We start from the raw sequence: 115,343 nt of genomic DNA on the forward strand, positions 1-115,343 counted from the left end.
AGTTGCACAAACACAACGCGCTTCATTAGACTCGCTATCTAGGATCCAGATTGAGTTTAGTAGATCATCGTTTGCTGCTTTAGTAATTTGAATACCAGTAATCATAACTTTTCTCCAAGGGAATTGTTGTTAATTTATTCGTTTTTGTATTGAGCTACTTATTATATAACCTTCAATGCACTATTGTGTATTGATGTAGATCAAGTAACTACAAAAAACCTTAAATATAATAGGGCTGTTTTATTGAGCTAGGTCAATCTAACTGCATTTTGCAGGGGAATCAACTAAAAATAGTAAATTTAAAAAATAAGTTTAATGTTATTTTGTTGTAAAATAACAACATTCTATAGTATTCCAATATACCTTTAGTGAATACTGTGTCACTTTTTGTGGTTTTTTATGTTAAATAAAGTGAGTGACATTGGTGTTATTAATATGTTGCTTAGCAGTTATTTTTGAGGGTGATTATGAAATTAATTGGTGCACATGTGTCAGCGGCGGGTGGCGTGTTTAATGCCCCTGTCAATGCCAAGGCTATTAATGCAACTGCATTCGCATTGTTCACAAAAAATCAACGTCAGTGGCAAGCAAAGCCATTAGACGTTGATACCATTACGGCATTTAAAGCACGTTGTAAGCAGTTAGGTTTTGATGCGAGTGCTATTTTACCGCATGATTCTTATTTAATTAATTTAGGTGCGCCTGAGGCTGAAAAATTACAAAAATCACGCTTAGCTTTTGTTGATGAAATGCAGCGTTGCCAGCAATTAGGCTTACACTTATTGAACTTTCATCCGGGGAGTCATTTAAAGAAAATTTCAGAAACGGCATGTTTAAAACTGATTGCTGAATCGATTAATTTAGCTCATCAGCAAGTTGATGATGTGGTTGCGGTGATCGAGAACACTGCCGGTCAAGGATCTAACTTAGGTTGGCGGTTTGAGCATTTAGCCGAAATTATCGCGCAAGTAGACGATAAAGCACGTGTTGGTGTTTGTATTGATACGTGCCATACCTTTGCTGCTGGCTATGATTTACGGACGATGGAAGCCACTGAAGCCACGTTTTCTGAATTTGATCAGGTAGTTGGGATGCAATATTTGCGCGCAATGCACCTAAATGATTCTAAAGGTGATTTAGGAAGCCACTTGGATCGTCATCATAGTTTGGGTGAAGGCGCGATTGGATGGGATTGTTTTCGATACCTAATGCAAGATCGTCGTTTTAATAATATGCCATTGATATTAGAAACCATTAACCCTGATATTTGGCAGCATGAAATTGCGACCTTACGTAGTTTTGCAGTAGAGGAATAATTAATGACGGCAAGTTGGCAAGCATTTATCGAACAGCAGCAACAATTACCGTATTTTAATGATATTGAACACGCGGTTACAGCCGCTCGCGCAGAGGGAAAAATTGTTTTTCCTCCGCAAGAAGATGTGTTTAATGCTTTTTTTAGTACGCCATTAATGGAGACTAAAGTGGTGATTCTAGGCCAAGATCCTTATCACGGCCTACATCAAGCACATGGACTTAGTTTTTCGGTGTTACCGGGCATTAAAACACCGCCATCACTCGCCAACATGTATAAAGAACTTGCGAGTGATATTAAAGGCTTTGTTATCCCTGAACACGGATACTTACAACCATGGGCACAGCAAGGGGTATTGCTGTTAAATACAGTGTTAACGGTTGAGCAAGGACACGCACATTCCCATGCAAAAATAGGTTGGGAGACATTTACTGATAATGCGATCGCATATCTTGCTGAACATACTCAGGGAGTGATCTTTTTATTGTGGGGAGCGCACGCTCAGAAAAAAGGTAAAAAAATAGATCTTGATCAGCATCATGTATTAATGTCTGCACATCCTTCACCATTGTCTGCTTATCGTGGCTTTTTTGGTTGTAAGCACTTTTCCGAGACCAATGTTTTATTGACGGCGATGGATAAATCACCGATTGATTGGCAACTCTAGTTATTGTTGTGAATATCTTCGTGGGGAATAAAATGGCCAGCATAAATGCTAGCCATTTTTTTGTATTGTTTAAAAATCGAAATCATCGCTCTTGAAACTACCACACATATCCATATCTTGTAGTTCTCGACGTAGTCTTTGACGATCTTTTAACGCTTCAATTTCACGCCACTTTCTTTTTTCAGGTTTTGCGCGAGAGCGGCGAGAAACAGTATCCGCTGTCATCATATCGTCGAATGCAAAGCTATCCATAAAGCACCTATATCCTACTTTTCGCTTGATGTAAGCGATCTGATCATTTATTACCATAGAATGACCAATAATAAAATTGAACTGTTTCTCATTTGTTGCGAAAAGATGAACTTTTTGTGTGCGTGGTGTCACAGTTATTGATTTGGTGATTAAAAGCACCACTATTATTAGTGTTAAATAGGGGTTTATAGCTTCAGTGATAGGTATTGAGTTAAAAAGGTTAATTATATAAATCAAATCAATTTTTAAAGGGTAATAATCAGTAAATATTTATAGTTGTAAGTTTTGTAACTCACTGTAAAAATACTGATAATTAAATAATTATTATTTTAATAGCTGCTTTGACCCTTATTATCGAAGATCTTATGCTTTAGACCTTGCAAGGTTTAAAGGAATACCTGAAACGTATTGTTGCTATATTTGACGATGCTTTTTGTTTTGTTAATTTGTTTTGTTAATTAGTGTACTAACAAGGGTTTTGTACCATTAATTATCGATTTGTGAAGGTGTGAATGTGACCAGTCAAATTAACTTTATCAACGACTTGTTGTGGGGATCAATATTGATATATTTGCTGATTGGTATCGGCATTTATTTTACCTATCGCCTCAATTTTATTCAGTTTCGTCATTTTAAGCATATGTTTGCGGTCATGAAAAATAGCCGTAAATCCGATCCCTCTGGAATTTCATCTTTTCAGGCATTATGTACCAGCCTCGCAGCTAGAGTGGGGACGGGTAATATGGCGGGGGTCGCGGTTGCGTTAACACTGGGTGGCCCAGGCGCTATTTTTTGGATGTGGCTTATTGCGATGTTAGGCATGGCGACGGCTTTTGCTGAAAGTGCATTAGCGCAATTATACAAAACCCGTGATGATGACGGTAATTACCGTGGTGGGCCTGCTTATTATATGGAGCGAGGTTTGGGAATGCGATGGATGGGGGTAATATTTTCTATCTGCCTGATCATTGCGTTTGGTTTAGTTTTTAATGCCGTTCAAGCGAATTCTATTATTCAAGCAACCCGAGTCGCTTTTGGGTGGCAGCCGCTGTATGTTGGTTTGGGATTAGTGGTGTTAACTGGGGTCGTTATTTTTGGTGGTATGCGAACGATTGCGCGTACTGCTGAGATATTGGTACCAACAATGGCGTTGTGTTATCTCGCGTTGGCATTATTTATTATGCTGAATAATATTGAACAGTTACCACATATTTTAATGCTTATTTTCCGCAGTGCATTTGGGTTTGGAGAAGCTGCATCTGGCGCATTGGGATATACCATTGCTCAAGGAATGATTAATGGCTTAAAGCGCGGTTTATTTTCTAATGAAGCAGGTATGGGCTCTGCGCCTAATGCTGCGGCATCTGCTTCCCCTTATCCTCCTCATCCCGCTTCGCAAGGTTATGTGCAAATGCTGGGGGTGTTTATGGATACCATTGTTATTTGTTCGGCGACCGTTGCGATTATTTTAATGTCTGGTGAATATGAGCCACATAGCAGTATTACCGGCATTGAGTTAACGCAAAAAGCATTAAGCTCACAAGTGGGTGATTGGGGCGGCATTTTTATCGCAGTGGCTATTTTCTTCTTTTCTTTTACCTCATTAGTCGCTAATTACTCTTATGCTGAAACTAATCTAATATTTCTAGAGCGTAACCATAAGGTGGGCTTAAATGTCTTTCGAATAGTGGTGCTATGCATGGTGATGTTTGGTGCGATGGCTGATTTACCAACAGTATGGGCAATGGCTGATATTTCAATGGGCATGATGGCGATGATTAACTTAACCGCGATAGTGTTGCTCTCAGGAACGGTAGTGAAGTTAGCACAAGATTATAATAAGCAGTTAGCCTTAGGGAAGATTCCGACATTTAATAGCCAAGATTACCCGGAATTACATGCTCAACTTGAAGCGGGAATTTGGGAAAAACCCTCTTCGTCATCTCCATCATCAACGCCGTCTAGATTACGCTAGGTATTGTTATACCTATTAATAAAATAGTAATAACCACGGTAGTTGTACGTGGTTTTTTTTTGCGATGGTGGTAGTCTAAATAAGTCAGACTTTAAAGGAAAAAGCCTTATGTTAATCGTGGTATCACCCGCAAAAACGTTAGATTATACATCGCCATTAGTGACGACAACGTTTACTTTACCAGAGCTTACACAGCATTCAGCTGAACTGATTGATGTGTGCCGTGAGCTTACACCGATGGATATTGCGAGCTTAATGAAGGTCAGTGATAAAATTGCCGGATTAAATGCCGCCCGTTTTGCTGAGTGGCAGCCAGAATTTACGGTGAATAATGCTCGCCAAGCCATTTTGGCATTTAAAGGTGATGTTTATACTGGTTTAGCGGCCGAAACCATGACTGACGCGGAGTTCGCTTATACACAGCAACATTTACGGATGTTGTCAGGCCTGTATGGCGTATTGCGTCCACTTGATTTGATGCAACCTTATCGATTAGAAATGGGGACGCGATTAACCAACCCTCGCGGCAGTAATTTGTATCAATTTTGGGGGGATATCATCACCGATAAACTCAATGTGGCTGTTGCTGAACAAGGTGATGATATTGTGGTTAATTTGGCTTCTAATGAGTATTTTAAAGCGGTCAAACCTAAGCAACTTCAAGCGCAATTAATTACTCCCATTTTTAAAGATTGTAAGAATGGCACCTATAAAGTGATCAGTTTCTACGCCAAAAGAGCCCGTGGAATGATGGCACGTTATATTTTGGATAATCAATTAACGACGGTTGCTCAATTACAGCAATTTGATAGTGCTGGATATTACTTTGTTGCTGCAGAATCAACATCGACAGAGTTAGTTTTTAAACGAGAACAGCAATAATTAGCGTAATAATATAAGTTTAATACCAAAAAAAGGCCAACGCATTTGCGTTGGCCTTGTTGTTTTATATCTGTTTTAAAAGAGAAAACTACGACTTAGCTTGGCTTTTTTTAGCTGCTTGTTTGATTTTCTTTTTCGCTTTCGCTTCTTTTACTTTCTTATCGACTTTTTTCTTTTTCTTTGCCGTATTTGATTTCTTTGTTTTTGGACGTAGGCCATGAATGAAACGCTCAGGCACATCTTCTTGCATGTAACGACTAATGCGTTCCATCATACTTTGGTCATGCGCTTCGATAAGAGCAATTGCTGTGCCTTTTTTACCTGCACGAGCGGTACGACCAATGCGGTGTAAATACACTTCAGCGGTACGTGGCATATCGAAGTTAATTACATGGCTGATGTCAGGTAAATCAATACCACGAGCAGCAACGTCTGTAGCAATTAATACGTTGACTGCACCATCACGAAAACGGGTGATCATGTTAGTACGCGCAGCCTGCGCCATTTCACCTTGAATCCAGTTACATGGGATACCCATTGCGTCTAATTGACCGCGAAGGATGCCTAGGCGCTCACGTGTTTTTACGAAAATAATGGTACGTTCAGCTTGCTCGGTAATGATATTCGCAAGTAAAGCCAATTTGTGATTCATATCATCACAACGAAGGTACATCTGTTGAATCTTTTTACGTTCGCGACGAGAAGGATCGGCATTCACTTCAAGTGGTTCATTCAGAATTTTTTCTGAGAATTCACGTACGCCTTTGCCTTCCAATGTTGCAGAAAACAATAAGCTTTGACGACGCCAGCGACATTCATGGTTGATGCGCTCAACGATTTTACCAAAGCCCATATCCAACATACGGTCTGCTTCATCAAGAATAAGACATTCAATTGCGCGGCAATCAAATTTCTCAGACTCAATGTATTCCATTAAGCGGCCCGGTGTTGCTACTACGATATCTTGCGTTTTGCCAAGTAGCTCTGCATGCTCATCGTAAGAAATACCACCCGTAATAGTAAATACTTTTAAGTTGGTGTACTTAGATAAAGCGCGAGCATGATCGGCAACTTGAATCGCTAATTCACGAGTTGGCGTTAAGATCAGTACACGTGCAGGCCCCGGCTTTTTGCGTGGAAAATCCTGCAAGTGCTGAATCATGGGTAGTAAAAACGCCGCTGTTTTTCCGGTCCCTGTTGGTGCAGAAGCCATGACATCTTTACCGTCAAGGGCATGAGGGATAGCCTGCGCTTGAACTACTGTTGGGCGGCTATAGCCGATCTCGTCAATCGCTCGTAATAGCTCGCTATCTAACTCTAATTCGGAAAAGTCTTTCACCAGTTATCTCTCCCAAGACAAATGCTAAATATGATCTCGTTACTGTATTTTTGATACTTAACCAGATCATGGGTATTTATATTAAGGGGCGGCATTATAGCCACTCCTAGCGTAAGTAACACCGATTAAAACATAAAAACATCAGTTAATGATGAATATTCGTTGTGGCTTGCTTAGTTTTTATGCTGTTACCGATTACATTTTTAAGTAAAAATCTTTAGTAAGTGCAATGAAATCAGTGGAGTAAGCATTTTTAGTATGAATGCAAAGCTGTTGTGGTTCAGTAATAGAACAATTTTTATTTAATTGAATTAATGTCCGCATAAAAGGTTTGTGCTCAGTAGAACGAACATCGCAGCGCCGCTGGCAACATAATCCGTACGCCGATGCTTGGTTAATCAGTTGTTGGCCTTCATAGGCAGGTAAAATAATGTTGGCACTGCCTTCGGGGGTTAATAAATGACTAATGGTTGCTAATAGCTGTTGATGACTAAGGGTGTCTGTGTGACGAGCAATCGCACGATGTTGCTGCTGTGCTTGCTGACCCGCATTAAAATAAGGTGGATTACAAATAATACTATCAATAGAAGCGGGGGGAATATGCTGACACCAATGAGTAATGTCACTTTCAATACATTGTAATCGTGATTGCCAAGGCGATGCTGCAAAGTTAGCTGTTGCGGCGGTGACAGCGATTGAATCTAATTCAATGGCAGTGATTGTGGTTGCGAGTGTACGTTGTGCCGCCATTAATGCTAATAAGCCACTGCCAGTACCAATATCAACAATATGTCCTTGTTGAGGGAGCTTTGCCCATGCCCCTAATAATACGCCGTCAGTACTGATCGGCATGCCGCAACCATGATCATTGATGGTAAATTGTTTAAAAATAAAGCAGCGACTCATTATGGTTTCCTTGGTTTACAATATTGCCATCAGGCTTACAAAGCATATAAAACGGCGGCGGTATAATCAAAAAACTATTATTTGTTAATCATCTGTTTATTTATTGTTGCTTGGTTGTTTTATCTTTTTTATAAGTATGGTTTTTTTGATTTATATTGGTTCTTTATTCTTTTTTTTACTATCTAATTGGTTGTTAGTTTCAGTTTTACAGCTTGTTAACTGGATTATATGGTGTTTTTAGCTGGTCTATTGCTAAGGTTACTCTTTTTGGTCATTATGCTATAAGGCGCGACAATCATAGCAATATATAGTACGTGCTACTTATTATAAAAAATGCAGACACAATATATAACCCATTAGCGAGTGGAAGGTGCAGTTTGAAAAAGACACTCAAAGTAACAGATATTATCGCGCTAGGCTTTATGACCTTTGCGTTCTTTCTTGGTGCAGGAAACATCATTTTTCCACCGTTAGCAGGACAGCTGGCAGGTGAGAATATGTTATCTGCAATGTCAGGCTTTTTGGTTACCGCGGTCGGTTTACCTTTAATTGGTATTATTGCCGTTGCGATTGCTGGTGGTGGTTGGACTGGGTTAACCCGTGATTTACCCTCAAAAGTAGCGACCTTAATGGCGGTATTGATTTTTATCATTATTGGCCCAGCGTTCGCTGCTCCTCGTACCGGTCTTGTTGCCTATGAAATGGCGATTAAACCGTTTATTACTGATGCTAGTCAAACCAGCTTAACTATTTTTTCTATTCTCTTTTTTGCTGTAGCGCTGTTTTTTGCTTGGTCTCGTGGCAAATTGATCGACATGATTGGTAAGTTCTTAACCCCAGCGTTATTTGTGGTGTTAACCGTGTTGGCGATTGCAGTCTTTATTAATCCACAAGGAACAATTGTTGCGGCTCAAGGTGATTATATCACACAAGCCTTCACGACAGGTTTCCTTGAAGGTTATAACACCATGGATACCTTCGCAGCATTGATGTTTGGGATGCTCATTGTTGATGTGATCCGCAGTAAAGGTATTACGGATGAGAAAACGACTTGTACGTATCTTATTTACGCGGGTTTAATTGCTGCGGCAGGCTTAGCGTTTGTTTATGTTTCATTATTTTATCTTGGCGCAACCAGTGTAGGTATTGCTGGTGGTGTGGGTAATGGCGGTGTAATTTTAACGACGTATGTAATGGCGTTATTTGGGCCGACTGGACAAATTATTTTATCCACAATTGTATTACTTGCATGTTTAACAACGGCAATAGGTTTAATTAGTGCCTGTGCTGATTACTTCAGTACGTTAACACCACTGTCTTATAAAAAGTGGGCAGTAGTATTAGCCATCGTGTGTGCGGTAGTCGCTAATGTTGGTTTAAATATGCTGATTACATTATCGATACCAGTCTTATTTGCCTTGTATCCCGTGGCGATTGCATTAGTGGCATTGACCTTAATTCGTAAATGGTTGCCTAATCCACGTTTAGCGTATCGAGTGGTATTATTGGTCTCATTTGTGTTCAGTATGATTGATGTTGCTAAATATCTAAAGTTTGATATGTCAGTCTTTAGCATATTACCATTATTTAATTATGGTATGGCGTGGGTGCTACCAACCGTGTTGGCATTAGTAGTGACGCGCTTTATTGGTGGTAAGTACCATAATGACGGTAATAATACCATTGTAGTGTAATGATACTGTTGTTTATAAAAGTAAAAAGGGATGCCTAGTGGTATCCCTTTTTCATATTCGCTGGATGATACTTTAAAAGTTATAGTAGTTGAGCGTATTCAAGCATGATTTGTTCACACCACTGTGTAATTCGCGCATCACTTAAGTCATATTGGCTGTCTTCATCTAACGCGAGGCCAACAAAAAATTGTTCGTCAGTAGTGAGTGCTTTTGATGCTTGAAATTGATAGCTGTCATCATTAGGCCAATAACCGATAAACTGCACCCCTGTTGGACACAGTTGATCGTGTAACATGCCCATCGCATCTAAAAACCATTCGGTATAACCTTCTTGATCACCAAGCCCAAACAGTGCCACGGTTTTTTGTTGCAACTGTAAACCATCGAGTTGCTGCCATACCGCTTCCCAATCTTCTTGGATCTCGCCAAAATCCCAGGTTGAAATGCCTAAAATTAACATGTCATATTGGTTCATTTCAGCTAATGGCGTGTGTTTAATATTGTGTAATTCAATGATGTCAGCCCCAAGGCAGTCACGAATTTTTTCTGCCGCCATTTCGGTATAGCAGGTGGTTGAGCCATAAAACAAACCAATTTTCATGTTGTACATCCTGTGTGTTTATTTTTAGTCAAAGTGTACTCGCTATTGATTATTAAGCTCAAGCTTAGCGTGAGATTGAAAGTGATAATATTAAGCTTAATAAATAGATAACGAGGTTACTTTTAAGATTAAATATCCTATTATGCGCTGATTACTGTGTTTTTATCCATGTATTTAAACCGCCTTATGACACAGCTTATAACGAGGTAAAAATGGTAACTGACGATGTTATTATTGAACGCTTTCTAGATGCGATCTGGATGGAACGAGGGTTATCAGAAAATACTCTTGCTTCTTATCGCAATGATTTAAAAAAATTACAAAAATGGATGCAGCAGCAAAATATTGCCATTTCTCAGGCCTCTGTTGATGATTTACAACGTTATCAATTATGGCTATTTGATCAAAATTATAAGCAAACTTCGCGTGCTCGAATGGTATCGGCGATTCGACGTTTATTTCAATATTTGTACCGCGAGAAAGTACGAATAGATGATCCGAGCGCGATGCTAGTTACCCCTAAATTACCCAAACGATTACCTAAAGATCTTACCGAAGCCCAGGTCGATGCGTTACTCGATGCGCCGGATGTTAATGATCCGCTCCAATTACGCGATAAAGCGATGTTGGAATTATTATACGCCACTGGTTTACGTGTGACTGAACTGGTGACCTTAACCATGGATAAAGTCAGCCTACGCCAAGGTGTGGTCAGAGTAACAGGTAAAGGTGACAAAGAACGCCTAGTACCGATGGGCGAAAATGCAGTGGATTGGATTGAACAATTTATTGACAGTGGCCGAGCGGTGTTATTAGGTGAGAAAAGTTCGGATGTGTTGTTTCCAAGTCGACGTGCAAGGCAAATGACCCGCCAAACATTCTGGCATCGAATTAAGTATTATGCGGTATTAGCCGGCATTGATGCTGATACGTTATCCCCCCATGTTATGCGGCATGCTTTTGCGACCCATTTGCTTAATTATGGTGCTGATTTGCGAGTGGTACAAATGTTGCTTGGTCATAGTGATCTCTCTACGACCCAAATTTATACCCATGTCGCCACAGAAAGATTGAAACAATTGCACCAAAATCATCATCCTCGTGCATAATTATGAGATGTTGTTAGCTAAAATTAGCGATAATATTTGTATTTAGGGATACTTCATTTATGCTGCGCAGATAAAAATAGTAGCGTAATTGAAACTATATAAAAGAGGTTTCGGTCTGTTGTTATACCGAGATTGTCATTATTTTAAAAGGGATAACAAGATGCATTTTATTAGCCGCACAGTACTCGCCACGACTGTTGCACTTACTGCTTTTTCCGCGGTAGCAAAGCCCGATGTAACGGCTATCACCAAGCAACTATCAAACATTGGTTTAACACCAAGTTCAATTACAGCGTCGCCAATAGCGGGTGTAAATGAAGTTGTGACAGAACGTGGTGTTATTTATACCTCTGATAATGGTCAATATTTTTTAGCGGGCCATCTATACCAAAATACAGGTGCTGAGCCTATCAATTTAACTGAGCAAAAAATGGCACAGTTAAATAAAGCGAAATTAGCCGGTATGGATAAAGACATGATTGTTTATCCGGCTAAAAATGAAAAATACGTTGTGACTGTATTTACCGATACCAGCTGTGGTTATTGCCGTAAATTACACAATGAAATGCAAGGTTATAACGATGCCGGTATTACTGTACGTTATTTAGCCTTCCCTCGTGGTGGTAAGAGTTCAAGTAACTTTAATCAAATGAGCGCAATTTGGGGTGCTAAAGATCGCGTTAAAGCGATGCATGATGCGAAAAGTGGTACTTTTGATGAAGCAAATATTACCCCTCGCCCTGATTTAGTGATGCAGCAATATCAACTCGGTGTTGAGATGGGTGTTAATGGTACGCCAGCTATCGTGCTTGCCGATGGCACAATGATCCCTGGTTACCAACCGCCAGCGGCGTTATTACAGTTATTGGATAGCAAAGCGAAGAGCTAATCTCGACCATTTAGTGACTGTTCATTATATATAAAAGCCTGATAGTGATATCAGGCTTTTTTGTTAGTAGTGATTTGGTTAAGATGAAAAGATAATCATTCCATTAAAGAAGCCGTTATTATGATAGAAATCAAGCGTCGTCCTGTTGCCGATCCTCAAGGCTTCTCTAGTGCTATTCCCGCTATTTTACAACGTATCTATGCCAGCCGCGGCATCACCAATGATGCAGAACTTGAGCGCGGTGCTAAAGGATTACTTAATTATAATCAACTCTATGGCATGGCTGATGCGGTGGCGTTATTAGTTACCGCACTCGCTAATAATACGCGGATTATTATTGTCGGTGATTTTGATGCTGATGGCGCAACCAGTTCCGCCTTATCGGTACTTGCATTGAAAATGTTGGGTTGTCGTAATGTCGATTATTTAGTCCCCAATCGGTTTGATGATGGCTATGGTCTAAGCCCAGAAGTGGCGCAACAAGCGATTGATCGTGGTGCTGAATTAATCATGACGGTGGATAATGGCGTGTCATCGATTACTGGTGTTGCAGCCGCAAAAGCGCAAGGGGTACAGGTACTGGTTACTGATCATCATCTACCAGGGGATTGTTTACCTGCTGCCGATGCAATGGTCAATCCCAACCTTGATCAATGTGGTTTTCCATCAAAGGCCTTATGTGGTGTCGGTGTCGCATTTTATTTAATGTTGGCTCTGCGGGCAGAACTGCGAAATAACGGTTGGTTTGAACAGCAAGCATTGGCTGTGCCTAACCTTGCAGAACTACTTGATTTAGTGGCGCTTGGTACTGTTGCTGACGTGGTCGCTTTAGACGGTAATAATCGCATTCTCGTCCATCAAGGATTACAGCGTATTCGTGCTGGAAAATGTCGCCCGGGTATTCAAGCATTAATTGAAGTGGCTAATCGTGATCCTGCGCGATTGATCGCGAGTGATCTTGGGTTTGCATTGGGGCCTCGTATTAATGCTGCTGGGCGATTAGACGATATGTCGTTTGGGGTAGAATTGTTGTTGTGTGACAATATTCAAGCGGCGCGTCGAATGGCATCAGAGCTTGATGCGCTCAATCAAACCCGCAAAGAAATAGAACAAGGAATGAAAGAAGAAGGCCTTGCTATTTGTGAGCGGTTGCAGTTTAACCACCAAGATATGCCTTATGGGTTAGTGCTGTTTCAACGCGATTGGCATCAAGGTGTTATCGGTATTTTAGCCTCACGGATCAAAGATAAATATCATCGTCCGGTGATTGCTTTTGCTGATGCGGGTAATGGTGAAATAAAAGGTTCGTGTCGTTCTATCGCGGGATTACATATGCGGGATGTGTTGGATGTGGTTGATACCCAACATCCTGGAATGATTTTAAAATTTGGTGGCCATGCGATGGCGGCTGGACTGACGATCCCTGAGTCTCAACTGGAAGCCTTTAGTGTTGCCTTTGATGCTGCGGTACGTAATGTATTAGACGAAGATGCATTACAAGGCATCTTGCTCAGTGATGGTGAATTACTGCCGCATGAACTGACATTAGAAACGGCGGAAACACTACGCGCAGGTGGGCCGTGGGGACAACAATTTCCTGAACCGACCTTTGATGGCACGTTTCGATTATTGCACCAAAAGTTGGTGGCAGGAAAACACCTAAAAATAATGGTTGAACCATTAGCTGGTGGTAGTGTTATTGATGCAATTGCGTTTAATGTTGATCTAAAACTCTGGCCTGATGCCTCAGTACAGCAAATTGAATTGGTGTATCGCCTCGATGTGAATGAATTTCGAGGCAATCGCAGTGTACAGTTAATGGTTGAGCATTTAGTCGCAAAATAACCATAGTCTGATAAGTCAGCGATTAATGGTGAGGATCTTGGCGTTGACAGCCTAGATTGTCACCATATTTTGATTAATTTTCTGATAACCTTTCTCTCCCTCTGTATATTCTATCTACAATTCGATAGAATCTTGCGGTTATATCTATTTCGGTAATGAAGCGTGGCGATGTTCGAAATTAATCCTATTAAAAACCGACTTGAGGATGTGTCAGCACGTACTGACATCCTTAGGGGGTACCTTTGACTATGATGCTAAAAAAGAGCGTCTAGAAGAGGTCAATGCAGAGTTAGAGCAACCAGATGTATGGAGCGAACCTGAGCGCGCACAAGCGTTAGGTAAAGAACGTGCAGCATTGGAAGCGGTAGTTGAAACCATTGACCTATTAGACCAAGGCGTTGAAGATGTCGCTGGCCTACTTGAGTTAGCGGTTGAAGAAGACGATCAAGAAACCTTTGATGAGATTGAACCTGAGTTAGCTGAGCTTGAAGCTAAGTTAGCTAAGTTAGAATTTCGTCGTATGTTTGCTGGTGATCATGATAGTTCTGATTGCTATCTTGATCTTCAAGCGGGTTCTGGTGGTACTGAAGCGCAAGATTGGACATCAATGATGCTCCGCATGTATTTGCGTTGGGCTGATGCCAAAGGCTTTAAGAGCGAGATCATTGAAATCTCTGCTGGCGATGTAGCAGGTCTTAAATCTGTTACCGTACGCATTAGCGGTGAGTATGCTTATGGTTGGTTACGTACTGAAACAGGTGTTCACCGTTTAGTGCGCAAATCACCGTTTGACTCAGGCGGCCGTCGTCATACTTCGTTCGGATCAGCATTTGTGTATCCAGAAATTGATGACAATATCGTTATTGATATCAATCCTTCTGATTTACGTATTGACGTATACCGCGCATCAGGTGCGGGTGGTCAACACGTAAACACCACTGAATCTGCGGTACGTATTACACACTTACCAACAAACCTTGTTGTACAGTGTCAGAACGATCGTTCTCAGCATAAGAACAAAGATCAAGCAATGAAGCAGTTAAAAGCAAAATTGTTTGAATATGAAATGCAAAAACAAAATGCTGAAAAGCAAGCCAGTGAAGATACCAAATCAGACATTGGTTGGGGCAGTCAAATCCGTTCTTATGTATTGGATGACTCCCGTATAAAAGATTTACGTACTGGGGTGGAAAACAGAAACACCCAAGCAGTATTGGACGGTGATTTAGACCGTTTTATTGAAGCTAGCTTGAAATCAGGTCTTTAACCGAATTTCAGTAAAATTTTAAGGGATACCCCATGACTGACCAAGTACAAGATGAAAATAAACTGATTGCTGAGCGTCGTGCTAAATTAGACATGATCCGCAAAAATTGCAAAGCAAATGGCCATCCAAATGATTTTCGTCGTGATAGTTTAGCGGCTGATCTACAAGCAAAACACGGTGAGATGACCAAGGAAGAGCTTGAACAAGCTGGTCATATCTATGCCATCGCTGGCCGTGTTATGGCGAAGCGTGGTCCTTTCCTTGCAATCCAAGATGTGTCTGGCCGTATTCAGGCTTATGCATCTAAAGATGTTCAGAAAGAGCTAAAAGAAAAATATTCTGGTCTTGATATCGGTGACATCATCGGTGTTAAAGGAACGCTGCACAAATCGGGTAAAGGTGATCTTTACATCGAGATGGATAACTACGAGTTGCTAACAAAAGCACTGCGTCCATTACCAGAAAAATTCCATGGTTTAACTGACCAAGAAATGCGTTACCGCCAGCGTTATGTTGATCTGATTGTGAATGACGATTCTCGTCGTGCATTTATTATTCGTTCAAAAGTGGTTTCAGCGATCCGTAATTTCATGGTAACAAAAAACTTCATGGAAGTTGAAACACCAATGATGCACGTGATCCCTGGTGGTGCAACAGCCCGTCCATTTATCACGCACCATAATGCGCTAGATATCGACATGTACTTACGTGTTGCACCTGAGCTTTATCTTAAGCGTCTAGTGGTTGGTGGTTTTGAGCGTGTGTTCGAAATTAACCGTAACTTCCGTAATGAAGGTCTATCTCCACGTCATAATCCAGAATTCACGATGATGGAATTCTACATGGCGTATGCTGATTACCATGATCTGATGGATCTTACAGAAGAAATGCTAAGCAGCGTTGCGATTGATGTTCTAGGCTCTTCAAAAATGCCTTATGGCGAGTTTGAAGTTGAATTTGCAGGTCCGTACGCACGTATCAGCATGTTAGATGCGATCAAGCAATACAACCCTGAGCATGCAGAAATTCAAGCATTAACTTACGAAGGCGTTGCTGATCGTGAGCTAATGGTTAAGATTGCAAAATCAGTACACGTCGATGTTGAAAGCTTCTGGACATGTGGTCAACTATTAGAAGAGATCTTTGGCGAAACCGCTGAACCTCAACTAATGCAACCAACATTCATTACTGAATACCCAGCAGATATCTCACCTCTTGCTCGTCGTAACGATGAAAATCCATTCATTACCGATCGTTTTGAATTCTTCATCGGTGGCCGTGAAGTAGCAAATGGTTTCTCTGAGCTGAACGATGCACAAGATCAAGACCAGCGCTTTAAAGCACAGGTTAACGCTAAAGATGCGGGTGATGATGAAGCAATGTACTACGACGCAGATTACATTACTGCGCTAGAGCATGGCTTACCACCAACAGCGGGTCAAGGTATTGGTATTGACCGTTTAGTGATGTTATTTACTAACACACATACTATTCGTGATGTTATTTTGTTCCCGGCAATGCGCCCACAAACAAATAACTAATCGAATTGTGATTAAAAAACCATCGCTGAGGCGGTGGTTTTTTTTGTCTAAAAAAAAGAGTCAAAAAAGTGACAAATAGAGGATTACTCGATAGTAATATAAGTGACATCAGTAATTTATATTAGCTTAACCATATTATACTAAACAAGTTGCATTTGTTCGTATATCATTCGTAAAGCAGTTGTTCAATGTTACAAGAGATAATTGCTTTATTAATGGAGGGATAAATGACAATCGGGACAGTAAAAAAACCTAAGGCAGCTATTTTGAATACCTTAGTTGTTTTTGGCGGCAATAATCAAAAATGGTTGCCAGTAATGGAGACTGCGGGTTGGCTATGTCATCGTTGTTATGATTTACGCACAGCAGAAACCTTATTGTTAGAAATAGGTCCTTGCATTGGTGTCGTCGATCTTAGCCATGATGATTTTAGTATTCATAGTTTTTCAGCGATGGTAAATCGTAATAAACAAGTACGGTGGATTGCGATTGTACGTGATGATCAACTGAACAATGAAGCCATTGGTCAATTTATCGTTAATTTTTGTCTCGATTATTTTTCTGTACCCATTCCTCCAGAGCGATTATTGCAAACTATCGGTCATCAAATCGGGATGTTGAATTTAGAACGTCAAGTATGGCCTCAATTGGGTAATTTGGGACAACAAGGTTTACAGGGATCGACCGCAGTGATGAAAAAACTGCGCGATCAAGTAAAGCGTATCGCGTTAAGCGATGTATCGGTGGTCATCAGTGGTGAAATAGGGACAGGAAAAATATTAGTCGCGGATGCTATTTTTAAAGCGTCAGCACGTGCTAAGCAACAGGTGATACGGATTAATTGTGAAACCATGACCGCAGATTGGCTGACTGAAACCAGCCATGGTACTGAGTCGGTATTTGCTGCGGCGAATAATGGTGTATTGATCCTTGAAGAATTTACTGCCTTAAGTGATGATTGTCAGCAAGCGTTATACCAAGTGTTAGCGGATGGCAGTTATTATGATACCAATGGTTGTGTGATTACCGTTGATATTCGTGTTATTTCAATCACTCATCATTCTCTTGAGCATTTAGTCTCTTTAACGACGCTTCGCCGAGAGCTATATTTTCGGTTAAATGTGGTATCACTAACGGTGCCGACATTACGTGAACGTAGTGATGATATTATTTTTTTGGCGGAGTTTTTATTATTAAAATATGCCCGTCAGTATAATAGTGTTGCCAAATATTTATCGGAACAAGCCCAAGCAATGTTATTACAATATCCGTGGCCGGGTAATGTGCGCGAGCTTATTTGCCAAATGAAACGGGCAGTATTGTTAGCGGAGAATAAATGTATTGAAGCTGAGCAATTGGATATTCCACGCTTAGTTGACGATAAGTTAAGTTTGAAAAAAGTACGAGAAGAATCTGAACGTAACGCGTTATTAACTGTATTAGAAAATAATAAAGGTCAAATTTCTGCGGCCGCGCGCGAGTTAGGGGTTTCAAGAGCAACCATGTACCGCTTGCTCAATAAACATGAGTTAATTCCGCCACCACGTTGTTTTCGTCAAGGCCATGCGTAAAGCGGGTTAAATAAAGTACCGTTGCAGTAATTGCACTGTAAATTGTTTTTTTAAATAAAAACCACGGGGCAGGGTTTTTATTGGTTGGCCATTAGCGCCATAAGCTTCTGTTAGTGCTTTACTGTTAGCGGCTTTGGGGCGTAATTGCAGTACCTCACCATGGCGAGCGGTAATAGTTTCTACTTGGCCTAATACAATCAGGTCCATTAATTCTTCCCAATCTTGCTGTAATTGTGCCTCTTCTTCGGCACTAGGACTCCATAGTAACGCTGAGCCAACATGGCGATCTTCAAGTGGAATATCACGTTCTCCTTCAACGGGGACCCATAATACTCGCGCTAGTTTGTGCCGAATATGGCTGTTATGCCATTGCAAACCTTGAACCCCAATTAAAGGTGCCACACAGACAAACGTGGTTTCTAACGGTGTACCTTGGTAGCTAATAGGGATCGTTTTAAGCTCAATGCCGAGTTCCATAAAATCAGGGACGGGTTTGCTGCCAGCAGTAGCACCTAAATGCCATTCTAATAATTGTCCAACCCAACCTTTATCACGTTTAAGATCGGGAGGGGGAATGATGCCAGCTACAGCGGCTAATTCACCCAGCGTCATGCCGGCTAATTGTTGGGCTCGATGAAGTAATTCAGCTTCTGTTTTTGGTGGTGATTGCATCGGTTGTTAGCTCATAAAGTATTGTGATAAGGCGAAGGTTAGAAATTTGATTGGCTGATAATACTATCATATCAGCGATAACAGTATGAGAAGATCACGGTTGATCGTTATCAGTAAGCAATGATTCATTGTGATCATCTGGTGTTGCGACAATGGCATTATAGATACTGATAGCTTAATTATAAGTAACTTGTAGTGGTTATTTAAGGCTAAGATCAAAATAAAAAGATATCCACAGCTTTTTTTTTGAAAATATTTTTTTTCACCTTAACTGAGTATCTATACAGTATGGTGGTGACATAGTAATCATTATGGTTGGGTTTTATTCGTTGTGGTGACGGGGTATTTATAGGTAATGTCGTTATTGGTTGATCTTTGACCGATCGTTTTTTCGTGGTGTGAAAGTCGGCTTTATTTTTATTTATTATGACTTTTATTTTTAGTTATAGTTATGTTTATAAAGGTTAATTTTTGTTTTTTTAAATTTTTAAATGGGTAGTTATAAAATATTAATAGTCACTTATATATGCTTTTTTTAGGTTTCTACACAAATCTATCCACAGAAAGAGTGAATAAATGTGGGGCGTGTCTCACTTGGCTGTTGGTAAAGTCATCATTATGCAAAGTTATCCAGAATAACGTTTACATTGAGTAAAACTGATCAATATTGATGAATGTTTGTTTACCGATCCCGTCTACTATGAAAAAATCACTATTAATAGATATTTATACTTGAGGTCGTCCAGTGATTGATGGCGATGGATACCGCCCTAATGTAGGGATCGTTATCTGCAATGGCCATGGCCAGGTATTTTGGGCTCGACGATATGGACAACATTCTTGGCAATTTCCGCAAGGTGGCATTGATGAAGGTGAGACCCCTGAACAAGCCATGTACCGTGAATTGTATGAAGAAGTAGGATTAACCAAAAAAGATGTCAGGATTATTGCGTCAAGCCGTCATTGGTTACGTTATAAATTACCTAAACGTCTTGTACGGTGGGATTCAAAACCTGTTTGTATCGGTCAAAAGCAAAAATGGTTTTTGCTGAGTTTGGAATGCGATGAGTCCAAGGTCAATATGCAGCGTGGTGCTACACCAGAATTTGATGGTTGGCGTTGGGTAAGTTATTGGTACCCAGTAAGGCAAGTTGTTTCTTTTAAGCGAGATGTATATCGCCGAGCTTTAAAAGAGTTTGCTGCTGTCGCAATGCCATTTAAAGAATGGAAAGAACGTAAATTTAAGCGCATTAAGAACAAGCGCAACTAGCAAGTAGAGGTTATTGGCTCACAGGGAACAATTAAAGGCTCGTTATGCTGACACAGCTAAGAGAAATTGTTGACAAGGTTGTCAGCGCCCACACATTGATTGATGCATTGGATCAATTAGTTTCAAACACGACTCAGGTAATGAAGACTGATTGTTGTTCAGTCTACATTGCTGATCATCAGCGTCAGGTTTATACCTTGATGGCGACGCAGGGGCTCAATAAATCTCGGCGGCGTATTAGTTTACGCTTTGATCAAGGGTTGGTGGGATTGGTGGGTCAACGCGCTGAGCCATTAAATATTGCTGATGCTCGCTTACATCCTCGTTTTAAACACCTACCAGGGATCGGAGAGGAATCTTTTCGATCCTTTTTTGGTACTCCGATTATACATCAGCGCCAAGTGCTCGGCGTTATTGTGGTTCAGCAGCGTGAGCAACGTGAATTTACTGAGAGTGAAGAATCTTTTTTAGTCACGCTTGCGGCCCAGTTAGCGGGTATTTTAGCGCACGCTAAAGCGCAAGGAATGTGGTTTGAAAAGGGTAATCGACTCCATTTAACGGGATCGGCTGCATCAAGTGGGGTCGCGGTTGCGAAAGCGTGGTGGGATGACACCCAACCATTATTAGAGCAGGTTGCTCCTGCATCATGTTTAGATTCTCATGCAGAACAAGAGCGATTAACGATTGCGATTGATTCTGCAGGCAAAGAATTTCGCCGTTTACGTAAGCGTTTTGATAGCGACTTACAACAAGAAACCCTCGCTATTTTTGATCTCTTTAGCCATTTACTTAACGATCCGTTATTAAGAAAAGATCTTAAAGCGCGCATTGATAGTGGCGATCAAGCTGAGTGGGCGGTTAGGCAAGTGGTTGAGGCGTATTCTAATCGTTTTGACAATATGAAAGATCAGTACCTTAAAGAGCGTGCACGTGATATTCGTGAGCTTGGACAACGGTTATTGTATTTTTTATGTGATGACAAGCCTAATGAGCAGCAGTGGGACGAGCCCATTGTGCTGCTAACGCGAGAATTAACCGCTGCGATGCTAGCAACGGTGCCGGTAGGGAAGTTGGCCGCAGTCGTTGCCCAAGATGGCGCAGCGAATTCACATGCTGCTATTTTATCGCGCGCCTTAGGTATTCCTGCCATCATGGGAGTCGATTTTACCCCGCACACGGTTCATAACAATATTGTGGTCGTTGATGGTTATCGTGGTGACTTTTTAGTGAACCCTAACCGACATGTATTGGCTGAATATCGGCGTTTATTACGTGAAGATGATGAGCTTGAAAAAATTGTTGAAGGTGATCAACAACAACACGCAGTGACCAAAGATCAACAACGAATTATGGTGCATATTAATGCTGGATTAAGTGCGGATTCTCATCTCGCTGTTAATAAAGGCATTGATGGTGTTGGTTTATATCGCACTGAAGTTCCTTTTTTGCTCCAACGCAGTTTTCCTTCCGAAGAAGATCAAATTAACCAATATCGTACTATTTTACACACTTACCCCCATCAACCGGTGGTAATGCGAACGTTAGATATTGGTGGTGATAAACCGTTACCTTACCTATCTATTGAAGAAGATAACCCTTTTCTGGGCTGGCGTGGGATTCGGTTTACACTCGATCACCCTGAAATATTCATGATCCAAGTACGCGCAATGTTACGGGCCAGTATTGGCTTAAATAACATGGATATTTTATTGCCGATGATTTCGGGGATTAATGAACTCGATGATGCTAAAGCCATTATTGAACGTGCGTATGCCGATGTCGCTCAAACAGCATTAGCCGCAGGGAAACAACTGCATAAGCCGCGAATTGGGGTCATGATCGAAGTACCGTCGATGTTATATCAACTCCATGCGTTAGTCGGTCGGGTTGATTTTATATCGGTCGGGAGTAATGATTTAACTCAATATTTATTGGCCGTCGATCGTAATAATGCTCGCGTTGCCAGTGTGTATGATGCTCTCCATCCTGCGGTTTTACATGCGTTAAAACATATTGTTGATAGTGCTGAAAAATATCAATTGCCAGTGTGTGTCTGCGGTGAGTTGGCAGGAGATCCTGTAGGGGCATTGTTGTTAGTTGGGATGGGCTATCGCTCGTTGAGTATGAATGCGCGTAATGTCGCCAAGATTAAATATATTTTACGGCATATTAATGGTGCAGATATGACATTATTAGCGACTCAAGCACTGCAAGTTGATGTCGCCGCTGATGTACGTAAACTAACGACAGCATTTATTGAGCAGCATCAACTGGGCGGCTTTATTCGGGCGGGTAATAAATAATGATAGTGTATGTTGGAAAAATTAATGGGTAGTGAATATGCATGAAAGCATGATGTGGCTTTTTTCGATGTGCTTAATTTTAGGCTCAGTGGTGGGGTTATTAGCCGGGTTACTTGGGATTGGTGGTGGTTTATTGGTGGTGCCAGCATTGGTGTGGTTGCTACCGCAAGCGGGTATCGCACCCTCAATGTTAATGCATATTGCGTTAGCAACGTCGCTAGCCAGTATTGTTATGACCTCAATGGCTTCTGCTCGCAATCACTTTAGATTGGGAAATGTTGATTTTTCAGTGGTTAAAGTGTTGGCACCGGGGATCATTGTCGGTGGGCTTAGTGGGAGTGTGGTGGCTGAATTAGTACCAGCGCAATATCTACCAAAAGTGTTTGCGGTAATTGTGTTGTTATTAGCATTACAAATGATGTTATCGCTACGAGTAACACATGCTCGGCCATTACCGAGTGCACTGGCATCGGCTGCTGGTGGTTGTGTGATCGGATTATTATCGAGTTTAGCGGGGATTGGTGGCGGTTCATTAACGGTGCCATATTTGAGTTATTTTGGGGTTGAAATGCGTCGTGCTATTGGCTCGGCATCGTTAGTTGGTTTTCTTATTGCCGTCTCAGGTATGATTGGGTTTATTTTTGCTGGCGTCGGCAGTGCTGATTTACCCGCTTACAGTGTCGGTTATGTCTATTTACCTGCATTAGTGGGTATTGCTGCAACCTCAATGATCACTACTCGCTATGGCGCGGCATTGGTAACACGTTTACCCACTGCAACCCTTAAAAAAATGTTTGCCATACTGCTCTTTATCATCAGCATCAAGATGTTTTTAAGTTAGTAAAAATTGTGAGTGAGCAATAATTATAACGATATATTCTGATAGAATTAAAAGTAACGACTTTAGACGCCTAGCTTTTGCTGGGCGTCATTAATTTAACGGGTAGGACGATGAAACAGTACTTAGCGTTATGTCAGCGAATTGTTGATGATGGTGTATGGATTGAAAATGAGCGTACAGGGAAACGTTGTCTAACGGTTATCAATGCCGATTTAACCTATGATGTTGCTAATAATCAATTTCCATTGATCACTACTCGAAAAAGCTTTTGGAAAGCAGCGATTGCTGAATTACTGGGTTATCTGCGCGGCTATGATAATGCGGCTCAATTTCGTGCGATTGGTTGTAATACCTGGAACGCCAATGCTAATGATAACCAAGCATGGCTCGATAATCCGCACCGCAAAGGTGAAGATGATATGGGGCGCGTCTATGGGGTTCAAGGTCGTCGCTGGCAAAAAGCCGATGGGACTGTTATCGATCAACTAAAGAAGATTGTTGATGACTTAACCAAAGGGATTGATGATCGTGGTGAAATTCTGACGTTTTATAATCCAGGTGAGTTTGATATGGGTTGTTTGCGTCCATGTATGCACACTCATACGTTTTCATTACTAGGGGATACTTTGTATCTCACCAGTGCTCAACGTTCTTGTGATGTGCCGCTAGGGCTTAATTTCAACCAAGTTCAAGTGTTTACGTTACTTGCGTTAATGGCTCAAATTACGGGTAACAAACCGGGTCAGGCTTACCATAAAATCATTAATGCCCATATTTATGAAGATCAATTGCCATTAATGCGTGATGAGCAATTAACGCGCACGCCATTTGCATCGCCACAATTAATTATTAACCCTAAGATCACTTCGTTAGAAGATTTAGAAACATGGGTAACCTTAGATGATTTTGAGGTGGTGGGTTATGAGCATCATGCGCCAATTCAATATCCATTTTCAGTATAACAATACGATTATCTAGCTCGATGACCATAATTTATTGATGGTAAATTAGAGATAACAAAAAGCCCCGCACAATTGCTTGTACGGGGCTTTTTATTTAATTGTGCTATTTACTCAGCGTAACGATTAAGCAGTAAACGCTAGGATTGAACCTGGGATAGCAATGAATACTAGGCCAAGGTAACCCGCAACAGCGGCTTTGTTCTTCGTTGCTAAATCGCTAAGGAAGAACGCGCACTTAAGTGGAATTTCACGTAAGAACGGTACACCGTAAATCAATACTGTCGCTAACACGTTAAAGCAGAAGTGTACCAGTGCAATCTGGAGTGCAAATACTGAATGATCACCTGATACTGCGGTTGCAGCCAGTAGTGCAGTGATACAAGTACCGATGTTTGCACCAAGGGTGAACGGATACACTTCACGCACTGTTAATACACCTGTACCTACTAGCGGTACCATCAAACTTGTTGTTGTTGATGATGACTGTACAAGAACTGTTACCGCTGTACCTGAAGCAATGCCATGTAATGGACCGCGACCAATAGCGTTCTTTAGAATATCACGCGCACGACCCACCATTAGGCCTCGCATTAGACGACCCATTAGCGTGATAGAGACAAAAATCAACGCAATACCTAGGATGATTAGACCAAAACCACCGCTTTGACCAAATGCTTCTAGTGGACCTTTTACTAAATCAACCGCTGGTTGCGTTAACGGCTTCATGAAATCCATGCCGTTCATGCTCATATCGCCCGCTTTTAAGAACGGCGAGACTAACCAACCTGATAACTTATCAAGTACACCAAACATCATTTCCAATGGTAGGAAAATGGCAACAGCTAATAAGTTAAAGAAATCGTGTACCGTAGCACTTGCAAATGCGCGACGGAATTCTTCTTTACAACGAGCATGACCTAAACTAACTAACGTATTTGTTAATGTGGTACCGATATTGGCACCCATTACCATTGGAATCGCCGTTTCTACAGGTAAACCACCGGCTACCAAACCAACAATAATTGAAGTTACAGTACTTGATGATTGAATAAGTGCTGTGGCAATTAAACCAATCATTAAGCCTGCAACAGGGTGAGAGGCAAATTCAAATAATGTTTTTGCTTGCTCGCCTACAGACCATTTAAAACCGCCGCTGACCATAGATACAGCAACGAGTAACAAATATAGCATGAACGCTAGGTTGGCCCAGCGGACCCAACGCATAGAGCTGAACTTAGATGCAGCAGTAGTGGCTTGGGTAGTCATAATCATTTCTCCATGACAGGAATATGTCGTTTAGGTGTCATTTTGTTGAAATCTGCGTGAATAGTAGTTTGGTTATATTTCAGAAATATTACACTGAGTGTCATAAATGAATATTTGTTCGAGCTTTGTCAGCGAAATGAGAGAGCAACCGATTAAATTACACAATGTCAGGTTGCACTAATACACCCTAGTAGATTGTTTCTAATTGGTTTTTAATTAAATTTGTTTTTAGATGTAAAAATTACAAAGTAATGCTCATTTAAAGTAAAATTTTGCTATTTATTTTATTTTCAGTATAAATCTAATGTATAGCCGTAGATGAACAATGCGGATATAGTATCGCTACAACTACAACCTTTCGGTTTTACCGAGTATTTATATCTATACAAACGATTTTTCAGATGATCAGGATGACGTTTACACTAAATTTAATTGAGATGACCAAGTATGTTGCTAACCTTAATAGGCAGAGCAACTTGGATCGCGTGGATAATATAGTTAAAGGAGTGACGGTCAATGACCGATGCTATTCGTAAGTTTCTTAAATTAGAATCAGCTGGCGGTATTATTCTTATTATCGCTGCATTAATTGCAATGGTTATTGCTAACTCACCGTTAGCGTCTGTATATACTGACACTTTGCATAGCTATATTGCAGGATTATCAGTAGCACATTGGATCAATGATGGCTTAATGGCTATTTTCTTTTTCTTAATTGGATTAGAAGTTAAGCGTGAATTGATTGAAGGTGCACTTAATACTAAAGAAAAAGCTATTTTCCCTGCCATTGCTGCTGTCGGCGGCATGATTGCGCCAGCATTGATTTATACCGCATTTAACTACGGCGATCCGATGGCTGTTAAAGGCTGGGCAATTCCAGCGGCAACTGATATTGCTTTTGCACTTGGTGTGATGGCATTACTCGGTAATCGCGTACCGGTGAGTTTAAAAGTTTTCTTATTAGCACTGGCTATTATTGATGACTTAGGTGTGATTGTTATTATCGCTTTATTCTATAGTTCTGATATATCGACTATCGCGCTAACTGTGGCATTTGCCGCGACAGCGACACTGGTTTTTATGAACTTAAAGAACATCACCAGTATTCCATTATACTTAATTGTCGGTGCTATTTTATGGTTCAGTGTGCTGCAATCAGGTGTTCACGCAACGTTGGCGGGTGTGGTATTAGGCTTCGCTGTGCCATTAGCCGGTAAAGATGGCCGTTCTGATACGCATTCACCACTGAAAACGATTGAGCATGCATTACATCCTTATGTGGCTTTCTTCATCTTGCCATTATTTGCGTTTGCTAATGCAGGTATATCACTAACAGGTGTGTCTTTAGCGAGTTTATCGTCAATGCTACCTATTGGTATTGCCGCGGGATTATTTATTGGTAAGCCTGTCGGCATATTTACTGCATGTTTCATTGCCGTTAAAACCGGCTTAGCAAAATTACCGGATGGGATTAACTTCAAACATATTTTTGCAGTATCTGTCCTTTGTGGTATCGGCTTTACGATGTCGATTTTCATCTCATCACTGGCATTTGTTGGTGCAGATGAGAGCTTTGCGACTTATTCACGACTTGGAATATTATTAGGTTCAACGGTTGCAGCTATTGTTGGTTACATAATGTTGAGTAAAACACTACCTAAATCAGAGGTGTAATATGAAAACGTTGTTAGTTGTTATTGCGTGTTTATTTTCACTACCGAGTGTCGCTGCTAATTATCAGCAGTGTATTGATGGCGATCGTTCTAAGTTATGCCAAGCATACTTACAAGGGATCAATGATGCCAAAGCGACAGCAGTAAAAACATCTACTGTGGTACCTGAAAGCTCATTTCGTCAACGTGCGTTAGAACAACGTGGTGGCGAGCGGGTACGCAATTTAGAACGACTGCAACGTTAATTGTAACGTAAAGACGATCTTGGTTTGATTTTACTATAATTTATGGTGTCAAACATTGAACAGCCCAGTGGCACAGCGTAAGCTTTGTCGCTGGGTTTTTTTATTTAAAATAGCGGCAATGTCTCACTTAAATTATAACCATCTTTATTATTTTTGGATGGTCTGCAAACAAGGCTCAGTAACGAAAGCTGCTGATGCATTATTTCTAACGCCTCAAACGGTAACCGGCCAAATTCGGTCATTAGAAGATCGACTCAAAGGCAAGTTAACTAAACGTGTTGGCCGTAATATTGAACCAACAGAGCTTGGGCAATTAGTATTTAAATATGCCGATAAGATGTTTGATTTAAGTTATCAAATGCTCGATCGTATTAATTATACTCAACGTGAAAACCAATTATTTGAAGTTGGTGTTGCCGATGCTTTGTCAAAACGCTTAGTGAGTCAGGTGTTGTTAGAAGGGATTCCGGATGATCATCGAATCCAATTAAGCTGTTTTGAATCGACCCACGAAATGTTGTTAGAGCAGTTATCACAACATAAATTAGATATGATCTTATCTGATTGCCCGGTAAGTTCGACCCAAAATCCGGGGTTATACAGTAAAAAGCTCGGCGAATCTGCGATGAGTTTTTTTTGTACCGATGATTTATCTGATGCAGATTTCCCCGCATGTATTGAAGATTATAAGCTGTTAGTCCCTAGTCGACGTTCTGCAATGGGGCGTAAATTGTATCAATGGTTTGATCAGCAGGGCATCACGCCGAATATTTTAGGTGAGTTTGATGATGCAGCATTAATGAAGGCGTTTGCTTGTTATCATAAATCGATGTTTATCGCACCGTCGATCTATGCTGATGAGTTAACGAGTAATAGTCGTGTTTTTGAAGTGAAACGAGTGACAGATATCTGTGATGAGTATTTTGTTATTTTTGCGGAGCGAATGATCATGCACCCGGCAGTAAAACGTATTTGTGCTGCTGATTTTAGTACTTTGTTTTAAGCTTTCTATTTTATTAACGCCTTAATATCATAAGGCGCTAATCATCGTTTTTGCTATGACAGATCGATTACTTCGGTTCATTTATAGCGTGATCTGTTATTTGTTGCTCTTTTTCTTTGCCTTCTTTTGCTGAGACTGAAATGCCTGCGGTTAAGTTATAACGCATTGCATCTTCAAACGACCAATCAACCATAGTTAAGTCTTCGCGTTTCACCAGCGTTGTAATACCTGCTATTTGATAGCTGAGGGGAAAGAGCACTGGAACCCAATCACCGTCGGGTAATGCGTTTGTCAGCGGCTCAGGGGTGTCGTTAGACATAATAAAGCCGACGACATAGGTATTGTTGGCTTGATGCACCAGCACTGTTTGCTGACTTTTATTTTTATTGTCGCTGCTCATTAGTGAAGCAATGTCATTAATACTGCTATAAACCGTTTTAAAAAACGGGAAGCGCATTAATTGGCGAATCACAAAATCATATAGCCATGCGATAGGGCTGACAGAGAAAAGTAGTCCAGCAATGAACAATAAGGTCAAAATGAGTAAAAAACCAGCACCTTTGAAGAGTTCAGTAATATGAACAAGGCCAAATAAAAAACTGCCTACTTCATCTAATGACTCAAAAAGTGACCAGAATAACCAAATACTTAATACTAGCGGCAGAACGTTGAACAAGCCGCGTAATAGCGTTTTTTTCATTTTATGCTCGAAGATGTGAAATAAATTCAACTATAAAGTTAGCAATTGTTTACAATTTAAATGCTGGTTTTATAGACGATGGCTAATGAAGAGACATAAAAAAACCGACCCTAAGGTCGGTTTTTTTTAATCTAGACTCATTAATTAAAATTAAAGAGCTTTGATTTTCGCTGTTAAACGAGCTTTGTGACGTGCAGCTTTGTTCTTATGGATCAGGCCTTTAGTAGCCATGCGATCCATAACAGGTTGCATTTCAGCGAAAGCTAGTGTTGCAGCTTCTTTATTACCAGCTTCAATAGCGATAATTACTTTCTTGAAGAAAGTGCGCATCATAGAACGACGGCTAGCGTTATGCTGACGACGTTTTTCTGAAGTTAGTGCACGTTTCTTAGCAGATTTGATATTTGCCAAGGGTGTAACTCCCAAATCTTGGTATGGTGACAATTTAAGGCCGAGGACTATGCCCTTAATCTTAATCATTGTCAAATGATTCGTGCAAATAACCGCCATACCAATCTAGTTGGCACTTGCGGATTAACACGGTTAATATGGCGACAGATTTTAGCAGTATTTCGATTCAGAAGTCACCTTTCTGAACATCTTTTTATGAGGTTTTTTTGTGAGTAAGCGTCTTTTACGCTCTGGAATGATAGTTAGCGCCATGACTTTGGTGTCTCGCGTGCTCGGTTTAGTCCGAGATGTGGTGGTGGCGAACCTTATGGGAGCAGGGGCTGCGGCCGATGTTTTTTTCTTTGCCAACAAAATTCCCAACTTTTTACGTCGCCTTTTTGCAGAAGGGGCTTTTTCGCAAGCCTTTGTACCAGTTTTAACTGAATACCATGCTGCAGGTGATGTTGATCGGACTCGATTGTTAATTGCGCGAGCTGCAGGAACGTTAGGCGGCATAGTCACCATCGTGACATTACTTGGGGTATTAGGCTCGGGTGTTGTCACTGCATTGTTTGGTTTTGGCTGGTTTTGGGATTGGATGCATAACATTTCGCCTGGCGCTGAAAAATTTGAATTAGCCAGTTTGTTATTGAAAATCACTTTTCCTTATTTGTGGTTTGTGACCTTTGTGGCGTTATCTGGCGCAATCTTAAATACATTGGGTAAGTTTGCGATTTCATCGTTTACACCGGTGTTTCTTAATATTGCGATTATTGGGTGTGCGGTGTTTGTTGCTCCTCACTTAGCCAAGCCAGAAATCGGTTTAGCGCTCGGGGTATTTATCGGTGGATTGGTGCAATTTTGTTTTCAACTGCCATTTTTATATCGAGAAGGCTATTTAGTCCGTCCACAATGGGGCTGGAATGACCCTGGCGTGACGAAGATACGTAAACTGATGCTACCGGCACTGTTTGGCGTTTCAGTGACTCAAATTAACTTATTGCTCGATACATTGATTGCCAGTTTTTTGATGACGGGTTCAATCAGTTGGTTATATTATTCAGATCGCCTATTAGAATTCCCATTAGGATTGTTTGGTATTGCGATTGCGACGGTGATCTTGCCCGCTTTAGCACGTAAGCATGTTGATAAATCGCCTGAGCAATTTTCGCATACCATGGATTGGGGGGTGCGAATGGTGCTGATCTTAGGTATCCCTGCGATGCTTGGTATGATCATCTTAGCCAAACCAATGTTAATGGTGATGTTCATGCGCGGTGAATTTGATCTGTATGATGTTAACCAAACCGCGATGTCATTGTGGGTAGTGTCAGCTGGCTTACTTAACTATATGTTGATTAAAGTCTTTGCACCGGGATATTACGCTCGTCAAGATACCAAAACACCTGTGAAAATTGGTATTATTGCCATGGTTAGTAATATGGTGTTTAACGGTATATTTGCCCCGTTCTATGGCTATGTCGGTTTATCAATTGCAAGCGTGTTATCTGCTTTTCTAAACGCAGCATTGCTATATCGAGGTTTGCACAAAGGTAATATTTACCGAGTCAGTCGTCAGACATTATTGTTTGTATTGCGTTTGGCTATTGCCGGTGTGGTGATGGTGAGTGGGTTATTATGGTTCAGCCCTACCACAGAGCAGTGGTTAGCATTTCATTTACTGGAACGGATACTGTGGCTCGTTGGGTTGATTTTAGGCGGTAGTAGTCTTTATCTACTGTGTGCGATTATTTTAGGCGTTCGCCCGCGTCATCTGCGTGCTGAGAGCTGATTGCAACTGCCGATTAGTATATAATTCACCAGTTTTACGCAGAAAAGATATTTTCAGCAGTTAAAAGTGGTGGATTACTTATCCAGTTATTAATTTTTTGGCTGTTATTGGTCATCATATAAACAAGTAACCTGATTGTAGGATGAACGAATAGCCTTATGAGTACTGACATCGTTAAATCAGCTATGGAATTAATTCGAGGTATACCTAATATTAAGCCGCACCATCATGGTTGCGTGCTGACAATCGGTAATTTTGACGGTGTGCATCTTGGTCATCAAACGTTACTCAAACAGGTGATAGCTAAAGCGCATTCAATAGGGTTAGCTGCCACAGTGATGACGTTTGAACCGCAACCGCAGGAACTTTTTGCAGGCGATAAAGCCCCTGCAAGATTAACCCGGTTTCGTGAAAAATATGTCGAATTAAAAAAAGTCGGCATTGATCGATTATTGTGTGTTAATTTTAATCATCATTTTGCGTCCATGACTGCTGAATATTTCGTCGAATGCTTGTTGGTAAAGCAATTGGGTGTTAAATTTCTGGTAATTGGTGATGACTTTCGTTTTGGTCAAGATCGACGTGGTGATTTTGCGATGCTGGTGGCTGCTGGCAAGAAATATGGATTTGAAGTAATCAGTACGGCAAGTTTTTGTGTTTCTAAGCAGCGAGTAAGCAGTACTGCAATTCGTCAGGCTTTAGCCAATGATGAATTAGAACAAGTAGAACAAATGCTTGGTCGATCGTACAGTCTTCGTGGTCGTGTCTCACACGGCAGAAAATTAGGCCGTACCATCGGCTTTCCTACAGCGAATATTCCATTAAAGCGGCGTGTTTCACCCGTTGCTGGGGTATATGCAGTAGAAGTTTTAGGCATTACGGCTACACCTATTGCTGGTGTGGCTAATGTTGGTCACCGACCTACAGTAAAAGGTGTACGACAACAACTTGAAGTACACCTATTTGATTATCAAGCGGATCTTTATGGTCGCCAGCTTGAAGTCGTGTTACGCCATAAGTTGCGTGACGAAAAAAAATTTGAATCATTCGATGCGCTTAAATGTCAAATCGAACGAGATGCTCAAGCAGCACGGGTGTGGCTGTCTGAGCGTAATAATGTCCAACTTCGCCCAAGTAACGGAATCTAGAATCCATGAGTGACTATAAAGATACCCTGAACCTGCCTGAAACAGGGTTTCCGATGCGAGGCAACCTAGCTCAACGTGAGCCAGCAATGCTTAAGCGTTGGTATGATGAAGATCTTTACGGTGAAATTCGTAAAGCTAAGAAAGGTAAAAAATCTTTCGTATTACACGATGGCCCTCCTTACGCTAACGGTGATATTCACATCGGTCACGCGTTAAACAAGATTCTTAAAGATATTATTATTAAATCAAAGACGCTTTCTGGCTTTGATTCACCGTACATCCCTGGTTGGGACTGTCACGGTCTACCGATTGAATTAATGGTAGAAAAGAAATTTGGTAAGCCGGGTCAGAAATTAACTGCAGCTGAATTCCGCGAAAAATGTCGCACATACGCAGCTGGCCAAGTTGAAGGTCAAAAAGAAAGTTTCATTCGTCTAGGTGTACTAGGTGAGTGGGACAAGCCATACCGTACAATGGATTTTGGCACTGAAGCGAACATCATTCGTGCGCTAGGTAAAATTGCCGACAAAGATCACCTACTGAAAGGTTTTAAACCTGTTCACTGGTGTACTGATTGTGGTTCTGCATTGGCTGAAGCTGAAGTTGAATACCAAGATAAAGTATCGCTATCTATCGATGTTAAATTTAAAGCGGTAGATGAAGCAGCAGTATTAGCGAAGTTTGGCTGTGTTGCAGATCAAGGCGAAGGCGATGTGTCGATTGTTATCTGGACAACCACACCGTGGACAATGCCAGCTAACCGCGCAGTCGCTGTTAGTGCTGATCTTGAATACGCATTGGTACAAACACCTGTCACTGACGCACATTCTCAACCACAACGTTTAATCGTCGCGGCAGAGCTTGTGAAAGAAGTAATGGCACGTGTTGGCTTTGAAGAATCAGAAATTCTTGGTTTCTGTAAAGGTGAAGAATTAGAGCTAATGCACTTTAATCACCCATTCTACAGTTTTGATGTACCAGTAGTACTTGCTGATCACGTCACTACTGAATCAGGTACGGGTTGTGTACACACTGCACCAGGCCACGGTCAAGAAGACTTCGTGGTCGGTCAAAAATACAACCTTGAAATTGCTAACCCTGTTGGTAGCAATGGTGTTTACTTACCTGATACTGAGCTTTTTGCCGGTCAACACGTATTTAAAGCTAACGAAGTAGTTGTCGATGTATTACGTGAACATGGTTCATTGTTACATTTCTCTAAAATTACTCACAGCTACCCACATTGCTGGCGTCACAAGACACCTATCATCTTCCGTGCAACGCCACAGTGGTTTATCTCTATGGATAAAGCCGGTCTGCGTGCTAAAGCATTAGAAGAAATCAAGAACGTACAATGGATGCCAGAATGGGGCCAAAGCCGCATTGAAGGAATGGTTGAAGGCCGTCCTGAATGGTGTATCTCTCGTCAACGTACTTGGGGTGTGCCAATTGCACTGTTTATCCATAAAGAAACCCAAGAGCTTCACCCACAAACATTAGAGCTAATTGAAAAAGTAGCTCAATTGGTTGAACAAAAGGGTATTCAAGCGTGGTGGGATCTTGAACTGACTGACGTAATGAGCGCAGAAGATGCAGCTAATTACGAGAAAGTACTGGATACATTAGATGTATGGTTTGACTCTGGTGTAACCCACTTCTCAGTAGTTGATAGCCGTCCTGAGTTTAATGGCCATTCAGCCGATCTTTACCTTGAAGGTTCAGATCAACACCGTGGTTGGTTCCAATCATCATTGATTTCATCGGTAGCGATGAAAGACAAAGCCCCGTATAAGCAAGTGTTAACACACGGCTTCGTGGTTGACGGTCAAGGCCGTAAAATGTCGAAATCAGTGGGCAACGTGGTAGCACCAAAAGATGTAACCAACAAGCTTGGCGCTGATATTCTACGTCTATGGGTTGCATCAACCGATTACACTGGCGAAGTTGCGGTTTCTGACGAGATCCTAAAGCGTTCTGCAGATGCTTACCGTCGTATTCGTAACACTGCGCGTTTCTTCCTTGCGAACCTAAATGGCTTCAACCCTGAAACTGATTGTGTGCCTGTTGAAGAAATGGTCGCGCTAGATCGTTGGGCTGTAGGTCGTGCAATGGCAGCTCAAGAAGAGATTGTTAAAGCATACGAAGACTATAACTTACACACAGTAACCCAGCGTTTAATGCAGTTCTGTTCAGTTGAAATGGGTTCATTCTACTTAGACGTTATTAAAGACCGTCAATACACAGCAAAACGTGGTGGTCATGCACAACGTAGCTGTCAAACGGCGCTTTACTACATCGTAGAAGCACTTGTACGTTGGATGGCTCCTATTATGTCATTCACCGCCGATGAAATCTGGAACGAAATGCCAGGTAAGCGTGATCAATTCGTGTTTACGGGTGAGTGGTTCGATGGTTTATTTGGTCTTGCTGAAGACGAAGCGCTGAATAACGATTTCTGGGCTGAGATTCAACAAGTTCGTGGTGCCGTGAACAAGTTACTTGAAACAGCACGTAGCGAAAAAGTCATTGGCGGTTCACTACAAGCTGAGATCACGCTTACAGCGAATGCAGAGCTTGCAGCGAAATTGAATAAGCTAGAAGACGAATTACGTTTTGTATTGCTAACATCAAAAGCACACGTTGTTGTTGCTGATAGCAAGCCTGAAGGCGCACAAGAAACAGATATCGAAGGATTATTTGTGACTGTAAATGCTTCTGAAGCGGCGAAATGTGAGCGTTGTTGGCACCATGTTGCTGATGTAGGCACGATTGCTGGACACGAAGAAGTGTGTGGTCGTTGTGTAACTAACATCGATGGCGACGGCGAAGAGCGTAAATTTGCCTAATGACTAATTCAGCACCTCAGCAAGCGTTGACGCTTAAACAATCGGGTATTCGCTGGTTATGGCTAGCGATTGTGGTATTTATTATCGACAATGGCTCTAAGCTATTGGTGATGGACACGATGGGCTATGGCTGGCCAAACCGGATTGAGATCACTCCGTTCTTTAATTTACTCTATGTGCACAATACTGGCGCTGCATTTAGTTTTTTAAGTAGTGCAGGTGGTTGGCAACGATGGTTGTTTGCAGCGATTGCGTTTGGTGTTTGTGGCTTATTGACAATGTGGATGCGCCGCACCCCCGTAACCAATAAAATGGCAAATATTGCCTATGCATTGATTATTGGTGGCGCGCTAGGTAATTTATTTGATCGCCTATACCACGGTTTTGTGGTCGACTTTCTTGATTTTTATTACGGTAATTATCATTGGCCTGCATTTAATATTGCCGATTCAGCCATTTGTTTAGGTGCTGCATTGTTGATTCTTGATGGTTTTAGAGCAGAGAAAGCAGCTAAAGCGCACTAAGTATTAATAAGTTATTAAAATAAAACGCTGCCTGTATTTACAGGTGGCGTTTTTTTTTGGTTATGATTGAGTGCTATTTATGTTTGACCATGACAAGACCAAAGTCGTCAAAATGTCGCTTATACTGGGTTACTGTGAATGGTGTGCATGATTGAGGAAGAATGAGCGAATGGCAACAATAGAACGAACCCCTAAATTTGAGCAACGTTCAGGCCTGCGCTGGCTGTGGGTAGCGATGATTATTTTCATGATCGATTATCTGAGTAAAATGCTAGTGATGGGCACCATGGCGGCTAATGGATCAACGCCGATTGCCGTGTTGCCTTTTATGAATTTGTATTATGTCCATAATACTGGCGCAGCTTTTAGCTTTTTAAGTACTGAAGGTGGCTGGCAACGCTGGTTGTTTGCGCTTATTGCTATCGTTGTTTGTGGCTTTTTAAGCTACCAAATGCGACAAGCATCAATCATTAAAACGACACATAATATTGGTTGTGCGTTGATCATTGGTGGCGCGCTAGGTAATCTTTTTGATCGTATTCACTATGGATTTGTGATTGATTTTTTAGATTTTTATTATAAAACGCATCACTTTGCTATTTTTAATGTAGCTGATGTTGCGATTTTTTGTGGCGTATTATTATATCTACTAAGTAGTAGGAAAAAGCTAACCACGGCATAAAATACCATGTGGTAGCGATCAAGTTTAAATAAACCCCTAGTGTTCATACGTTGATACCCGCGGCTCTTTGTTGTTAAATAGTGGTAATCAATAATAGGGAATAATATATGTCGGTGATCAAGGATAACAGTGAAGTGCTAATGCATTTTGCGATTAAATTAGCTGATGGGTCTGTGGCTGAATCGACGTTTGCTAATGCTAAGCCTGTGATATTTCGAATGGGTGATGGCAGCCTAACGGCTAACTTTGAAAAATGTTTATTAGGTTTAGCAGCGGGACAAAAGAAACAATTCGATTTAGCCCCTGAAGATGCCTTTGGTCCTTCAAACCCGAATAATATTCATTATGTCGAACGGAGTAAGTTTAGTGCTGATACACCCGCAGAAGTTGGGCGTATTATTGCTTTTACTGGGCCTGATGGACATGATATTCCCGGTATAATTACACAAGTCGTGGGTGATTCAGTGACCGTTGATTTTAATCACCCATTAGCAGGTAAGACCGTCACCTTTGAGGTTGAAGTTGTCTCCATTGAACGTTAAGAGTCATTAATTGATGAAAATATTACTCGCAAATCCACGTGGTTTTTGTGCTGGTGTTGATCGTGCGATTAGCATTGTTGAGCGCGCATTAGAAATGTATCAGCCTCCTATTTATGTGCGTCATGAAGTGGTACATAACCGCTTTGTTGTTGAAGGCCTTAAACAGCGCGGTGCTATTTTTGTCGAAGAATTAAGTGAAGTGCCTGACGATAATATCGTGATCTTTTCGGCTCATGGTGTATCGCAAGCCGTTAGGAATGAAGCTAAAGCACGTCAGTTAACGGTATTTGATGCCACCTGTCCATTAGTGACTAAAGTTCATATGGAAGTTGCACGTGCTAGCCGTAAAGCGATGGAAGTGGTGTTAATTGGCCATGCGGGTCATCCCGAAGTTGAAGGCACCATGGGGCAATATGCAAACCATGATGGCGGTATGTATTTGGTTGAGAAGCCAGAAGATGTCGATGCATTAGTAGTAAAAGATCCATCAAACTTACACTTTGTTAGTCAAACTACGTTATCAGTAGATGAAACCGCGGATGTCATCGATCGTTTACGCCATGTATTCCCTGAGATTCAGGGGCCACGTAAAGATGATATTTGTTATGCAACCCAAAATCGCCAAGATGCAGTACGTGAAATGGCAGCAACGGTTGATGTAATGATTGTGGTTGGTTCGAAGAATTCATCAAACTCTAATCGATTGAGTGAGCTGGCGGTTAAATTAGGAACTCCTAGTTATCTAACTGATAGCGCTGAAGATATTGATCCGCAATGGCTGGAAGGTAGAGCAGTAGTGGGTGTAACCGCTGGTGCATCAGCGCCTGAAGCGTTAGTGAATCAAATTATTACTCGCATTAAGCAACTTACTAATGCTTCTGATGTTGAAGAGTTATCAGGCCGTGAAGAAAACATGTTCTTTGAAGTGCCACGAGAATTACAAGTAAAGAATATCTAATGCTGTTTTGTTAGTGATTCAATAGCCTCAGTGAAAACTGGGGCTTTTTTTATGATAGTCAACAAGCTACAGTGGTTCGATATTATTATGAAAAGTGTAGGAGATGCTAATGGTCAGAATTGCGATAGCCGGTGCAGCCGGGCGAATGGGTCGTCAGTTAATTAAAGCTACTGCATTATCAAGTGCGACGACATTAACGGTTGCTACTGAACGTGTCGGCTCTAGTTTAGTCGGTGCTGATGCGGGCGAGTTAGCGGGTATTGGTTTAGCGAATGTAGTGATTATCGATGATCTTAGCCAAGCGGTTGATGACTTTGATGTGTTAATTGATTTTACTGCGCCAGTTGTGACGCTAGCGAACCTTGAATTATGCCTACAACATCATAAAAAAATCGTTATTGGCACAACCGGATTTACCGAACAGCAACGTCAATTGATTGATGCTGCCGCGGAGCAGATAGCTGTCATTATGGCTCCTAATTACAGTGTTGGTGTCAATCTCGTGTTTAAATTGCTAGAGAAAGCCGCCAAAGTGATGGGTGACTACTGTGATGTTGAGATCATTGAAGCTCACCACCGCCATAAAGTTGATGCGCCATCTGGTACTGCGATCGGTATGGGAGAGGCGATTGCGGCAGCTATGGGTAACAAGCTCAGTGATGTTGCGGTGTATTCGCGTGAAGGTATAACAGGCGAACGTCGCCGTGATGAGATTGGTTTTGCAACCATTCGAGCTGGCGATATTGTGGGTGAGCATACCGCAATGTTTGCTGATATTGGTGAGCGAGTTGAAATTACTCATAAAGCCACTGATCGAATGACATTTGCCAACGGTGCAGTACGTGCAGCGGCATGGTTAAATAATAAAGGTGTTGGTTTTTACACTATGACTGATGTATTAGATCTCGATCGCTTATAGATCCCGCTCGACAATCAGTAAAACCTGTCTTTAATATGGCAGGTTTTTTTTATGTCTAGAATATGATATTAACATCGGTTTTTATGCAAAATAATGATTATATTGCGCATAATATAACACTATTAATAAGAGATAAGTTAATAATAACAAAACAACGCCAAACTACCTGTTTTGTTGTTATTTTTAGGTGGTTGGTGAGTTTTTCTTGGTATTATTGCTATTTATATATCAAAAGTGTGGTTATTTTATCGTTTGCTTATGATTTTAATTTCAGTTAACAGAAATGCAACTAAGGCAATCGATTACATTTTAGCTAACGGTATTCAATAGTCCTAAACATGTAACAAAAGTTATGATTTGCAGTGTTTGAGTCGAAAGTGAGGCTTGGATCGTGATTTTTAAAATTTAATATAGGTTAAATGTTGACATAATGCTAACTGATCCATAGAATTTGCGGAATTTGTCAAAAATCAGTAGTTAAAGGTTTTTGGCGTTAAATGGAATGGGTAGTTGCAAGTTTATCTGTTTTAATTGCATTTTTATTTTTTGGAGGTTGTCTTGAGCAAATCTGCGCTGTTAGTCCTTGAAGATGGGACAGTGTTCCGCGGCGTGTCCATTGGGGCAGATGGTTCGGCTGTTGGTGAAGTTGTTTTTAATACCTCGATGACGGGGTACCAGGAAATTCTCACTGACCCCTCTTACTCGAAACAGATCGTTACTCTTACTTATCCTCATATTGGCAACACTGGTATTAATACCGAAGATGAAGAATCAACCGCAATTCATGCCCAAGGCTTAGTAATTCGTGATCTTCCTCTTCTCGCTTCCAACTTCCGCAGTGAACAAACCCTTTCTGATTACCTTAAATCGCAAAATATCGTTGGTATCGCTGATATTGATACGCGCAAGCTAACCCGTATTTTACGTGAAAAAGGTGCTCAAAACGGTTGTATCGTCGCAGGTAATAACCTTGATGAAGCGGCAGCATTAGCTCAAGCTCAAGCATTTCCTGGCCTTAAAGGTATGGATTTAGCAAAAGAAGTGACGACGGCTGAAACATATAGCTGGAAGCAAGGTTCATGGACATTAACTGGCGGCTTACCAGCAGCTAAAGATGACAGTGAGTTACCGTATCATGTAGTCGCTTATGACTTTGGTGCTAAACGTAATATCCTGCGTATGCTGGTTGATCGTGGTTGCCGTTTAACGGTTGTTCCTGCCCAAACAACAGCAGAAGAAGTGTTAGCCTTAAATCCTAATGGTATTTTCTTATCAAATGGTCCTGGCGACCCTGCGCCTTGTACTTACGCGATTGAAGCGACTAAAGTTTTTCTAGACAAAAATTTACCGATTTTTGGTATCTGTCTTGGGCACCAAATTCTGGCATTAGCTAGCGGTGCTCAAACGGTGAAGATGAAATTTGGTCACCACGGTGCTAACCACCCAGTAAAAGATCTTGAGCGTGATGTGGTAATGATCACCAGCCAGAACCACGGTTTTGCGGCTGATGAAGCAACATTACCTGATAACCTACGCGCAACGCATAAATCCCTGTTTGATGGCTCTCTACAAGGTATCCATCGTACCGACAAGCCAGCATTTAGTTTCCAAGGCCACCCAGAAGCGAGCCCTGGTCCACATGATGCAGCACCACTATTTGATCATTTCATCGAATTAATCAAGAAACACAGCGCTTAAGCCGGGAGTAGTAAAAATGCCAAAACGTACTGACATTAAAAGTGTATTAATCTTAGGTGCAGGTCCGATTGTTATCGGTCAAGCGTGTGAGTTCGACTACTCAGGCGCACAAGCATGTAAAGCGCTGCGTGAAGAGGGTTACCGCGTTATTCTGGTAAACTCTAATCCAGCAACGATCATGACCGACCCTGAAATGGCGGATGCAACATATATAGAGCCTATTCACTGGGAAGTGGTACGCAAGATCATTGAAAAAGAACGTCCTGATGCAGTATTGCCAACGATGGGTGGCCAAACTGCGCTTAACTGCGCGTTAGATCTTGAAAAGTATGGCGTATTAAAAGAATTTAATGTCGAAATGATTGGTGCAACAGCTGACGCAATTGATAAGGCTGAAAACCGCTCTCGTTTTGATAAAGCAATGAAGTCTATCGGCCTTGAGTGTCCTCGTGCTGATACTGCAACCACCATGGAAGAAGCCTATAAAGTGCTCGATATGGTAGGTTTCCCTTGTATTATTCGTCCTTCATTTACGATGGGTGGTACGGGTGGCGGTATTGCATATAATAAAGAAGAATTTGAAGAAATCTGTTCTCGCGGTCTAGATTTATCGCCAACGAGCGAATTGTTGATTGATGAATCATTGATTGGCTGGAAAGAATACGAGATGGAAGTGGTTCGTGATAAAAACGACAACTGTATCATCGTGTGTGCGATTGAAAACTTTGACCCAATGGGTATTCATACTGGTGACTCAATCACGGTTGCGCCAGCGCAAACATTAACTGATAAAGAATACCAGCTAATGCGTAATGCATCGCTAGCTGTATTACGTGAGATTGGTGTTGAAACCGGTGGTTCAAACGTTCAGTTTGGTATCAATCCTGAAGATGGCCGTATGGTTATCATCGAGATGAACCCACGTGTTTCTCGTTCATCAGCATTAGCATCTAAAGCGACAGGTTTCCCGATTGCTAAAATTGCGGCAAAACTGGCGATTGGTTTCACCCTTGATGAGTTAATGAATGACATCACAGGTGGCGCGACACCTGCGTCATTTGAACCGACGATTGATTATGTTGTTACGAAGATCCCACGTTTTAACTTTGAAAAGTTTGTGGGTGCCAATGACCGTCTTACCACCCAGATGAAGTCAGTGGGTGAAGTGATGGCGATTGGCCGTAATCAACAAGAGTCATTACATAAAGCATTGCGTGGCCTAGAAGTTGGTGCTAATGGTTTTGACGAGATGGTTGATCTTGACGAACCTGATGCAATGAGCAAAATTCGTTATGAATTAAAAGCGGCTGGTGCTGAGCGTATTTGGTACATCGCTGATGCGTTCCGTGCAGGTATGTCTGTTGATGGTATCTTTAACTTAACCAATATTGACCGCTGGTTCTTGGTTCAAATTGAAGATATCGTGAAAGATGAAGCGCGCGTTAAAGCGGCTGGTTTTGCAGGTTTAAATGAACAATCGTTACGAAGCCTAAAGCGTAAAGGTTTTGCTGATGCCCGTTTAGCTAAATTGCTTGGTGTTGCTGAAAGCGAAATTCGTAAACTGCGTGACCAATTCAATATTCATCCAGTGTACAAGCGTGTTGATACCTGTGCGGCTGAGTTCTCATCAGATACGGCTTATATGTACTCATCATACGATGAAGAATGTGAGGCAAATCCAACCACCAAAGAAAAAATCATGATTCTAGGTGGCGGTCCTAACCGTATTGGTCAAGGTATTGAATTCGATTACTGTTGTGTACATGCATCACTTGCGTTACGTGAAGACGGTTACGAAACCATCATGGTTAACTGTAACCCAGAGACAGTATCGACTGATTACGATACTTCTGACCGCTTATACTTTGAGCCAGTAACCTTAGAAGATGTATTAGCGATTGCTCGCGTTGAAAAGCCAAAAGGCGTTATCGTTCAATACGGTGGTCAAACACCATTGAAATTAGCCCGTGCTTTGGAAGCTGCTGGTGTACCTATTATTGGTACCAGCCCTGATGCCATTGACCGCGCTGAAGATCGTGAACGTTTTCAACAAGCTGTTGACCGTTTAGATTTATTACAGCCTGAAAATGCAACAGTAACAACGATGGAACAGGCGATTGAAAAGTCAAAAATCATCGGTTTCCCATTAGTTGTGCGTCCATCGTATGTACTTGGCGGTCGCGCGATGGAAATCGTATACGATGAGCAAGACTTACGTCGTTACTTTAACGAAGCGGTGAGTGTTTCCAACGAATCACCAGTATTGCTTGACCGTTTCCTTGATGATGCGATTGAAGTCGATGTTGATGCGATTTGTGACGGCGAACAAGTGGTTATTTGTGGCATCATGGAGCACATTGAGCAAGCGGGTGTTCACTCTGGTGACTCTGCATGTTCATTACCTGCTTATACGCTAAGCAAAGAAATTCAGAATGTAATGCGTGAGCAAGTGAAGAGTCTTGCTTTTGAATTGGGCGTGCGTGGTTTGATGAATACCCAGTTCGCAGTCAAAGATAACGAAGTTTACTTAATTGAAGTTAACCCTCGTGCCGCGCGTACAGTGCCATTTGTTTCTAAAGCGACAGGCGTACCGGTTGCGAAAATAGCCGCTCGCGTGATGGCGGGTCAATCTCTTGATTCACAAGGTTTTACTAAAGAAATCATTCCACCCTATTACTCAGTAAAAGAAGTGGTATTGCCGTTTAATAAATTCCCAGGTGTTGATCCATTGTTAGGCCCAGAAATGCGCTCAACAGGTGAAGTAATGGGTATTGGTAATTCGTTTGCAGAAGCGTTTGCTAAAGCTGAATTAGGCTGTGGTAAAGAGTATCCATCATCAGGTCGTGCATTACTTTCTGTACGTGAAGGTGATAAGAAACGTGTAGTTGATTTAGCCTCTAAGTTAATTAAACTGGGTTATCAACTCGATGCGACTCATGGAACGGCTGTTGTTTTGGGTGAAGCCGGTATTAACCCTCGCTTGGTCAATAAAGTTCAAGAAGGTCGTCCTCATATTCTTGACCGTATTAAGAATAATGAATACACCTACATTGTGAACACGGCAGAAGGTCGTCAAGCGATTGAGGATTCTAAAGTACTACGTCGTAGTGCATTGGCTGAAAAAGTGAATTACACCACTACCTTAAACGCAGGTTTTGCGACTTGTTTGGCACACACTGCTGACGATCGTAATACCGTAACATCGATTCAAGAGTGGCATGCAATGATTAAGTAATCGTATTTCGATACGATTGTAATTGTAGTTGTAATAAAAAGCCGATCATGAAAATGATCGGCTTTTTTTATGGGGGTATTAAACGACTACCGCGTTAATTTCAATCAGTAATTATTATACAGCGAAGTATAGTACTGTTTTTCAAATTGATTGATGGGGGGTAACGGACTGTCTTTTAATTCAGCAGCAGTAGGGTAGTAGTTGGTCACTAACTGCACAAACAATAATGGTTGACCTGATTTGGTTTTAATAATACCTGCAAGGTTATAAGTACCAAATAATGAGCCTGTTTTAGCAATAATATTATCTTTTAATGGCGCATTTCGAACACTTTTACGGTATTGAAGAGTGCCACTTTTACCTGCTACGGGTAAATCGGTAATCAAGCCTAGTTTAGGATGATGATAAATGTAAGTAAGCACTTCCATTAAATCATGCGTATTTAGGCGGTTATTTCGTGAAAGACCTGATCCATCAACCATGATGGTATTCGATAAATCGATATTGGCTTTTTGTTTTAGAATTGCCTTAATAGCAGCAACACCATTGGTATAACTACCCGCTTGATTAAAGTATTTAGCGCCGATGGTTTTAGCAAGGTTATCGGCAAATAAATTATCTGAGCGTTTAAGCATGATATACAGCAGCGTCGTTAATGGTGCCGACTGATGGGTTGCAACAATCTTACCGCTGATGGTGTCATTGCGTAAAATTTTACCGTCTAAACGGATCCCTGCTTGTTTTAATTCGCGCTTAATAATGGCCGTTGTATATAGCGTGGTATTTTGAACCGCAAATCGTAGTGCGAGTGGATCTTTTTTCGGTTGAATACAGCCTGTGATGTGGTAGCTATTATTATCATTGGCTTGCAGTGATAGCTCACAATATTGATCTTTCTGCTGCGTTTTTGTGACTACGATTGCGTCATTGGTTGCAGTGACTGGTTGGTGACTAGGAATATGCAGCCGTGTTTTAGCACCAAAGGCCATGTTTGAATATAGCGCCCCTTCAAAACAGTTATGTTCCAAAGTAATGCTACTTGAGGGGGCACTGTAGCATTGTGTCAGCATATCCCACGGTGAACCAACTGCATGTTCAAACCCTGTAAAATGACCACCATTAAGATAAAGGTTACCTTTAATGGTCGTAACGCCTTGTTGCTTGAGTTGACGTAATAGGTTAGCAATATCACTGCTTTGTAAGGTTGGATCACCACGAAAATTCAAAATGACATTATTACCTTGGGTCTCAAGGTTGGTGCTGAAACGGAAGTCATTACCTAAATATAATTTAGCCGCGAGTGCTGTCAGTAATTTTTGTGTGCTTGCAGGGGCTTGAAGATGACTCGCTTGGTGCTGGTAGATCACCTTGTTGGTCGCAGGGTTAACAACTAATAGTGAGGCGTCACTGCCTGTTGGTAATTGCTTGAGGGCTTGCTGAGGCGCAAACGCTGCGAATGATGGCATGCTTGTGAGTAGCAAGGCAGAACAAATAAGTCGTTTAAGCATCGTGGGGTATAGTTATATAAAGGAAATGAGCAGCAATGATAGCTTTTTTAAGGTGCTGAGTAAAAATGTACCGCTTGAGTGTTCAGTTGCGATTAAATAACAAAAAGCGCCGACCAAGGCCGACGCTTTTTTGGTACGCTTTTAATCGCAGGGATTAGAAGTCGTAACGAGCACCAAGAACAACTTGGTCAGATGCTGCAACTTTACCTACTTTGTTCTTATCAAGCATGTTGTATGTGTAAGAAGCGTAAGTGCGGAAGTTGCTGTTGAAGTAGTAAGTACCATCAACAGATACAGCGTTTGCTAACTCATCGTAAGCACCGCTAGTGTTGCGCTCATCTTTCATGAAGCCGTAAGTAGTAGTAAATACTGCTTTGCCCATGGTGTATGCGGCTGCAAATTCGTAACCTTGAGAGTCAGTTAGGTCGCCATTTACTAAGTTATTTGCATCATGATGACCGTACTTGTATAGACCACCGAAGTATAGGTCGCCAACAGTGTACGATGCTACTACGAAAGTTTGCTTAGACGCTTGACTTGTTGTTGCGTTTTTAGCTTTATCTGCAGCACTTGCACTGTTAGAGAATGGGATGTTGTTAAATTCTTTTTGTGCTTTTTGTTGAGCATAACCCACACCTAGCGCAAGACCTGTATCACCTACCGCATATTTAGCCGCAGTTGAGAAACCATTTGCATTTGTCTTTTGGCCAGTTTGAGCATCGTAAGATGCACCATCAAATACGTAGTTTGCTTTGAAGGTTAGGTTGTTGAATGTACCAGAATAAGCTAGGTTATTTGAAGTACGATCAGAAACGGCTAATTTTGAACCACCAACAACAGAACCTGCGTATGCCATGATATCAGTGAAATCAGTGATCATACCTAGAGAGCCGTCAGCTTTACCGTAAACGATTTGGCCGTACTTATCGCTGTTTACACCCGCGTAGATGTAACGGTTTTCATCGTTAGCATTGTCAGATTTGAATTCACGCTCAAAGTAACCAATACCTTGTACACCATCAGCGATTTGTGTTTTCGCATCAATGTTTACACGTACACGAGAGATGTCTGTTACATCGTTGCTTGTGTGTTGACCTACTAGTGCTTTTTCATATGCTGCTTGATTATTAAAAGAAGTTGCTAACTCTTGTTTACCATTTTCAGAAGAAAGTGCGCGAGCTTCTACACGGCCGCCGATAGCTAGGCTAGAAGTGTCGTCTGAATAAACTGTTGCTGCTGATGCTGCGCCAGAGAAAGTCGCTGCTGCTACTGCTAGAGCAATTAGGTTCTTGTTCATTACCGAATCCTTTATATGATTTTTTTATAGGTTGCATTTCAATGCCAAATGCTATGGCGTTCTTTTTACTTGTGTCATTGGTAATATGTTAGTAAAAAAAACTGAAAAATAGTTTAACTTGGCCTGTTTTAGGTTTTTTATGGCATTTATTTCTATTTTTATCAGTGTGTTATTTAAATAACTAAAAGTTCTAATTATTTTTTGTATTTTAGTTATATTTAGAAGATATTATTTTTTTTATGCTTTAAATGGTGGTTTTTATTTTGAATAGTGTGATTTGGCGCGCTTTTTATACTGATGAAGAGTAATCATTTAAATATTGATTGCGATAACAATCACGGTAGTAAGTAAGCGCTAACATAAGGTGAAATTAACCTAATATCGCGATGAAGAGTGAAAAATGGTTTTTTTTTGCTCGCGAGATAACAAAAGAATTTGCTGATAAATAACAGTTAAATGCGGATTATCATTTATCAATGATGATCTCTTGCTCATCTTTGTTTAAAATAAACCAAATCATTTTTATTCTGTCAGGCTAGCTATAGGCTAGGCTGACGCTATTTACCTGAAATTGGCGAGCGCTATCAGGTTACAGAGGCTATTTATTTATGGAAAAAGTACCAATGACTGTTCGCGGCGAACAAAAGCTGCTCAAGGAACTCGAGGTATTATTGAAGCGTCGTCCACTTATTTCACAAGCAATTGCTGAAGCGCGTGAACTTGGTGACTTAAAAGAAAACGCTGAGTACCACGCTGCACGAGAAGAACAAGGCATTTGTGAGGCTCAAATTCGTGATATTGAATACAAATTATCAGTAGCACAAGTGATCGATGTGAAAACATTAACCAATACAGGTAAGGTTATTTTTGGTACAACTATCAAACTATTAGATTTAGATAGTGATAAAGAAATGATCTATCGTATCGTGGGTGATGATGAGGCAGATATTAAGCAAAACTTGATTTCAGTAAACTCACCGATTGCACGTGGTTTAATTGGTAAGTTAGCCGGAGATGAAGTTCAAATTACAACACCGGGTGGCTTAAAAGAATTTGAAATCATGGATGTACAATACATTTAATGATTAATTGCAGTTTGTCGTAACTAAAAATATAGACTATGTTTGACAAATAAGCGTTAACTTATTAATAACGGTAAGGTTTGTCGTTAGCAAAAAGAATTTATTGCCAACGACGGCTATAAAAAAGGCCGCTAGGCGGCCTTTTTTATTTGCGAGGAAGCTCGATTTTACGTGCTTCAGTCTGACGGTATAACACTAATGTTTTACCGATGACTTGTACTTTTTCAGCTTTCGTTTCGCGAACAATAGCGTCAACGATCAAAAGTTTAGTTTCACGTTCTTCAGAAGCCACTTTCACTTTAATCAGTTCATGGTGGTTGAGAGCAAGATCGATTTCAGCTAGTACCGCTTCAGTCAGACCGTTAGCACCCATAAGAACAACAGGTTTTAGGTTATGGGCAAGGCCTTTTAAGAATTGCTTTTGTTTTGTGCTTAGATTCATGATGACTCTATTTTTTTAGTTACAAGGGTTGAAAACGCGACATTCTACCGCCATCTACTCTAGAAGACTAATTTGTTTGATAGATGAGAGTCGGAAAATCTACAGTGATTATGTTGCACTGCACATTTTTAGGGCGCAATCTAATGAATTAGGTGCGATAAAGTCTTTAGCCGACGTATACTTACTAAGTATGGCAACTCATTAGGTTTATCATGAGTAGAAAAAAACAATCCGCTAGCTCAGGCCGGTGGTTAAAAGAACATTTTGACGATAAATATGTACAAGAGGCACAAAAACGGGGTTACCGTTCGCGGGCTTTCTTTAAAATTGAAGAAATTCAAAATAAAGATAAATTATTAAAACCAGGCATGACAGTGGTTGACCTTGGTGCTGCACCAGGTGGTTGGTCACAGTATGCGGCAGAAATTGTAGGAGATGAGGGACAGGTCATCGCTTGTGATATTTTGCCAATGGATTCACTGCCAGGGGTTAACTTTCTCCAAGGTGATTTCCGAGAAGAAGCAGTATTAGAGGCTTTATTAACACGCATTCAACCAGATATGGTTGATGTGGTAATGTCTGATATGGCACCTAATATGAGTGGTAACCTTGCATCCGACCAACCTCGAGCGATGTACCTTGTTGAACTTGCATTAGATATGTGTCGACAAGTACTTGCACCGAATGGCAGTTTTGCGGTAAAAGTTTTCCAAGGTGAAGGCTTCGACCAATATCTTGCTGATATTCGTGGCATGTTTAAAGTGGTCAAAATTCGTAAACCTGATTCCTCGCGAGATCGTTCGCGTGAAGTCTATATTGTGGCTACAGGTTACAAACTGTAGTAATCTACATTCATCTTTTAGTTATCGCGAGGTTAACACCTTGAGTGACATGGCAAAAAACTTGATTTTATGGCTGGTCATTGCTGTTGTTCTTATGTCTGTATTCCAGAGTTTCGGAACCAATAGTAATAGTACCAAAGGCCAAGTCGATTATACGACATTTGTCCGTCAAATCGGTCAGGATCAGATAAAGGAAGTACGATTCAATGATCGTGAAATCACTGTAACCAAACGTGATAATGCGAGCTATGTAACATACTTACCTGTCGCAAATGATCCTAAGCTGTTAGACGATCTTATTAACGCAAACGTAGCGGTTGCGGGTACTCCACCTGAAGAGCCAAGCCTTTTAGCTTCAATCTTCATTTCGTGGTTCCCAATGTTATTGCTTATTGGTGTTTGGATTTTCTTTATGCGTCAGATGCAGGGCGGTGGTGGCAAAGGTGCCATGTCGTTCGGTAAATCTAAAGCACGTATGATGGGTGAAGACCAAATCAAAACAACCTTTGCTGATGTAGCAGGTTGTGACGAAGCTAAAGAAGACGTTAAAGAATTGGTTGATTACTTACGTGATCCAAGCCGTTTCCAAAAGCTAGGTGGTAAAATCCCAACAGGTGTGTTGATGGTTGGTCCTCCTGGTACGGGTAAAACTTTACTGGCAAAAGCGATTGCTGGTGAAGCTAAAGTACCGTTCTTTACTATTTCTGGTTCTGACTTTGTTGAAATGTTCGTTGGTGTGGGTGCATCCCGTGTCCGTGATATGTTTGAACAAGCGAAGAAAGCAGCGCCTTGTATTATCTTTATCGATGAAATCGATGCGGTAGGTCGTCAACGTGGTGCTGGTGTTGGTGGTGGTCATGATGAACGTGAACAAACACTGAACCAAATGCTGGTTGAAATGGATGGTTTTGAAGGTAATGAAGGTATTATCGTTATTGCCGCAACCAACCGTCCTGACGTACTTGACCCAGCCTTACTTCGTCCAGGTCGTTTCGACCGCCAAGTTGTTGTTGGTCTTCCGGATGTACGTGGTCGTGAGCAGATTCTTAAAGTTCACATGCGTAAAGTGCCGTTAGATGGTGATGTTAATCCGTCATTGATTGCTCGTGGTACACCAGGTTTCTCTGGTGCTGATCTAGCAAACCTTGTTAACGAAGCGGCATTGTTTGCTGCTCGTGGTGATAAACGCACTGTTGCAATGATTGAATTTGAACTAGCAAAAGACAAAATCATGATGGGCGCTGAGCGTAAATCAATGGTGATGTCTGAAGATCAGAAAGCATCAACCGCATACCATGAAGCGGGTCACGCAATTATTGGTCGTTTAGTACCGGATCACGATCCAGTGTACAAAGTGTCAATTATTCCACGTGGTCGTGCATTAGGTGTGACAATGTACTTACCAGAGCAAGATCGTGTAAGTCATTCTCGTGAATTCTTAGAATCTATGATTTCAAGTCTTTACGGTGGTCGTCTAGCTGAAGAGCTTATCTATGGTCGTGAGAAAGTATCGACAGGTGCATCGAACGATATTGAACGTGCAACTGATATTGCACGTAAGATGGTGACTCAGTGGGGCTTCTCTGACAAATTAGGACCATTACTATACGCAGAAGACGAAGGTGAAGTATTCCTTGGTCGTTCAGTAACACAAAGCAAGCATATGTCTGATGACACAGCGAAGCTGATTGATACTGAAGTTCGTATTCTAATCGATCGTAATTACCAACGCGCACGTCAAATTTTGACTGATAATATGGATATCATGCATTCTATGAAAGATGCATTGATGAAATATGAAACCATTGATGCGGGTCAGATTGATGACTTGATGGAACGTAAAGCTGTAATCCGTCCACCGAAAGGTTGGACTGATGAGGGTGATACGTTGCGTAATGCACCAGAAACTGAAATTGCTCCTGATGAGCCAATCGGTGATGGTATTGATGCGCTATCTGAGCAAGATGATACAGATAGCAAGCCTCAAGCATAATTGCTAAGTGAATCGAAAACCCTGACTTAGGTCGGGGTTTTTTTTTGTTGAAATTTTCGGAGCCATAACATGATGTTAATCAGTAAAGGTAAGGCACTTGATCTTACAACGCCTCAAGTGATGGGGATTGTTAATATTACCCCTGATTCATTTTCAGATGGCGGAAAATATCATCAATTAGAGAGTGCGTTACGTCATGTTGAATTCATGATCGAAGCAGGTACTGCGATCATTGATATTGGTGGAGAATCAACTCGACCCGGTGCCGCTGATGTTAATGTTGAGAGGGAGCTTGCACGAGTTATTCCAGTAATAGAGGCCATTCGACAACGGTTTGATTGTTGGATTTCGATTGATACTAGCAAAGCATTAGTGATGACTGAGGCGGTTAATGCTGGCGCTGATTTAATTAATGATGTCCGTGCGTTACAAGAGGTTGGGGCATTAGATGCTGCAGCTAAGGCGAATGTTCCTATCTGCTTGATGCATATGCAAGGTCAACCGCGTACAATGCAGTCCGATCCCCATTATGTCGATTTGATTACTGATGTGAATCAATTTTTGAACGAGCGTATTCAAGCTTGTGAGCAATATGGTATTGCGCGCCAACAATTAATTTTAGATCCAGGTTTTGGGTTTGGTAAGACAATGGCGCATAATTATCAATTATTAGCGCAGCTTGAACAATTTCATCAATTTGGTTTACCGTTATTAGCGGGAATGTCTCGTAAATCAATGATATCGAAATTATTGAATAAACCGCCAATGGATTGTGTCGCTGGAAGTTTAGCCTGCGCAACTATTGCAGCAATGAAGGGGGCGCAAATAATTCGGGTTCATGACGCACAAGAGACAATTGATGTTATTCGAGTCTGTAATATAGTGGCAAATTATTCTAAATAATGTCGATATAATTTCGTTATAAATGAAAGATTGTAAACTAAAGCACTATGCTAATTACAATCAATATACTTATAAAATAGAGCTAGGAGCGTAAAATGGCTGAACGTAAGTTCTTTGGTACAGATGGTATTCGTGGTCTTGTTGGTGAAGGTCCTATTACGCCTGAGTTTGTAATGAAGCTTGGTTGGGCGGCAGGACGTGTATTATCGAAAACAGGGACTAAAAAAGTCTTAATCGGTAAAGATACTCGTATTTCAGGTTATATGCTGGAATCTGCGTTAGAAGCAGGTTTAGCGGCAGCTGGTTTGAAAGCGGCTTTTACCGGCCCTATGCCAACCCCTGCTGTTGCTTACCTAACTCGTACATTTCGTGCTGAAGCGGGTATTGTGATTTCTGCATCACACAATCCTTACCATGATAACGGCATCAAATTCTTTTCGGCTCAAGGTACTAAATTACCGGACGCAGTTGAATTAGCCATTGAAGCTGAAATGGAAAAACCATTAACGTGTGTTGAATCAGCACTATTGGGTAAAGCATACCGTATTGATGATGCAGCTGGCCGTTATATTGAGTTTTGTAAAGGTACATTCCCTAATCATTTGAGCCTTGAAGGTTTTAAAATTGTTGTTGATTGCGCTCATGGTGCAACTTACCACATCGCACCGAAAGTTTTCTCTGAATTAGGTGCTGAAATTATTACTATTGGTTGCGAGCCAAACGGTATCAATATTAATGATAAAGTGGGTGCTACTGATGTTGCTGCATTGCAAGCTAAAGTGTTAGCAGAAAAAGCTGACTTTGGTATTGCTCTTGATGGTGATGGCGACCGTGTGATCATGGTTGATGAGTTAGGTAATAAAGTTGATGGCGATCAGATTGCTTATATCATCGCACGTGATGCATTGCGTTGTGGTGAGCTAAAAGGTGGTGTGGTTGGTACATTAATGACAAATATGGGCATGGAAGTTGCTCTTAAAAATTTAGGCATTCCTTTTGTACGTGCAAAAGTGGGTGACCGTTATGTTATGGAAGAGCTGTTAAATCATAATTGGCTGATTGGTGCTGAAAACTCAGGCCATGTTATTTTACTTGATAAAGTAACAACAGGAGACGGTATTGTCGCTGGTCTACAGGTCATGGCTTCTATTGTTGCAAGTAAAATGAGCTTAAAAGAGCTGAGTGATGGCATGACAATGTTCCCGCAAGTATTGGAGAACGTCCGCTTTAAAGGTGATAATGATCCACTACAATCAGCGGCTGTTATTGCTGTGACACAAGCAGTTGAACAAAAATTAGGTGATAATGGTCGCGTATTATTACGTAAATCAGGCACCGAACCATTGATTCGTGTTATGGTTGAAGGCCAAAATGCAGCTGATGTTCAGCAATATGCGTTGGATATTGCAAAAGCAGTAAAAGAAAACTGCTAATGTAATGATTATTGATAATCGCTTAATTTTTTAAAGCATTATTCAATAAAGGTGGAGGCTGGCTAATAAAATAAAGTCAGCCTTTTTATTTTGATGACTTTGCTTTTGGCTAAATGTTGTGCAAGTGGTTCGGAATATTCACTTTTTGAGTAAATATTACTTGTCACTGTTACAGGGTTTCGCTAGTATTCATTCGCTCTCTAGATAAGAGGAATGCGCTGGCACTGCTAAAGCAAAGCCGGTATAGCAATTTAACCATAGGTGGAACCCATGTACGAAATTCTACTTGTGATTTATCTTGTCGCTGCGCTTGGTGTAATTGGCCTAGTAATGGTTCAGCAAGGTAAAGGCGCAGATATGGGAGCTTCATTCGGGGCTGGTGCTTCAGGAACTTTGTTCGGCTCTAGCGGCTCAGGAAATTTTCTAACTCGAATGACAACACTTTGTGCACTTATTTTCTTTGTTATAAGTCTTGTTCTTGGCAACATTAGTACCAAGCAAGCTGCAGGAACAAGTGGCTGGGATAACCTTTCGGCTCCTGCTACCACACAAACTGTTGAACAACCAAAGACTGCAATAACTACTGATAAAGTAGTGGCAGCAGAAAAAACAACTGAGAACACTGCTGAAACAACACCAGCAACAAGTGAAAAATCTCAGTAAGTAAAGATTTAGCCGAGATGGTGAAATTGGTAGACACGCTAGCATGAGGTGCTAGTGCCGCAAGGTGTAGGGGTTCAAGTCCCCTTCTCGGCACCATTATACTGGTTACTTGTAATAGTAACATCTGAACGGTATACTCTGTTCAGAATCGGACGCGGGGTGGAGCAGCTTGGTAGCTCGTCGGGCTCATAACCCGAAGGTCGTTGGTTCAAATCCAGCCCCCGCAACCACTTTCCTGAAAATAGACTATTCTTACTTTTGAATGTTTGTTTTCTTACTAAGACTCTTGCTTGCATGGTTTTAGTAATCAGGGTCCAGTAATAAAAAACCCCGTATTCGGGGTTTTTTATTATCTGAAACATGACCATTCAGGTATTTACTGGGCTTTATGCCCTTTTTTTGTTTCCGGGGGGTTGTCTTGACAGCTTTAGAGACACAATTATCCGACTTACTCGAGCCCTCAGTTCAAGCTATTGGCTTTGAACTTGTTGGTTTAGAGTTCATCCGTGCTGGTGAGCACTCCACTCTTCGCGTGTTTATTGACCATGAAAATGGTATTAATGTAGACGGTTGTGCAGAGGTTAGCCGCCAGATTAGTGCAGTAATGGATGTTGAAGATCCAATTACTGTTGCTTATTACCTAGAAGTGTCTTCCCCTGGATTGGAAAGACCACTATTCAAAGCAGCACATTACCAACAATTTATTGGCAATGAAGTTAGCTTAGTATTAAAAATGGCGATGGGAAACCGTCGTAAGTGGAAAGGTGACATTGTCGCTGTTGAAGGCGAACTGATCACACTTAACGTAGATGGCAATGACGAGTCCTTTGCACTGAGCAATATCTCCAAGGCCAACCTAGTTCCAAAATTCTAACCGCTAAATTGGGGCATTAGAAATGAACAAAGAAATCTTGGCTGTCGTAGAAGCGGTATCCAACGAAAAAGCTGTTCCTCGCGAGCGTATTTTTGAAGCGCTAGAGATTGCATTAGCAACAGCAACTAAAAAGAAACACGAAGCAGAAATCGAAGTTCGTGTTGTTATCGATCGTAAAACAGGTGAATTCGAAACTTTCCGTCGTTGGAAAGCAGTAGATGAGGTAACTCAACCAACACTTGAAATTACGTTAGAAGCAGCACAATATGAAGATCCATCGATCGTTCTTGGTGATTACATTGAAGATGATATTCAATCTGTAACCTTTGACCGTATTACTACGCAAACTGCAAAGCAAGTTATCGTACAAAAAGTACGTGAAGCTGAGCGTGAGCAAATTGTGGCACAATTTATTGATAACGAAGGTGAGCTAATCACTGGTATCGTTAAAAAAGTAAATCGTGATGCAGTGATCATCGATTTAGGCAGCAACGCAGAAGCTGTTATCCAACGTGATGACCAACTTCCTCGTGAAAACTTCCGTCCAGGCGACCGTGTTCGTGGTCTATTGTACAAAGTTGCACCTGAAGCACGTGGTTTCCAGTTATTCATGACGCGTTCTAAGCCAGAAATGTTATCTGAGCTATTCCGCATTGAAGTGCCAGAAATGGGCGAAGAACTGATTGAACTAATGGGTGCAGCACGTGATGCTGGTTCTCGTGCAAAAATCGCAGTAAAAACTAATGACAAGCGTATTGACCCTGTGGGTGCTTGTGTTGGTATGCGTGGTGCACGTGTTCAAGCTGTTTCTAGTGAGCTTGGTGGCGAACGTATCGATATCGTATTGTGGGATGAAAATGCTGCACAATACGTTATTAATGCAATGGCACCTGCGGAAGTTGATTCAATCATCGTTGATGAAGACAACCACACTATGGATATCGCTGTACAGAAAGATAATCTGGCACAAGCGATCGGTCGTAACGGTCAAAACGTACGTCTAGCATCACAGCTTACTGGCTGGGAACTAAACGTTATGACTGTTGAAGACTTACAGAAAAAACACCAAGCAGAAGCGCAAGCATCAATTGAAGTGTTTACTAAGCACCTTGATATTGATGAAGACTTTGCAACTATGTTGGTGGAAGAAGGCTTTACTACACTAGAAGAAATTGCTTACGTTCCATTAAGTGAATTAATGAATGTTGATGGTCTTGATGAAGAGACTATCGAGCAATTACGTAGCCGTGCAAAAGCTGCATTGACTACGTTAGCGCTTGCTAAAGAAGAAACGCTTGACGGTGTAGAACCTGCAGAAGATTTATTAAGTCTGGAAGGTCTTGAGCGCGAGTTAGCGTTTAAGTTTGCAGCTAAAGGTATTTGTACGCTTGAAGATCTTGCTGATCAAGGAACTGATGACTTGACCGACATTGAAGGCGTGGACGATGCAAAAGCGGGTGAGCTAATTATGGCTGCGCGTAATATTTGCTGGTTCAGCGACGAAGCGTAATCAAAAAAAAATAAAGCAAGCAAGGAGGAGCATTATGTCAGAGGTTACCGTTAAAACATTGGCGGAAGAAATTGGTACGCCAATTGACCGTTTACTTCAACAGCTTTCAGATGCTGGGATCGCTAAGAATGTTGATGAGAATGTAAGCCAAACCGAAAAACAGGCGTTACTTAACCATCTCCAAAAGGAGCATGGTAGTGATGTCAATACTGACGGCGCTCCAACTCGTCTGACTCTGCAGCGCAAGACACGTAGTACATTAAGTGTCTCTGGTAGCGGTGGCAAGAGCAAAAATGTTCAAGTAGAAGTACGCAAAAAGCGCACCTACGTGAAACGTTCAGCACTTGAAGAAGAACAACGTGCAGCAGAAGATGCTGTTAAGCGTGAAGCAGAAGCTATATCGCAACGTGAAGCTGATACGATTGCCAACCAAGCAGCAGAAGCAGCAAAACGTAGTGCAGAGGAAGCTGCTACACGTCAAGCTGAAGAGCAGCGCAAAGCAGATGAAACTGCTGAGCGTGAAGCAAAAGAGAAATTAAAGCGTGCCGCTGAGGATAAAGCGAATCGTACCGAACAGGATAAGCGTAAGGCTGACGAAAAAGCTAAGCGCACCGTCGCTGACAAACAGGCTAAGTTAGACGCTGAAGTACTACAGCGTCGTCTGGAACAGGAAGCCAAGCGAAAAGCCGAAGAAGAAAGTCAGCGTCAGCTAGAAGAGGCTCGCAAAATGGCAGAACAGAACGAGAAAAACGGGGTAAAACCTGAGCAAGCAGTAAGTATGGAAAAATCTGATTACCATACAACGACATCTACATATGCGCGTGCTGCAGAAGACGAACAAGACCGCAAAGAAGAAACTTCTCGCCGTCGTAAAAAGAAAAAAACAGCGGCTAAGCAAGACAGCCGTGGCGGTCGCAACCAACGTGGTCGCGGTAAGCCACAAATGAACAAACCAGCATCAATGCAGCATGGCTTTGATAAAACAGCGCTAGTTGCTAAGCAAGATGTTGTGATCGGTGAAACGATCATTGTTTCTGAACTGGCTAGCAAAATGTCTGTTAAAGGCGTTGAAGTTATCAAGGTAATGATGAAGATGGGCGCTATGGCGACTATCAACCAAGTTATCGACCAAGAAACAGCATCGCTTGTTGCTGAAGAAATGGGCCACAAAGTTATTCTGCGTAAAGAAAACGAGCTTGAAGAAGCAGTGCTTTCAGATCGTAACGCAGCAGACTTAGTGAAAGTTTCTCGTGCACCTGTTGTTACTATCATGGGTCACGTTGACCACGGTAAAACATCAACACTTGACTACATTCGTAAAGCACACGTTGCTTCAGGCGAAGCAGGTGGCATTACACAGCACATCGGTGCTTACCATGTTGAAACTGACAACGGTATGATCACTTTCCTTGATACTCCTGGACACGCAGCGTTTACAGCTATGCGTGCTCGTGGTGCTCAAGCGACAGATATCGTTGTACTTGTAGTTGCAGCAGACGATGGCGTGATGCCACAAACAGTTGAAGCTATCCAGCACGCGAAAGCGGCAGGTGTACCTTTGATCGTTGCGGTAAACAAGATCGACAAAGAAGATGCAAACCCTGACAACGTGAAGAATGAGCTAGCTCAATACAATGTTATGCCTGAAGAGTGGGGCGGTGAGAACATGTTTGTTCACATCTCTGCGAAACAAGGTACTAACATCGATGGTCTACTAGAAGCTATCTTACTTCAGTCAGAAATTCTTGAACTGACAGCAGTTGAAGAAGGTATGGCGTCAGGTGTAGTTATCGAATCACGTCTTGATAAAGGCCGTGGTCCTGTAGCAACTGTACTTGTTCAAGAAGGTACATTGCGTAAAGGCGATATCGTTCTTTGTGGTTTAATGCATGGTCGTATTCGTGCAATGCGCAACGAACAAGGTCAAGAAATTGAATCAGCAGGTCCTTCTATTCCTGTTGAGATCCTTGGTCTTTCTGGTGTTCCAGCATCAGGTGATGAAGCAACAGTAGTACGTGATGAGCGTAAAGCTCGTGAAGTTGCGCTTTACCGTCAAGGTAAATTCCGTGATATTAAACTAGCACGTCAACAAAAATCTAAGCTAGAAAACATGTTTGCGAACATGGAAGCTGGCGAAGTTGCTGAACTAAACGTTGTGCTTAAAGCTGACGTTCAAGGTTCTGTTGAAGCAATTGCTGACTCACTACGTAAACTTTCAACTGATGAAGTTAAAGTGAACATTGTAGGTTCAGGTGTTGGTGCTATCACTGAAACTGATGCAACACTTGCTGCAGCGTCTAACGCTATTCTACTTGGCTTCAACGTTCGTGCTGACACCTCTGCGCGTCAAACAATCGAAAATGAAAGCCTAGATTTACGTTACTACTCAATCATCTACCAACTAATCGACGAAGTTAAAGCGGCGATGGGCGGTATGTTGTCTCCTGAGTTTAGACAAGAAATCATTGGTCTAGCACAAGTACGTGAAGTATTTAAGTCTCCTAAGATTGGCGCAATCGCTGGTTGTATGGTTACTGAAGGTACTATCAAGCGTAATAATCCTATTCGTGTCCTACGTGAAAACATTGTTATTTACGAAGGTGAGCTTGAGTCACTACGTCGCTTTAAAGATGACGTGGCTGAAGTTAAGAATGGTTATGAGTGTGGTATCGGTGTTAAGAACTACAACGACGTTCGCGTTGGTGACCAGATCGAAGTATTCGAAATTATTGAAATCCAACGTACACTTGACTAATAATCAGTGTAGTTAGTTGTTTTTCAACATGATAATGATAATGGGGAGCTTCGGCTCCCCATTCTTTCAAGAGCATTATTCTTAGAGAGAGCAAAATAATGGCAAAAGAATTTAGCCGTACCCAACGTGTAGCACAGCAGCTACAAAAAGAATTGGCAGTGATTTTACAACGTGAAATCAAAGATCCAGCGATCGCAATGACAACAATTTCAAGTGTTGATGTATCGCGTGATATGAACTACGCCAAGATCTACGTAACATTTTTCCCAATTGGCGAGCAAACTGCTGAAGGTAGTTTGGAAGCGCTACGTGAAATGGCACCTTACATTCGTTCGCTTTTAGGTAAAGAAATTCGTTTGCGTGTAACGCCTGAATTGAACTTTATCTTTGATCAGTCGTTGACTGAAGGTATGCGTATTTCTAACCTAGTATCGAAAGCGGTACGTGACGATGAAGATCGTCGTGGTGATGAAGACGAAGTAGAAAAAGGCGAGGAGTAAACATGGCACGTCGTCGTAAAGGTCGTCCAATTAACGGTGTGATCTTGGTTGATAAACCAACCGGCATTAGTTCTAACGATACCCTGCAAAAAGTGAAACGTATCTTTTTTGCACAAAAAGCGGGCCATACTGGTGCGCTTGATCCTTTAGCGACGGGCATGTTACCGCTTTGTTTTGGTGAAGCGACCAAGTTTTCACAATTTTTATTAGATTCAGATAAGCGTTACCGTGTGGTTGCCAAATTAGGTGAGCGTACTGATACGTCTGATTCTGATGGTGAAGTGGTTGAAACCCGTACCGTTAATGTAGAACGCGATCAACTTGAAGCATGCATCGATAGTTTTCGAGGCACGACCGATCAAATTCCATCTATGTACTCAGCATTAAAATACCAAGGCCGTAAATTGTATGAATACGCCCGTGAAGGAATCTCTATTCCTCGTGAATCGCGTAAGATTACTGTGTATTCGGTTGAGTTATTGCGCTTTGATAACAATGAAGTTGAAATGGAATTACATGTGTCAAAAGGCACATATATTCGTACTATTGTGGATGATTTAGGTGAAATGCTCGGTTGTGGCGCTCATGTCACTTACTTGCGTCGTACAGGGGTATCTAATTTCCCGTATGAGCGCATGGTAACGATTGAGCAACTACAAGCCATGCTTGATCAAGCGAAAGCGGATGAGATAGAACCAGGCATAGTATTAGATGCATTATTATTGCCAACCGATACCGCAGTACAAGATTTACCAGAAGTGAATATCACGGCAGCAGCTGCGGTTCATGTGTTACATGGTAATCCTGTTAGTGCTGAAGTTGTTCCTGTTGAAGGTACATTAGTGCGCATTACAGTGGGTGACGCTGCGGAATTTATTGGTGTTGGTACCATTGATGCGAAAGGCATGTTGGCACCAAAGCGGGTAATGGCTAACGAACAACAGGAATAAGAACGCCAAGGGATCATAGGTAATTGTGAGTGATAAATCAGTTTGATTATTACACATGAGTTGCTTGAGGTTAAAAATAACACTGGTTAATTATTCGCTTGTAGTTCGTACCGCTGATCAGTATAATCCGCGGCTTGGGTGTCGGCTGAATCAGAGATTGGCGGCACAAATTAAAACATCTTGTATTAGGAATGAGTTATGTCTCTGAATGCAGAAACTAAAGCAGCAATCGTTGCAGATTACGCACAATGTGAAAATGATACTGGTTCTCCTGAAGTTCAGGTTGCACTTTTAACAGCGCAAATCAACCACCTTCAAGGTCACTTTGCTAACCACAAGCATGACCACCACAGCCGTCGCGGTCTACTACGCATGGTTTCTCGTCGTCGTAAGCTTCTAGATTACCTTAAAGGTAAAAACCTAGATCGTTACCAAGACCTAATCAAGCGTCAAGGCCTACGTCGCTAAGATTGCTTTAAGAAAGGAGCCCTAGGCTCCTTTCTTTTTATCTGCTCTTTTTATTGTTAATACCGCTATTATTGATTCGTCCTCCTGTTATCTTTCGCAATTTCGTCTACTATCTGTACCGGAGTTAAGCTCAAGTTTGTTGTATGAATGCTTAGGCAGAGATATGATAGGACCGAGTAAATAACGGCACTTTTCCACTGTTATGACTTCGCGAGTCGTTTTCGTCGACCTTTAGGTCGCGGCTAATGACAGTTTTTTCAGCATTAAGAACTTTCATTAGTCGCGATACGTGAAATCACTACGTAAAGTGGACATCATTACATGACGCTTATGTTTGTGTTGGTTATAATTGACCTGCAAATAAAAAGCGGAATATATTTAAGGAAATTCACGTGAATCCTATCGTAAAGACTTTCCAGTACGGTAACCACACGGTTACTCTTGAGACTGGTGTTATAGCACGTCAAGCGACTGCTGCAGTAATGGTTAGCATGGACGACACTTCAGTGTTCGTTTCTGTTGTTGGTAAGAAAACAGCAGTAGAAGGCCAAGACTTCTTCCCGCTAACAGTGAACTACCAAGAGCGTACTTACGCTGCAGGTAAAATCCCTGGTGGTTTCTTCAAGCGTGAAGGTCGTCCTTCTGAAGGCGAAACACTGACTGCACGTCTAATTGACCGTCCAATCCGTCCGCTATTCCCTGACGATTTTAAAAACGAAGTACAAGTTATTGCAACAGTGGTTTCTGTAAACCCTGCAGTTAACCCTGATATGGTTACAATGATTGGTACATCAGCAGCACTAGCTATCTCTGGTATTCCATTCAATGGTCCTATCGGTGCAGCACGTGTTGGTTACATCAACGATCAATTCGTTCTTAACCCAAGCAATGCAGAACTAGCAGAAAGCCGTCTAGATCTTGTTGTTGCTGGTACTAAAGACGCTGTTCTAATGGTTGAGTCAGAAGCTGACCGTCTATCTGAAGAGCAAATGCTACAAGCTGTTGTATTTGGTCACGATCAACAACAAGTTGTTATCAATGCAATCAACGAGTTTGCTGCTGAAGTTGCAACGCCAGCTTGGGATTGGGCTGCGCCTGTTGAGAACACAGCACTTAAAACTAAGATCGCTGAGTTAGCTGAAGCTAAGCTTGTTGAAGCTTACCAAATCACTGAGAAAATGGCTCGTTACGATCGCATCCATGAGATCGCAGCTGAGCTAAACGACGTGCTACTTGCTGAAGATTCTGCAGCAAATACTAAAGAAATCCACACTCTTTTCCACGATCTAGAGAAAACAGTTGTTCGTGGCCGTATCATTGCGGGTCTTCCTCGTATTGATGGTCGTGAAAAAGACATGGTTCGTGCGCTAGACGTTCGTACTGGTGTACTTCCACGTACTCACGGTTCTTCACTATTTACTCGTGGTGAAACGCAAGCACTTGTTACTGCTACTCTTGGTACACAACGTGATGCACAAATCATTGACAGCATCATGGGTGAGAAGAAAGATCACTTCCTTCTTCACTACAACTTCCCTCCATACTGTGTAGGTGAAACGGGTTTCGTTGGTTCGCCTAAGCGTCGTGAAATTGGTCACGGTAAGTTGGCTAAGCGTGGTATTGCTGCTGTAATGCCATCTGTTGATGAATTCCCATACACAGTACGTGTAGTATCAGAAATCACTGAATCTAACGGTTCATCTTCAATGGCTTCTGTTTGTGGTACTTCACTTGCTCTTATGGATGCTGGTGTACCAATCAAAGCGTCTGTTGCGGGTATCGCAATGGGTCTTGTGAAAGAAGGCGATGATTTCGTTGTTCTTTCTGACATTCTTGGTGACGAAGATCACCTAGGTGACATGGACTTTAAAGTAGCGGGTACTAACGACGGTATCACAGCACTTCAGATGGATATCAAGATTGAAGGTATCACTAAAGAGATCATGGAAATTGCACTTAACCAAGCTAAAGGCGCGCGTAAGCACATCCTTAGTGTAATGGATAACGCAATTAACTCTCCTCGTGAAGATATTTCTCAGTTTGCTCCTCGTATTCACATGATGAAGATCAACCCTGAGAAGATCAAAGATGTTATCGGTAAAGGTGGTGCAGTTATCCGTGCACTTACTGAAGAAACTGGTACAACTATTGAAATCGAAGACGACGGTACAATCAAAATCGCTGCGACAGAAGGAACTGCTGCACAAGAAGCAATCCGTCGTATCGAAGAAATCACTGCTGACGTTGAAGTTGGCCGTGTTTACACTGGTAAAGTAATGCGTATCGTTGATTTCGGTGCGTTTGTATCAGTTATCGGTACTAAAGAAGGTCTAGTTCACATTTCTCAAATCTCACAAGATCGTGTAGAGAAAGTGTCTGATTACCTACAGATGGGTCAAGAAGTTCAAGTTAAAGTACTTGAAATTGACCGTCAAGGCCGTATCCGTCTAAGCATGAAAGAAGCAGTAGAAGCGCCAGCCGCAGCTCCTGCACAAGACGAACAGCCACAAGGCTAAACGTTTTGTTAATATCATGATATAAAGGGGCTATTAAGCCCCTTTTTTTGATCTAAATATTATTATAGACGCTGGATCGTCATTGATGTTACAGGGAGAACTGAGTTGATAATACGCCATATTCGATATGCTGTAATTGCTACTGCGCTGGTGCTGAGTGGATGTTCTGCGATGCCAACCAAATGGAGTCAGCCACCCATGGCGATCCCTTATCAACCTAGTTTGCAGCAGCAGATTCAGTTGGCACGGATTGAGCAAATATTACACCAACCCAATATTCCTCAAGCAACGTTAGCGACCATTTATTATGATCGTGGTTTGTTGCACGACAGCTTAGGTTTACGTGATTTAGCCCGTCTTGATTTTAATAAATCGCTGGATCTTAATCCTAATCAGCCAGATTTATTTAATGTAGCTGGGGTGATCTTTACTCAAATGGGGATGTTTGATTCTGCTTATGAATCGTTTGATTCAACCTTAGATTTAGCGCCTGATCATCCTTATGCACATCGTAATCGCGGTATCGCACTGTATTATGGTGAGCGTTACGAGTTAGCCAATGATGATTTATTGCCGCATTACCAGCAGGATATCAATGATCCTTATCGGGTGATTTGGCTGTATGTTAATGATATAAAGTTTACGCCTGAGCAAGCGAATAGTTTGCTTCAACAACGTTATGCCGCCAGTGATAAAAAAGACTGGGGTTGGCAGATAGTACGCATGTATCTTGGTGAAGTGAGCGAAGAGCAATTTTTAACCGAGATTGCAGAGCACAGCAAAGACAATGAAGAGTTAGCTTTGCGACTGACTGAAGGTTATTTCTATTTAGCCCAACGTTATCAGCAACAGCACGATTATTCGACGGCAATTATGTTATATAAATTGGCGTTAGCGGGTAATGTGTATGAATACGTTGAACATCGATTATCTTTGTTAGAACTGAACCGTATTTTTATGGCGGAACAAAATGCAGTGCCAGTAGAATCTGCTGCTCCAAGTGCATAATGATAATAATTTTCTATAAAAATAGCCGCTATGATTAGCGGCTATTTTTTATTCTACTCGAACCTCGAACCTCGAACCTCGAACCTCGAACCTCGAACCTCTAACGAATATCCAATCCCGCCAGATTATGCCAGTAGCCATTACATTGATGACCATCAGTAAGAGGATGGTGCATACTGCCTTGTTCATTAGCACGGAAGTCGTCAATTAAGGTCAGCGTATCAAGTCCCATTGGGCTTAAGCGAACCACATCGACCATGTCTTTCATGCCTTTCAAATCATTGATCAAGTTATAGCAGTAACCCGACTGAGTTTGAATACCATTAAGGGTGAAGATTTTTTGATCTTCTTGGCTGTTAACGGTGATCCCTTGTGGATATTTAATACAACAAGTCTCACAGTCATCTTTGGCTTTATTTTCTGCGCGAGCCGTAAAACAGCGTGCTGAATATGCCAATGGTAAATACCCATAGCTAAAGACTTCGGTTTCGAATTGTTGGCGGATCCCTAAGGTTTCACATTCGGTAAGAGTATTGGCTAGCCAATCACGAGACAGTTCGACTGGCATGCACCAGCGAGTCATGCCTTGTTTAACAAACAGCTTTAAAGTCTGCGCGTTATAGCAATTAACTGCGGGACCAACCACAAACGGTACTTTACTTTGAGAGGCCAGTTGAATGGCTGATACATCGTTAGCTTCAACAATAAAATCGCCATTATCGATATATTTTTTCATGATATTAACTTCGCTAGGTGCTTCTAGCAATGCCATGGTTGACAGCACCACTTGCTTACCATTGGCGGCCAGTTCTTTAGCAATATCGATCCATTGGGCGGTTTTAAGTGCTCGACGTTTAGAACACACCGTTTCACCTAAATAAATAATATCAACATTACTATGTTTGGCCTGCTGATAGAACGTTTCAACATCATGCTGAGGCCAAAAGTATAATAATGGCCCAAGTGAATATTTCATGAATGATCCTTTATTGCCATTTACGGTGGTATGCACCTAACGTTGTTTGCTTGCCTTCAGACAGGTTCCCCAAGCAGGCATCCCATGCTGGATTCACACTGTAGCCTTCAGGGTTGGCTAAATAGTGGTCAATAGCCGCGCGCCAAGTACGGGTCACTTGCTCAACATATGCCGGGCTACGTTGACGACCTTCAATCTTAACTGAGGCAATATTGGCTTTAAACAGCTCAGGTAAAATCGCTAGAGTATTAAGACTAGTCGGTTCTTCAAGTGCATGGTAGCGTTTATTTACACCGTCGATATTAATATCAAATCGACCTTTACACAGGGTTGGATAACCCGCATTTTCGCCAGCACCATAGCGATCAATCAGCACTTCATTTAAGCGAGATTCCAATCCTTGTGGTGTTTCTTGCCAACGAACATATTTAGCGGGTGAACAGGCCCCGACAGTATTCGGTGATTCGCCTGTCATATAAGACGACAAATAACAGCGTCCTTCAGACATAATGCACAAGCTACCAAAAGCAAACACTTCCAATTGCATGTCAGTGTTACGGGCTAATTGTTTTACTTGATTGATGGATAATACCCGTGGCAATACCACGCGTTTAATATTGAAATTCTGCTTATAGTAATCAATGGCGGCAGTGTTAGTCGCTGATGCCTGAACAGAGAGGTGCAATTCTAAATCAGGGTAAGTGGTCGCTGCATATTCAAGTACGCCAATATCCGCCACAATTAGCGCATCAACACCCATGGCTGCTGCATTATCAACCGCTTTTGTCCAACGGCTAAAACCATCAGGATGAGCAAAGGTATTTAAAGCCACATGCAATTTACGATCATGATCTTTTACATACTGTACCGCTTTTTCAAGTTTGCGATCAGTGAAGTTTAAACCAGCAAAGTGACGTGCGTTAGTATCATCTTTAAAACCGATATAAACCGCATCCGCACCATTATCGATAGCGGTTTTTAATGCTGGAAGATTACCAGCTGGGCAAAGAAGCTCCATGTACTTTATTATCCAATCTTTGCATAAAAACGATGCCATCATAGTAAAAGTGTTTCGAGGAACAGATCTTGATATTAGGCAGGTTTTGTTGATATTAAACAATAAATTTGTAACTAAATAATGGTGTTTTTAGATTGATATCAACCGCTAACGTAATTTTTTTCTTTTAATAATATTGCTTCTAATTCTTGTTTTGGCATCGGGCGGTGAAAGTGAAATCCTTGAATATAATCACAATTAAGGTTGGATAATAACGTTGCTTGTTGGCGGGTTTCGATACCTTCTGCAACCACACTCATGTTGAGTGATTTACCTAAATTGATGATATTTTCAATCAGGGTAATTTGCTTTGGAATAGTATCAATATCTTTAATGAAAGCCCGATCAATTTTGAGTTCATCAAGTGGGAATCGAGCTAAATAAGACAAGGATGAATAGCCCGTACCAAAGTCATCAATAGATAATGCAAACCCTTGTTGTTTAATCGCATTCAGCATTTGGATAGTATGCTCGCCATCATTCATTACGGTACTTTCTGTGAGTTCAAAGGTGAAATCAGCCGCATTAATGCCCGTTGATTGACGCAGTTTATCGACAAAATGAATTAATTTAGGATTTTCAAACTGTAGCGATGATAAGTTAATCGCCACTCGACCTTTTAATAGTTGTTGTTTTTTCCACTGATTAACGGTGGTAAACACTTCCCGCATAACGACACGGCCTAGTTGTTCAATCAGCCCTGATCGCTCTGCAACGGGAATAAATTGTGCGGGGCTAATGTAACCTTCAACGGGATGCTTCCAGCGTACTAATGCCTCTGCGCCGTCAATTTCAAAATTTTTAGCGTTAACTTTAGGTTGATACCAGACTTCTAAGCCATTATTTTGCAGTGCTTTTTGGAGTTCTATTTCGAGCCATAATCGCATTCGTACAGCTTTACTCATGGCCTCACTGAAAATGACCAGCCGATTACGACCGCGGTTTTTAGCTTCATACATTGCAGTATCCGCATTTTGGAGCATCATTCGCGCATCATGACCATTACCCGGTGATTTAACCATGCCGATTGAGCATGCGAGGTGCTTACTGAAATAGCACAGATCAAATGGCTGGTTAACTAATGCAATGATCTGTTCGGCAATAATTTTACCGCTATTTTCATGTTCAGGATGAGTCAGTAATACTGCAAATTCATCACCACTTAAATGACCAATAATGGCATTTTTGGGTAATAGCTGTTGTAGTCGCTGCGCTATCTCTTGCAGCACTTTATCGCCAATATGATGCCCTAATGAATCATTGATATTTTTAAAGTTATCAATATCGATATACAGCATAAATAGCGGGGTATTGGCTTGCATCAGTTGATCGAGTTGACGACTAAATCCATGACGATTATAGAGCCCAGTTAAGGGATCCAGTTGGGTTAATTGTTCAATTTTATGCTGTTGAACATCGTTATTGAGGGCGGGAGTGAGCTTTATTAATAGTGCTGCTTCACCCATCATGGTGATGGGGGATGTTGTCAGCATTAATGGTGAGCTAGCGTTATGGTTGGCTGAATAATAATGTTGATTACCGTTATTGGATGCTTGTGTCAGTGTTTTACTGTGGCATGGTTGTTTATTGTTATCGAGCAACACGTGATCCAGTGTTTGACCTAAAAGGGCGTTTTTGGATGTCATACCTAATAGTTCAATGGCGCGTTGATTAGCATTTATGATGATGTTTTTTTCAATCACACAGATACCATCGGTGACGAGGTTTTGAAGTTGATTGAGTTGGTGTTCTGATTCTTGTAATGAATTAATCAAGACATGACGTTCTGACGTATCGACTGAATGTAAAATAATGTGCTCAATCTTACCGAGGCGATTGAGTAACGGAGCCAAGCTGATGTGTAAGTTGGTGTGGTGAGAAGTGTCATTGATAATAATTTCTGCTTCAATCACTTCCCCCTTAAAAGCACGTTCGTAATAAGGTTTTAAGCATTGGTAGTAGTGGCTGCCGAGGGTGTCAATGTCATTACTGCCAATGAGTTGATGTTGTGGTTTACCGCTGATATCGCTATAGCGATTATTAACACAATGATAGCGGTGTTGATCATCAAGAATAGCAAATAGGAAAGGACTATTATTGGTCAGCAATGGAAACCAATAGTCAAGTTGCTCTATTTGCATAAATGTTTGATCCTTCGCGGGTATGTTGATGTTAATAGTAAGATAATGTTAAAGCATAAATAGTGTAAATGTTAATGCATGTAAATATAATGTTTATTAACAAAATAATGATCAGTTTTATCAATGTAGTTGCTTTTTTTTGACTCAAGGCATAAAACAAATCGCTAAAATTGCCATACAATTCATTTTTAGCGTTCGATTTTAAACAGGAATACAAACAGTGATTGCTCAACTTAGAAAACAATTAGTTCAACATGGTCCGGCATTATTACGTGTCCCTGCGAAACTCACACCGTTCGCTATTCAAAAGAAAATGATGCTAGATGGTTTAGCAATGGTGTTTAAAGAAGCTTTAGAAGACGGTGATTTTGAATTTCTTGAACATCGTTGGTTAAAAGTTGAAGTCCGTGATTTAGGGTTACAGTGGTTTATCAGTTATCAAGATCAAAAACTGATCGTTGCAGAGCAATGTGAGCATCATGATGTGAGTTTTAGTGGCGAGTGCAATGATTTAGTATTAATTGCAGCACGTAAAGAAGATCCTGATACACTGTTTTTCCAACGTCGTCTTCGTATTGAAGGGGATACCGAATTAGGGTTAGAAGTAAAGAACCTCATGGACAGTATTGATCTTGATTCTTTACCGACACCCGTAAAATTTGTGTTACAGCAATCAGCTGATTTTATTCATCAGGGAATGCAGACTAACGTGATTGAGAAAGAGGTTATACATGCTCATTAGATCTGAAGCGCCAGCTGATATTCTATTAATTGATGCGCTGCTAAAGTCAGTTTTCGATACTGATGCTGAAGCAAAGTTGGTAATGCGTTTACGTGAAAATGGCTGTCGAACGTTATCATTGGTTGCATGTACTGATGACGGTGAAGTGATTGGGCATGCTTTTTTTAGCCCCGTAACCGTTGCGGGACAAGAGACGAATTGGCAAGGGCTTGCGCCTTTATCGGTACGTGAAGATCATCGTCATCAAGGGGTAGGGTTAGCGTTATTAGCCGAAGCGCAAGCAACACTCGCTGATTTTGATTATCCAACGGTAGTCGTATTAGGTGATCCTAAGTATTATCAGCAAGCGGGTTACCAAGCGGCATTACAGCATGGCTTAACATGCATTTGGCCCGAAACTGAAGAAGCCTTTATGGTGTTAGAAATTGCGCCAGGTAGTGTGCAACAGTATCAAGGGTTAGTTGAATATTGCGAAGAGTTTAATGCATTAGCATAAATGAATAACTCGCTTAACCGTTGTAAATAAAAAGCCATGACCTCATTTTTAACGATAAAGTTTAACGACAAAACGTTAAGAATGGTTGTGGCTTTTTAATGTCTATTAATAACCTATTCATGATTTAGTGCAATAAGGTTAATATTGAGAATTAAGAATTCTTTATTTGTCATTTAGCTTAATATTTGGTGGTGGTATTTTGTTGCTAAGAAAAAACCCTTAAGGAATAGCATTCATGATCCCACGTAGTATTACCTCACCTAAAAAATTCATTATTGGTCAAAACCTATTACCACAACTAGATGGTTTTATTAAAGATTTTGGTAATAATGCGGTATTGATTTGCGATGAATTTATTCTCAATAAAGTTAAAGCGGAAGCATTACCAGTTTTACAGCAAGCGGGTATTACTGCTCATGCAGAACAATTTCAATATGAATGTACTGATACTGAAATTGGTCGTATCCATGAGATAGTAAAACATCACGGTGCCAATGTGGTTGTGGGTATTGGCGGTGGTAAAACCATGGATGTTGCCAAAGCGGTTGCGCATTTTGCACATATTCCAGTGATTATTTTCCCAACAATTGCGTCAACAGATGCACCGTGTACAGCATTGTCAGTGATCTATAAAGATGACGGTGAATTTGATCGTTACTTGTTCTTACCTCAAAACCCAGATGCGGTTATTACTGATACCGGTATTATTGCTGCAGCACCTACTAAGTTTTTTGCAGCGGGTGTTGGTGATGCATTAGCGACATTCTTTGAAGCGCGCGCATGTTGTTATGCTGATGGTTTAAACCTTGTCCAAAAACGTGTATCACGTACAGGTCTTGGCATGGCATTGATGTGCTATGAATTGATTGTTGAAAATATTGAAATGGCGATGGATGCAGCCCGTCGTCATGTGGTAACACCCGCATTAGAAGAAATGGTTGAAGCAACGATTTACCTAAGTGGTGTCGGTGCGGAATCAGGTGGTTTAGCAGCAGCGCATGCGGTGAGTAACGGTATGTCTTCATTACCACAATTACACCATATTCAGCATGGTGAGAAAGTGGCTTTTGGTTTGCTTACCCAATTGGTACTAGAAAAAGCTGATGCAGAAGAAATTGAAAATGTTATTTATGTAATGAAAACAGCAGGTTTACCATTAACACTGGCTGATTTTGGTATTGAAGAAATGGTGGAAGCGGATTGGCGTCAAGTCGCTGAAATTGCCTGTGCGAAAGGCGATACCATGTGTAATATGCCAGTTAAAGTGAATGCAGATCGTGTTTATCAAGCCATGGTTGCCGCAGATGCATTAGCACAACGTTACCATGACTAATTTATCAGGTTAATAATGACTGATTAACACATACAATGCCGACGTAATGTCGGCATTGTTGTTTTTACGCTGTGGAATAGAGCCAGTTATCGTTTTATGGGTACAAAGTGACGTGGATTTGTTAGGATCGCAATCCATGTATATTCCATAGCAGGTAGGGTATGAAGCAACGCGATATTCAGGTGTTACAGGAAATGGGGATCACCTATTGGCAAGTACGTAAGCCTGAGATCTTTCCTAACCAAGTGCTGCCTGTGATCAATCTGCCCGCTGAGTGTAAGCTGCTTTTTATTTCGGCTGAGGAATTGGATGAGCATGATGCTTGGTTGTTTGGGCGGATTTTATCGAGTATGAAATTAACCCCAGACCAAGCTTTATCATTGCCGTTATCGGCACTTGATCAAATCGCAGCGCATCATTTAAATTGGTGTTGGTTTGCGGGTTGCCAAGGGGCACACCCTACTGGTTGTCAGGTACTGAATTCGGCCTCATTAAAACTTATGCATAATGATCCTTCGTCTAAGAAGGCATTATGGCAACAGATTTGTAGTTATGACTCATAAAATTATTCCATTAGAAGCACACCATACCGATGATGTTTGGCGTATAGAACAAGCGGCGAATACGTTTCCGTGGGCAGAATCAATGATCCGTAAAGAACCTAACCGTATAGCGGCTAACTATGTGTTAGTGGTTGACGAGCAGGTGGTGGGGTATTGTTTTGGACAATTAGTTGCGGGTGAAGGTACTTTGCTTAATATTGCCATTGATCCCGCCCTGCAACGTAAAGGCTACGGTAAGTTATTACTCAATGGTTTTATTGATGCATTAGAAGCAAAAAAAGCGGAAGAAATTTGGCTTGAAGTGCGTGAAAGTAATCTCGGTGCTTATAAGTTGTATGAAGCGACTGGGTTTAATGAAACCAATCGACGGGTTGGCTATTACCCCGCAGTTAATGGTCGTGAAGACGCATTGATCATGGCCTATATGTTCATGCCTTTTGGCTGATTTATCGATAAACAGATTAATAAATAAAGATTAATAAAAAGGCCGCGTTCAACGGAACGCGGCCTTTTTGTATTTAACTTTTATTAGGACGAGACATCATAACGATAACGTTGATTAGTGCTCACGCGTTGCGCGGAAATCACCTTCAGGGAAACGTTCTTTAGCAAGGTTAAGGTTAACCATGGTTGGCGCAATGTAAGATAAGTTATCACCGCCATCAAGTGCTAGATGAGATTGGTTCTTACGCTTGAATTCTTCAAGTTTCTTCACGTCATCACATTCAACCCAACGTGCCGTTGCAACGTTAACGCCTTCATAAATCGCTTCAACGTTGTATTCAGCTCGAAGACGGGCAACAACCACATCAAACTGAAGCACACCCACCGCACCCACGATCAGATCGTTGTTTTGTAGTGGACGGAATACTTGTACCGCACCTTCTTCTGAAAGTTGTACTAAGCCTTTTAGCAATTGCTTTTGCTTAAGTGGATCTTTTAGGCGAATACGACGGAATAGTTCAGGGGCGAAGTTTGGAATACCTGCAAACTTAAGGTTCTCACCTTGAGTAAAGGTGTCGCCAATTTGAATGGTACCGTGGTTGTGTAAACCAATGATATCGCCCGCATAAGCCACTTCAGTACGTGAACGGTCACCTGCCATGAAGGTTACTGCATCAGAAATACTCACACTCTTACCAGTACGAACATGGTTCATTTTCATACCTTGGTTGTAAGTGCCCGATACAATACGCATAAATGCAATACGGTCACGGTGCTTAGGATCCATGTTGGCTTGGATTTTAAACACAAAACCTGAGAATTTATCTTCAGTCGCTTCAACTTCACGGGTGTTTGCTTGGCGAGGTAATGGTGCTGGAGCCCACTCAGTTAAGCCGTCAAGCATATGATCAACACCAAAGTTACCCAGTGCCGTACCAAAGAATACTGGTGTTAGTTCGCCAGCTAAAAATAGCTCAAGATCAAACTCATTTGATGCGCCGATCACTAATTCGAGTTCTTCACGCAAGTTAGCGGCTAAATCGCTACCAATCGCAATATCAAGCTCAGGGTTATCTAAGCCTTTAATAATGCGTTGCTCTTGAATGGTGTGACCTTGACCTGTGCTGTAAAGAATCGTTTCATTACGGTGAATATGGAAAACACCTTTGAATTCTTTACCACAACCGATAGGCCATGAAATTGGTGCACATGCCATGCCTAGCTCAACTTCAACTTCATCAAGCAGTTCCATTGGATCTCGTGTTTCACGGTCCAATTTGTTCATGAAGGTAACGATAGGCGTGTCACGTAGACGAGTAACTTCCATTAACTTACGGGTACGATCTTCGACACCTTTAGCGGCATCGATAACCATTAGACAAGAGTCAACCGCTGTTAGGGTACGGTAAGTATCTTCTGAGAAGTCTTCGTGTCCTGGAGTATCGAGTAAGTTAACCAAACAAGTATGGTAAGGGAACTGCATAACCGATGTGGTTACAGAGATACCACGTTCTTTTTCCATCTCCATCCAGTCAGATTTAGCATGCTGGTTAGAGCCACGACCTTTTACGGTGCCCGCTTTTTGGATCGCGTTTCCGAACAACAATACTTTTTCAGTAATGGTGGTTTTACCCGCATCGGGGTGGGAGATAATAGCGAAAGTACGACGTTTCGATACTTCGCCTTGAAACAGTGTTTGCGACATTAGCATGTTCTTTTTGAATGGAGTGCATTATTCGCTATTGTCGCTGATTTTACCTTTAGACTCAATCTAGCCGCAGGAGAATTACTCACAAAGATAAAGAATGACGTATTTGACTGTTAATTTGAGTAATAATAGCCGCAATACTTGCCTTGATAGAGATCCAACTTATGTCTGTAGTCAGCAATAATTCAGTAATAATTGACAGTCATTGTCATTTTGATTTTGCGCCTTTTTCAGAAAATCCCACTCAAGCATGGACACAAGCTCAACAAGCCGGCGTTAAAGCGGTGGTTATTCCAACCGTTGGCCGCAGTAATTGGCAATCAGTGGCTGAGTTATGTTGTCAATTTTCAGGCTTATATTATGGGCTAGGGATTCATCCTTTTTTTAGTCACCAACACAACATTGATGTCGTTGCTGAATTGGCCACTAAGCTCATTGAAGCACAAGCTGATGATCGCTGTGTGGCGGTGGGAGAATGTGGGTTAGATTTTGCAGTAGCTGATGTTAATCGAGACCAACAACTGCAATGGCTACAAGCCCAACTTCAATTAGCCAATGAACATCACTTACCCGTGATCTTACATTGCCGTAAAGCCTTTCCTGAATTACTAACATTACTGCGGCAGCATCCGCCTAAAATGGGAGGTGTTTATCATGGTTTTAGTGGCAGTTACCAACAAGCTACTCAACTTGTTGATCTCGGTATCAAAATTGGTGTTGGCGGCACGATCACCTATAGTCGCGCCCAAAAGACTCGCGCTACTATCGCTAAATTACCGTTATCTGCATTGCTATTAGAAACCGATGCCCCCGATATGCCAGTGTCAGGGTATCAAGGTCAACCGAATCGACCTGAGCGTTTAGTCGATATTGCGACAGTTTTGGCGGAGATTAGAGACGAGAGTTATGCGCATATAGCACAAGCAACAACCTTAACCACGGCTGAATTATTTAAAATAAAGCTGTGATTCTGCTGCCAAAGCCAAACGTTTGCGCGAACCGTTTGCATGCCAACAGTGCTTATATGTGATTCCGATCACAATAGCGAATTCTAATACATCAAATTTCCTCATAAACTGTGATCTTGGCATTACATCATCGCCAGCTCCGTGAGTATAATGCGCCAACTCTTAAAGAGCTGAACTGTCAAGACGCCAAAACTTAACTATAGGATTCCATAAATCATGAGCCTGCTAATGAGCCTTGTTGGGATGGTGGTACTGCTACTAATTGCTGTACTACTTTCTGATAACCGTAAAGCGATCAATCTACGTACTGTTGGTGGTGCATTTGCTATCCAATTTCTATTAGGCGCATTTGTACTTTACGTACCAGTAGGCCGTGACGTGCTATATGGCATGTCTCAAGCAGTAGCTAATGTTATTGGTTATGGTAATGACGGTATTAACTTCCTGTTTGGTGGCTTAACATCAAACAAAATGTTTGAATTATTCGGTGGCGGTGGCTTTGTCTTCGCATTACGTGTATTGCCCGTTATCGTATTCTTCTCTGCACTTATTAGTGTGTTGTACTACATCGGCGTAATGCAGGTTGTTATCAATGTTCTGGGTGGCGGTTTACGTAAAATACTGGGTACTTCTCACGCAGAATCAATGTCTGCAACAGCAAATATTTTTGTAGGTCAAACAGAAGCGCCGTTGGTTATTCGTCCGTTCGTACCTAAGATGACTCAGTCTGAGTTATTTGCAGTAATGTGTGGTGGTTTGGCGTCAGTAGCGGGTGGTGTACTAGCAGGTTACGCACAAATGGGTGTTCCTCTTGAGTACCTGATTGCCGCTTCATTTATGGCAGCCCCTGGTGGTCTACTGTTTGCTAAAATCATCAAGCCTGAAACTGAGCAGCCAATTGAGCAGATTGCGGGTAATGATGAAGATGAAAGCGAAGAAAAACCAGCTAACATTATTGATGCAGCAGCAGCAGGTGCATCATCTGGTATGCAACTTGCGTTAAACGTAGGTGCAATGCTACTTGCGTTTATCGGTTTGATTGCATTAGTGAACGGTATGCTTGGTGGTATCGGCGGTTGGTTCGGTATGCCTCAGTTAACACTAGAATTGATTCTAGGTTATGTATTCTCACCATTAGCATTCCTTATTGGTGTGCCGTGGGGTGAAGCACAAGTTGCTGGTTCATTCATTGGTCAAAAGATTGTTGTTAACGAATTTGTTGCTTACCTAAACTTTGCCCCTTACCTAAAAGATGTCGCTGATGGCGGTATGGTTGTAGCGCAAACGGGTGCTGAGATGTCTGATAAGACGAAAGCTATCATCTCATTCGCATTGTGTGGTTTCGCTAACCTATCTTCAGTAGCTATTCTACTGGGTGGTTTAGGTGGTCTAGCACCAACACGTCGTGCAGAAATCGCTCGCTTTGGTATGAAGGCTGTTGCGGCAGGTACATTATCTAACTTAATGTCTGCAACTATTGCTGGTCTGTTTATTACACTAGCGTCATAGTTATAAACAAACGGTTACCCTAAATTAAGAAACGCCATGGCTTATGCTGTGGCGTTTTTTTTCGTTGTAACCGTCATGGCATTTAAGTTTGGCTTAATGTAATAAAATCGATTGCGTTCCCTTTTCTGAATTTTCACTCTGTTATTATTCTCCGATAGAAACAGTACCGTGAGGATGATTGAGAGCGTTATTACTGTTATTAGCATCATAAATTAAGAGTTATGTAAAAAGTGGCTCTTTTTATGATCAATTTGCATGAGTTGTGATACGACTTTTGATTTCAGTAAACATATTATCCACCACAGGAAACACGAGTTTAATGGTCGAGTCGTGATTGAGTTGATATTATAAGGACGTAAAACCTAAATAGGTTAAGGTGACTTAACCTAGTGCAGGGTAGCCTGCGCGGTGACAAGGATAGCGACCAGATGGTATTTATTGGCTTCTGGGTCTTCAAGGAATAAAGTCCGCTCATCTATGACGGCGATAATGAATATCGTTGTACAGCAGTGATACAAATTGGATCCTGCTGAATTCATATTTAATATTCGGTAGTAATATTAACACTACCGCTATAAAACATTACGACTGGAGATAGTCATGAGCGATTTAAAAGCTGCAGCATTACGTGCATTAAAATTAATGGATCTTACAACACTTAATGAAGACGACACTGATGCAAAAGTGATCGCATTGTGTAAGAACGCAAAAACAGCGGTTGGTAACACTGCGGCAGTATGTATCTACCCTCGTTTTATCCCAGTAGCTAAGAAGCAGTTACGTGAGCAAGGTACACCTGATGTACGTATTGCAACGGTAACTAACTTCCCACACGGTAACGACGACATTGAGATTGCTGTTGCTGAAACGAAAGCAGCTGTTGCTTACGGCGCAGACGAAGTAGACGTAGTATTCCCATACCGCGCACTAATGGCTGGCAATGCAGAAGTAGGCTTTGAGCTTGTGAAGCAATGTAAAGCAGCATGTGGCGATAACGTGTTACTGAAAGTTATCATCGAGACTGGCGAACTAAAGACAGAAGCTCTTATTAAGCAAGCGTCTGAAATTTGTATCAACGCTGGCGCTGACTTTATTAAAACATCTACAGGTAAAGTGCCTGTAAACGCAACGCCTGAATACGCTGAAATTATGTTGAATGTTATTAAAGACATGGGCGTAGCAAAAACAGTGGGCTTTAAGCCGGCTGGTGGCGTACGTACTGCTGAAGATGCTCAACAATACCTAGCAATGGCAAACACTATTCTTGGTGATGAGTGGGCTGATAGCCGCCATTACCGTTTTGGTGCATCAAGCCTACTTGCTAACTTACTTCACACATTAGGTGAAGGCGAGCAAGCGGCACAAGGCGGTTACTAAGCTTTTATTAATAAGGTGGTGTAATGCCACCTTATTATCTTGCTAAAGCTGATTTTTTTAACGCTAATTATTATTAAAACATAGTATTTTCAATGTTTATAATTATATATTAGCGCGCATTATCTATTTTATTTTACGTTATTTTCAATGATGTATTGGCATCACTGAAGGGTTTCGTACACGTAAAATTCGGCAAGACAATGGCTGGATTTTACTGATAGATAATTGACTCTTTCCATTGAAATTCATATCAGTAAGAGGATCGTCATGTACTTACCTCAAGAAATTATTCGTAAAAAGCGCGACAATATTGCACTAACTGCCGATGAAATTAATTTTTTCATTCAAGGTGTGGCTAAAAATACCGTCTCTGAAGGTCAAATTGCGGCATTTGCAATGGCGGTCTATTTTAATGATATGACCATGGATGAGCGTGTCGCATTAACCTGTGCAATGCGTGATTCTGGAATGGTAATTGATTGGGGCCATATGAACTTTGATGGTCCGATTGTTGATAAGCACTCAACCGGTGGTGTGGGTGATGTGACCTCTTTAATGCTGGGCGCTATGGTAGCGGCATGTGGTGGCTATGTACCAATGATCTCTGGTCGTGGTCTTGGTCATACTGGTGGTACGTTAGATAAACTGGAATCGATTCCAGGTTATAACATTACGCCAAGCAATGAAGTGTTCGGTAAAGTAACTAAAGAAGCAGGTGTGGCGATTATTGGTCAAACCGGTGATTTAGCCCCTGCTGATAAACGTGTTTACGCGACCCGTGATGTGACGGCAACGGTGGATAATATTTCACTAATCACCGCTTCTATTTTATCGAAAAAACTAGCGGCAGGCCTTGATTACTTAGTGATGGATGTAAAAGTAGGTTCAGGCGCATTTATGCCAACTTACGCTGCATCAGAAGAATTAGCCAAATCGATTGTTGCAGTTGCTAATGGCGCAGGGACATGTACCTCTGCATTATTAACCGATATGAACCAAGTATTAGCATCAACAGCGGGTAATGCGCTTGAAGTACGTGAAGCAGTACAATTTCTAACGGGTGAATATCGAAACCCTCGCTTATACGAAGTAACCATGGCATTGTGTGCTGAAATGTTAGTTATCAGTAAACTAGCATCAGATTTACCACAAGCACGTGCGAAACTGCAAGCTGTGTTAGATAATGGTCAAGCAGCAGAGCGTTTTGGCAAAATGGTTGCGGGTCTTGGTGGTCCAACTGATTTTATCGATAATTATGATAACTATCTTGATAAAGCAGAAATCATTAAACCTGTATTTGCTGAAACAACCGGTTTTGCACATGCAATGGATACTCGTGGTTTAGGTATGGCTGTTGTTGGAATGGGCGGTGGTCGTCGTGTAGCGAGTGATACGATTGATTATGCTGTTGGTTTATCAAATATGATCCGTCTTGGTGATGAAGTCTATGCTGATACACCATTAGCAATGGTCCACGCGCGCACTGAAGCGCAATGGCAAGAAGCGGCTAAAGCGGTTCGTGCCAATATCAGTATTGCTGATACTACACCAGAACCGACCCCTGAAGTATACCGTCGCATTGGCGAACAAGACGTATAACGGAGCAACAATGAAACGTTCAATTATTTTAGTTTTAGATTCTTTTGGTATCGGCGCAACGGAAGATGCGGTTGATTTTGGTGATGTTGGTGCGAATACGCTAGGTCACATTGCCGAGGCTTGTGCACGCGGTGAAGCTGATAATGGCGATCGTAGTGGTGCGCTACATTTGCCTAATCTAACTAAATTAGGTTTAGCAAAAGCATGTGAAGAGTCATGTGGTAGTTTTCCTGAAGGTATGGATGCTGATGTTGAAATCGTAGGTGCTTACGGCCACGCGAAAGAAATTTCATCAGGAAAAGATACTCCATCTGGTCACTGGGAAATCGCGGGTGTGCCAGTATTGTTTGATTGGGGCTACTTCAGTGATAAAACCAATAGCTTCCCTAAAGAGCTAACGGATCGCATCCTTGCACGTGCAGGCTTAGATGGTTACTTAGGTAACTGCCATGCATCTGGTACACAAGTTCTAGATGACTTGGGTGAAGAGCACATGCAAACAGGTAAACCAATTTTCTATACATCTGCTGACTCTGTATTCCAAATTGCATGTCATGAAGAGACTTACGGTCTTGATAAGTTAATGGAACTTTGTCATATCGTCCGTGAAGAGCTAGAAGATTATAATATTGGTCGTGTTATTGCGCGTCCATTTATTGGTGCTGGTAAAGGTCAATTTGAGCGTACGGGTAACCGTCGTGATTTATCTCTTGAGCCACCTGCGATCACCGTATTGCAAAAATTGGTTGAAGAAAAGCAAGGCGAAGTGATTTCTATCGGTAAGATTTCTGATATCTATGCGGGTTGTGGTATTTCTCGTAAAGTAAAAGCAACCGGTATTCCAGCATTGTTTGATGCAACATTAGCACAAATTGATGTTGCTGGTGATAACAGCATCGTGTTCACTAACTTTGTTGATTTTGACTCAGCGTACGGTCACCGTCGTAATGTTGCAGGTTATGCTGCAGCGTTAGAATATTTTGACCGTCGTCTACCTGAAATTTTAGCGCTATTAAAAGAAGATGATGTGCTAATTATTACAGCAGACCATGGTTGTGATCCAACATGGCCGGGTACTGATCATACTCGTGAGCACATCCCTGTGATTGTTACAGGACCAAAAGTTAACGCTGGCTCATTAGGTCGTCGTGAAACATTTGCTGATATTGGTCAAAGTCTTGCTGAGCATTTCGGTACATCTGATATGTCTTACGGTAAGTCGTTTCTATAAAACGCAATAGACCGGCAGTATACTGATAATCAAGGCGAGGAATCATTGGATTAATCGCCTTGATTAGTATAAAAATAAGCAAGTTTATATGATAGCGATTGTTGTCGTTATCAGAACGATATTAAGCGATTATGAGTTATCAATAGTGTGCATTTGTAATAGATGTTATCGCCACTGATAACTGATTCAATAAACAAAAGGATATAACGATGGCTACTCCACATATTAATGCTGAAATGGGTGATTTTGCAGATGTCGTGCTGATGCCTGGTGATCCACTACGTGCTAAGTTCATTGCTGAAACATTCCTAGAAAACGTGACTGAAGTATGTAACGTACGTAGCATGCTTGGTTTCACGGGTACTTACAAAGGTCGTAAGATCTCTGTAATGGGCCACGGTATGGGTATTCCTTCTTGTTCTATCTATGCGACAGAGTTAATTAAAGACTTTGGCGTGAAGAAAATTATCCGTGTGGGTAGTTGTGGTGCGGTACGTGATGACGTTAAATTACGCGATGTTGTTATCGGTATGGGCGCATCAACAGACTCTAAAGTAAACCGTATCCGTTTTGGTGGCCACGATTTCGCAGCAATTGCTGATTTCGGTATGGTACAAAATGCAGTAGATGCAGCAAAAGCAAAAGGTATCCCTGTTAAAGTGGGTAATATCTTCTCAGCTGATTTGTTCTACAACCCAGATTTCGATTTCTTCAAAACAATGGATAAGTACGGCATTGTTGGCGTTGAAATGGAAGCGGCGGGTATCTACGGCGTTGCGGCAGAGTTTGGTGCTAAAGCACTGACTATCTGTACTGTTTCTGATCATATTCTACGTGGCGAAGCAACCACATCTGAAGAGCGTCAACTAACGTTCAATGAGATGATTGAAATCGCACTAGAATCAGTATTACTTGGTGATGCTGAGTAATCATAGCGAATATATTGGGTACTCAGTATGAGCGCCAATGACGCTTAAAAAAAGCGGTAACAGTACAAGCTGTTGCCGCTTTTTTGTGGGTGCTAATCGGTATTATTGGTGATTATTCTGCAGGAAAGGAAAGCTACCTTGATAATGTTGACGGCTAAATACCAGCATCAATAATCCGCCAAGGATCAATGCTGAAACCATCAAGCCTCGAATAATTGCTGTCATAGACGCCATTTGAGCAACCGCATGCGTTAGTAACTTATCGTGTTCGAGTGTGATCCGCATAAATCCAATAATATGACCGTTAAGTAATATTGGTTCTGCAATTTGTTGGCGTCCAATACTCGCCATGGCTAACGGGGTAGAAAGCCCAGTTAATTGCTCTAATGGCATCGCTGCTTTGGTTTTTGCTAACGCCACCCCCTCAAGATTATAAATGCTCGCATCCAATATCAATGGCTCTGTCGCTAAATTTTTAACTAATAATTGCAGCTGATGCTGGTCTTTATTTTCAAGATCGAGTGCGGCATTTTGAGCGGCCTGACGAACAATAATTTTTGATAACGTTTGGGTTTGTTCACTCAGCATTTGGTAGTTTTGTTGACTAAGTAATGCGCCATATTGGAGAATGCCGAGAAAGGTTAATAGGCATATTAGTAATATAACGGCTTTATACAGCCGCTGACGTTGCCAGCGTTTAGTGTTCCATTGGATCATTGATATCACTCGATTACTCCGATTATAGGTATTCTACACTAAAAAAATAACGGATGATTATTTCACCGGCAGGGAAGTGTTAAACTTTGTTAACAAATGGTGGTCAGCAATGATTGCATAGTATTAATTTTATAAATTGTTGATTTTATAGGTGTAAGTGGTTTTTTTGAGTTAATAATACAACTGTCAATTTATAATTAGACTTGCTCTTCATGAACACAATCGTTAGGTTTATAGTAATCAAATTGTTAAGGATGACGCAATGGACGTTGCTAGTGTACTCAAAATCAATAAACACCCAACCTTATTTAAACGCTTTCCAGAGATATTATCTGTCACTAATACCAGCAAACGCCAAGCGAATTGGTTAGTGTATGGTAACCACATTACTACCGATAATATTGATGCGATTAATGATGTTGGTTTGAGTACGATTGAGATTGTCGCAGCTTGGAAAGTAGGATCGTATGATGCGATTTTAATTGCCAGTGAACTAACGTTAGCACAACAACAAGTGGTGCTTGAACAGCAACTAGATTTTGCTTATGTGAGTGATATTCCTGATTTATCGATGCCCGGGATTGTGGTGTTAGATATGGACTCAACCGCGATTGAGATTGAATGTATTGATGAGATTGCTAAATTAGCGGGTGTCGGTGAAGAGGTTGCAGCCGTGACTGAACGCGCGATGTCAGGTGAATTAGATTTTGAGCAAAGTTTACGCCAGCGAGTAGCCGCTTTAGCAGGTGCAGATGAAGCGATTTTAACCCAAGTGCGTGATCAGTTACCGTTGATGGCTGAATTACCGCAGTTAATTGCAACGTTACATCATTATGGGTGGCAAGTGGCGATTGCATCGGGGGGCTTTACTTACTTTTCTGATCATTTACAGCAGCAATTTAAGTTAGTATCAGCAACCTCAAATACCCTTGAAATTATCGACGGTAAGTTAACCGGTAAGATCCTTGGAAAGGTCGTTGATGCTAAAGCCAAAGCGGAAATATTATTGGCGTTAGCGGAAGAATTTGATATTGAGCCTCATAATACGGTAGCCGTTGGTGATGGTGCTAACGATTTACTGATGATGGAAATTGCAGGACTAGGGATCGCTTATCATGCGAAACCAAAGGTTGATCAACAGGCCGATGTCGCTATTCGTCATGCAGATTTAGGTGCGGTTATTTGTATCTTGTCTGCATCATTGGCAGAGCAGCGTTTAGCGTGGTAGCGTTTTGTTGCCTAATGCCTAATGCCTAATGCCTAATGCTTAATCAACATTAACATTAACATCAATATCAACATTAAGGTTAAGCTAATTATTCGCACTTTCTAAGGGTGCGAATAAAAAATGTAAGCGATAAATAGCCAATTAACATTAATGAATTTCAAGCCGAATTAACACTTCATCGGTAATGTCTGAAATTTCACCGCAACCAATTAACGACGTAAATTCCATTTCTAACGTGCGGGCTCGGTGCAGAGTTAAACGGGCTAATTGACTTAATTTCTCACCAATAAGCACGGTGAGTGGGTTTAATAACGGTAATGCCGTGATCCGCAACGCAAACAGATTGCCTCGTTGACGCGCTTGTTGAATATAAGCGCGCTGGGCGTCAATATCATCAAAATCCTCTCGTAGTTTAGTGTCAATCTTATCGATGTTCTCGCCGTGAAACTCAACCGCTAAATATAATTCATGAATAAAAGGGTGTTGGAGATTGTCACGGGGACGCATTGGATTGGCGAGCATTTCTTTAACCCGTTGTTTGAAAAGAACGCCCAGATCTAAACGATCATTATCACTCAGTTGATGTAGCATTGTAGCGAGTGACGATAAAGGGAAATTAGATCCGATGGCTTTGACTTTTATTTTATGATCAACTTTTTCAGCAAAATACGGTAAGCAATGCAGCCGCGTAAGTAACATTTGATGCATGGCCAAGAGCATTGCTGGCGAAGGTTGTGGCTCTTTACATAGCGCCAGTTTTTCAAGGTTAGATTCAATCAGGGTACGTAAAAATTGTCCGCCTAATAACCCCTCTTCATTGTCAATGACGGTGAGTTGGATATTTTTGCCATTAGGGCTGGTGCGAATGATCTGATAAGGCATTTTTTTTAAAATAGTATTTTTAGTGGTACGGGCTAATTGGGTAAATCCAATCGTCACCGTATCGCCTTGTTTACATCGCAGTGGTTGATCTAAATTAATATTGAGTCCGCGGCTTGAAAAATCGATCGAATGACCCTGAATATTATCATGACCTTGTTGTAAGGTGATGGCTGTTTGATAGTGAAATCGAGCTTCACTGCGTAGCGGTTTAGGGTCAAAATGAATCGCTTCAGCTTGGCTGATAGGATTACGAAGATGACGAAATTGATTCAAGTCTTGGGCGGTTAACGTTGATGGTGCACCACTGAGATAATCTGGCTGTACTTGCTGGTGAGTTAAATCTTGTAAGGTTCCGATATGGGATAAGTCCTGACAGCAAGGCATCATTTCCGGTGTCAGTTGTGCCAATGTTTGCACATCGTTGGTTGTTAAAGGGTATAGCGTTAAACGCATCACTCGCCAGCTTTCACGTTTAGCGCCTATTTGCCAAAATAATAGACGTTGTTGACGTGTCATTTCTGGCAATGCTGCTGAGTAAAAATAACGCTGGCCTTGATGCTCATGATAGAAGCTATAAATTAAAGTGCTGGTTTGCGATATTTGACTTAGTCCAAGGTTATGGATACGACTGGGTGATAAAAGATGGTTAATAACTGGTTGATTGCGCTCATCATGCCAGTATTGCCATTGGTGTTGATTATGATCGGTTAAAAGGCTGTATTTAAGCTTTGTTGCTGCAAAAAATAACGGCATTGTTGTGGTATGTTTTAGGTAGCAATGTTCAAAAGCTTGAGTACGTAACTGAATGATTTTATCGTCATGATTACTACGACTTAACGACTTATGTTGATCATGCTTAATAATTGCCTTGAGTGCGGTATTTTCCGTTAAGGCTAATAACCTTAACCATTTAATACTGTCGTTATCTTGAATATCATCAATGCCTAAAATACGATAGTGGTGGCTTTGATTGAGTCGGGCATCTTGATATTGTTGTGCCAGCTGTGGAAATGAGGCTGTGATAGTTTGCCCCAGTTGGTAGTCAAACGCTGCCGGCACTTTACATTTAGTACCCGAAAAAGACAGATCGACCGTGGTGGCTAAGACTTGTTGATTATTTGTCAATGTTAACGCCATTGAGGTCGCGATATGGAGTCTATTTTCTTCACGACTGAGGTAGTATCCAAATCGAATCAGTTGTGCTTGAAATAAACTATATTGTGTTTCTTCTGTGGCGGTATCGGTTAGCGGTGTTTTTTGTTGGTGGTGAATAATACGAAAATTATTATGGGTGTTGGTTAATTCTTCATAGAGCCCATAGCAATATTGCCCGCCAAATACCGCACTACGATGATGATAAATATTGATCGCGACATCATCTAACCAATGGCTATGATCATTAAAGGTATATTGTCGGCACTGACCGTTAACCCGTCCTCGAAGATCAATAATCTTATTGCAAGGAGCCATCAAGCGATTGATTTCCATTTTTATTTGTAGCCGTACTGGGCCAGTTTCGTGTTGAGTTAATAACTGGAATACGGCCTCAAAATCAGGCTGGCTATAAAGGGGTAATAATTGCTCAATGAGGGATTTATAATCGTCAAGATGCATGAGTAAGTCTATTGATGAATGGCGGTTATATCATCGACCAATAGAACAAAAAGTTTAGCATTAACTGACATATATTTGTCGTTAGTCGATAGTTTCTTGACGCTAATGTGATTAGCAATTGTGAATAATAAGTGAGATAGGATTTAGAATGGCAAAAGCAGCAAAACGCGCCTATGTATGTAGTGATTGTGGTATGGACTTTGCGCGTTGGCAAGGGCAATGTTCTGGGTGTAAATCATGGAACACGATCACCGAATTTACTATTCCCAATACTAAAAGTGGAGTGGTAACTTCAGCCCGTTCAAGTTTATCCGGCTATGCGGGTATTGCTGGCGGTGGCTCTAAAAAATTACATGAAGTTGAAGCGGTTGATGCTCAAAAAATGCTAACCGGTATTGGTGAGCTTGATCGGGTGTTGTGTGGGGGATTGACCACTGGCTCGGTGAATATTATTTCAGGCGATCCTGGTGCAGGTAAAACGACCTTATTGTCAGATCTTGTGGCGCGAATGTCGCAATTAATGCCATCACTGTACTGTACTGCCGAAGAATCGTTATCACAGTTTAAAAACCGTGTTAATCGACTTAAATTACAATGCAATGAAGATAATTTGTATTTAATGGCTGAAACCAGTGTTGAAGCGATCATTGCTGAATTAGACGCGAAACAGATTAAATTTGCGGTTATTGACTCGATTCAAGCGGTATCAACCGAACTCGCTAATGGTAGCCCCGGTTCGCCATCACAAGTAAAAACGGCTGCGCAATCACTGACTCAATATTGTAAACAAAACAATGTCACCATGTTTTTAATTGCTCACGTTAACAAAAATAATGAAATTGCGGGTCCACAAACCTTAGTCCACATTGTTGATGCTTTATTGCATATCGATACCAATGACGGTCAAGTACGTACTTTACGTGCCAATAAAAACCGTTTTGGTGATGTTGATACCGTGGGTATTTTCCGAATGACAGAGCGCGGTATGCTCAGTGTTGATAACCCGAGTGAAATTTTCTTATCGGGATCCACCACCGAATCATCGGGTTCTGCAATTACGTGTATTCGAAAAGGTAACCGTAATATTTTACTTGAGATTCAATGTCTAACCACTGAGACCGAAGGGGAGTTCCCACAGCGGGTTTGTGTTGGTTTAAATATGAATCGAATTAAAATGCTAACCGGTATTTTACGTAAACACGCGAAGACCAAAATCTTCCATGATACGTTTTTCAATATTGTCGGTGGCTTAAAAATTGATGAGTCGGAAACCTGTATTGATTTGGCATTAGTTGCGGCTTTATTGAGTAGTCTAAATGAGTTTGTGGTGCCGCGTACCACCTGCATCATGGGTGAGTTAAGTCTTAACGGTGATGTACGTCCAATCGACAGTGGGGTGCCGCGAGTAAAAGAAGCGGCGCAGCATGGGTTTACTGAAATTTTTATACCGTTTCGAAACTACCATAAATCAATGGAAGGATTGGGCGCAAAAATTGTGGCAGTAAAAACGATTCATGAGTTAATTGAGCTTATCAACTAATCCGATTGAGCTAATTACGACTATCGACAAAAACGGCTTCAAACAAAAAGGCCAGTCACAGTAATGTGATTGGCCTTTTTTGTGTCTATTTTTGTTAAATAAAGATTGTTTAATCTTGAGCTTGTTTTTTTGATACTTGAGTATGCTGTGCTGTGGCTATATCAAGATCGTGGTTTTCATCGCCGGTTAATTGCACTTGCATCGCAACCATACTATTAATGGTATTTAACAATGATGCCCATTGGACATTCTTTTCTTGTTTAAACAAATCTTCAAAATTATCAATGTTCCACTTAACAAATGGGCGTGGATTCAGTGGTTTATCTAAAAATCGAATTTCGTAATGTAAATGAGGACCAGTTGATAATCCTGAATTTCCTGTCCAACCAATCAGTTTCCCCTTTTTAACAAACTCACCTTGTTTAACGTTGAATTTACTCATGTGCGAGTAAGACGAAATAAATCCCATGGTGTGGTTAAGGGTTAATTGGTTGCCATAACCGTAATTACTGCTGCGGGCACGTTCAATAACGGCATCAGCAGGCGCATAAATCGGGGTACCAATTTTAGCTGCAAAATCAAGACCATCATGGCGTTTACGCTGCTTAGTGATCGGATGAACGCGAGTACCAAATCCTGAGGTTAATTGTGCATTGGGCGTTGGCGCACCATTAGGTATTAGCTGAAATAAGGTAGCTCTTACTGCTGAGTTAATAGCTGCGGTATCTACCCGTTGTTCAATGGTTTGATTGTCGGCTGGTGGTTCAATACCGAGCACAGTTTCCATATCATCAATGCGCTGATTTAGCACGAGTAATGATTTTTTCTTATCCGCTAATGCTTGGTTGAGATCCTGATTCATTGCCGTTTCTTCAGACAGTGAAGCACTTAATGCTAATGCCTTGGCACTCAATTTTTGAGCTTTGATCTGAGAAATTTTTGCATTTTGATAAAGATGAAACATGGAATAGCCGCCATAGCTAAACATACCGCATACCGCAATGATAACGACAGCACGATAAGAGCGCTGTAATGAATGCGGGGATTTATTGGCTAATGATGGCTCTGCTGATGATGGTTCTAATTGAGACATAAGCTATAGCTATTATTGATAAGTAAATGAGAGTTGGGCGTTGATCAGTGCTTTTTAACAGCGTTCAATACCGTACAACTAACGATAAGTAATAAGTTACTCAGTCTATGTCTTCGTTTCCATTATTGCTAGTTATCACGTCACAGAAGTGAGGCAATACAGTATGTTGGTACAATAGCGCCTGAATAAGTATTTGATTTTAATATTATTTTTATTTTGTAAAAAAGAGCTGTTTAAGCAGCTCTTTTTGATTACAGCGTATTGAACTAATTATTTCGCAATACGTTTGTACTTGATACGGTGAGGATCGGCAGCATCCGCGCCAAGGGTTTTCTTCAACCAATCAGTGTATTCAGTAAAGTTACCTTCAAAGAAGCTCACTTTACCTTCGTCACGGTAGTCAAGAATATGTGTTGCAACACGGTCAAGGAACCAACGGTCATGCGAGATAACCATCGCACAGCCTGGGAACTCAAGTAATGCTTCTTCAAGTGCACGTAAGGTTTCTACGTCAAGGTCGTTGGTTGGTTCATCGAGCAGTAATACGTTACCGCCAGATTTCAGCAGTTTTGCTAAGTGAACACGGTTACGCTCACCGCCTGATAAATCACCAATGCGTTTTTGATGATCACTGCCTTTAAAGTTAAAGCGTGATACATAGGCACGAGCTGGAATCTCAAAGTTGTTGATTTTAAGAATATCAGCGCCTTCAGAGATTTCTTGGTAAACAGTGTTATTGTCATTCATGCTATCGCGGAACTGATCCACTGATGCTAATTTTACTGTCTCGCCCAGTTCAATAGTGCCAGAATCCGGTTGTTCATCGCCACTTAACATCTTAAATAACGTTGATTTACCCGCACCGTTAGCACCGATAATGCCAACAATCGCGCCTTTTGGCATGCTGAATGATAAATCATCAATCAATACACGATCGCCAAACGATTTAGTGAGGTTTTTAACGTCAATCACTTTGTCGCCTAAACGCTCACCTGGTGGGATGAACAGTTCGTTGGTTTCATTACGCTTTTGGTGATCAGCGGTGTTAAGTTCTTCAAAGCGTGCCATACGTGCCTTTGATTTCGCTTGACGACCTTTAGGGTTTTGACGCACCCACTCAAGTTCTTTCTCAATCGTTTTTTGCAAAGCACGTTCTTGAGATGATTCTTGTTTTAGTCGTGCGTCTTTTTGCTCAAGCCATGAGGTATAGTTACCCTGCCATGGAATACCTTCACCACGGTCAAGCTCTAAAATCCAGCCCGCCGCATTATCAAGGAAGTAACGGTCGTGGGTAATCGCAACCACAGTACCACTGTAATCAACCAAGAAGTGCTCAAGCCATGCCACTGATTCTGCATCTAAGTGGTTAGTCGGTTCATCGAGCAACAGCATGTCAGGTTTATCAAGCAATAGGCGACAAATAGCGACACGACGACGTTCACCACCGGATAAGTTCTTAATGGTCGCATCCCAATCAGGTAAACGGAGAGCATCTGCTGCGCGCTCAAGTTGCATGCCTAAGTTGTGACCATCTTTGGTTTCAATTAATGATTCCAAATCACCTTGTTCTTTTGCCAGAGCATCAAAATCGGCATCAGGTTCAGCATAAGCAGCATAAACTTGATCAAGACGAATTAGTGCATCTTTTACATCAGAAACAGATTCTTCAACAATCTCACGGACTGTTTTTGTTTCATCTAATACAGGTTCTTGAGGCAGGTAACCCACTTTTAGACCCGCTTGAGGACGTGCTTCACCTTCAATATCAGTATCAATACCTGCCATGATGCGCAGTAAGGTTGATTTACCTGAACCGTTAAGACCCAATACACCAATTTTGGCACCTGGAAAGAAACTCAATGAAATATCTTTTAAGATTTGACGCTTAGGTGGGACGATTTTGCCCACTCGCGACATGGTATAGACGTAATCAGCCATATCCGTGTGTGATCTCTACTTCTAAAATGAAGTTTATATAGTACCTATAATCTTTAAAAATTCACTTGAATTGTTGTTTATTACCGGGTTCAGTAAGGTATTTTAGTGATAAAAGAGATTGTTTATTGTAATGGTTACAATCACAATCATGCCTCTGAGTAATTACATGTCGGCCAATGTATGTTAGCGAAGGTGTTAATTTATTGTCACTTATTGGTTGGACGTTTTTTTTTGCTATCCTTGAGCAAGGATTGTAGATGAATTTTGGTTTTTTTAGATATGGAGTCAATCGTGACACGTCTATTTAGTTATTCTCGCGTTTGTTCACTTGCTTTGTTGACGGTCGGATTAACAAGTACATTCAGTGTTCAAGCAGCGTCTTTAGAGCAGCAACGCACATGGTATGAACAAGCGCAAAATGCTTTTTCAGCCAATGATATGGCTGTGTTTCATCAGGAAAAAACTAAATTAGGAGGCTATGCGTTATACCCTTATTTGGAATATCGTGAATTTAATGCTCAGCTGGAAACCCAAAAGCCGAGCCAAGTGAAAGTCTTTATTGAAAAATATAAAATGTTACCGTTTAGTCAGACCATAAAAACACGCTATTTAAACCAATTGGTTAGCACTGGACGTTGGCATGATTTTTTAGCAATGCAGCCAGCAGTACCAAGAAATACCGCGCTACAGTGTGCGTTTTATTATGCCAAAGAGAAAACAGGTAAAACTGCCTTAGCGTGGCAGGGGGCTGAAAAATTATGGCAGACAGGCAGCTCGCTACCTGCTGGCTGTGATGAGTTATTAAATAGCTGGAATACTGCGGGTAAACGTACCAATAGTATGGTGCTCGACCGAATGGTATTAGCTTACGCTAATGGTAATAAAAGCTTATTAACTTACCTTGATAAGCAATTAACAGGTGATGCACAAGCAACTGGTGAAGCAGTCTTGGCTTTATACGAACAGCCACAAAATGTGGGTGAGTTTGCTAAAAAAAGTAAAGTAACGCCCTTTAATCAAGCGTTGACTAAAAATGCGTTTCTATTATTAGCTCGTAAAAATACTTCACAAGCCGTTGCTGAGTATGACCAAGTCGTTAGTGGGCAACACTTTGATAAAGCCACTAAACAAACATTGGCCGATGCTGTTGCTTCGCGTCTTATGTCAACGACAGATGCGAGCTTAGCAAAATGGCGTGATAGCAAATTAGCCCATAGCCACAATACCAGTATTTTAGAGCGTCGCGTACGTAATGCTATTCGTGAGGCTAATTGGAAGCAAACTCAACTCTGGATTGATCGCTTACCGAAAGAGGCGCAACAAACCCCTCGCTGGACATTCTGGAAAGCGAAATTATTAGCGCAAAACGGTCATAAAAAACAAGCGGATAAAATCTATACTTCATTGCTAGGTGAGCGTGATTTTTACAGTGCTGCTGCGGCCACTATTTTGCATAAGCCGATTGTGTATCCGCTAACGAAAGCGCCAACATCAACAGCGTTGTTAACACCGTATAAAAAGAGCTTAGCCCGTGTTGATGAGTTAATTATTCTCAAGAAAACCACCGCAGCTAATCGCGAGTGGGGGTATCTCTTATCCAAGATCACCAATGTACAAACCAAGCGTCAATTAGCGGTATATGCTGAAAAACATCAATGGCACTATCTTGCAGTGCAAGCCACTATTTCAGGTAAGCTTTGGGATCATATGACATTAAGATTTCCATTAGCCCATAAATGGTTATTTGATTTCTTTAGTGAGCAACGTCATATTCCCACATCAACAATGATGGCATTAGCACGTCAAGAAAGTGCGTTAAATATACATGCACAATCACATGTTGGTGCGAGTGGACTAATGCAGTTAATGCCGGCAACGGCAGCTGAAACCGCTAAAAAACTTGATTATAAATACTTAGGTAAGCAAAGTTTATTTGATCCAAGTGTTAATATCCGCTTAGGCAGTGCGTATTTAAAAATGATGTTAGAGCGTAATGATAATAATCGTGTTTACGCTTTTGCATCTTATAACGCCGGTCCTGGTCGGGTTGCACAATGGAAAAAAGAAACCGCAGGAAAATTGGATGTTTATGCGTTTATTGAACAAATTCCGTTTAATGAAACCCGTGGTTATGTTCAAAATGTTTTAATGTTTGATATTTATTACAATGAACTTATGGGACAGAAAGCCGCATTATTTAGTCCGGCGGAACTAAAAGCACATTATTAATATTAATAATGTGTTTTAAATAGAGATTGTTGACGCTTTATCTATTTAAAAAACTTATTGTAATTATAAGTGATAAAAGCCGTTACTGTTATGCAGAGAGATAACAGTAGCGGTTATATCAAAACCATAAAAATATAATGTAATGCGATGAATGTGAATATTCAGGTTATTTTTTCTGTGAAAAAGTTGGATAATCTAGCACCCAGCGTTTACCAAATTTCTCATCCCAATCTTCGGGGAAAATAGCAAAGCCTGCCGCAGGGTACATGGTTAATTCACTGAAGGTGATTTGATTATTATGGAAGTATAAATCGACCCGTACCATGTCATAATATTGTCCAATACGTTCTGCTATTTCAATCATTTGATCGATAAATTCAGGTTTTTCAGGTACTGGAGTACAGCGTGGATAAGCAACTGTGAAGCCTAATTCATTCCAATTTCGATCATAATGATTACGGAAGTGATTACCAAATCGACCTTGATCTAATTGAATAAACTCCACTTTTCCATTAATCACATGCAGTTTGTAGTCGTCAGGTGTCGTACCATTAAAATCAAGGAATTCTTCGGCAAAAACGCGTGGTGGAATATTTTGATAGCCCCATTCTCCCAATGAACCTGACTGATCCTTTTTAAACCAACGTTCAGCGAATACTTTCATATCTTGCTTTGAAAAGTGTTTACCGTTACGAACAAATTCAATCGTTTGGCTAGTATGGTTGGCTTTTAGTACGTAGTCATTTGGCATTTTATTAAATGGGAACATATCAAAGTCAGCGATATATTTAGCAACCCATAATGTTTTTGGAATGTACAATTCTGGTGCTATTTCTTTTATAAATTCTTTTGCTGCTAACTTATCAGCACCAATCGTTAAATATTCACTACGGTCATGGATCTTTTTTAATTGTATTTTTTCATTAAACGTTTTTGGATTAGAATAATTAATGAATTTTTTATATTTACGATAATATAGAATTTGTAAACGTAATTTTATTGGAAGTTTGGACACAACTCCTGAAAACAATCGATATTGTAAACTTTCCATCTTAGGTTCTCTGCCTGTTATTTGTTTAACTTATAAGTTTAATTTGTCTATTTTACAATTGAAATCAATAGATTTATTTGTACTTTTATATATCAACAGATTATCAGTATTAACTTTGAAGACTAAGTATAACTAAATTAATGGTATTGGTGTTACTTACTATGTTATCTCTATGTCAGTTTTTAATTATAAAATTGTATGTATGTGTTCCTGCCCATAGATATATTGTATTCAATGTGTTTTTATTTTAAATATTACAGGAATATTTTATATATTTCCTGTTGTATCCTGAAATCAGTTAATAGATGACATGTTATAGAAGAGGTTCTTTGTCGTAAAGCAACAAAATAACACGTATTAAGATATGTTATTGATTATGATTTACTGTGTGCAGTTGTTGTTATTTAACTTTTAAGTAAGCGATTTTATTATCGAATAAAAAAGCATAATAATAATGGTCTAAAAGAGAGTGAGTTATTAAAAATAAGAATATTTATTATTATAGATAAAGAGTGTTAACACGGGTATTTATTGATTAGATTATGAGTTATAAAAGATAACACTTACTTGGTCTGATGTAGGAATCGCGGTACACTGCAACCTTAAGATAATGCCTTATGGGATAGATAACAATGGCTGTAGATTCACCGAAGTATAATGACTGGCAGCAGGTTTTAGACTTGCTTCAGCAAGCTTCTGCACAACAAAGAGATCAGTTACTCTTTAAAGTGTTATTAACTCATGATGAAAGAGAAGCATTAATTGCTCGAGTGAATATTGTCCATGAGTTACTTAATGGTGAACGTAGTCAGCGTAAAATCAGCGAATTACTCGGTGTCGGGGTAGCAACAATTACTCGAGGTTCCAATGAACTTAAACATCAAGATGATGAAACTAAAGCATGGTTAGCTGATTTCTTAGCAAAAAATGGTTCTTCTGCCTCTTAATAGCATTTATTATTAGTAGTAGTTAACACAGCGCTATTATTAATAAACGCTGTGTTGTCTTTAGTATAATTCAGGATTTAAAAAAGGAATTAACGCTAAAATTAATGCTTGCTGATAGACACTACTACGGCTTAATAAATGGTGGGTCAGCATCGCAATGGCACCGCCTTTTTGTTTGACATTTTGTTGAGCAAACATTTCATCCATCACATCTCCTAATTCCATTCCTTGGGCTATTTTTTCTAATGCCAGTGGCGGTAATGGTAATGATGCAGACCGCGCTGTAGATTTTCTTCCTTGATGTTCAATCACCATCCACGCAAATGTAAAATTGGCGTCGAGCCCGGCCTCTAAGCCGACGATGTAATCGGCATCGGGATAACGTTCGCGACACGAAATAATGCGGTTATTAGCCCCTAATAATGTTTCTTCACAAGTTAAAGGCTGATCGCGTACCCCACTAACAGCACTGACACCGGTGGTGGTAAATAATTGCTGTGGAAAGGCGGCGTTAAATGCATCGGTGACGGCGGTAATTTTTGCGGGATTAGTGGATGCGACAATAATGGTTGGCATAATGATATGTTCAGTTAAATGGATAAAAGAAGAAGATTGAAATTAGCCTATTTATGGTATGAATTACAGCAAATAAAAAAGCCCATCTAAAAAAGATGAGCTTTTTTTTATCCCCAATTAAGCAGTCCGCTGTGATTAACGGTCGTAAGCCCAATCTGATTGAATAATGTAGCCGTGAATTTGGAACTCACCATTATTGACAAATAGGTTAGGGAAATCAGGTTGTGAGGTTGAGAATACAACGCCATCAGCCAGTTGAGTCATGTGGTAAAAATCAGGCTCACTGCCACGAACAGAAGCAAACACTGGTTGCTTTGGACGATAAGCTGCTTCTTTAGTTGCTAATGCGTAACTGCCTACTGGCGCACAATGAGCAATGTTTTCATTATCAATGAACAAGCCTAGACATGCATCACGATCTAAATGTTGGGGAATAGCACGCTTGCTGATCACCTCAACAGAATCACCTAAGTTGTAAGCTGAAAAATCTTTACGGTGGATCACAGGAATGTATGTGCACGTTGCTGAGCTATCATGTTCTGTACTGATAGTCGTCGTTGCCTGTGTACCTGTATCAATTTGTCCTGTTAGGATGTAACCAATTGATGTATTTAGTGTTTCAGCAATCTTTTCTAGTTCACGTACTTCAATGCCGTATTTACCTGAAAGTTTACGGCTCATTGTACCTTGTTGAAGGCTTAATGCTTCACCAAGTTGCTTTTGACTAATACCTTGAACTTTAGCCAAACGCTTAATTCTTTCTAAATATTCCATGTAACTAGCTTCCTGCTTCAAATAGGGGATGTAAATGATAAATTCATTCTCAAGAGTTATAAAACATCTTACCCAAAAGTGTAGAAAAGGAATCATTGTTACTTAAAAAGTGCGATTGATTTGGTTAAAGAAATATACCCCACAGGAAAGATGGGTAAAAAGTGGAACAAAATACGCAGAAAAAAATAAGTTTTGAGAATGAGAGGCTAATGTTTTGGTTGTGGCAGTAATCGTTGTATCGTTTTCAATGAGGGCGGTGAAACAATGAAAAATTATAACGTCATGATTTTTAATAACTTAAAAGTAAACTCTTAAGTGTTAAATAATATAATGCTATTTGTTTTTATTTTTGTAAAATGTTGTGTTTTTTGTAAAATAAATCTTATTATTAATAGTTAAATCAATAGTAATATTAAATAGTTTTTATGGGTATTAATTACAGTATTGACTGGGTAAATATTAGCGGTAATTTAAATAGCTATTGATAATGATTTTAATACTTAATAGGAATTTAAGCAGTGTTTAAATTGTGTAAGTTGCAAGGTGTAAAAAAGGCCCATCCTCATGAGGGTGGACCTTTTAAATAATAATACGACTACTTAGCGATAGGCGCTGGAGTACGAATTAAGTAATCAAATGCGCCTAAACTTGCTTTCGCGCCTTCACCCATCGCAATAATGATTTGCTTGAAAGGTACAGTAGTGACGTCACCTGCCGCAAAGATACCGTTAACGTTAGTATTACCGTGAGCACCAATTTCGATTTCACCACGTGGTGTTAATGCAACGGTTGATTCTTTTAGCCATTCAGTATTTGGCACTAAACCAATCTGAACAAAGATACCTGCAAGTTCGATGTGTTTGATTTCATCAGTGTTGCGATCTTTGTAGCTAATACCTGTAACACGAGTGCCATCGCCAACCACTTCTGTTGTTTGTGCCATTTTAATAATGTCGATGTTAGGCATACTTTCTGCTTTATTGATCAACACTTGGTCAGCACGTAATGTGTCAGCAAATTCAAGTACAGTAACGTGTTCAACAATACCCGCTAGGTCAATTGCCGCTTCAATACCTGAGTTACCACCACCGATAACCGCAGTACGTTTGCCTTTAAATAATGGACCATCACAGTGAGGACAGTAAGCCACACCTTTATTACGGTATTCTTGCTCACCTGGGACATTCATTTCACGCCAGCGAGCACCGGTACTGATGATCACGCTGCGAGATTTTAAAATTGCACCACTTTCAAGGTAAATATGGGCATAACCATCTTCAGTATCTGCCGCTGCAACGATGTTCTTAACACGTTGTTCACTCATGATATCAACGTTGTATTGTTTTACGTGCTCTTCTAGGCTTGCTGCTAAATGAGGACCTGTTGTTTCTTGAACAGAAATAAAGTTTTCGATAGACATAGTATCCATCACCTGACCACCGAAGCGTTCAGCGACAACACCAGTGCGAATACCTTTACGTGCTGCATAAATAGCGGCAGAAGCACCAGCAGGACCACCGCCAACCACTAATACATCAAAAGGGGCTTTATCATTTAAGCTTGCTGCGGCTTTTTTAGCGGCACCTGTATCTAATTTGTTTAGAATTTCAGTTAGCGACATACGACCTTGGCCAAATACTTCACCGTTTACATAAACAGTCGGTACCGCCATGATATTACGTTCAGTGACTTCTGCTTGGAAAGCAGCGCCATCAATCATGCTGCTTTTAATACGAGGGTTGATAGCAGCCATCATATTGAAAGCTTGCACAACGTCAGGACAGTTTTGGCAAGAAAGTGAAATGAAAGTCTCAACGATGATGTCTTGATCTAATGCTGCGATTTGATCGATAACCGCTTGTTCCAGTTTCATTGGGTGACCACCGCTGTGCAGTAGTGCCAATACCAATGATGTAAATTCGTGACCCATTGGCAGACCAGCAAAGCTCATTGAGGTCTGTTTGGTTGGGTTAACCACTTGCATAACAGGTTTACGTGCGCTGGCATTATTATCTTCAATAACACTAACTTTATCGTTTAGTTCTGCAATCTCGTAAGCCAGTTCATGCAGTTTTTGTGCAGTGTCACTATCGTCTAAACTTAATACCAGTTGGACGTCAGTTTTTAAATTTTCTAAATATGCTTTTAGCTGCTGCTTCATGCTTTGTTCTAACATAATCTTGCCTTTTTAATTTGTTCACGGCTTAACAGCAGATAATCAATGCGGGTCTACTGTTATACGACATATTGCCTATATAAAAAGGCGTAAATATGTTTTGAATGTCTGTTAATTAATAAGGCACCAAACATGCGATGTATGTTTGATGCCTTATTACTTTTAAATAAGTAGATTATTTAAAAGTAAGATGAATAATATTTATTTCGGATTCGGCGTCAAAAACGAATATTGTCATCAATGGTCAATAAGATTAGATCTTACCAACTAGGTCTAGAGAAGGAGTTAGTGTTGCTTCGCCTTCTTTCCATTTTGCAGGACAAACTTCACCTGGGTGCGCTGCAACATATTGTGCTGCTTTCACTTTACGCATTAGGTCTTCAGCTTCACGGCCAATACCTTCTGCAGTGATTTCCATTGCTTGGATAACACCTTGTGGGTCCATTAGGAAAGTAGCGCGGTCTGCAAGACCTTGACCTTCACGCATAACGTTGAAGTTATTAGTGATGTTACCAGTTTGGTCGCCTACCATGTAGTAGTTGATTTTGCCGATAGTATCAGAGCTGTCGTGCCATGCTTTGTGAGTGAAGTGAGTATCAGTAGATACAGAGAATACTTCAACACCGCGAGATTGTAGTTCTGCGTAATGGTCAGCTAGGTCGCCAAGCTCAGTAGGACATACAAAAGTAAAGTCAGCAGGGTAGAAGAAGAATACCGCCCACTTACCTAAAACATCTTTTTCAGTGATGTCTACGAATTTGCCTTCTTTGTATGCAGTAGCGCTAAATGGCTTGATTTCAGTGTTGATCATAATATGGAATCCTTTTGAATATAATTTTAATTCTTTATGCTGTAGTGCAAATCAAATCTCTGGAGCCATTATTGTCAAAACGGGGATATTAAGGAAATCGTTACAGCCGATACATTCGATAGCTAGAACCTATTGTTGATAAGCGAATGTTTTAATGAAAGGTGATACGTAATAATAGATGTGAGGTCTGAAGGGGATTGTTAAGGGGATAAACAAAGCTCTGAAGTGGTCAATCAATATTGCTATCGATACTCGCATTGCTATATAGAAGGGATTCATTTACGGATCAGATGGAGTAATAAGCTTAATAAAAATGTCCTACTTTATTGGATAATAAAGTAGGACATTTTTAAAAGAGATAACCCGTTTTTTATCAAGAGAAACTTAAAATATCATGGTGAGTGGCGAGTTTTATTAGAAGAGCATTTTTTGCAAGCAAACTAAAATAATGATGAGAATTTGCCATAACAACCAAATCAACGGATAGCTTTGTCGCCAATCGTTCAACAGCCATTCCAACAGGCCCTCCGACAATATAAATATGATCTCTATTTAACGTCGTACCAGAAATTAACGCCTTTATTTTATTTTCTAGCGCAACTTTTTCTGTATTAACAATCTCATCTCCTACTTGGTCTCCTAAATAGGTGTCATCAGAAAATAGCTGATCATCAAGATTCGTTGCATAACCCACAAACAGTTCTGCATTGAGTTGATCAGCTAACGCAATCGCTTTGAGAAGATAGGGTTTAGAATCGATATCTAGCGCATACAATACTTTTTTATACATCTTTACCTTCTTTCGGTTTATTAACCCATGCATATTCTAAGCGAGAAACTAATGCATGGTACAACAGTGCAATTAGAACAATGATGCAGCTACCTGCAAAAATCGGATAAAACGCGAATAGAATACTGGTATGAGCACCTAACATGATCAATAACGGATTTCCCCCAGCTGGTGGGTGAGTAACATTAAGAATGATCATCATAAAAATCCCCACGCCAACCGCCAAGCCGAGAGACCAAAACGTTACAGGTAAAAGATTGGCAAATATAATGCCGATGATCGCTGTCGTCAGGTGACCGAATACGACATTTTTAGGATGGGCTAAAGGACTTTGTGGTAAACCAAAGACCAACACCATTGTGGCACCAAACGGCGCGACTAATAAATAGTCACCTTTGGCAACACCATCTACAAAGGCAAGGATACCAATACATAATGCAGAGCCTGCAGCGGCAACTAACGCAATCATCCACAGTTTATGAGCTGGGTGGGTGATCTTATAATGGATCCCCTTTGGTATATCAGCCATTCGCAACACTTACTTATGAGTACAATATATTAATAGTATATGACAGATGTGCTTTAATGAGATGATTATTAATACTCTATAAGTATTATCTAAGAATGCGATCATGATCCCACTTTGTGACATTAGCAATTATTAAGCATCATGTTCGTTATTCCCGACCGTGAATATTCTAGAGGGTGATAGAAAATCTACTGCTTTTGCACGATGGGCATTTAATTAATGGGATTGGTATTCGCTCTGCTAACGTGAGGGGGGAGTTGGGCGACAATAGTGAGGATGGTAAAGAAGGTGGTCAAATAGCAGGTATAAAAAATGCCAGCTATATAGCCAGCATTTTCTTATTTATCAGCAAAGATAAATTATAAAGCTACAACGTTTGCAGCTTGAAGACCTTTTTGACCTTGTTCTACTTCAAAAGACACTTTTTGGCCTTCAGCCAATGTCTTGAAGCCTTCAGAAGCGATAGCACGGAAGTGAACGAATACGTCAGCACCGCCGTTGTCTTGAGTAATAAAACCAAAACCTTTCTCTTCGTTAAACCATTTTACTAGACCAGTTGTTGTATTAGACATGTGATGCCCCTTATATAGATGATTAATTAACCGCTAAAATGCGATGTATTAAGTGGTTAAATTATTAATGTTACTGCCAAAACAAGGGAAACACTGAGATACAAAACGATAACGTTGATGTAGCTAAAAGTTTAACTGTTACTTGGTGTTGCATTTAATAACGTCCTGAACAACAGAACGAGGCAGATAATAGCACCTGTTCGTTTTTTGTACAGCTATTTTTATTGATATTAATGAAAATAATAGTGGTGGTATGAGTTTTTGCTTAGTCATTAATACCCAACTACCTAATAATACAACGTATAAGGTGACTCAAAGCCATTGACCAGCTTGGTCACTTCCTCAAAGTGATGCTTTGTCTCTGGGTGAGAGTCTAAAAATGACTGCGCACTGGTAATCGCATCTTGCTTCAATGAAATTGGAGCGTCTAGCGTATTTTTACCGTCAGCGTAGCCAGAAATAAAATGACCTTCCATTTTATTAAGTACATGGCGTAACACATCGTCATACGGACCACAGTGATACCTTTTAAACTGGATTTTATTTAGTTTTATAATTGACTGAGTCGAAAAGCATCAGTTATGGCAAATAGATTAAATTAACAGCAGTGCTACAATCATCACACTTTACGTTAACTCTTAATGGTATGGTATATACCTATAGAGAATACTGGTTGAGGTGATATAACGCGGCATTAGTTGTATTTTTTTTAACACCTCATCGAAACTGATATTAGGCAAAGAACCGTTTAATTTTAGGGTACGTAATAATAAATAAATTTTAGGATTTATTTATTAATTCAGAGTGTTTGTAATAAGCCCGTCTGGAGATTGGCAATAATATTGACATAATTAATATTGATTGCATTTAAAGCCATATAAACTCAATTTGTGATAGTCCCCCCAATATATACGTAATAATATTTTTCTGAATTAATCACAAATAAGCTTTATATATCAGAGGCATAAAAACTAAAAAAGACAGTGATTTTTGGTTTTTTTTGAAATTTTCTTATCTTATATATAGCAAGATACTTGAAGATGTATGGATCTAGGGTGACCATTTCAAAGTATAAAGTTGAAGGTTTAGTGTTCTAAATTAAAACATCATCACTCAGAAAATGGTTGCCTCTCTATTTTGCTCTACGCAAGGCATCTTCAGATAGTTTGGCTATATATTATGGAAAATAGTCTCGTTAAATATAAATAGTGGGAGACAAAAATGAGTAATATTGCAACACCAAATAAAAAAATATCTTTATTTAGCGCAGTTGCCCTAAGTGCAACCTGCATGGTGGGGTCTGGGTGGCTGTTCAGCTCACAGCTTGCTGCAAAAGAAGCTGGAAATTGGGCTTTTCTTGCTTGGGTATTAGCTGCACTGTTAGTGCTATCTGTAGGAATGTGTCTTTCAAAGGTGGTAGCCATTTACCCTGTTCGAGGGGCAACAACTCGCTCTAGTTCATTATCTCATAACAATGTATTTGGAATGCCGTTTTCTTTTGCCAATTGGTTTGGCATTATGGTCACTGTCGCCACCGAGGCGCAAGCAACAACACAATACCTTTCAGCGGCCATAGATAAGCAATCTTTGATGGGTGATGATGGTTTAACCCTTAATGGAAAACTGTTGGCACTGGGAATTTTAGTGCTTTATTTAGTGATTAACTATTATGGGGTTAAGCTATTAGCTAAAATTAATAACGTCATAACCGTTTTAAAAGTATTTACGCCATTATTTACGATTGGTGTTTTAATGCTTGCACATTTTGATACCAGTAATTTCCATTTAGCTACAACAGGCGGTTTTGGTGCAGGCTCTGCCATTACAGCAATAGTCGGTGCGGGATTAATTTATTCGTTTAATGGTTTTCAGACAACAGTCGCTTTTGCTAGTGAAATAAAAGATCCTACCCGCAATATCCCAAAAGCAATTATCTATTCGATTGGGATCGTTCTGACCTTATATTTGTGCTTACAGTTTGCTTTTATGGGTGCCATACCTCATGAAGTTTTAGCGAATGGTTGGGCATCATTGAATTTCTCGTCCCCTTTAATGAATTTAGCTATATTGCTAGGCATTAACTTCTTAGCGATATTATTAGTTGCCGATAGTGTTGTTAGTCCATCAGGAACCGGTTATGCCTATTTAGGCTCTGCTTCAAGAATGTTGTACGCGATGGCAAAAGAAGGACAAATGCCAAGATGGATAGCAAAGTTATGTCCCGTATATAATTTTTCAAAGCGCTCAATGATCATTAATTTTATATTAACGGCTTTAGTGCTTTGGAATGCAAAAAGCTGGGCATCATTGATGGTGGTGGTGACGGGATACCATATTATTGGATATATGGCTGCTCCTGTAAGTATGAGTGCCTTAAAACCAAAAACAAAAGCTTTTGGTTTAGTGGTTTTCACTTGTCTTGGAATGATTATGACGACTATTCCAAGTGGTGATTTATTGATGATGAATATTTCTTTATCTATCTTAGTATTAGTCTTTTGGGTCATCCAAAGGAAACAAGGCTTTGCTCATTTATTACTATTTTCAGCGCCTTTTATGATCTATTTATGGTTATTATACATCTCTCCAAATTGGATTGTTTCTCTCGCTCTTTCAATTGCTTTTTTCTTATTTGTTACGAATCAAAAATATGTTGATTTTTGTAAAAAAGAAAAAGAAAAAGGAAAAGAAGAAATAGTTGATGAAGAGATAGTTGGTGAAGAGATTGCCTGAAATATTAAAGTTTAGGTAATCAGCCTCAAACACTAAATACAGACAAGCATTCTGGTTCTAGGTTCTGTCGCAAAGTTATCTGCGTTTATGATTAAATAAACATTATCATTTATGAGTTTTAAAAGGTTGTTCGTTTTCATCCTTTCTCATATTAATAACTGTTTGTTAGTACGTTTTTATAAGCTTAGTTATCGTGACATTGAAGCGGCTATTATTTAATACTTCAATATATTGAAGTGGTCAGTAAAACTGGCCACTTCACAGCCCCGTTTTACTCGTGTTAGGTTTTATTATTCATAACCGAAAGGATATAAAAGTGATAGTAAAACAATATACTTTTAATAAAGTAGCGCTAGTTTTAGCTATAGCCGCCATATTGCTTTCATGTGCGAATGTAGTCCAAGATATTGATTTAAGTAGAAGTTTAATGAAACTCATATGTAAAAATAGAGACAGTTAAGCAGTATGGCGATGTTAAATCATCTAATGTTGATCTATATAGCAGATATTGTGAAAACCCGCTATATAGATTTATAGGTGGATATTTAGATGATAATAATGGAATTACAAATTTACAAAAATGTGATGCAATTTTACGTTATAGCAAATAATTAAGGATTGAAATTTATGTTTGAATCATATAAAAGCAAGCCATGTAGTAGAATGGCGCATCAAGTTACTGAGCATGATTTAATGATTAAATCTAAATCAGAAAATTCTGTAAGCTATATTTTTATTGGCAATGTAAAAATCAAATTTAAACATTTTGCGGACGTTGCGGTTGGCGATTGGATCATTAAGATTGATAATCTAGGTGTTTATCATCAATCTGATGCTGTATTTCGAGAGCGCAATAATATAGACGTAGAAGATCTCGAAAACAAAATTGAGGCTGCTGGATTAACAGCGCCTCGAATCACGCCTGATCACATTGAGGCCACGATTGCAAAAGAGCAATATCACGTAGGCGGAAATATGAGCAAGACACTATATAATAGCGATGTATCAGGCTCTAAAGTTAACGTAAAAGATATTGAATTTTTCGGGAATGGGGACACATTCCGATTAATCTGTAAAGCATCAAGCAAAGCTGAGGGCTGGATTAAATCGACAAAGGCGATGCAAATCGATGGCGTTGGTTGTGTTATTCAAGTGACGACACAACAGGGCGATAATGTAAGTGAAGCATTAACGTTCGTCCCCAATGTTAAGATCGGATTATGCTCTGTTAGCGGCACGCCAATGATTGTAGCCATCCCAATATTAGGATAAAAGAATGACACATCAATTTAAGGCGTCAAAGATTGATTAAGAATTCTGATAGAATATATATAATTTAAAAGAAAAGTTACTTTTTGTTAATGGTGGTTAAGTGATAAAGTTAATCATCATTAACAAACAAATAAAAGGTTAAAATGGGAAAGACAAATAATAAATACACGGTAACGTCCAGATACAAAAAGACCGCCACTATGGACAGTCTGCCTGCTAAACTACAGCGAAATATGATGCGTGTTAATAAATGAAAAACTGGCAATAAATACCACCAGCCATTGATCACCACTTTTCTTGAGTTGTATTTCTACCGGGTGTAGCCCTTGTTTGATAATAATTTAACGCTCTAAATTTATTACTAAGTGCGTTGCTTGAACGGGGATCGTATAACAGCTCAATAGCTTTTCAAGGTGACGATGTAATGCGAGTGACAATTGTAATTCGCCATAGTGTTGTTCAATCATAAATACCCCCGTTCAGCAAAAGAGATACACGTTTCTCCCACCACAAAATGATCTAGCACTCGAATATCAATCAGCGCTAAGGCATCTTTGAGTTTTTGCGTGATTTGTTTATCCGCATTAGACGGATCAGCTATTCCTGATGGATGGTTATGAGCAAAGATCACCGCAGCAGCATTGCAGTTAAATGCCACTTTTACTTGACCACTTCAACGATGCCTACTAATGGGCTGCGTTGTTTCAAGTAGAGCTAATGCTTGTTCAGTCAATGGAATACGGTGTTCACGACGTTTCTTCATTCGCTCTGGTGGAATTGACCATATCTTAGTATCTAGATCTATCTCATCCCAACGAGCACCTGAAGCCTCTGCGGGGCGCGTCATGGCAATGTAATTGCCATTCAAGTAGACAACGGGTTGTGCGTTTTATTGAAGCGTTAGCAATAGCACTCATTAACTCTGGTAGCTCTTCAGGCTTGAGTGATGCCATGTTTTCTTTCTTTGGCTTTTTAAATGCCGCTTTTATGCCACTAAGTGGATTAGAAAGTATTAAGCCACAGTTGACCGAGTAGTTCATGATCTCGTTAAGGCGCTGAGTTAAACGCTTTACGGTTTCTAAACTGCCTTTGGCTTCAATAGGTCGAAGAATGCTAATAATAATCGGGGGGCAAAACAAAGGACAGCCATAACCTTGCATATCAACGGTGAGCTAAAGTAAGTCAATAGAGGGAACATAAGGACGTAAAATAAGCTAATACGATGATTTTACTGAATTTTAGGTATTAAAAAAGGCCACTTCCAAAGAAGTGGCCCTTTCCAAACGTTTGGTGGGCTGGCGTCATCGTAACTGATGCTGTATGTGTTTGTTTTTAATTGTTATTGTTCGATTTGATTATTGACGATACTACTATCGGTACTACTAAATGTTTTTGTTAGTGTATTTTTTGTATTATGTGAAGTGGATCTTGTTTTTAGTTTTTTGGGGAGAAGGTCACAAATTAAATTACACAATAAGTAATATTTGATGCATATTGTTTTCGCGTTTTATTTTACAACTACTTTAATAAGACGGCGCAACCTTATTTAACCACTGTTCATCACATAACCGTTTTAATGCAGCCTTTATATGAACTGGCTTCATTTGCGCTTTCCGCTCACTCCATGAGTGAACCTTACTCACTACATCATCGGGATTAATTTCATCACCTGCGCATTCATGAGTAACGACCCAGTGAACGGTTGAAAGTAATTCCATGCCATAAGGTGACTCAAAGCCATTGACCAGTTTGGTTACCTCATCAAAGTGATGCTTTGTCTCTGGGTGAGAGTCTAAAAATGACTGCGCACTGGTAATAGCATCTTGCTTCAATGAAATTGGAACGTCTGGCGTATTTTTACCGTCAGCGTAGCCAGAAATAAAATGACCTTCCATTTTATTAAGTACGTGGCGTAACACATCGGCATACGGACCATAGTGATGCTTTTGAAACTGAACTTTATTCAGTGTTTCACCTGATGCTGTTAAAAAGTACACCAGTTTTTGAACTTCAAGTAGTGATAGGTTGTAATGTAAACCTGTTGATAGGTATTGATTTATTAAACCTATAACTGCCGCGCGACCAATAGTCATTCTCGGCTTTGGGGTTTTATTTACCATCAATTCAGCTTGTGGTGCATTTTGAGGGGGATATAAACGCCACTCAACATTAGGCATGTCGCTTAATGAGCTTAAGATTTCAGATTCAACCTCAGACCATGGCAATCCACCTAAACCACTACCAAGAGCAGGTATAGCGACTGATGTTAAATTTAAACGCTCAACTTCTTTCTTTAAGGCGATTAACCCTTCACGGATATACTCTATTTTTGATTTGCCTTTCCAGTGTGCTTTAGTTGGAAAGTTAATAATAAAGTAAGGGGCATTCATTGAGTGAGTAGGTATAGATAACAGTTGTCCTGTCGTTAATTCTTTATTGTCACAAGCTAATTTGTAAGCTTTGAAATTATCAGGAAATGCTTTCTTAAACTGCAAAGCTAAGCCTTTACCCATAACGCCAACAGTATTGACGGTATTGATAATGGCATCAGCTTGATCGTGAAGAATATTGCCTTTAACGTACGAAATCATTGTGAACTACTCAATTAATAATACCACTCAGGTTTAATGACAACATCTGGCTGGTGGTTAGATGATGCGATAATTTTTTTTACTTCTTCGGCTAATTCTGGCGTTTTTACGCCAATCTGTCGAATACAATTCCAAGAAACTGATTGGTGAGCTAAAAATTCCGCCTGTTTTTCTTCTTTACAGTCTTGCCAATATTTTGCATGAATTTTCTTAGAATCAAGTTCATCAATACGACTGAAATCGTCTATTTGCTCTGCAAAGGCTAAATCAGCATGAATATCTGTGAAAAAACAATCTGAGTCAGTTGCTCTAATCGTGTCGATATCACTAATAAGGTGCAATATTTGTTCTTGCCCACCTTGGTAGTTTTCATGACCGTGATGAATGACATATAACATGACTGATCGTGGACAAAAATTGAAAGGAACATATTCCCCAATGTAGCCACCAGCAGCAACTGTTACAGAATGTTGTAGGCGGCGTGCCTTAATGTGGCTATAGCCAATATTTTCATTAGTTAGATTCAGTTCAATACGTTTTGCATCAGACCATAAGCAGCCTTCAGCAATAATATTGTTGAGATTACTAACGTGCGTAATATGAGAGACCTTAATGCTCACTGATATGCTGTCCTTGTGTTATGAAATTAAGAACAAAAATAATGACTGTAATAGCTTAATCTACAGTCATTGTGCTGGTGGTTGCTATGCTCCCTTCAACATATCAAACACGACACGGGCAAAGCCTTTTGCCAGTTCTGGGTTGGATAGGTATTGCATCATCATTTCTTGGTGTGACTCATTACTATTCATTACTGCATCATCAATGGCTTGAGGGAAGTCATCTAATCCTAAGTGAAACAGCCCTTTTAAATTACCCTTTAGATACGGTATTTGATGATGAATAAAAAAACACAAATAATGCTCAAATTATATATGAATACATCAAGTATCTGAAAGATGCGAAGCGGCAACATGACTCGACAATTGATGGTGCATTGAAGTTAATTAATCGCTTTGAAAAAGACACTGAATATTGAGACTGTAAGAAGTTTAGGGCAAAACATGCTGTTAGTATCAAAAACACTCCGTTTATTGATACCAGTTTTTTATTACTTAAACTGGTATCAAAAATATAGGGTATAACATTTATGATACTTATTTTAAATGATACTATAATTTATGACACCAATTCAGATGGAATTAAACATAGATGCGTATTTTTGCTTATTGTCGAGTATCAACAACAGAACAGACAACACAAAACCAAATTATTGCTATTCGTCAAAAAGGTTATGAAGTCTCTGATTCTCGTATTGTAAGTGAAACGGTTTCAGGCTCAATTGAAGCAATGAAGCGAGAGCAATTTAAAATGCTTATTAATCACCAAATGGAAACGGGTGATATGTTAGTCGTTTTAAAATTAGACCGTTTAGGGCGTGACAATATTGATGTACAAAATACGATTAATTTATTAACCCAAAAAGGGGTTAAGGTCGTTTGCTTAGATTTACCCGTTGCTGATTTATCAAGTGCAGAAGGAAAGCTAATGCTACAAATGTTTGCAGCCTTTGCTGAGTTTGAACGGAATCGCATAAGAGAACGAACCAAAGAAGGGATTGAACGGGCAAAAGTTCAGGGTAAGAAGTTGGGTAGACCAGAAGCTCGTAATACGACCATCGCAGTACAAGAAAAAAAAGCTGGTGGATTATCACAAACTAATGTGGCGAAAGAATTAAGGATAAGTATTGCCACAGTGAAAAGACATTGGAATAAATAGAATCCTAATTGTTAGGCTGACGTATTTCTATCCCATTTGAAACTAACGAGATTTTCGGCTGATAAATCTCGCTGTAATTCGCCCAGTTGAAAGCTTATAGCCACCGAGTATTCGAATTGACTTAATTTACCTCGGTCGTCTCACTATTAGTTAATATTTATTCAAGATCAGGTGAGTTCAAGGTAATATTATGAAATCAGTAAACTATAAGTAAAAATAAGTATGGGCTCAGTAAATAGTCAAACAACCTCTCCACAGTCTACTTCTCAAGTAGCGACAGATATTACACTGGATAAGTTACTAGCTTCCGTCGGACAGACAGAAGGGTTGACTTATTTCCGTTTCCTTCTTGAAAATGTTGGTTTCAGCACAACTGGTCGTTGGGGGTCTTTGAGAGAGCGCATCAAAACTGATATAGAGTCTAAAGACGCTAACAAGGCTCGCTGCACTGTAGGTGCACTAGCTGATACCATCGATCGTTTTTTATCTAGCGCTAATCATCGCTATGAAATCGTTGAGCTAGACAGCGCTACTGCAACCTTGTTAAGAACGCAAATAGCTGCCATGGGTACTCAAGCAAGAACAAATTCACAAGTAGTCAACTTATATCCTTCTAAATTCGATTTAGAAGATGGTGTTACGTACGAAACTGGCGTAAAGTTGTGCAAAGTTTCAGATATAAATGGTGGTTACGCTCTTATTTATTCTTCTGTTCGAATAAAGCAAAACTCCTATAAGCTTGCACACTCTCAAGCATTTCACACAGTTTTTGTTCCTCATACGAGTGATAGAGTAGAATATCGACTATCATGTGAGATACGCAAAAGCGATACCCTAGATGAGCTCAAGCAACTCAAAATCGCATTTGTTAATGACGTGAACGTTCGAGGCGGAAAAGTTGATGGTACCCCTGTAAACTTTTTTGAAGCTATCAAGTCACTTTATGAAGACCAAAATGCTGGCAGAATAAGCTGGGGTAGAGTGGCAACATTTGAAGAAAAACCGCATCAAACCTCAAGTGCTTGTAATGATCCAGGTCATTGCTGCAGACCCGAACTCGCAAAGCATGATGTAAGTGCTAATGGAAATACTTATCATCCATTTCAAATTACATTGCGTTATCTTTACCCTAATCACGATGACTTTGAAATGGAACTATCATTCGACCCAACGAGAACACATTGGGATGCTAAAAAATGTGAAAGCATTGTGATAAAAGAACCTAAAGATAGTCTAATGCTTTCGAATATAATAAACACCTTACTATTAAGGTCTTAAAAAATGAGCCGAATTACTGGAAAGGTAAACCTCAAACTGCTTATCGAGAAAATCGAGGCGGCTCGATGCCTAACTCATGGTAAAAACAATCACTGTTTGATTGTCAATATCTTAAACTCTATCGAACAACATCCGAATAGAACGTATTACTCGATTGTTGAACTACTTGAAGCATCGAAGTCGATGGATCTTGAAGGACTGATTGATAGTGTTTTATTTCTATCATCCAAACCTGTAAAGATTTTTTCCTTACAGTTCTGTTATTACCCACTCGATAATAGCGATGCAATAGAAGTAACATCTGAGTCATACTTTGAAGCCAAAACTCATGACCTACCGCCAGTGGATAGAGATGGGCGTGAGATAAAGGACTTCGATCAGAAGAGATTAGGTTTTTCTTGTTTCATTCACCCTGAGATAAGAAATGCATGACTGAAGTTGAAATAATTGAACTAATCAATAGCCAAGTTTCAGCGAAAAAATTAGCTCAAGTAGCATTACCAACGATGCAATCGATGGAATACGAAGATTTCATCGCTATTCTCTATGATAAAGTTGCCCTTCAACTTGAAGCATTAGAGAATGATGCAGACCACTTCTTAGAGAGCAGTGAAGACTGCATCACAAGTGCGCTAGTCCGCCAACTCAATGTCAATGAGTATTTAGAAGCAGAAAGCCAAGTAAAACGTAAAGGCGGGGCAGTAGATCTTGTTGTAAAAGGCTATGGTCACGAGTGGATAGCTGAAGCTAAGAGGCTAACTTCTAATGATAAAGCTTTTGAAGGGATACTCCAGCTGCTAACAAGGTACGCTAAACGAGATAAACAAGCAGGCTTACTTGTATATGTTCAGACTGGTCAATATCGTAAAAAAATTGATGCTTGGTTAGAGTTTTTATCTTTATCTGGAAAATGGAATCGTTATGTCGAGAACATTGTCCAAGAAGAGTTCAAGGATGGAGTAAAAAACTTCATGAACACACATGAACTCATAGATAGAAGTGAACATATTGCAGATACCAAAGTTACATTAGACCGAGGTTCTGACATTTTTGTACGTCACTTCTTTTGCAATTTGGTATATCAGCCCTCTGATAAAAGTGGCTCACAAGCAATAAAGATAAGAGAAGCCTCAGCGAAACTGAAGCTAAGAGATATTTATGACCGAAGCATAGCTTCTACTCCTGAGGAAATTGATACTAAAGAAGTAAAGCAAGTTCTTTCATTAATGTTCCGAGATACAAAAGCGAAATAATATAAAGCTCTCTTAAAGAGAGCTTTACTTTCAAGTATGATCCATCTTTTATATCATTAGACATAGCCACTTAAATAGGTTTTGAGTGTTATGCTTTACACCGTCCCCGCAAGATAACGCACTGACAGCAGTGATTATTAGTATTTGATGCTCTTCCATGACTTGAACCGATCTGTTCCAGCAATACTGAACAATCATCCAAATGAGTTTGAATTTCCATATATTAACTAATCTATGTATTTCTAAATTAGCAATGTGCAAATGCATCTTTGTCCAAAAACGTGTTTGATATAGTTAAGTCGTCACTAGTATTACTGGCGATTTTAAGCGAATTACATTGCTGGCTGTAATGCTAGAGTACTTGTAACTGAGAGTCTGCCTTGTGCAGCCTTTTCTATATGCTCACTCCACCAGCCCATCATCGGAATGCGTCTTTCTAAGTAATCGGTACGATTATAAGTGCTACGTACTTGATTACTGTCTACATGCGCTAATGCCGCTTCGACTAAATCTGCCTCAAAAGCTTGCTCATTGAGCGTAGTGCTTGCCAGTGAACGCAACCCATGACTTACTAATCTTCCTGCAAATCCCATGCGTTTAAGTGCCATATTTACGGTTTGGTTATTACACGACTTTAATGGATCTCTATCCGATGGAAATACAAACTCTCGATGCCCGCTAATCGGTTTCATTATTTCCAATAGGGCAAATGCTTGTTCAGTTAATGGAATACGATGCTCACGACGTTTTTTCATTCTTGCTGGTGGAATCGTCCATATTTTAGCTTCTAGGTCGATTTCATCCCAACGAGTACCTGCAGCCTCTGACGGACGCGTCATGGTGTGTAATTGCCATTCGATTAGGTAACGAGTGATACGTTTGATACTGGCGTTAGCAATGTTATTAATGAGTTCGGGTAACTCACTAGGTTGTAGGGTTGCCATGTTTTCTTTTTTTGGCTTTTTGAATGCAGCCTTAATGCCCGTTAGTGGGTTCGCAGTAACTAAGCCACAGTTGGTTGCAAAATCCATTATTTCATTTAAACGCTGAGCTAATCGTTTTACGGTTTCAAGGCTACCTCTGGCCTCGATAGGCTTTAGTAACTTAATAACCATTGGGGCGGTAATTGTCTTAACGGGTGTATTTGCTAAGTTAGGGAAAATATGTCGCTCAAGTGAACGCCATATATCGGTAGCATGATTAGATGTGATGTCATCTTGTTTGATAGCAAACCACTCTTTAGACACATTAAACAAAGTATGTTGGTGGGTAGCTTGTTGTTCTTGCTGCTGCTGTTTCTTATTCTCTTGCGGGTCGATGCCTTGAGCAATAAGTGCTTTCGCATCTAAAGCGATTTTGCGCGCATTAGCAAGTGACACCTCAGGGTATTTACCTAATCCAAAGTTAGTGCGTTTGCGTATTGTTGGATGAGTGTAATTAAGCAGCCATAGCTTTGAACCATTAGGTTTTATTCTTACACGTAATCCGTCACCATCAGAGAGCATATATTCTTTCTCTTTTGGCTTTGCTGCTTTGATTTCTTTATCGCTTAGTCGAGTTGTTATTTTAGCCATAATAGGTACACCATTTTGTGTGATTAATTTTATGGTGTACCTGTCTAAAGGTAGTGTCAATATGCGGTGGAAGTTGGTAAGGGTATGTTTTTAAGTGTTTTTATTTTTTGGTTAAGACGTGGTTGGATGTGGTTGGACGTTATTGGATTATGTTATTAGTGTGTTTTGGGAGTTGAACTCTCGTCTATTTATTTTTGACTGATGTTACTGTTTGGTTGTTTTGTGAACGCTTATGAGGTGGTAATGAAAGAATTGATGAAGGAATTGTTTAGCCTCGTGTGAGACTAAACAATCGTATTAAATCACTTTTAACTTTTAGTACCTGTTACAGTATAGACGGCTTAGTGTGGCCGCTAGACTATACACGTGTGAATGAGTAAGTCTTATACATTTTTGTACATTCCTCATTGTGATTTTTATACGACTGTCACCCCGCAAATCTTTCTATTTTTAATATTAAAGATGTCACACTTAGCTATAGTGCATATTGGTTGAAGGCATAAAATATGATGCATTTATAATTTTCGAGATTTAACAATGAAACTTAAAACCATTTCTGCTTTGTTAATGGCTGCGCTTTTCTCTACTGTGGCTAACGCTTCAACTTTTAATCCAATTAAGTTTGGTGAAAGTATCAACAAAATTAAAACATCAGATATATGTACGTTTCATGAGGATGAGCCGTCAGGGATTGCTGATCAAGTGATGATTTGTTTTGATTATCATTATGATGGCAAAACATACCCTTTGATTGTTTTTGGAATCAATGGCAAAGCTCAAAAGGCTGTGGTCATGTTCAACCAAGACTCTGTGAACGATGGATTGAAATACATTGCAGAATCAGGCAAAACTCCAACCTTTTCTGATACACCAGAAAACTTTAGAGCTATTGATCAAGAACCAAATAAAAAAGCAAGCATTGTATTAGATAATGGGTTGACTCGCTACACAATGCAAAGCAGCGATAAAGGTAATGTAACGGCGTTATTGGCGTTCAGCTCACCAGCTTTTTTAAAGGCAGAGAATGATCCAAAAGCTCTAGTAAAAGTAAAGCAACAACACAATCAAGTAAACGTGAAACAGCAAAATTTCTTAAAATCATTTAATGGTGTATGGGCGACCCATAATTTATCATATCAATTTAGACTAGATGGTAAGTCACCTATACTTGTAGAAAACCAAATTCCATATCGCCTTAAAGTAAAGGATATCGATTATAGTAATTCTATTGTCCATTTAAATTTTTTCATCGAAGGTCAGGTTGCTGGTAATATTTACATTCGAAAAATCACCAATAATGACGGTAGTTACTATTTAACTATTTCTGTTAATGATGAAGCACCAGATCGTTTAAGCTTCGTTCGTAAATTAAGTTAACAACTGTTTTTTCAATAAAAGAGATCGATAAGTACTGTCGGTCTCTTTTAATAAGTAGCACCACCTTACTCCTCCGTTGATCAGTAGTCCTTATTTTTAAAGCATTAAAAAATTAGTTTAATAATAGACATTACTAATGCTTTCTCTTTCGAACGTTATCAAATCAAATATTAGTAAATAGATACCAAACCAGCTTGTGTTATTAGCATCGCAACTAAAGATCCTACTCTATGTCCGTTATGAAGCATTAGTGGGTGAGAGAGAGGAAATTGATCACGGTGAAGAGGTTGATATTCCTTTTTTGTGTAATGCTATAAAAGCTAGTAACAAGCCTTGAAATTTTTAATTAAAGACTATGAAGACGGATGTTAGGAAAACCACTAATACCGCTGGTGATTTTAAATTTATTAAAAAACATTTTTTAAGTTCAGATAGCCTGTAACTGATAGCTTTCCCTGACTTGCCTTTTCTATATGTCCACTCCACCAAACCATCATTGGAATACGTCTTTCCAAATAATCGGTACGGTTATAAGCACTGCGTACTTGGTTATCATCAACGTGTGCTAATGCTGCCTCGACTAAATCAGCCTCAAAACCTTGTTCGTTAAGGGTCGTACTTGCAAGTGAACGCAAGCCATGACTCACCAATCTTCCTGCAAATCCCATTCTTTTTAATGC

General features: G+C 40.5%; 101 protein-coding genes, 2 tRNA genes and 2 pseudogenes (2 of these 105 cut by a window edge). 67 read left to right on the forward strand and 38 right to left on the reverse strand.

Going from position 1 to position 115,343, the window contains the following annotated elements; genetic code table 11:
- Positions 1-105 carry the beginning of an autonomous glycyl radical cofactor GrcA gene (gene grcA / locus BTO21_RS00190; RefSeq protein ID WP_045027499.1) on the reverse strand. Its footprint begins 273 nt before the window's first position, so 105 of the gene's 378 nt are visible here — the first part of the coding sequence; the start codon lies at positions 103-105; its stop codon lies off the left edge, out of view.
- Between the two features lie 362 nt (positions 106-467).
- On the opposite strand from grcA, the gene nfo reads away from it, so the two are divergent.
- Complete coding sequence (nfo, locus tag BTO21_RS00195; protein ID WP_045027501.1) at positions 468-1,316, forward strand: deoxyribonuclease IV; 849 nt, start codon at positions 468-470, stop codon at positions 1,314-1,316.
- A 3-nt stretch (positions 1,317-1,319) separates the two neighbouring features.
- Positions 1,320-1,982, forward strand: coding sequence for a uracil-DNA glycosylase (ung, locus tag BTO21_RS00200; protein ID WP_045027502.1), 663 nt, complete (start codon positions 1,320-1,322; stop codon positions 1,980-1,982).
- Positions 1,983-2,051: 69 nt separating this feature from the next.
- On the opposite strand, the gene BTO21_RS00205 is transcribed toward ung, so the two are convergent.
- Positions 2,052-2,234: a DUF3545 family protein gene (locus tag BTO21_RS00205; protein ID WP_045027504.1), complete on the reverse strand. Its 183-nt coding sequence runs from the start codon at positions 2,232-2,234 to the stop codon at positions 2,052-2,054.
- 514 nt (positions 2,235-2,748) lie between these two features.
- On the opposite strand from BTO21_RS00205, the gene BTO21_RS00210 reads away from it, so the two are divergent.
- Together BTO21_RS00210 and yaaA are read left to right on the forward strand one after the other, a co-directional pair.
- Complete coding sequence (locus tag BTO21_RS00210) at positions 2,749-4,209, forward strand: alanine/glycine:cation symporter family protein (protein ID WP_105026647.1); 1,461 nt, start codon at positions 2,749-2,751, stop codon at positions 4,207-4,209.
- Positions 4,210-4,317: 108 nt separating this feature from the next.
- Complete coding sequence (yaaA, locus tag BTO21_RS00215) at positions 4,318-5,091, forward strand: peroxide stress protein YaaA (protein WP_045027506.1); 774 nt, start codon at positions 4,318-4,320, stop codon at positions 5,089-5,091.
- 88 nt (positions 5,092-5,179) lie between these two features.
- On the opposite strand, the gene srmB is transcribed toward yaaA, so the two are convergent.
- Together srmB and BTO21_RS00225 are read right to left on the reverse strand one after the other, a co-directional pair.
- Positions 5,180-6,430 (reverse strand): ATP-dependent RNA helicase SrmB, encoded by a 1,251-nt coding sequence (srmB, locus tag BTO21_RS00220; protein WP_045027507.1) that lies wholly within the window; start codon positions 6,428-6,430, stop codon positions 5,180-5,182.
- A 195-nt stretch (positions 6,431-6,625) separates the two neighbouring features.
- Positions 6,626-7,336, reverse strand: a complete 711-nt coding sequence (locus BTO21_RS00225; protein ID WP_045027509.1) for a tRNA1(Val) (adenine(37)-N6)-methyltransferase — start codon at positions 7,334-7,336, stop codon at positions 6,626-6,628.
- 377 nt (positions 7,337-7,713) lie between these two features.
- On the opposite strand from BTO21_RS00225, the gene brnQ reads away from it, so the two are divergent.
- Complete coding sequence (brnQ, locus tag BTO21_RS00230) at positions 7,714-9,030, forward strand: branched-chain amino acid transport system II carrier protein (RefSeq protein WP_045027510.1); 1,317 nt, start codon at positions 7,714-7,716, stop codon at positions 9,028-9,030.
- Positions 9,031-9,109: 79 nt separating this feature from the next.
- On the opposite strand, the gene fldB is transcribed toward brnQ, so the two are convergent.
- A complete protein-coding gene (fldB, locus tag BTO21_RS00235) occupies positions 9,110-9,631 on the reverse strand; it encodes a flavodoxin FldB (RefSeq protein WP_045027512.1) in 522 nt (173 codons plus the stop codon).
- 212 nt (positions 9,632-9,843) lie between these two features.
- Between fldB and xerD the strand changes: the two genes are divergently transcribed.
- The 6 genes from xerD to BTO21_RS00265 all read left to right on the forward strand — a co-directional run bounded on the left by xerD (position 9,844) and on the right by BTO21_RS00265 (position 17,853).
- Complete coding sequence (xerD, locus tag BTO21_RS00240) at positions 9,844-10,740, forward strand: site-specific tyrosine recombinase XerD (RefSeq protein ID WP_045027513.1); 897 nt, start codon at positions 9,844-9,846, stop codon at positions 10,738-10,740.
- Between the two features lie 160 nt (positions 10,741-10,900).
- Positions 10,901-11,629: a bifunctional protein-disulfide isomerase/oxidoreductase DsbC gene (gene dsbC, locus BTO21_RS00245; protein ID WP_045027515.1), complete on the forward strand. Its 729-nt coding sequence runs from the start codon at positions 10,901-10,903 to the stop codon at positions 11,627-11,629.
- Between the two features lie 120 nt (positions 11,630-11,749).
- A complete protein-coding gene (gene recJ, locus BTO21_RS00250) occupies positions 11,750-13,474 on the forward strand; it encodes a single-stranded-DNA-specific exonuclease RecJ (protein WP_045027516.1) in 1,725 nt (574 codons plus the stop codon).
- Between the two features lie 168 nt (positions 13,475-13,642).
- Positions 13,643-14,741 (forward strand): peptide chain release factor 2 gene (gene prfB, locus BTO21_RS00255; RefSeq protein ID WP_105026648.1). Its coding sequence is split into 2 segments (ribosomal slippage): positions 13,643-13,717 and positions 13,719-14,741, totalling 1,098 coding nucleotides; the frame shifts between segments, so codons are not numbered across the junction.
- Positions 14,742-14,773: 32 nt separating this feature from the next.
- Positions 14,774-16,282, forward strand: a complete 1,509-nt coding sequence (gene lysS / locus BTO21_RS00260; protein WP_045027518.1) for a lysine--tRNA ligase — start codon at positions 14,774-14,776, stop codon at positions 16,280-16,282.
- A gap of 227 nt (positions 16,283-16,509) precedes the next feature.
- Complete coding sequence (locus tag BTO21_RS00265) at positions 16,510-17,853, forward strand: sigma-54-dependent transcriptional regulator (RefSeq protein WP_202907368.1); 1,344 nt, start codon at positions 16,510-16,512, stop codon at positions 17,851-17,853.
- 6 nt (positions 17,854-17,859) lie between these two features.
- Here the strand turns inward: BTO21_RS00265 and mutH are convergent, their stop codons facing one another.
- The gene (mutH, locus tag BTO21_RS00270) at positions 17,860-18,525 is read right to left on the reverse strand and encodes a DNA mismatch repair endonuclease MutH (RefSeq protein WP_045027520.1); all 666 of its coding nucleotides are present in this window, start codon (positions 18,523-18,525) and stop codon (positions 17,860-17,862) included.
- Positions 18,526-19,270: 745 nt separating this feature from the next.
- Here mutH and rppH point away from each other — a divergent pair.
- The 4 genes from rppH to BTO21_RS00290 all read left to right on the forward strand — a co-directional run bounded on the left by rppH (position 19,271) and on the right by BTO21_RS00290 (position 23,901).
- On the forward strand, positions 19,271-19,795 hold the full coding sequence (gene rppH / locus BTO21_RS00275; RefSeq protein WP_045027521.1) for an RNA pyrophosphohydrolase: 525 nt from the start codon (positions 19,271-19,273) through the stop codon (positions 19,793-19,795).
- Between the two features lie 44 nt (positions 19,796-19,839).
- Positions 19,840-22,098, forward strand: a complete 2,259-nt coding sequence (gene ptsP, locus BTO21_RS00280; protein WP_045027523.1) for a phosphoenolpyruvate--protein phosphotransferase — start codon at positions 19,840-19,842, stop codon at positions 22,096-22,098.
- Between the two features lie 37 nt (positions 22,099-22,135).
- Positions 22,136-22,939: a sulfite exporter TauE/SafE family protein gene (locus tag BTO21_RS00285; protein WP_045027524.1), complete on the forward strand. Its 804-nt coding sequence runs from the start codon at positions 22,136-22,138 to the stop codon at positions 22,937-22,939.
- Between the two features lie 110 nt (positions 22,940-23,049).
- Complete coding sequence (locus BTO21_RS00290) at positions 23,050-23,901, forward strand: thymidylate synthase (RefSeq protein ID WP_045027526.1); 852 nt, start codon at positions 23,050-23,052, stop codon at positions 23,899-23,901.
- A gap of 123 nt (positions 23,902-24,024) precedes the next feature.
- On the opposite strand, the gene BTO21_RS00295 is transcribed toward BTO21_RS00290, so the two are convergent.
- Positions 24,025-25,167, reverse strand: a complete 1,143-nt coding sequence (locus tag BTO21_RS00295) for a Na/Pi symporter (protein WP_045027528.1) — start codon at positions 25,165-25,167, stop codon at positions 24,025-24,027.
- A 516-nt stretch (positions 25,168-25,683) separates the two neighbouring features.
- Between BTO21_RS00295 and nhaA the strand changes: the two genes are divergently transcribed.
- From nhaA to nhaR, 3 genes are all read left to right on the forward strand, one after another.
- On the forward strand, positions 25,684-26,841 hold the full coding sequence (gene nhaA / locus BTO21_RS00300) for a Na+/H+ antiporter NhaA (RefSeq protein ID WP_045027529.1): 1,158 nt from the start codon (positions 25,684-25,686) through the stop codon (positions 26,839-26,841).
- Between the two features lies 1 nt (position 26,842).
- Positions 26,843-27,085, forward strand: a complete 243-nt coding sequence (locus BTO21_RS00305; protein ID WP_045027531.1) for a hypothetical protein — start codon at positions 26,843-26,845, stop codon at positions 27,083-27,085.
- Between the two features lie 118 nt (positions 27,086-27,203).
- Positions 27,204-28,088 (forward strand): transcriptional activator NhaR, encoded by an 885-nt coding sequence (gene nhaR, locus BTO21_RS00310; RefSeq protein ID WP_045027639.1) that lies wholly within the window; start codon positions 27,204-27,206, stop codon positions 28,086-28,088.
- A 67-nt stretch (positions 28,089-28,155) separates the two neighbouring features.
- Here the strand turns inward: nhaR and BTO21_RS00315 are convergent, their stop codons facing one another.
- Both BTO21_RS00315 and rpsT read right to left on the reverse strand, forming a co-directional pair.
- The gene (locus tag BTO21_RS00315; RefSeq protein ID WP_045027533.1) at positions 28,156-28,788 is read right to left on the reverse strand and encodes a DUF502 domain-containing protein; all 633 of its coding nucleotides are present in this window, start codon (positions 28,786-28,788) and stop codon (positions 28,156-28,158) included.
- Positions 28,789-28,938: 150 nt separating this feature from the next.
- Positions 28,939-29,199: a 30S ribosomal protein S20 gene (gene rpsT, locus BTO21_RS00320; protein ID WP_045027535.1), complete on the reverse strand. Its 261-nt coding sequence runs from the start codon at positions 29,197-29,199 to the stop codon at positions 28,939-28,941.
- Between the two features lie 208 nt (positions 29,200-29,407).
- Here rpsT and murJ point away from each other — a divergent pair, with 208 nt between their 5' ends.
- The 10 genes from murJ to carB all read left to right on the forward strand — a co-directional run bounded on the left by murJ (position 29,408) and on the right by carB (position 43,522).
- Entirely contained in the window at positions 29,408-30,970 is a 1,563-nt protein-coding gene (gene murJ / locus BTO21_RS00325) for a murein biosynthesis integral membrane protein MurJ (protein ID WP_045027536.1), read from the forward strand.
- 185 nt (positions 30,971-31,155) lie between these two features.
- Entirely contained in the window at positions 31,156-32,118 is a 963-nt protein-coding gene (gene ribF / locus BTO21_RS00330; protein ID WP_065193980.1) for a bifunctional riboflavin kinase/FAD synthetase, read from the forward strand.
- A 5-nt stretch (positions 32,119-32,123) separates the two neighbouring features.
- Positions 32,124-34,964 carry an isoleucine--tRNA ligase gene (ileS, locus tag BTO21_RS00335; protein WP_045027538.1) on the forward strand — a complete coding sequence of 947 codons (2,841 nt, stop codon included), beginning with the start codon at positions 32,124-32,126 and terminating at the stop codon, positions 34,962-34,964.
- Positions 34,964-35,488 carry a signal peptidase II gene (gene lspA, locus BTO21_RS00340; RefSeq protein WP_045027540.1) on the forward strand — a complete coding sequence of 175 codons (525 nt, stop codon included), beginning with the start codon at positions 34,964-34,966 and terminating at the stop codon, positions 35,486-35,488. The genes ileS and lspA (BTO21_RS00340) overlap by 1 nt, the downstream gene beginning before the upstream one ends.
- A 169-nt stretch (positions 35,489-35,657) precedes the next feature.
- Complete coding sequence (lspA, locus tag BTO21_RS00345) at positions 35,658-36,170, forward strand: signal peptidase II (RefSeq protein ID WP_045027541.1); 513 nt, start codon at positions 35,658-35,660, stop codon at positions 36,168-36,170.
- A 107-nt stretch (positions 36,171-36,277) separates the two neighbouring features.
- Positions 36,278-36,712, forward strand: a complete 435-nt coding sequence (fkpB, locus tag BTO21_RS00350) for an FKBP-type peptidyl-prolyl cis-trans isomerase (protein WP_045027543.1) — start codon at positions 36,278-36,280, stop codon at positions 36,710-36,712.
- Between the two features lie 13 nt (positions 36,713-36,725).
- Positions 36,726-37,670: a 4-hydroxy-3-methylbut-2-enyl diphosphate reductase gene (gene ispH / locus BTO21_RS00355; RefSeq protein ID WP_045027544.1), complete on the forward strand. Its 945-nt coding sequence runs from the start codon at positions 36,726-36,728 to the stop codon at positions 37,668-37,670.
- 109 nt (positions 37,671-37,779) lie between these two features.
- Positions 37,780-38,589 (forward strand): 4-hydroxy-tetrahydrodipicolinate reductase, encoded by an 810-nt coding sequence (gene dapB, locus BTO21_RS00360; RefSeq protein ID WP_045027546.1) that lies wholly within the window; start codon positions 37,780-37,782, stop codon positions 38,587-38,589.
- 558 nt (positions 38,590-39,147) lie between these two features.
- Positions 39,148-40,287: a glutamine-hydrolyzing carbamoyl-phosphate synthase small subunit gene (carA, locus tag BTO21_RS00365; protein WP_045027547.1), complete on the forward strand. Its 1,140-nt coding sequence runs from the start codon at positions 39,148-39,150 to the stop codon at positions 40,285-40,287.
- 16 nt (positions 40,288-40,303) lie between these two features.
- Complete coding sequence (gene carB / locus BTO21_RS00370; protein WP_045027549.1) at positions 40,304-43,522, forward strand: carbamoyl-phosphate synthase large subunit; 3,219 nt, start codon at positions 40,304-40,306, stop codon at positions 43,520-43,522.
- A gap of 104 nt (positions 43,523-43,626) precedes the next feature.
- On the opposite strand, the gene dacB is transcribed toward carB, so the two are convergent.
- Positions 43,627-45,030, reverse strand: coding sequence for a serine-type D-Ala-D-Ala carboxypeptidase (dacB, locus tag BTO21_RS00375; RefSeq protein WP_045027551.1), 1,404 nt, complete (start codon positions 45,028-45,030; stop codon positions 43,627-43,629).
- 154 nt (positions 45,031-45,184) lie between these two features.
- On the reverse strand, positions 45,185-46,327 hold the full coding sequence (locus BTO21_RS00380; RefSeq protein ID WP_045027552.1) for a porin: 1,143 nt from the start codon (positions 46,325-46,327) through the stop codon (positions 45,185-45,187).
- Between the two features lie 608 nt (positions 46,328-46,935).
- Between BTO21_RS00380 and greA the strand changes: the two genes are divergently transcribed.
- Positions 46,936-47,409, forward strand: a complete 474-nt coding sequence (gene greA / locus BTO21_RS00385; protein WP_045027554.1) for a transcription elongation factor GreA — start codon at positions 46,936-46,938, stop codon at positions 47,407-47,409.
- A gap of 145 nt (positions 47,410-47,554) precedes the next feature.
- On the opposite strand, the gene yhbY is transcribed toward greA, so the two are convergent.
- Positions 47,555-47,851 (reverse strand): ribosome assembly RNA-binding protein YhbY, encoded by a 297-nt coding sequence (yhbY, locus tag BTO21_RS00390; protein ID WP_045027555.1) that lies wholly within the window; start codon positions 47,849-47,851, stop codon positions 47,555-47,557.
- A 212-nt stretch (positions 47,852-48,063) separates the two neighbouring features.
- Between yhbY and rlmE the strand changes: the two genes are divergently transcribed.
- The 15 genes from rlmE (at position 48,064) to nlpI (ending at position 64,266) form a co-directional block, all read left to right on the forward strand.
- Entirely contained in the window at positions 48,064-48,693 is a 630-nt protein-coding gene (rlmE, locus tag BTO21_RS00395; RefSeq protein ID WP_045027557.1) for a 23S rRNA (uridine(2552)-2'-O)-methyltransferase RlmE, read from the forward strand.
- Between the two features lie 49 nt (positions 48,694-48,742).
- Entirely contained in the window at positions 48,743-50,686 is a 1,944-nt protein-coding gene (gene ftsH, locus BTO21_RS00400) for an ATP-dependent zinc metalloprotease FtsH (protein ID WP_045027558.1), read from the forward strand.
- A 69-nt stretch (positions 50,687-50,755) separates the two neighbouring features.
- A complete protein-coding gene (folP, locus tag BTO21_RS00405; protein ID WP_045027560.1) occupies positions 50,756-51,589 on the forward strand; it encodes a dihydropteroate synthase in 834 nt (277 codons plus the stop codon).
- A gap of 95 nt (positions 51,590-51,684) precedes the next feature.
- The gene (gene glmM, locus BTO21_RS00410; RefSeq protein ID WP_045027562.1) at positions 51,685-53,022 is read left to right on the forward strand and encodes a phosphoglucosamine mutase; all 1,338 of its coding nucleotides are present in this window, start codon (positions 51,685-51,687) and stop codon (positions 53,020-53,022) included.
- 270 nt (positions 53,023-53,292) lie between these two features.
- Complete coding sequence (secG, locus tag BTO21_RS00415) at positions 53,293-53,685, forward strand: preprotein translocase subunit SecG (protein WP_082056789.1); 393 nt, start codon at positions 53,293-53,295, stop codon at positions 53,683-53,685.
- 11 nt (positions 53,686-53,696) lie between these two features.
- A tRNA-Leu gene (locus BTO21_RS00420) sits at positions 53,697-53,781 on the forward strand.
- Positions 53,782-53,838: 57 nt separating this feature from the next.
- Positions 53,839-53,915: transfer RNA gene (locus BTO21_RS00425), tRNA-Met, on the forward strand.
- Between the two features lie 188 nt (positions 53,916-54,103).
- Complete coding sequence (rimP, locus tag BTO21_RS00430) at positions 54,104-54,559, forward strand: ribosome maturation factor RimP (RefSeq protein WP_045027564.1); 456 nt, start codon at positions 54,104-54,106, stop codon at positions 54,557-54,559.
- Between the two features lie 22 nt (positions 54,560-54,581).
- A complete protein-coding gene (gene nusA / locus BTO21_RS00435; RefSeq protein ID WP_045027566.1) occupies positions 54,582-56,069 on the forward strand; it encodes a transcription termination factor NusA in 1,488 nt (495 codons plus the stop codon).
- Positions 56,070-56,103: 34 nt separating this feature from the next.
- The gene (infB, locus tag BTO21_RS00440) at positions 56,104-58,824 is read left to right on the forward strand and encodes a translation initiation factor IF-2 (protein ID WP_045027567.1); all 2,721 of its coding nucleotides are present in this window, start codon (positions 56,104-56,106) and stop codon (positions 58,822-58,824) included.
- Between the two features lie 98 nt (positions 58,825-58,922).
- Entirely contained in the window at positions 58,923-59,324 is a 402-nt protein-coding gene (rbfA, locus tag BTO21_RS00445) for a 30S ribosome-binding factor RbfA (protein ID WP_045027569.1), read from the forward strand.
- A 2-nt stretch (positions 59,325-59,326) separates the two neighbouring features.
- A complete protein-coding gene (gene truB, locus BTO21_RS00450; protein ID WP_045027570.1) occupies positions 59,327-60,274 on the forward strand; it encodes a tRNA pseudouridine(55) synthase TruB in 948 nt (315 codons plus the stop codon).
- A 198-nt stretch (positions 60,275-60,472) separates the two neighbouring features.
- Complete coding sequence (gene rpsO, locus BTO21_RS00455) at positions 60,473-60,742, forward strand: 30S ribosomal protein S15 (protein ID WP_045027573.1); 270 nt, start codon at positions 60,473-60,475, stop codon at positions 60,740-60,742.
- Positions 60,743-61,134: 392 nt separating this feature from the next.
- On the forward strand, positions 61,135-63,258 hold the full coding sequence (pnp, locus tag BTO21_RS00460; protein WP_045027575.1) for a polyribonucleotide nucleotidyltransferase: 2,124 nt from the start codon (positions 61,135-61,137) through the stop codon (positions 63,256-63,258).
- 105 nt (positions 63,259-63,363) lie between these two features.
- On the forward strand, positions 63,364-64,266 hold the full coding sequence (gene nlpI, locus BTO21_RS00465; RefSeq protein ID WP_205068418.1) for a lipoprotein NlpI: 903 nt from the start codon (positions 63,364-63,366) through the stop codon (positions 64,264-64,266).
- A gap of 100 nt (positions 64,267-64,366) precedes the next feature.
- Here nlpI and BTO21_RS00470 read toward each other — a convergent pair whose 3' ends face one another.
- From BTO21_RS00470 to BTO21_RS00480, 3 genes are all read right to left on the reverse strand, one after another.
- Complete coding sequence (locus BTO21_RS00470; protein WP_045027576.1) at positions 64,367-65,242, reverse strand: U32 family peptidase; 876 nt, start codon at positions 65,240-65,242, stop codon at positions 64,367-64,369.
- Positions 65,243-65,252: 10 nt separating this feature from the next.
- Positions 65,253-66,260, reverse strand: a complete 1,008-nt coding sequence (gene ubiU / locus BTO21_RS00475; RefSeq protein ID WP_045027577.1) for a ubiquinone anaerobic biosynthesis protein UbiU — start codon at positions 66,258-66,260, stop codon at positions 65,253-65,255.
- A gap of 140 nt (positions 66,261-66,400) precedes the next feature.
- Entirely contained in the window at positions 66,401-68,440 is a 2,040-nt protein-coding gene (locus BTO21_RS00480) for a sensor domain-containing protein (protein WP_105026649.1), read from the reverse strand.
- A 220-nt stretch (positions 68,441-68,660) separates the two neighbouring features.
- Between BTO21_RS00480 and ubiT the strand changes: the two genes are divergently transcribed.
- The 5 genes from ubiT (at position 68,661) to rimI (ending at position 72,019) form a co-directional block, all read left to right on the forward strand.
- Complete coding sequence (gene ubiT / locus BTO21_RS00485) at positions 68,661-69,182, forward strand: ubiquinone anaerobic biosynthesis accessory factor UbiT (RefSeq protein ID WP_045027578.1); 522 nt, start codon at positions 68,661-68,663, stop codon at positions 69,180-69,182.
- Complete coding sequence (locus BTO21_RS00490; RefSeq protein WP_045027580.1) at positions 69,172-69,678, forward strand: GNAT family N-acetyltransferase; 507 nt, start codon at positions 69,172-69,174, stop codon at positions 69,676-69,678. The genes ubiT and BTO21_RS00490 overlap by 11 nt, the downstream gene beginning before the upstream one ends.
- A 235-nt stretch (positions 69,679-69,913) precedes the next feature.
- Positions 69,914-71,011 carry a glycerol dehydrogenase gene (locus BTO21_RS00495; RefSeq protein WP_045027582.1) on the forward strand — a complete coding sequence of 366 codons (1,098 nt, stop codon included), beginning with the start codon at positions 69,914-69,916 and terminating at the stop codon, positions 71,009-71,011.
- 161 nt (positions 71,012-71,172) lie between these two features.
- Positions 71,173-71,574, forward strand: coding sequence for a DNA polymerase III subunit psi (locus BTO21_RS00500; protein WP_045027583.1), 402 nt, complete (start codon positions 71,173-71,175; stop codon positions 71,572-71,574).
- Positions 71,564-72,019: a ribosomal protein S18-alanine N-acetyltransferase gene (gene rimI / locus BTO21_RS00505; protein ID WP_045027585.1), complete on the forward strand. Its 456-nt coding sequence runs from the start codon at positions 71,564-71,566 to the stop codon at positions 72,017-72,019. The genes BTO21_RS00500 and rimI overlap by 11 nt, the downstream gene beginning before the upstream one ends.
- A gap of 114 nt (positions 72,020-72,133) precedes the next feature.
- Here rimI and prfC read toward each other — a convergent pair whose 3' ends face one another.
- Positions 72,134-73,729, reverse strand: a complete 1,596-nt coding sequence (gene prfC, locus BTO21_RS00510; protein ID WP_412760187.1) for a peptide chain release factor 3 — start codon at positions 73,727-73,729, stop codon at positions 72,134-72,136.
- Positions 73,730-73,890: 161 nt separating this feature from the next.
- Here prfC and BTO21_RS00515 point away from each other — a divergent pair, with 161 nt between their 5' ends.
- The 6 genes from BTO21_RS00515 (at position 73,891) to deoD (ending at position 81,339) form a co-directional block, all read left to right on the forward strand.
- On the forward strand, positions 73,891-74,694 hold the full coding sequence (locus BTO21_RS00515; RefSeq protein WP_239997978.1) for a TatD family hydrolase: 804 nt from the start codon (positions 73,891-73,893) through the stop codon (positions 74,692-74,694).
- A 216-nt stretch (positions 74,695-74,910) separates the two neighbouring features.
- Positions 74,911-76,203: a NupC/NupG family nucleoside CNT transporter gene (locus tag BTO21_RS00520; RefSeq protein WP_065193934.1), complete on the forward strand. Its 1,293-nt coding sequence runs from the start codon at positions 74,911-74,913 to the stop codon at positions 76,201-76,203.
- Positions 76,204-76,803: 600 nt separating this feature from the next.
- On the forward strand, positions 76,804-77,580 hold the full coding sequence (gene deoC, locus BTO21_RS00525) for a deoxyribose-phosphate aldolase (protein WP_045027590.1): 777 nt from the start codon (positions 76,804-76,806) through the stop codon (positions 77,578-77,580).
- A 267-nt stretch (positions 77,581-77,847) separates the two neighbouring features.
- A complete protein-coding gene (gene deoA / locus BTO21_RS00530; protein ID WP_045027592.1) occupies positions 77,848-79,179 on the forward strand; it encodes a thymidine phosphorylase in 1,332 nt (443 codons plus the stop codon).
- Between the two features lie 10 nt (positions 79,180-79,189).
- Positions 79,190-80,410: a phosphopentomutase gene (deoB, locus tag BTO21_RS00535; RefSeq protein ID WP_045027593.1), complete on the forward strand. Its 1,221-nt coding sequence runs from the start codon at positions 79,190-79,192 to the stop codon at positions 80,408-80,410.
- Positions 80,411-80,619: 209 nt separating this feature from the next.
- Positions 80,620-81,339 carry a purine-nucleoside phosphorylase gene (gene deoD, locus BTO21_RS00540; protein WP_036795952.1) on the forward strand — a complete coding sequence of 240 codons (720 nt, stop codon included), beginning with the start codon at positions 80,620-80,622 and terminating at the stop codon, positions 81,337-81,339.
- Between the two features lie 102 nt (positions 81,340-81,441).
- Here deoD and BTO21_RS00545 read toward each other — a convergent pair whose 3' ends face one another.
- A complete protein-coding gene (locus BTO21_RS00545; RefSeq protein WP_045027598.1) occupies positions 81,442-82,056 on the reverse strand; it encodes a YtjB family periplasmic protein in 615 nt (204 codons plus the stop codon).
- A gap of 262 nt (positions 82,057-82,318) precedes the next feature.
- Between BTO21_RS00545 and serB the strand changes: the two genes are divergently transcribed.
- Positions 82,319-83,284, forward strand: a complete 966-nt coding sequence (serB, locus tag BTO21_RS00550) for a phosphoserine phosphatase (protein ID WP_045027599.1) — start codon at positions 82,319-82,321, stop codon at positions 83,282-83,284.
- A gap of 147 nt (positions 83,285-83,431) precedes the next feature.
- On the opposite strand, the gene BTO21_RS00555 is transcribed toward serB, so the two are convergent.
- Positions 83,432-85,780 carry a PilZ domain-containing protein gene (locus BTO21_RS00555; RefSeq protein ID WP_045027601.1) on the reverse strand — a complete coding sequence of 783 codons (2,349 nt, stop codon included), beginning with the start codon at positions 85,778-85,780 and terminating at the stop codon, positions 83,432-83,434.
- A 148-nt stretch (positions 85,781-85,928) separates the two neighbouring features.
- Here BTO21_RS00555 and radA point away from each other — a divergent pair, with 148 nt between their 5' ends.
- Positions 85,929-87,320, forward strand: coding sequence for a DNA repair protein RadA (radA, locus tag BTO21_RS00560; protein WP_045027603.1), 1,392 nt, complete (start codon positions 85,929-85,931; stop codon positions 87,318-87,320).
- 109 nt (positions 87,321-87,429) lie between these two features.
- Here the strand turns inward: radA and BTO21_RS00565 are convergent, their stop codons facing one another.
- Positions 87,430-88,413: a M23 family metallopeptidase gene (locus BTO21_RS00565; RefSeq protein WP_045027604.1), complete on the reverse strand. Its 984-nt coding sequence runs from the start codon at positions 88,411-88,413 to the stop codon at positions 87,430-87,432.
- A gap of 270 nt (positions 88,414-88,683) precedes the next feature.
- Positions 88,684-90,351, reverse strand: coding sequence for an energy-dependent translational throttle protein EttA (gene ettA / locus BTO21_RS00570; protein WP_045027606.1), 1,668 nt, complete (start codon positions 90,349-90,351; stop codon positions 88,684-88,686).
- Between the two features lie 279 nt (positions 90,352-90,630).
- On the opposite strand from ettA, the gene sltY reads away from it, so the two are divergent.
- Positions 90,631-92,580, forward strand: a complete 1,950-nt coding sequence (gene sltY / locus BTO21_RS00575; RefSeq protein ID WP_045027607.1) for a murein transglycosylase — start codon at positions 90,631-90,633, stop codon at positions 92,578-92,580.
- 166 nt (positions 92,581-92,746) lie between these two features.
- Here sltY and BTO21_RS00580 read toward each other — a convergent pair whose 3' ends face one another.
- A complete protein-coding gene (locus tag BTO21_RS00580) occupies positions 92,747-93,631 on the reverse strand; it encodes an ATP-grasp fold amidoligase family protein (protein WP_045027609.1) in 885 nt (294 codons plus the stop codon).
- Between the two features lie 632 nt (positions 93,632-94,263).
- On the opposite strand from BTO21_RS00580, the gene trpR reads away from it, so the two are divergent.
- Entirely contained in the window at positions 94,264-94,578 is a 315-nt protein-coding gene (trpR, locus tag BTO21_RS00585; RefSeq protein WP_105026650.1) for a trp operon repressor, read from the forward strand.
- Between the two features lie 60 nt (positions 94,579-94,638).
- Here trpR and yjjX read toward each other — a convergent pair whose 3' ends face one another.
- The 6 genes from yjjX to BTO21_RS00615 form a co-directional block, all read right to left on the reverse strand.
- The gene (gene yjjX, locus BTO21_RS00590; protein ID WP_045027612.1) at positions 94,639-95,154 is read right to left on the reverse strand and encodes an inosine/xanthosine triphosphatase; all 516 of its coding nucleotides are present in this window, start codon (positions 95,152-95,154) and stop codon (positions 94,639-94,641) included.
- Positions 95,155-95,289: 135 nt separating this feature from the next.
- Complete coding sequence (locus BTO21_RS00595) at positions 95,290-95,928, reverse strand: helix-turn-helix domain-containing protein (protein ID WP_045027614.1); 639 nt, start codon at positions 95,926-95,928, stop codon at positions 95,290-95,292.
- A 595-nt stretch (positions 95,929-96,523) separates the two neighbouring features.
- Positions 96,524-98,104 (reverse strand): alkyl hydroperoxide reductase subunit F, encoded by a 1,581-nt coding sequence (gene ahpF / locus BTO21_RS00600; RefSeq protein ID WP_045027615.1) that lies wholly within the window; start codon positions 98,102-98,104, stop codon positions 96,524-96,526.
- Positions 98,105-98,357: 253 nt separating this feature from the next.
- The gene (gene ahpC, locus BTO21_RS00605; protein WP_045027617.1) at positions 98,358-98,915 is read right to left on the reverse strand and encodes an alkyl hydroperoxide reductase subunit C; all 558 of its coding nucleotides are present in this window, start codon (positions 98,913-98,915) and stop codon (positions 98,358-98,360) included.
- Between the two features lie 373 nt (positions 98,916-99,288).
- Positions 99,289-99,705, reverse strand: a complete 417-nt coding sequence (locus tag BTO21_RS00610; protein ID WP_045027618.1) for a universal stress protein — start codon at positions 99,703-99,705, stop codon at positions 99,289-99,291.
- The gene (locus BTO21_RS00615) at positions 99,698-100,234 is read right to left on the reverse strand and encodes an HPP family protein (RefSeq protein ID WP_045027620.1); all 537 of its coding nucleotides are present in this window, start codon (positions 100,232-100,234) and stop codon (positions 99,698-99,700) included. The genes BTO21_RS00610 and BTO21_RS00615 overlap by 8 nt, the downstream gene beginning before the upstream one ends.
- A gap of 176 nt (positions 100,235-100,410) precedes the next feature.
- On the opposite strand from BTO21_RS00615, the gene BTO21_RS00620 reads away from it, so the two are divergent.
- Positions 100,411-100,599, forward strand: a complete 189-nt coding sequence (locus BTO21_RS00620) for a hypothetical protein (RefSeq protein ID WP_045027622.1) — start codon at positions 100,411-100,413, stop codon at positions 100,597-100,599.
- On the opposite strand, the gene cspE is transcribed toward BTO21_RS00620, so the two are convergent.
- Positions 100,594-100,806 carry a transcription antiterminator/RNA stability regulator CspE gene (gene cspE / locus BTO21_RS00625; protein WP_045027626.1) on the reverse strand — a complete coding sequence of 71 codons (213 nt, stop codon included), beginning with the start codon at positions 100,804-100,806 and terminating at the stop codon, positions 100,594-100,596. The two genes, BTO21_RS00620 and cspE, sit on opposite strands and share 6 nt — an antisense overlap.
- A gap of 287 nt (positions 100,807-101,093) precedes the next feature.
- Positions 101,094-101,306 (reverse strand): hypothetical protein, encoded by a 213-nt coding sequence (locus BTO21_RS00630; RefSeq protein WP_045027627.1) that lies wholly within the window; start codon positions 101,304-101,306, stop codon positions 101,094-101,096.
- Positions 101,307-102,027: 721 nt separating this feature from the next.
- On the opposite strand from BTO21_RS00630, the gene BTO21_RS00635 reads away from it, so the two are divergent.
- Together BTO21_RS00635 and BTO21_RS00640 are read left to right on the forward strand one after the other, a co-directional pair.
- A complete protein-coding gene (locus tag BTO21_RS00635; RefSeq protein ID WP_045027629.1) occupies positions 102,028-103,539 on the forward strand; it encodes an APC family permease in 1,512 nt (503 codons plus the stop codon).
- A 627-nt stretch (positions 103,540-104,166) separates the two neighbouring features.
- A complete protein-coding gene (locus BTO21_RS00640; RefSeq protein WP_082056790.1) occupies positions 104,167-104,811 on the forward strand; it encodes a hypothetical protein in 645 nt (214 codons plus the stop codon).
- A 221-nt stretch (positions 104,812-105,032) separates the two neighbouring features.
- Here BTO21_RS00640 and BTO21_RS20390 read toward each other — a convergent pair whose 3' ends face one another.
- From BTO21_RS20390 to BTO21_RS00665, 7 genes and pseudogenes are all read right to left on the reverse strand, one after another.
- Positions 105,033-105,152 (reverse strand): DUF2787 family protein, encoded by a 120-nt coding sequence (locus tag BTO21_RS20390; protein ID WP_107188171.1) that lies wholly within the window; start codon positions 105,150-105,152, stop codon positions 105,033-105,035.
- Positions 105,153-105,278: a hypothetical protein gene (locus BTO21_RS20315; RefSeq protein ID WP_258179360.1), complete on the reverse strand. Its 126-nt coding sequence runs from the start codon at positions 105,276-105,278 to the stop codon at positions 105,153-105,155.
- A pseudogene (locus BTO21_RS00645) lies at positions 105,275-105,466 on the reverse strand (JAB domain-containing protein); the annotation flags it as partial. The gene BTO21_RS20315 and the pseudogene BTO21_RS00645, both read right to left, overlap by 4 nt.
- 21 nt (positions 105,467-105,487) lie before the next feature.
- Positions 105,488-105,938: pseudogene (locus BTO21_RS00650) on the reverse strand (tyrosine-type recombinase/integrase); the annotation flags it as partial.
- A gap of 396 nt (positions 105,939-106,334) precedes the next feature.
- Complete coding sequence (darG, locus tag BTO21_RS00655; RefSeq protein ID WP_105026651.1) at positions 106,335-107,402, reverse strand: type II toxin-antitoxin system antitoxin DNA ADP-ribosyl glycohydrolase DarG; 1,068 nt, start codon at positions 107,400-107,402, stop codon at positions 106,335-106,337.
- A gap of 14 nt (positions 107,403-107,416) precedes the next feature.
- Positions 107,417-108,022: a type II toxin-antitoxin system toxin DNA ADP-ribosyl transferase DarT gene (darT, locus tag BTO21_RS00660; protein ID WP_045027632.1), complete on the reverse strand. Its 606-nt coding sequence runs from the start codon at positions 108,020-108,022 to the stop codon at positions 107,417-107,419.
- An 84-nt stretch (positions 108,023-108,106) separates the two neighbouring features.
- Entirely contained in the window at positions 108,107-108,319 is a 213-nt protein-coding gene (locus tag BTO21_RS00665) for a hypothetical protein (protein WP_105026652.1), read from the reverse strand.
- Positions 108,320-108,614: 295 nt separating this feature from the next.
- Between BTO21_RS00665 and BTO21_RS00670 the strand changes: the two genes are divergently transcribed.
- From BTO21_RS00670 to BTO21_RS00685, 4 genes are all read left to right on the forward strand, one after another.
- A complete protein-coding gene (locus BTO21_RS00670; RefSeq protein WP_045032836.1) occupies positions 108,615-109,181 on the forward strand; it encodes a recombinase family protein in 567 nt (188 codons plus the stop codon).
- Positions 109,182-109,403: 222 nt separating this feature from the next.
- Positions 109,404-110,459: a hypothetical protein gene (locus tag BTO21_RS00675; RefSeq protein ID WP_045032838.1), complete on the forward strand. Its 1,056-nt coding sequence runs from the start codon at positions 109,404-109,406 to the stop codon at positions 110,457-110,459.
- A 3-nt stretch (positions 110,460-110,462) separates the two neighbouring features.
- On the forward strand, positions 110,463-110,891 hold the full coding sequence (locus BTO21_RS00680) for a hypothetical protein (RefSeq protein ID WP_045032840.1): 429 nt from the start codon (positions 110,463-110,465) through the stop codon (positions 110,889-110,891).
- Positions 110,888-111,712: a hypothetical protein gene (locus BTO21_RS00685; RefSeq protein WP_045032841.1), complete on the forward strand. Its 825-nt coding sequence runs from the start codon at positions 110,888-110,890 to the stop codon at positions 111,710-111,712. Before BTO21_RS00680 ends, BTO21_RS00685 begins: the two co-directional genes overlap by 4 nt.
- A 332-nt stretch (positions 111,713-112,044) precedes the next feature.
- On the opposite strand, the gene BTO21_RS00695 is transcribed toward BTO21_RS00685, so the two are convergent.
- Positions 112,045-113,286, reverse strand: a complete 1,242-nt coding sequence (locus tag BTO21_RS00695; RefSeq protein WP_105026653.1) for an integrase domain-containing protein — start codon at positions 113,284-113,286, stop codon at positions 112,045-112,047.
- 537 nt (positions 113,287-113,823) lie between these two features.
- Between BTO21_RS00695 and BTO21_RS00700 the strand changes: the two genes are divergently transcribed.
- Positions 113,824-114,663: a hypothetical protein gene (locus BTO21_RS00700; RefSeq protein WP_045032500.1), complete on the forward strand. Its 840-nt coding sequence runs from the start codon at positions 113,824-113,826 to the stop codon at positions 114,661-114,663.
- A gap of 407 nt (positions 114,664-115,070) precedes the next feature.
- Here BTO21_RS00700 and BTO21_RS00705 read toward each other — a convergent pair whose 3' ends face one another.
- Positions 115,071-115,343, reverse strand: partial view of an integrase domain-containing protein gene (locus BTO21_RS00705; RefSeq protein WP_045032499.1) — the end only. The gene runs 969 nt beyond the window's last position; 273 of the gene's 1,242 nt are visible here — the last part of the coding sequence; the start codon falls outside the window, past its right edge — the gene reads right to left on this strand; its stop codon occupies positions 115,071-115,073.

It is taken from the genome of Photobacterium phosphoreum, from assembly GCF_002954725.1.
Lineage (GTDB): Bacteria > Pseudomonadota > Gammaproteobacteria > Enterobacterales > Vibrionaceae > Photobacterium > Photobacterium phosphoreum.

Excerpts from the sequence above, each read along its gene's own strand:
- nfo (WP_045027501.1), top strand. The coding sequence starts at position 468 with ATGAAATTAATTGGTGCACATGTGTCAGCGGCGGGTGGCGTGTTTAAT.
- ung (WP_045027502.1), top strand. The coding sequence starts at position 1,320 with ATGACGGCAAGTTGGCAAGCATTTATCGAACAGCAGCAACAATTACCG.
- BTO21_RS00205 (WP_045027504.1), bottom strand. The coding sequence starts at position 2,234 with ATGGATAGCTTTGCATTCGACGATATGATGACAGCGGATACTGTTTCT.
- yaaA (WP_045027506.1), top strand. The coding sequence starts at position 4,318 with ATGTTAATCGTGGTATCACCCGCAAAAACGTTAGATTATACATCGCCA.
- BTO21_RS00225 (WP_045027509.1), bottom strand. The coding sequence starts at position 7,336 with ATGAGTCGCTGCTTTATTTTTAAACAATTTACCATCAATGATCATGGT.
- fldB (WP_045027512.1), bottom strand. The coding sequence starts at position 9,631 with ATGAAAATTGGTTTGTTTTATGGCTCAACCACCTGCTATACCGAAATG.
- xerD (WP_045027513.1), top strand. The coding sequence starts at position 9,844 with ATGGTAACTGACGATGTTATTATTGAACGCTTTCTAGATGCGATCTGG.
- dsbC (WP_045027515.1), top strand. The coding sequence starts at position 10,901 with ATGCATTTTATTAGCCGCACAGTACTCGCCACGACTGTTGCACTTACT.
- recJ (WP_045027516.1), top strand. The coding sequence starts at position 11,750 with ATGATAGAAATCAAGCGTCGTCCTGTTGCCGATCCTCAAGGCTTCTCT.
- lysS (WP_045027518.1), top strand. The coding sequence starts at position 14,774 with ATGACTGACCAAGTACAAGATGAAAATAAACTGATTGCTGAGCGTCGT.
- BTO21_RS00265 (WP_202907368.1), top strand. The coding sequence starts at position 16,510 with ATGACAATCGGGACAGTAAAAAAACCTAAGGCAGCTATTTTGAATACC.
- mutH (WP_045027520.1), bottom strand. The coding sequence starts at position 18,525 with ATGCAATCACCACCAAAAACAGAAGCTGAATTACTTCATCGAGCCCAA.
- ptsP (WP_045027523.1), top strand. The coding sequence starts at position 19,840 with ATGCTGACACAGCTAAGAGAAATTGTTGACAAGGTTGTCAGCGCCCAC.
- BTO21_RS00285 (WP_045027524.1), top strand. The coding sequence starts at position 22,136 with ATGCATGAAAGCATGATGTGGCTTTTTTCGATGTGCTTAATTTTAGGC.
- BTO21_RS00290 (WP_045027526.1), top strand. The coding sequence starts at position 23,050 with ATGAAACAGTACTTAGCGTTATGTCAGCGAATTGTTGATGATGGTGTA.
- BTO21_RS00295 (WP_045027528.1), bottom strand. The coding sequence starts at position 25,167 with ATGACTACCCAAGCCACTACTGCTGCATCTAAGTTCAGCTCTATGCGT.
- nhaA (WP_045027529.1), top strand. The coding sequence starts at position 25,684 with ATGACCGATGCTATTCGTAAGTTTCTTAAATTAGAATCAGCTGGCGGT.
- BTO21_RS00305 (WP_045027531.1), top strand. The coding sequence starts at position 26,843 with ATGAAAACGTTGTTAGTTGTTATTGCGTGTTTATTTTCACTACCGAGT.
- nhaR (WP_045027639.1), top strand. The coding sequence starts at position 27,204 with ATGTCTCACTTAAATTATAACCATCTTTATTATTTTTGGATGGTCTGC.
- BTO21_RS00315 (WP_045027533.1), bottom strand. The coding sequence starts at position 28,788 with ATGAAAAAAACGCTATTACGCGGCTTGTTCAACGTTCTGCCGCTAGTA.
- ribF (WP_065193980.1), top strand. The coding sequence starts at position 31,156 with ATGGAATTAATTCGAGGTATACCTAATATTAAGCCGCACCATCATGGT.
- ileS (WP_045027538.1), top strand. The coding sequence starts at position 32,124 with ATGAGTGACTATAAAGATACCCTGAACCTGCCTGAAACAGGGTTTCCG.
- lspA (WP_045027540.1), top strand. The coding sequence starts at position 34,964 with ATGACTAATTCAGCACCTCAGCAAGCGTTGACGCTTAAACAATCGGGT.
- lspA (WP_045027541.1), top strand. The coding sequence starts at position 35,658 with ATGGCAACAATAGAACGAACCCCTAAATTTGAGCAACGTTCAGGCCTG.
- fkpB (WP_045027543.1), top strand. The coding sequence starts at position 36,278 with ATGTCGGTGATCAAGGATAACAGTGAAGTGCTAATGCATTTTGCGATT.
- ispH (WP_045027544.1), top strand. The coding sequence starts at position 36,726 with ATGAAAATATTACTCGCAAATCCACGTGGTTTTTGTGCTGGTGTTGAT.
- dapB (WP_045027546.1), top strand. The coding sequence starts at position 37,780 with ATGGTCAGAATTGCGATAGCCGGTGCAGCCGGGCGAATGGGTCGTCAG.
- carB (WP_045027549.1), top strand. The coding sequence starts at position 40,304 with ATGCCAAAACGTACTGACATTAAAAGTGTATTAATCTTAGGTGCAGGT.
- dacB (WP_045027551.1), bottom strand. The coding sequence starts at position 45,030 with ATGCTTAAACGACTTATTTGTTCTGCCTTGCTACTCACAAGCATGCCA.
- BTO21_RS00380 (WP_045027552.1), bottom strand. The coding sequence starts at position 46,327 with ATGAACAAGAACCTAATTGCTCTAGCAGTAGCAGCAGCGACTTTCTCT.
- greA (WP_045027554.1), top strand. The coding sequence starts at position 46,936 with ATGGAAAAAGTACCAATGACTGTTCGCGGCGAACAAAAGCTGCTCAAG.
- yhbY (WP_045027555.1), bottom strand. The coding sequence starts at position 47,851 with ATGAATCTAAGCACAAAACAAAAGCAATTCTTAAAAGGCCTTGCCCAT.
- rlmE (WP_045027557.1), top strand. The coding sequence starts at position 48,064 with ATGAGTAGAAAAAAACAATCCGCTAGCTCAGGCCGGTGGTTAAAAGAA.
- ftsH (WP_045027558.1), top strand. The coding sequence starts at position 48,743 with ATGGCAAAAAACTTGATTTTATGGCTGGTCATTGCTGTTGTTCTTATG.
- folP (WP_045027560.1), top strand. The coding sequence starts at position 50,756 with ATGATGTTAATCAGTAAAGGTAAGGCACTTGATCTTACAACGCCTCAA.
- glmM (WP_045027562.1), top strand. The coding sequence starts at position 51,685 with ATGGCTGAACGTAAGTTCTTTGGTACAGATGGTATTCGTGGTCTTGTT.
- secG (WP_082056789.1), top strand. The coding sequence starts at position 53,293 with ATGTACGAAATTCTACTTGTGATTTATCTTGTCGCTGCGCTTGGTGTA.
- nusA (WP_045027566.1), top strand. The coding sequence starts at position 54,582 with ATGAACAAAGAAATCTTGGCTGTCGTAGAAGCGGTATCCAACGAAAAA.
- infB (WP_045027567.1), top strand. The coding sequence starts at position 56,104 with ATGTCAGAGGTTACCGTTAAAACATTGGCGGAAGAAATTGGTACGCCA.
- rbfA (WP_045027569.1), top strand. The coding sequence starts at position 58,923 with ATGGCAAAAGAATTTAGCCGTACCCAACGTGTAGCACAGCAGCTACAA.
- truB (WP_045027570.1), top strand. The coding sequence starts at position 59,327 with ATGGCACGTCGTCGTAAAGGTCGTCCAATTAACGGTGTGATCTTGGTT.
- rpsO (WP_045027573.1), top strand. The coding sequence starts at position 60,473 with ATGTCTCTGAATGCAGAAACTAAAGCAGCAATCGTTGCAGATTACGCA.
- BTO21_RS00470 (WP_045027576.1), bottom strand. The coding sequence starts at position 65,242 with ATGAAATATTCACTTGGGCCATTATTATACTTTTGGCCTCAGCATGAT.
- ubiU (WP_045027577.1), bottom strand. The coding sequence starts at position 66,260 with ATGGAGCTTCTTTGCCCAGCTGGTAATCTTCCAGCATTAAAAACCGCT.
- BTO21_RS00480 (WP_105026649.1), bottom strand. The coding sequence starts at position 68,440 with ATGCAAATAGAGCAACTTGACTATTGGTTTCCATTGCTGACCAATAAT.
- BTO21_RS00490 (WP_045027580.1), top strand. The coding sequence starts at position 69,172 with ATGCTCATTAGATCTGAAGCGCCAGCTGATATTCTATTAATTGATGCG.
- BTO21_RS00495 (WP_045027582.1), top strand. The coding sequence starts at position 69,914 with ATGATCCCACGTAGTATTACCTCACCTAAAAAATTCATTATTGGTCAA.
- BTO21_RS00500 (WP_045027583.1), top strand. The coding sequence starts at position 71,173 with ATGAAGCAACGCGATATTCAGGTGTTACAGGAAATGGGGATCACCTAT.
- rimI (WP_045027585.1), top strand. The coding sequence starts at position 71,564 with ATGACTCATAAAATTATTCCATTAGAAGCACACCATACCGATGATGTT.
- prfC (WP_412760187.1), bottom strand. The coding sequence starts at position 73,729 with ATGCTAATGTCGCAAACACTGTTTCAAGGCGAAGTATCGAAACGTCGT.
- BTO21_RS00515 (WP_239997978.1), top strand. The coding sequence starts at position 73,891 with ATGTCTGTAGTCAGCAATAATTCAGTAATAATTGACAGTCATTGTCAT.
- BTO21_RS00520 (WP_065193934.1), top strand. The coding sequence starts at position 74,911 with ATGAGCCTGCTAATGAGCCTTGTTGGGATGGTGGTACTGCTACTAATT.
- deoC (WP_045027590.1), top strand. The coding sequence starts at position 76,804 with ATGAGCGATTTAAAAGCTGCAGCATTACGTGCATTAAAATTAATGGAT.
- deoA (WP_045027592.1), top strand. The coding sequence starts at position 77,848 with ATGTACTTACCTCAAGAAATTATTCGTAAAAAGCGCGACAATATTGCA.
- deoB (WP_045027593.1), top strand. The coding sequence starts at position 79,190 with ATGAAACGTTCAATTATTTTAGTTTTAGATTCTTTTGGTATCGGCGCA.
- deoD (WP_036795952.1), top strand. The coding sequence starts at position 80,620 with ATGGCTACTCCACATATTAATGCTGAAATGGGTGATTTTGCAGATGTC.
- BTO21_RS00545 (WP_045027598.1), bottom strand. The coding sequence starts at position 82,056 with ATGATCCAATGGAACACTAAACGCTGGCAACGTCAGCGGCTGTATAAA.
- serB (WP_045027599.1), top strand. The coding sequence starts at position 82,319 with ATGGACGTTGCTAGTGTACTCAAAATCAATAAACACCCAACCTTATTT.
- BTO21_RS00555 (WP_045027601.1), bottom strand. The coding sequence starts at position 85,780 with ATGCATCTTGACGATTATAAATCCCTCATTGAGCAATTATTACCCCTT.
- radA (WP_045027603.1), top strand. The coding sequence starts at position 85,929 with ATGGCAAAAGCAGCAAAACGCGCCTATGTATGTAGTGATTGTGGTATG.
- BTO21_RS00565 (WP_045027604.1), bottom strand. The coding sequence starts at position 88,413 with ATGTCTCAATTAGAACCATCATCAGCAGAGCCATCATTAGCCAATAAA.
- ettA (WP_045027606.1), bottom strand. The coding sequence starts at position 90,351 with ATGGCTGATTACGTCTATACCATGTCGCGAGTGGGCAAAATCGTCCCA.
- sltY (WP_045027607.1), top strand. The coding sequence starts at position 90,631 with ATGGAGTCAATCGTGACACGTCTATTTAGTTATTCTCGCGTTTGTTCA.
- BTO21_RS00580 (WP_045027609.1), bottom strand. The coding sequence starts at position 93,631 with ATGGAAAGTTTACAATATCGATTGTTTTCAGGAGTTGTGTCCAAACTT.
- trpR (WP_105026650.1), top strand. The coding sequence starts at position 94,264 with ATGGCTGTAGATTCACCGAAGTATAATGACTGGCAGCAGGTTTTAGAC.
- yjjX (WP_045027612.1), bottom strand. The coding sequence starts at position 95,154 with ATGCCAACCATTATTGTCGCATCCACTAATCCCGCAAAAATTACCGCC.
- BTO21_RS00595 (WP_045027614.1), bottom strand. The coding sequence starts at position 95,928 with ATGGAATATTTAGAAAGAATTAAGCGTTTGGCTAAAGTTCAAGGTATT.
- ahpF (WP_045027615.1), bottom strand. The coding sequence starts at position 98,104 with ATGTTAGAACAAAGCATGAAGCAGCAGCTAAAAGCATATTTAGAAAAT.
- ahpC (WP_045027617.1), bottom strand. The coding sequence starts at position 98,915 with ATGATCAACACTGAAATCAAGCCATTTAGCGCTACTGCATACAAAGAA.
- BTO21_RS00610 (WP_045027618.1), bottom strand. The coding sequence starts at position 99,705 with ATGTATAAAAAAGTATTGTATGCGCTAGATATCGATTCTAAACCCTAT.
- BTO21_RS00615 (WP_045027620.1), bottom strand. The coding sequence starts at position 100,234 with ATGGCTGATATACCAAAGGGGATCCATTATAAGATCACCCACCCAGCT.
- cspE (WP_045027626.1), bottom strand. The coding sequence starts at position 100,806 with ATGTCTAATACAACAACTGGTCTAGTAAAATGGTTTAACGAAGAGAAA.
- BTO21_RS00635 (WP_045027629.1), top strand. The coding sequence starts at position 102,028 with ATGAGTAATATTGCAACACCAAATAAAAAAATATCTTTATTTAGCGCA.
- BTO21_RS00640 (WP_082056790.1), top strand. The coding sequence starts at position 104,167 with ATGTTTGAATCATATAAAAGCAAGCCATGTAGTAGAATGGCGCATCAA.
- BTO21_RS20315 (WP_258179360.1), bottom strand. The coding sequence starts at position 105,278 with ATGATTGAACAACACTATGGCGAATTACAATTGTCACTCGCATTACAT.
- darG (WP_105026651.1), bottom strand. The coding sequence starts at position 107,402 with ATGATTTCGTACGTTAAAGGCAATATTCTTCACGATCAAGCTGATGCC.
- BTO21_RS00670 (WP_045032836.1), top strand. The coding sequence starts at position 108,615 with ATGCGTATTTTTGCTTATTGTCGAGTATCAACAACAGAACAGACAACA.
- BTO21_RS00675 (WP_045032838.1), top strand. The coding sequence starts at position 109,404 with ATGGGCTCAGTAAATAGTCAAACAACCTCTCCACAGTCTACTTCTCAA.
- BTO21_RS00680 (WP_045032840.1), top strand. The coding sequence starts at position 110,463 with ATGAGCCGAATTACTGGAAAGGTAAACCTCAAACTGCTTATCGAGAAA.
- BTO21_RS00685 (WP_045032841.1), top strand. The coding sequence starts at position 110,888 with ATGACTGAAGTTGAAATAATTGAACTAATCAATAGCCAAGTTTCAGCG.
- BTO21_RS00695 (WP_105026653.1), bottom strand. The coding sequence starts at position 113,286 with ATGGCTAAAATAACAACTCGACTAAGCGATAAAGAAATCAAAGCAGCA.
- BTO21_RS00700 (WP_045032500.1), top strand. The coding sequence starts at position 113,824 with ATGAAACTTAAAACCATTTCTGCTTTGTTAATGGCTGCGCTTTTCTCT.